Here is an 87,682-nt window from a genome sequence, read left to right as displayed (position 1 = left end):
GGCTTTATATTTCTGTTAGTTTCCTAACGTCAATCTTTCTGTTTTTCTAAGCTTCGAGCGTCGCGCTCGTTGCTGTTCCCCTCGGTTGGGACTGCAAAGGTAGAAGATTTTTTTGATTCTCCAAAATTTATTTTAAAATATTTTTTGAAGCCTTTTTTCGTTCGTTTTATTTAAGTGTAATAACACGGCTAAAACTCACTATCCTCTCCCATCTGTCATGCCCTTTCAGGCGTCCCTCCCTTGCGGAGTGGTGCAAAGATAGGAACTTACAACCCATACTTCCAAGACTTAGCCACAACATTTTTTATCCCTAAACCGCAACTGCCTGTGCCTTTGATGAATAAATTTTTTAAAATAACCCAAAAACACAGTTTAAAGCCCCATTTCAACGAATATTAGGGTATTCTTATAAAGCATGGTGAACTTCGAAAGTGAACTAATATATAGGCAAAATGAGAACAAACCTATTTTTTAACTAATCAGCACAAGAAGAACATTCCATATGAAAATTCAAAAAAATGATAATTAGACCAATCCGAAAAACTAGAATTCCATTTAAAAAGTATTTGAATCTACTCACTAAGAAACTTTCACTAGAGTTCGGACGGTTGATCCGCTCAATACAAATACGATCTACCTAACAGAGAATATAGGCTCTACTCCTAACCTCGCTTCAACAAATGCCTTTGGAGCAGGCCTACGAAAAAGGATCTTGAAGGATAACTAATACGTACAATGCTTCAAAATCATATGCGGCGATTTAGGTCAAATAAAGTTAGTCATGAAATTGAATCCACGAGTAAGCATATACTATATGCATAACTGCAGGAATTAATAAAGGAAAATACGGGATTGGTTTAGAAGAGTTCGTTGGAAAAAGGCACAGATGTATTAGACTAGGCTGACCTTGGAGTACTTGGCGGTAAACGATTGGACCAAATGGCCGAAAGCTAAGGTCGTCCAGCCATCTACCATAAATGATCATCCTAGGCTCAAGAACGATTTAATCGGTACAAGGAAGTTAGAGAGGAATTCAAAAAAGTAAAAGGAACAGATCGCTCAAGCGCATCATTTAAAAACCCAAAACTTTTGAAGTGTAAAATTAAAACCCAGTGATACGACAATTTCTACTATTAATTTACTCAGTAGGAAATGTAGCCCCCAAATATCAACACATAGATGTATCCCTAATGATTTCAGGGTAATACTGCCAATAACAACAATAATAAACTTCCATAGCTGGCTACCAATAGAAGCTGCTCGATTATTAAATGACCAGTATCGATTAATGGAAAAATTAACCAAAGCACCCAAGCTACCTGACACTACATTAGAAAAGGGTGCTGTAAAATGAAACACCGTAAAACAGAACGTATAAATACCCAAATCAAACAATCCGCCTAAAAAAGCGGATAGTTGAACCTTTAAGAACTGTGTTACTTTCGGAGACATAAGCCTACGGATTAATTTTGCACATCAATATCAGCTAATTTTTTAGCCTTTTCTTCCTTATCTTTCGCATCACCCAACTTCAACAACTTATTCGTGTCCCCTATATTAATAAAGAATAGGATTATACAAATCAAAAATACACTATAGTTAATAGATCCGGGAACAAAAACCTCCAATACAAGCACCAAACTAATAACCACCCGAATTTCAGTAGGACCAAGAAGTCCAGCATCAATAGTATAATGGTCTGTAATGCGGTATCGAAGCTGTGAAATGATCATAGCCCAACCATATAAAGAGACTAAGGCAAATCCCAGGTATTTGAAGTCGCCAGGTGCATAAAACACATAGCCCAAACCAATAAACACGGTACTTACCCAATCCATCACGATATCTAAAGCAAAACCATACCATTTCCTGGATTTATTTCGATAATAAGCAATTCTTCCATCCAATGAATCTCCAAACCACTGCACAAAAAAACCTAATACGGCTAATAACAAGAAAGATATGTGCACATATTCGCCCAGCAGAAAACTTGCCAATACCATTAAGGATCCAAAAAAACCAATCGCCGTTAATCCATCCGAAGATATCCAAGATGGTATCCTAGGAACCAAATAGGTTATAAATTGTTGCTCCGGATTACTTAAAATATTCGTGCGCTTTCTATCCTGAAAAAGCTTTTTATTTATCTTTTCTTGACTCATTATTAAACAATAATATTATAACCAATTATTTTGTTTGTACCACTGAAGACTTTCTTCCAATCCCTCTTTCAATCGGTACTGAGGATTATATCCAAGCACTTCCATTGCTCGATGAATATTTACACCCCAATTTTCTGCGGTTAATTCCGCTAAGCGCTCTGGATAAAGCACAGGGGTTTTTGTAGAATTTTTATACAGGAATTGCGAAACTTTAGCCGCTTGATGTACAATTTGATAGGGAATATGCAGGCGGAATGTTTTTTTAGCAAATACATCCTTAAATATATCAGCCATTGCGTATCGAGGATAAAGCTCCCCATCACTAATATTAAAAATATCCAAATCACCTTGAGGCACCAAACAACCTTGGATCAGGACATCCACTAAATCTTTTACATAAACAAAACTCAGCTTCTGAGGCTTTCGACCTATATAAGGATCTAGACCTCGATTTAACGTATCAAATAAGATAAATAAATCTTTCTCCCGAGGTCCATAAACCGCAGTAGGCCTAAATATCGTAATCGGTTTATCCGAAAACTTATCCAACAGCATTAATTCAGAGGCCTGTTTGCTCCTACCGTAACCAGTTACTGGTTGATAAGGGAAAGTTTCATCGATTAATGTAGAATTGTTGTAAGCTATAGGCCCAATAGCAGCCAAACTGCTGACATAAACTACCCGCTCGAGCGGCATATGCGCCTTAAAAGCTGCCTGCATGATTGCCTCGGTATAGCCCACATTCACTTGAAGCAAACTCTCTTCTGACTTTGCTTTTGTCAATGCTGCCGCATGAATAATGTAATGATATTGTTCCTGATTAAATAAACGGATAAGCTCGTCCGTATTTCCTAAATCAGGATAAATGAATTGATCAACATAGGGTACAATATCCTGAATATTGCTTGTTTTTCGAATGGCGGCATGAACCTCAAAGCCTAATAGATGGGCTTTTTCAACAAGGTGAGTGCCTACAAAGCCACTTGCCCCTGTGACAAAAATCTTTTTTTTCATAGTGCTTTTTCATAAAGCCTATAGCGCTTATATAAATCTGCATTAATCTGTTCAATAGCATGATTCATCATATAATTATGATCAAGCATCCAACTACACTCCGCTTCTACGATTCCAGAAGGCAATGCATTCTTTATTATAGTACCATACAAACAGGCTTCAATGCCTAGTTTACGATAATTCTCTAAAACACCGAGCATGAGTACTCTTAAAGATTTGATTTTTTTCTTACCGAATAAAATCTTAAATATACCAGTAGGTAGCAGTCTTCCTCTTTTGATGTTAATCAAAATTTCATTAATATTAGGAATCCCTAATCCAAATCCTACAATTTCATTGTCTTTTTCAGCAATGATGCAATATTTAGGATCAACCAACAGTTTTAGATCTTTAGCAACAAAATCAAACTCCTCATCGGTCATAGGAACAAAACCTAAATTCTTATCCCAAGCCTTATTATAAATTGATTTAATCTTAACAACTTCCGATTTAAAATCTTTTAAATTTAATTGTCTTAAGGTGATTCCAGACCGCTTAAGTCTAGCTTCTAATTTATCGAGGAGTAAAACCGTACGTTGACTTGCTTGACTTTTATTAACCAAGTATGCTCGTAAATCGACTTTTTTCTCAAAATTCGCATGGGTTATTAAATCAATATAATACTTTTTATTGTAAGGCATCATGGCCATACTTGGCCGATCAAAACCTTCAACTAATAAACCAACGGTATCATTAGTTGTTAAATTAATCGGTCCTACAATTAAATTACCGCCTTGATTCTTAACCCAATCTTCAGCAGTTTTCAATAATAAATCCGCAACCTCTTGGTCATTTATACAATCAAAGAAGCCAAATTGGCCTTCTTGAACCTTATTAAATGCATTGTGATTCACATTCCAGAAAGCCGCAATTCTTCCTACAATTTCTTGATCCTTGTAGGCTAAGAACAATTGTCCTTTTGAATGCTTATAAAATGGATGCTTTTCCGGATTTAATATTTCTTCCTGTCCCAAAAACAACTCAGGCACATAGTTTGGATCATCCGCATAAAGATCATGCGGGAAATCTATAAATTTAGCCCTTTGCTTTTTTGTTTCTATTGGAACAATCTGGATCACAAAAAATAGGTATTAACGTGATTAACTAATAAAACTTTCCACTTCTAGCGCCTTGAAAACTTTAGACATTTTTTCAACGGCTTCATCGATTTGGTCAAAGGTATGTGTTGCCATCAATGAAAAACGAATCAATGACTCTTCCGCTGGAACTGCTGGAGCGACAACCGGATTCACAAATACGCCATCATCTTGCAACATTTTGGTAACGATATAAGTTTTTTCGTTATTTCTAACAAAAACAGGAAGTATAGGACTTTCTGTCGCACCTAAATCAAAACCATTTTCTAAAAGTAATTTTTTAGCATAATTGGTGTTTGCCCAAAGTTTTTCAATATGTTCAGGTTCTGTCTGAATAATTTCTAATGCTTTTAAGGTAGAAGCTACTGATGCTGGGGTCATACTCGCACTAAACATCAATGAACGTGCACGGTGTTTTAAAAATTCTATCGTGTCTCGGTCTGCTGCTACAAATCCACCTAATGAAGCCAAAGACTTACTAAATGTACCCATAATTAAATCGACATCCTCCGTCAATCCAAAATGACTTGCTGTACCAGCACCTTTCTCCCCTATTACTCCCAAACTATGTGCATCATCGCATAATATAGCCGCATCAAATTCATTCGCTACGTTTACTAGATCTGGAAGATTCACGATATCCCCTTCCATGCTAAAAATACCATCGGTAGCAATTAATTTAAAACTCTCTTCCGGTAGTCTAGACATCTTATCACGAAGATCATCAATATTGTTATGCGCGTATTTAATAACTTTAGAAAAAGACAATCTACTTCCGTCTATGATAGAGGCATGATCACGCTCATCTAATAAGATGTAATCATGTCTTCCTGTCAAGCAAGATAATGGCCCTAAATTCGATTGGAATCCAGTACTAAATAAGATGGCTGATTCTTTACCCACATAATCCGCTAACTTTTCCTCTAACTCTACATGGATATCAAGCGTACCGTTTAAGAACCTTGATCCCGCACAGCCAGTTCCATATTTGGCCAATGCATCTTGAGCAGCTTGAATAATACGTACATCGGTAGTAAGACCTAAATAGGAATTGGATCCAAACATTAATACTCGACGACCATCAATTATTACTTCTGTATCTTGTTTAGATTGAATGGGTCTAAAATAAGCATATAAGTTTTTGGACTTAATTTCTCCTAGCTCGCCATTTAAAAACCGCGATGTTCTTTCGTTTAATTTTCCCTTGCTCATTCGTCAGGTATCTATTTTCTAAATGAAATTTACTTTTTGAACTTTTAACATAAATCGTCAAAAATCCTACAAAGGTACAAAACTCCCGTTAAACAAGAGTTGATATTAACTAATTATTACCTTTTTTTACAAAAAATCGACGCAAACATACAAAACTTAACCCTCAATATGCATTTTCATTTGACATATAAATATCATAAAATTAAATTAATATTAACAGAAAGTTTATTATAAATTATGAATCAGTTTTGCACGAAATCTTAAATCATTACATTTGTGCTTCAATTTATAAAATAATAATGGCAATATCTTCTTCAGTAAATATAAAAAATAAACGCGCATCATTCGAATATCAATTATTAGATAAATATGTGGCAGGATTAGCTTTACTAGGGACAGAGATCAAATCTATTCGGGAAGGTAAAGCAAATATTAACGACAGTTTCTGTTCCTTTTTTGAGGACGGCTTATATATTCGGAATATGCATATCGCCGAATACTCGTTCGGATCCTTCTATAACCACGAGTCAAAAAGAGATCGCAAACTACTTTTATCCAAAAAGGAGCTCAAAAAATTACGGGAAAAGGGAGAAGAAAAAGGCTTTACAATAGTACCATTACGCATTTTCATTAATGAACGAGGATTTGCCAAGGTCGAAATTGCATTAGCTCAAGGTAAAAAAGACTTCGACAAGCGTGAAACCATAAAAGAACGAGAAACGAAACGCGAAATGGATCGCGTTATGAAACGTTAACCTGTAGGTTTCGTTGGAATTGTCCCGGAGTTACCTGTTCCCTTTGTTTAAAAACACGTATGAAATAATTGACATCGCTAAAGCCGCTGGCGTAGCAAGCTTCCTTGACCGAAGACTTTTGCTTTAAAAATTCTTTAGCAAACTTTATTCGTTCTTGAATAACCAACTCCATCGGACTGATGTCAAACTCTTCCTTAAATAACCGAAATAAACTTGCTTTACTCATATTCACTTTACTACTCAAATCCTCAATAGTTAATTTATCGGTGATGTGATTCGCTATGTAGTTCTTTAAATAAGCCAAAGGTCCTTCTTCAGATGGTTTAGACCCTTGCAACCAAGTCAATTGTTGTTGTTGAATAATCCGAACCAATAATTCTTTGAAAATTAAATCAGCATACACATCCTTTAACGGATTTTGACTGGTGATGTTTGCAAACAATTTATCTGCCAGCTCACAAATTTCTGCAGTATTATCGATATGAAAATTTTCCCAGGAAAATCCCCACAATGTTTGATCCCTTCCCTTTGGATATTTATCATTTAAAAAAGCGATAGTTTCCGTAATTTTCTCTTTAGAAATAACCAATGCTGTACATTGAGTAGGATCTTGAAATCGAGCTTCAGGAAAATCTATCTGCATTCTTTTGGATGCAGGTAATATTAATGTTTCTCCAGGTAAGTATTCAAAGGCAGGAATTTCATCAATATGCATCACTTTTTTTCCTTTTAACATATTGATGATAACCAGATCATCGAACTGTAAAGGAACTTGATGACTAGCCTCATAAGTTTCAAACACATTAAACTCATAATTATCTAATGTGTACGCTTTCCGATGTTCTACCAATGTATTAAGCTCGCGTAATCCCGCATACGGAAGCTCATGTATTAATTTTTTACGCTTCATAGTATCTCTTTTTACAATTGGCTGTCTATCAAATTTATAAATCTATCTTGATTTTACAAAATATGCCACGCATTAAGAGGATTGTGCTACTCTCTGCGAGAATAATGCTATTCATTTCATGCGTTCTACATTACATTTGATTAAATAGTCTATTATAAATAAATATTGATATGAGTGAAATTTCAAAACCATCGTTCAAAGAGCGATACGACAATTACATCAATGCAGCATTCGTTGCACCGAGTCTAGGAAAATACATTGATAACATTTCACCCCTAGACGGTAAACCATTCACCCAAGTAGCCCACTCCAGCAAAGAAGATATAGATTTAGCAGTCAATGCCGCGGCTAAAGCTTTTGAATCATGGAGTAAAACGTCAGCAACAGAACGGAGCAACATTCTGAATAAAATTGCAGATCGTATAGAAGAAAATCTTCAATACTTAGCAGCAGTAGAAACCATAGACAATGGAAAAGCAGTGCGCGAAACCATCAATGCCGACATTCCTCTTGCTATTGATCATTTCCGGTATTTTGCAGGAGTTATCCGTGCAGAAGAAGGTTCTTTATCCGAATTGGATCAAAATACACTTTCCTTAATCGTTCATGAACCGATTGGAGTAGTCGCTCAAATTATTCCTTGGAATTTCCCAATTCTTATGGCCGTTTGGAAATTAGCCCCTGCACTAGCAGCAGGTTGTACGGTAGTCTTAAAACCAGCAGAAAGCACCCCTACCTCCATCTTAGTTTTAATGGAATTAATTGGTGATTTAATTCCTCCAGGTGTGATTAATGTGGTTAATGGATTTGGATCCGAATTAGGAAGGCACCTGGTTACTCATCCAAAAGTATCCAAAGCTGCATTTACTGGTTCTACCGCAACGGGTCGTTTGGTGATGCAATATGCCACGGAGAATATTATTCCTGTAACATTAGAGTTGGGTGGTAAATCGCCAAATATTTTCTTCAGTTCAGTGATGGACGAAGATGATGCCTTTTTAGATAAAGCCATTGAAGGCGCTGTTCTTTTCGCATTCAACCAAGGCGAAATTTGCACCTGCCCTTCCAGGTTATTAATTCAAGAAGACATTTACGATCGATTTATTGCGAGAGTCGTAGAGCGTGTAAACCAAATAAAAGTAGGAAATCCTTTAGACCCAACAGTTATGATGGGCGCACAAGCATCTAAGATTCAGCAAGATAAAATCATGTCCTATATTAAATTAGGAAAGGAAGAAGGTGCGGAAGTCTTAACAGGAGGCGACGCCAATCAAGTCGGTGCTGGTTTGGAAGAAGGGTATTACATTAAACCAACCCTTTTTAAAGGCCATAACAAAATGAGGATTTTCCAAGAGGAAATATTTGGCCCCGTATTAGCGGTAACTACTTTCAAAGATGAAGCAGAAGCGATAGAAATTGCAAATGACACTATTTACGGATTAGGTGCAGGCGTTTGGACTAGAGATGCACATCAATTGTATCAAGTACCTAGAGCTATCAAAGCGGGACGTGTATGGGTCAATCAATACCACAGTTATCCTGCAGGTGCTCCATTCGGCGGTTTTAAACAATCAGGTATAGGTCGTGAGAACCACAAAATGATGTTGGCACATTATAGACAATCTAAAAATATGCTGATTTCATATAATAAAGAAAAACTAGGATTTTTTTAAATCCTAAACATAAACTAACTATGGAGGAAATTTCTCCTCCATAGTTTAAATTTATAAATCATGACGACAAGAATAGCAGTTACGAAGGATGCATTAGAACTCATTCAGCAGTTGCAAGAAAAACATGGCGATCTGATGTTTTACCAAGCTGGAGGTTGTTGTGAAGGCACCCAACCGCAGTGCTTTGAAAAAGGTGGATTTTTTCCACGTATGAATGATGCCATGATTGGACTCGTAGCAGGATTTGAATTTTGGATTGACCGTGACCTGTTTGAATACTGGAAATATTCCCATTTCACCCTTGATGTATTGGAAGGATTTGGTCCTGGAGGCTTCTCGTTAGAAACCCCACTAGGAAAAACATTTAAAATCCATTACCGATTATTTACAGAAGACGAACTAAAAAACCTTACTCCCGTCATCAGAAATCAATAATTGAAAGCACTTGCTTTCATTATTTGAAAATTGACCTTATGCAGACTGATAAGCCGCATGAAGCTGCTTATATTTAAACGATCAAATCGATCAACTTAACTATAGCAGTATGTCAGATCCAAGTTTACTATTTTCCCCTATCCAATTCAAAAATATCCGCTTAGCCAATCGCATTGTAGTATCTCCAATGTGCCAATATACTGCGATAAATGGGTATGCGAATAATTGGCATCTCATTCATTTAGGTCAATTTGCCATTGCAAAGCCTGCTGCAATAATTCAAGAAGCTACTGCCGTGAGTCCAGAGGGTCGGATCTCCTATGGAGATTTAGGTCTGTGGGAAGATGAACAAATTGAAAAATATCAAGAAATCGTTTCCTTTATTAAATCGCAAGGTGTTGTTCCTGGAATCCAACTAGCTCATGCTGGTCGAAAAGCAAGTACCGAAAAACCTTGGCTAGGTAAAACACAATTTCCTCCCGAAGATACTAAAGGTTGGCAGACCATCTCTTCAACCGACAAGCCTTTTCGTGCAGGAGAATGTGCCCCACAACACATGAGTATCAAGGATATTAAAGAGCTCATCATCCAATTTAAAAATGCAACTATACGTGCACAAGCTGCAGGGTATCAAATAATTGAAATTCATGCCGCTCATGGCTACCTTATCCATCAGTTTTTATCGCCAGCGATCAACAATAGGACGGATCAATATGGGGGAACCTTTGAAAATAGAATTCGTATTCTTATCGAAATCATCGCAGAACTAAAAGACCTTTTTCAAGAAGATCATAGCCTTTGGGTAAGGATATCTGCAACAGATTGGATGGCGAATGGTTGGGATCTTCAACAATCTATTCAACTTGTCAAACAGCTCAAAGCATTAGGCGTAGACCTCATAGACGTATCTTCAGGAGGAGCTGCCCCGGAGCAAGTAATCCCTATAAAAGCCGGATATCAAGTTCCATTTTCTGCAGCAATTCGAAAAGAATGCAATGTCAAAACAGGAGCTGTAGGGCTAATCAATCAGGCCATTCAAGCTGAAGAAATTCTGCAAAATCAAGCGGCAGATTTGATTCTTATTGGCCGAGAATTTTTAAGAAATCCTCACCTTACTTTTGATTGGGCAAAAGAACTAGATCCAGATTTCTCATGGCCTAAACAATACAGCCGCGCAAAAAAATAGTTAAAATTAGCTGTTTAGCTTATCCTTCAAAAAAAGGATAAAGAACCACATTGGATTCCCTATCCTTTTTAAAATTTATTGAATATCCAAACCTGCCAAAACAGGGATAGTTTCTTTTTCCTCATTCAAGGCGACAAACGTAAATCGACCTTGTATGGCCATTTCTCTTCCATCTTTATACATACTCTCCAAAAATATTTCTACAAATATTTTCAAACTTGTCCTTCCTACACTTTCCACCCGTGCCACCGCTTCTACAATACTACCTGATGGTATTGCTTTATGGAAATCAATTTTATCTGTTGAAACAGTAACAAGTTGCTTTCTGCAAAAACGAGTTCCACACATAAAAGCAACTTCATCCATCATGGCCATCGCTTTTCCGCCAAATAAGGTATCGTGATGATTCGTTAAAAAGGGAAAAACTGTTACCGTTAATTTAGTTTCACTCTGATTGATTCTTTCTTGTAAAGTCATATTTGTATTTTCTGCCGCAAAGGTAAGGCTTGGAATACTTTTAAGCGATGAACCATCCTAAAATAAAACCTACTGTTTATTTATTAAAGTCATTCGCTTATTAGATTTATTAAGATCCATAGAAATGTGACAGTTTCATGCTATTTCAACGGATTAATAACTTACCTACTTATCAAAAAAAATCATCTATATCTTGCTGGTAACACGTGTAAATTTAATTCATTCAATTAAAAATTAGGCCTCCAATAGCAGGATGGACTAACTATTTACAGGCAAGAAATCCAAGCCAAAACATAACTTTAAAAAGATATGGAATAGGATCGTCCAGATCAATAATCGCTAGGAATTCCGCCTTAAAATCAAACCCTTATTTTTCAATTTCAACACCAATCCCTTTTAATAGCATGGAGGCATTAAAAATGGTACATGGACCTTCTTTCAATTTATAATCAAATAGCATATGCTCATCGATTACTTGAATATCAAAGTGGTAATTTTTAAGCATGCTCGGGTATTCCTGTGCCAATTCGGACAATTGTAAATCATGAGTCGCAAGAAGTCCTTTTCCGTTCATTCGAATCAGTTTTTTAATAATTGCTTTGGATCCTAAGTATTTATCTACCGAATTTGTTCCCCTTAACATCTCATCAATTAAGAAAAAACTAGATTTATTCGATGCAACATGATCCAGTATAAATTTCATGCGATCTAATTCTGCTTTAAAAGTAGAAGTACTCTCATTTAATGAATCTTTTATACGCATATAACTTATCAGGTCATAAATTGGTAGTTTAAAGGATTTTGCTGCAACGACTGCACCTGCATAAGCTAATACAGCATTTGCACCTAAACTCCTCAAAAACGTACTTTTCCCCGCCATATTGGAACCAGTAATTAAAGCGATTTGATGATCTTTAGCTTCATAGTCATTGGAAATGGAGCGATCTTTTTTAATTAATGGATGTGCAATATCCTCCGCATGGATTCGATCCTTTTCGACCTCATCAAATAGTTCAGGAGTACTCCATTCCGGATGATTGTAAGCTAAAATACTTAAGGAAACTAAACACTCATAATTTGACAAAGCGTCAAATCCACTTAGAATATTTTCCTCATATTGATTTTTCCAGGCACTGATTGCCATCACCTGCTTAAAATCCCACAAAAAAAGCATATTTAATATGGCTCCAACCAGCATATTATTACGCGCATCCAGTTTATCAATCAGTTTCCCTAAATCATGAATGATAGAAGATAACTTTTTTTCCGAACTCGAAACTTTCAATTGAGCTTGTAAATTTTGATTTAATTTACTCTGATATGATTTATCTTCTATTAATTGAATACCCTCTGCTAAACCAATCAAAGAAGCGCCAATCTTGTCGATTTTATTGGAAAATTGCCCCACCTTAGCTCCTTGAGATAGCGTCCACAGCAAATGAATGATGGCCAATCCTATTAAATAATTGGATAAATTATACGCAAAGATAGAAATCAGCATACCTATCAAAAATAGGTAAGGAACAATAGGAACATAAAATGCCATGAAAGCATTTTTAAATTGAAAGGTTTGATCGTGAAAGTAACTATGCAGATAGCTCCGTAAATTTATGATGCTATTCAAATTAAAAAGCATCTTTGACTGAAACGATTGTAAATGCTTTACATCTTCTTTTAATTCAGAAACCGCATCCTGCCGTTGCATAATATGCAGCTTTTCACTAGCTCCAGAAAACCAATTCGCCAAAAGCCTAATTGCATCTTTCGTTGCACAACGATTGATTAGGGCAAATAAAGAATTTTTTCCAAAGACATCCAAATCAGAACTGTAAGGGTGTTTAGCATCTTCAAACTCCGATCCATCTGGATACATATTATCCCCACCTTGGATTATGCTTAGTTCATTCTGATTTATCTGTAGAATTATTTTAGCTTCTTCCAATTTTCGTTCTACCCTACTTTGCCTAAATATAAGATACACAAAGCCTAGCATAATGATAATAATTGCTAGCAAGACGTATAATACGTTGTCTGTTTTAAACAGCTGATAAATAAATAGTCCTCCTCCAACAATAATCAATAACCTAAATATTGCATTTCTATTAATCAGTTTTTCTAAATTTTTTATCTCGGCCTCAGCAGATTTTATATTGTCTTGGTAAAGGATTATGCTCATGCTGTTAAATTAACAATTTGAATTTAGTTATTGATAGAGAATATTACTATTTGATAAAATTAAGTCGTCTTTAGGGTCTTAAACATTATTTTACTAGCTGCATGCTGCAGAAAAACCGTACAAGACCACAACGACCTATGCTGCTTAGCCTAATGATTAAAATCATTACTGAAGGGATTCAATCCCATGCCAAGCTAAACCAACTTAAATGGCTTAACGCTATGCGCAATAAGCTAGTAAGAAACTGCTAGTCCTATTCCCCAGCCCATATCGCTATCGTAATGTCCACGGATCCCGAAATTTTTAGTTACTATATATTTTAAATCCCCCATATATTCCCGATCCGTATTCCACATAAAACCTGCTCTCAATCTTCTTGATATAGGAATATCCTCGCGCATAATCGATAGTCTGAAGATCCCGTCATGGTACACTTCGGCTTGCAAACTAACTAACATCGGGAGCGTATACATCATTCCAAGACTTAAGGCAGAACGGCTATCTTTTCCATTTTTTTGACCAAAGATATTTTCTTCATGTTCATCCATGCCCATTTTTCGATAACGATAATCAAAACCGACAAAAGGCATTAACCATTGCATAGCTCCTATATAACGACCTACATGTGTTTCCACTTCATAACCATGCATTTTATTATAACCCAAACGCCATGCGGTACCTATAGACCAACGTGCATTTTGCAGCATGGTTTCACCATCATTTCCATTGCTTGCAAAATCATTTTGCACCATAAAATGAGGCATATTACTTTCCCGTTGAAGAGCTTTATAGGATTCCTTTTTATTTTTCAATTTTGGATTATTATAATCTCCCACCTCGAAAACACGATTCATTCCTGCCATCATATGATACAAGATATGACAATGAAAAAACCAATCGCCCTCTTCATTTGCCAAAAACTCAATTGTATTGGTTTCCATCGGCATGATATCCATAACATTTTTTAAAGGAGATCGTTCTCCAAAATCATTCAATAGCCTAAAATCAAAACCATGCAGGTGTATCGGGTGCCTCATCATGGAATTATTATATATCGTAATTCTAAGCACCTCTCCTTTATTCACTTTAATTTTATCAGATTCTGAAAGTACCCGGTTGTCCATACTCCAAACGTAGCGATTCATATTTCCAGTTAAGGTAAATTTCAATGCACGGACTGCTGCTTCTGTAGGTAAGCTGGTTCGCTTGGTTGCTGCTAACATCGCATAATTCAAGGTTACTATATCAGGTTTCTTTTGCACAGCCTTGGAATGATCTTCTACTCCCTGATTACCTCCTTCGGCATCTAATTCCGAGTACATGACTGCATTCATATCCATTTTATTCAGGCTCATTTTCATCCCCATATCATCCAAATCACCATTCATCTTCATCATATCATTCATCATCTTCATCCCTTCAAAATACTTCAATCTAGGTAAAGGTGTAATCAATTGCTTAATTCCATGTCCGATAAAGTAGCTTGCTGATTGCGTTCTATCTTCGGTAGTTGCCAAAAACTCATATGAAATTCCATCCGCTGGTATAGAAACAACAACATCATATGTTTCAGATACAGCGATAAGTAATCGATCTACTGCAACCGGCTCTACATCATTTCCATCACTTGCCACCACTTTCATCTTTCCACCAGCATAACGAAGCCAAAAATAAGATGATGCGCCACCATTGGATATCCTTAAACGAACCTGATCTCCAGCCTTCCAAATTTTACCATTCCGTTCGCTAAGCGAAAACTGATTCTTTCCATTAATAAGTACTTGGTCATAATATACATCACTTACATCCATCGCTAGCATCCTTTTCCATTCATTGGTTACTTTTGTTTTAAAGTGTCCAGCAGCTATCGCCTCTGCATAAGATTGGGTTGCTTTTTTCTTTATTGCAGGCCAATCATTCGCTTGATGTAACATGCTATGTAAGTAGGTAGGATTGGTATTCGTCCATTCACTTAATATTAAATCGAAAGTTGGGAGATCATCAATTCCTTTGCGAAAGGACGAATCATTGGTGCGCTTGTTCATAATGAAACTTCCGTACATCCCGATTTGTTCTTGCAGTCCCGAATGAGAATGATACCAATGTGTACCATGCTGAACTATTGGAAATTTATATTGGTAAGTCTCTCCGGCACCGATCGGCTCTTGAGTTAAATGAGGTACCCCATCTTCCTTATTTGGAAGAAATACGCCATGCCAGTGCATGGACGTATGTTCTTTCAATAGGTTGTGAACAATAATTTCAGCGGTATCGCCTTCCGTAAATACCAAAGTAGGCATCGGTATTTGACCGTTTACTGCAATCGCTCTTTTCTCTTTTCCAGCAAAATTAACAATGCTGTCTTTAACGGTCAATTCGTATCTAACCAATTGCTGTGAAAATGTATATGGCTTGCCAACGAACAAGGAAACGAATGCTAAACATGTTAATATGAAGATTTTCTTTTTCATGTTTATTTAAATGTTACGCTGCTTGGTAATAATTATTTCAATACCTCCACGACGGACCCACAATTTAACATCTTGCTCCCATAATAAGGATTCTTGATCTCTTGCTCCATACTTAACCAATTTGCTCCTTTAGCGTCTTGAAACATCGGGCAATTTTGGTAATAGATGGTATCATTTAATTCTTCCAACTTCAACAGTTCATATAGGCTGTTGGAAAGGTTTGAAAATCTTATGCGCTGTGCAGTTATATTTTTCCCATCGCGGATTGCGGCGGCCTCTTCTTGAATCTTTTTATATGTTTTCGACTTGAATTGCTGCTTGTCTTCTGATTTATCAGCAGTAGTTAGTTCTTTTGATTGCTCATACAAAACCTTTGCTTGTTTTCGTATAGCCTCTATATCACTTGCTACAAATGCATCTTTTAAAATAAGGTATTGGTTAAGCAAAGGTTGAAAACTTAAAGTTTCAGCGGCTTTCTCATCCGCACTTGAATGCTTTTTTTCGAATGAAGTTACAGGAGTATGATGGTGCGTTACAGGACTACCTTTTGGTTTCTGATCTCGATCGTATAAACAACATTCATGCAATTTTGAATAAGTATCATCTGGAGCTAAGAATTCCTCATTATCATATCCCTTTAAGGCAATTCGTTTTAAAACTTCAGCCTTGGATATTTTTGTCGTATCAAAGGAAATTTGAGCTAATTGGGTATTACTATCCCAAATCACTTGGGATACATTTTTGACAGTACCTGCTTGTTCAATTGTTTTCTTGCACATGGCACAGTTTCCAGAAATTTTCACTTCTTCACTTTTTGCATTTTTCACCTGTGCAAAGACATTCACAGTAAATGAGAACATGAAAAAAATAAATAAATAGGGTCTAATTATATTAATTGACATAATAGTTGAGTTTAGGATCGTGGTATGCATACGCACCATCCGTTAAGAATTTATTGTTAAAAAATACCAATGAAGCTTTTCAGCTAAATGAAATGGATAGTTTAACACTATCCAATATAATTATTAGGCAATTTTGGGAGGTTGCCAAATAGAGGTATATCCTTTTGAATAACCTGAATCATCTAAAGCTATGTTTTCATTTTTAAACTGAAATGAATGTAGCAAATTAAAATCCTGAATCCAGGTTTCTAAACTAAACATTGAAATTGACATACTGCAATGACATGCACAAGGTAATCGATGATTATTTTTCGAATCTGTGGAAGAGTTGGCATTATGACTTCCTTTTTCTTCGCAACAATCCGTATGCGCATGGTTTTCACCATGATCCATATCACAAAATTCCACCTGCGTATCCACTAGATTCATGGTACAAGCAATACTATTTTGCAGCGGGAAAATTGTTCCAAAACAAAATAATAAAAAATAGGCGATATATCTTCTTTTAAACTTCAACAAAACAAAGTTAACTAAAAGAATCGATATGATACACGGTTGATTTCAGTCTATAATTAAAAGGAATAAAATATCAACGCATGAAGTATGCACCGTACAAGCTACTAAGCAATCCTACTCGAGTTACCAAGCTTGATCACCGACAAGAGGTACAAAACGAAAAGTATCCAATTCAATGCGTTCAAAGTCATTTTCTCCTACCCTGAGGATCGTCACCATTTTTTGAAATTTTTCGTCTCCAACCGGAATAACCAACAAACCTCCAAGTTTCAACTGTTTTAACATTAATTCAGGAACAAAAGGCGCACCTGCAGTTACGATAATTTTATCATAAGGGGCTTGCTTAGGAATACCTTTAGAACCATCTCCTAAGAAGAAATTAGGTTTATATCCCATATATGGTAAAACCTGAACTGTCCTTTGGTAGAGATTCTCCTGTCTTTCTATGGTGTAGACTTCAGCACCTAGCTCCATCAAAATACAAGTTTGATACCCAGAACCAGTACCAATTTCCAAGACTTTATCCCCTTTATTAATATGCAATAGTTGACTTTGATAAGCAACGGTATAGGGTTGGGAAATAGTTTGACCATCGCCGATAGGGAATGCAATATCTCGATAAGCTTGATTCCAAAATGTTTCATCGAAAAAAAAGTGCCTTGGTACTTTAGCCATTGCAGCAAGCACACGCTTGTCCTCAATCCCTCTTTTTTCCAAATGCTTCACCAGCTGCTTTCTTGCCCCCTTCTCTCGATAATTATCAACAAACTTATACGCCATATCTTTCAAAAATAGCCTTATTTTACCACATTATTACGGCTAAAATGCAAATCATTCACGCTCAGAACCCTGAACTTTATGCCGCATAATATCCGCTTAAGTAATAAATTTTGTAATTTTAAACGGAAGAATTTTATGGAAGCTAGGTTGTTTCTTTATTATTAGCGTTTTAGTTCATCCATCGCACGAATTCTTCTGAAGAACACACCTATTTAATAGGTTTTAGATGATTTTTTACCTTATTCCAATAGATCATGAATAAATTGCACTTACTTCTACTCTTATTTCTATTATCCATTTCCCCTATTTTTGCGCAAGAGCAATCGGCAAAGGAGGATGATATTGTCAAAATATTAGCTATTGGAAATAGCTTTTCTGATGATGCTTTAGAAAATTATCTCCACGAACTAGCCACAACTGCTGGTAAAAAAATAGTGATTGGTAATTTATATATTGGAGGGGCTCCTATAGAGCTTCATTTAAAAAATGCACACAACAACCTCAAAGCCTATAGTTACCGGAAAATTGCACAGGACGGTCAAAAGAAAACTACGGAACAGGTAAGTATAGAAGAGGCTTTGGCCGATGACAATTGGGATTATATCAGTTTACAACAAGCAAGTCCTCTTTCTGGCAAGTACAATATCATTATGGAAGGATTGCCTGATTTATGGACCTATGTAACTGCTCATGCTCATGAAGACAGCAAAATTGTCTATCATCAAACTTGGGCTTATCAACAAGATTCAAAACACGATGGCTTTAAAAATTACAATAATGACCAGTTGACGATGTACGACAGCATCGTTAATGTTGCGAAAAAACTCGATAAATCAGGTGATTTTGAATTTATCGTTCCAGCAGGCACCGCCATTCAAAATGCGAGAACGAGTAGTATAGGTGATCATATGACCAGAGATGGGTACCATCTTAACCTGGATTATGGACGCTTTACCGCCGCCTGTACTTGGTATGCTAAACTATTTAAACTCGATCCTCGCAAAAACCAATACAAACCTGAAAAACTAACGGAGGAACAAGCAAAAATTGCAAAAGAATCAGCGTATAAAGCGGTTAAAAAGCCTTTTAAAATATCGAAAATAAAATAAATATACTTGGTTTCAAGAAGATTAGCATTTCTTAAAGCCGTAGGAAATACTAATCTTCTTCAAACTCTTGAATATGTTTAACCATATCTATTATTTTCCCCGATTTCGAAACTCCTTGGACTCGAATATTAAAGGAAGAGTTTCTTCCACTATTATAAAATGAAATAGTCATTGGTTCTCCACCTTTCATAGCCAAATCAGGATTCCAATACAAGGTTTGTCGATCATCATAATCTACGAGAACCTCTCCTTCGTATTTCGCTTGATGAAATTCTTCAAGCACATGATATCCAGGAACCAAAAGCTTTTTTATTTTGGATATTCCGATGTCTTTATTTCGATAATTTATCCCCGTAGTATATACCATAATTAAACCCAATCCTTTATTGTCAAACGGATAATTTTTATAATACCGGATGTAGGATACTTCTGTAATATCCGCAGGAATTTGCACATTTCCTCCTGCCATAGTTGCATTATTAAAGAGCATCATAGGTTGTAAGTTTGAAACCCCATCCGGACCTAATTCCGGATACTTCCTCCGCAAATGCCTCATCAGTTCCTTAAACTCAAAGACATAAGGTGGTAAGTCTTCTACTTCTAAATCAATATTTAAGTTTGCATCATTGAATAAAAACCAATCAAGGGAATTTTTCTCATTTAAATCCCGGTAGAAAGGATTATTTCTTTTTCGTTCTATTCCAACAGGTTTAATAAATGTTTTACCAAAATCATCACTATAAGTTAATGGATCAAATTCACCTTGATATTGCATAGAATAATCCAAATTTTTCACAAAAACAGGAATAGTTAAGTTTGGTATGCTTGGTAATGGAGAAAACTTCCATACTAAATCATAGTCAAATGTTTTTAACCGCTTATCTATCTGCACAAATCGGATTTGCGCAGTATCTTCAAACGTAATATTTGGCAAGATTATATGGCCTAAACTATCAAAATTTACTTCTCGATAAACGTAATTAAGATGAGCTAATTTCTTGATACCAAAAGAGGAGCCGCGAAATTTTTCTTGCTTTCTTTTCGCTCGTTTTTCGCGATCATTCCTCAATTCCATAAATTCTTGCCATTTCTCGTCTTTCATGATTATTTTGCCGCTTAAAAAAGCTATTGGATCGTCTATTTGCACGGCGTTTACAGACAAATTGCTTTTAGATGCATAATAAAAAATAAATTTTCTACCTTCAAATTGATAGTCTTCGGATTTATTTTCCAACTCGCTATTCGGAATTAATCCATCAACTACAGATACCGACAAATTCCATTCCTCCTCACCCGGAATTTCCAATTGAACTCGTTGAGGACCGTATGGCCTATAAATCATATACTCAGGCTCAATTTTGATGCTGTCAGCTAACTTCGCTTTGAAAATTATTTTGGAGTAGATCTGTTCCTTATCTTTAAGCAGGAATTTTCCGTTAAACCGCCCTGCCATCCAGTTTTCAATTGGTATCTTTAGCGCCTTACCTTTCTCTAAATTCAATAAGGTATCGAGGATGGTATAATCTCCTTGAATATATTGAAAGCTTATTGCAGGTAATTCCGACTGATTATCTATCCATATCCTGGTACTATCATTTTCTTCCGTTACTCGCATTCGAACTAGCGGTTCTATACTGGGCACTGTATCTACATAACTTTTATCCTTGTATTTCCAATGGACGTACAGCTTATTGGTAGGTGATTGTATTTCAGCCATGGCTAATGCCTTATTGTCTATTTTCAAGGTTTGAAGTTCTTTTCCTTGTTCATCAACAAGAAGAGCTTGTTCAATATTTTTGTTATTCCATTGAAAGCGTAATTTATTTACGGCATTAGGAATCCAGCCATTGCCTTCCACTTGGATGTATAAATTTGCCTCATTTACTGTCGGAACTGCCTTATTTTGTATTACAGCTAATTTAAATGCCGCTGGATCTAAAACTGCATCATCTTTAATATTTCTTTTAGAAAAAATATTCACAAATAAATCCGAATCCTCAAAATCTATAGGAAGAACATATTGACCGAACGAAATTCCCAAGGATGCTTTATTTAGCTGCTGTTGAAGGATCTCGCCAGTTCCTTTTCCAAAAGCTACTGCCAAATTATGGATAGCAGTATCTAAATTCCCATCCACATGGATATAAGATTTAAACCAGACAGTATCACCCGGAAAATAATAATCTCGGTCCGTATGAAAAGTAATTTTTGACTGTGCCTGTAACTGGACACTTGAAAAAATAAAACAGATCAGAAAATAAACATATTTTATAAAATCACTTTTAGGCATGACGTCAATATAAATAAATAAATAAGCTATCCATTATTTTATGCTGGTTGTTATTTGACCATCAATTTCATTAATATGCTTACTAAATTGAATTTTCTTACCGGATCTAGAAACACCCTTTATTGTTATATAAAAAGATTTACTGATACTGTTATTATAAAATTCAATTGGAGTTGATTCACCCGCCTGAACCGCTAGATCTGGATTCCAATACAAGGTTTGGCGATCATCATAATCTGCAGGAGTTGTTAAACTATAATTTGGCGCATGGTAATCGCTAAATGCACTATACCCAGGTGTTCTGCTACGTTGTATTTTTGAGACTCCCATATCTTTATTCCTTCCATATACTCCAGTAGTGTACACCATAATTGCCCCATTTTTAAATTTATCAAGTGGATAGTTCTTATAATAACGTATATAAGCCACCTCCGAAGCATGAATGTTTTTGTAATTGTAATTATTTACAAATTTCGCATTCTCATTAATCATAAAATTTGAAGCAGTATATTCATTATCTAATAAAATAATAGGATTAATTTCGTCTAAAGATGGAATTTGATTTTCATTAATCACCCCAAGTTGAGGATACTTGATTCGTAAAAAATTGATTAATTGGTTCAATGAATCCACCCGGATAGGAATATTTTCATATTCCAAATCTATATCTAAATCGGATTCATTTTCCGCAAACCAATCTCTCGAATATTTTTGATCCAACTTCGAATAAATCGGATCTTTACCTTTGGCTTTAACTTGCAAAGTCTTCAGGTATGATCTTCCAATTTTACCTTGGTAATAATAAGGATCATATATTCCTTGATAACTGATAGATTGATCTAATCCAGAAATGAAATCTGGCACTTTAAGATATTCCAAGGTAGGCAAAGGTGAAAATTCCCAATTGAGTTGATATTTAAAAGTTTTTAATCGATCATCTATCTGAACAAACCTTGTTTCTAGGGTATCGTAAAAAGTTAAATTTGGTAAAATAAGATTTCCTTTCTCATCAAATGCTACTTCATGGTATTGGTAGGCAGTATCTTTTAATAAACGGTAACCTAATGAACCATACCTTAAATCCTTGTTTTTCTTTGCTAGGATACTGGATCTTTTTTCTTTCAGCTTCAAAAATTTCTCCCAATCGTTTGGTTTCATTTGAATTTTACCTTTTAATACCGCAACCTGATCATATACTCTTGGATTTGCTTCAGTACTCAAGCCAATTTCCGGATAGGTATACACAAATTTGGAAGTTTGATTTTGATAAAATTCTTCTAAATCAACAATTTTATGATCTGGAAGCAAACCATCATGAATAGAGACGGAAAGATTCCATTCCTCATTACCAGGCAACATCACATTAAATTTTTGATGTGCATACGCTGATGAGTTAAATTCTTCAACATCTACAAATGGAGTGATATCTACTTTAGTAGCTAATCTTAAATTGGCCAATAATTCCAAATTATTTCGAATCAAAAAATTACCGTTAAATCTGCCGGTTAACCAATTTTCAACATTTATTTCTTGCATTGATTGACTTGAAAACTGGATGACAGTATCTTTCACTACAAAATCTCTATGCTGATATTGCAATCTTACCTGTTTTAAAAAAGACTGATTTACAATTTCCAATACAGACTTTCCTTCTTTTTCTTTTAATATCAGCCTAACTTTTTGCTGATTGATAGGCAAAGGTTTTACAAATTGTTGCCCATTCATCTCCCAATGCACAAACAGCTCTTGATCTTTGGCATTCATTTCAAATGAACAAAAACCCTCTTCATCGGTTTCAATAGTTTTTAATAATTCTCCGGCTTTATTTTTTAAGTCTGCCTTAATAACTTGCCATTTATTCCATTGCAACTTGATGCTATTATTGACCTCAGGAAGCCAACCATTTCCATCAACATACATTTCAACTGCAGGTATGAATGATGGGGAAACTCGCTTATTTTGAATTACCGCCAGTTTTACGGCTTTCGGCTGTTGAATCTGATCCTCAACAACCTGCCTTTTAGTAAATAAATTTAGTAGAATTTCATCCTCTTGATAATTTAGTGGAATAACGAAATGACCATAGGATAAACCTAGAGCTACTGGCCGAATTTGTTGTTCAAGTATAGTCCCATCCATCTTTCCAAATGCAATCCCTAAGTTTCGGATCGTGGAATCCAAGACACCTTGATGATTAATATATGACTTATACCATATCGTATCTCCAGGGAAATAATAATCGCGGTCACTGTGAAAACCTATTCGTTGTTGAGCAAATATGTGATGGCTGCTAAAAACGAGTCCTAAAAAAAGAATAAAAGCATTAATTATATATTGATTTTTCATCCCTCTTATCGTTTTATTCCTTAGCTATATTTGGTTTTTCCAAAGGATAAATAAAGATAAAATAATATTTAAGAATTCTTATACGCTTACCTTAAAAAGGTGCTGAAAATCAAATAATTAAACCAAATAAATGTAAATAATCTATACAAAACCAACATGCTTTTTATGGATTGAACGAGAATTTTTAGTCAAATAAATTACTGCGATCGATCTCCTTCGGATCTAATTCGGATATGATAAGGATCTACTATGCATATTCAACGCTTATTTTCGAGCGAGATACGCTCAAAATGCAATTCAAAACCAAAACAATTAAATATAACTTAAAAGAAACTTAATTTACTATAAAACAATTAAATCAATTCTAATACTATCTTCGTTGTATCAAATTAAAAGTCATGGCAGCAAATCTAAAAAATGGTCTTTACGGTCCAGTATCAGGTAAGATTGGACAATTGGTATTTTGTAAAAGAAATGGAAAAACCTATGTTCGCAGTGCGCCCAAAAAAAAGAAATTGAGAAAGGTTTCGAAAAAACAGCTATCGGTTCGATCACGTTTTAAAATGACCCAACAGCTCGTGTCTTATCTACTTCCCTATATTCGAATTGGTTTTAAATACACACAACCTGATAAAACAGCTACCAATGCCGCTATGTCCTACAACTTGCGCGAAGCATTTAAATTTGATGATGAATTACAAAACTATCGTTTACAGTGGAACAACATTTCCTTCAGTCGTGGAATTCCTAATGTGGCCGAGGCTATTAAATTCGAATTAGTAACTAATGAATTGAAGATAACTTGGCAAATTAATAGCTCCAAACGGAAACAACTGGACTTATATACCTTCAAATGCTGCGTGCTGATTCTTCCTGAAAACTATGATATGGAACGATTGCAAGGCTGTATCAATGAAAATAGCATCACTTCAGGAATACAATGTCTTCAAGTGGACATCATACCGGAAAGCAGGTATCATGTGTATATCGCTTTCTTTAGTAATGATGGCAGAGGTAGAGTGATGGATAGTGAATGGATTGGGCTGATCAACGCGTAAGGAACTATATTTGAAAAACTTAGCAAACTATTTTCAATGTAAAACAATGAAAATCAAAGGTTTTTAAATATAAAATTTCACCATTTGAAAGATGAGTTGAAATCCCTAAAACATGAGGAAAATCTAGTATCAAATAGTAGGGCAAAGCTAGTATAGAAAGCAAAATCATTATAGCGCTAGCGCTCGTAAAATTTCTTAAGGAATTTCATTAAAGCTCAAATATTACAGTATATAAAGCTAAAAATTGATTGATTACTAAATTTTGGCATCCTATTTTTAGAAGTTGATAGGTGATTCATTAAGATCTTTGCCTCAGTGATTCTATCTAAAAGTTAATAAGGATCTACATCCTTCATGACCCGTACACCTTTATTTTTTGGATCTAAATCGAAGTGTAAGATAGATTGCAAAATCAACTCTTTCACTTTCATGATGGAAATATCTTTACGTTCAATTTTGATGGTAATGGTTTCTATGAAGTTATTGCGAACTCTAGATACTAAAGGGGGTTCAGGCCCTAAGACCCGGGAACCTAAGTTTTGTCTTAATAAGGCTGCTAATCGCTTGGCGGAATCATGCACTACATTTTGATCGGAATGTTTAATATCCAATCGGATGAGCCTATAAAATGGTGGATAGTGGTAATTTTTTCGCTCCGTTACTTCGGTCATAAACATCGCCTCGTAATCGTGATTCGTGACTTGCTCTAGAACACGATGTTTGGGGGTGTAGGTTTGAATGATTACTTTTCCTTCTTTTTGGCGGCGACCTGCACGACCTGCCACTTGAGAAAATAATGAAAATGCTCGTTCGTAGGCTCTGAAATCAGGAAAATTAATCATTCCATCTGCATTGATAATACCTATTAAACTGACATTTCCGAAATCAAGGCCTTTGGTTATCATTTGCGTACCGATTAAGACATCGTATTCTTGATTATCAAAGGCAGCAATGACTTTATCAAAACCATATTTACCTTTCGTAGAATCCAGATCCAATCGACCTATGCGCAACTCAGGCAACAAGATCTGTAATTCTTCTTCCACACGTTCCGTTCCAAAACCTTTACTTTGCATGTTAGGCATTCCACATGCAGGACAAGTATTGTGGGTGTCTTCAGAAAATCCGCAATAATGGCAATGCAATAGGTTACTGGATTTGTGATAGGTCAAGCTTACATCACAATTGATACATTTGGCAACAAAACCGCAGGTACCACATTGAAGAAAGGGTGTATGTCCTCGTCTATTTTGAAATAAAATAACCTGTTCTTTATTTTTCACGGTTTCTTCCAGCGCATCGAGTAATGTTTTGCTGAAATAAGAAAACATCTCTTCTTTACGGCCAGCCTCAGCGATATCCACCAGCGTTATTTCAGGCAATTTGGATTCGCCGAAACGCTCTTTCAATACCACTAAACCATATTTATTAGCCTTGGCATTATAATAACTTTCTACGGAGGGAGTAGCAGAGCCCAGTAAGACTTTCGCCTGATGTTGATGTGCTAAATAAATGGCTGTATCACGAGCATGATAACGCGGTGCTGGATCATATTGCTTATAGGAATTTTCATGTTCCTCATCGACTATAATGAGTCCCAATTCATGAAAAGGTAAAAATACCGATGATCGAGCCCCAACTATGACTTGATATTCACCTTTAATTACTTTCTGCCAAACTTCTGCCCGTTCATTATCATTAAATTTGGAATGATAAACCCCTAACCTATCGCCAAAATGTAATTTCAATCGCTCGGTAATTTGTGCAGTCAAAGCTATTTCAGGGAGTAAGTAAAGGGCTGACTTCCCCTTGTTCAACTGCTCTTCAATTAAACGTATATATAATTGAGTTTTGCCGGAGGCCGTAACTCCATGAAGTAAAACGACATCCTTGTTTACAAAATGTTCATGGATTTGGTCAAAAGCGACTTGTTGCCCTGTGCTGAACGTAAAATCAGGAGATAACAACACATCTGTCCCTTCAAACCGACTTACAACTTTTTCTTGAACATCAAATACACCTTTATCTATAAGGGAGGTGATGGCACCAGCTCCACATCCAGATACTTCCATCAAATCCTGTCGACTGATATCTTGTTTGGTTTTTTGCATTTGTAAAAAGGCAATTACCGCATCTTGTTGTTTAGGAGCACGATTTAAGGAATCTAATAATTCGCGCTTACCATCGGCATCATTAAATGCGGCTGCTAGGCGCAGGAATACTTTGGTTTTAGCTTTATATTTTTGTTTTATTTCTTCAGAAATGAGTATATATCCCTGTTCAAAAAGATGACGCAATAATGGAAAGACTGTTTTTTGTCCAAGAATGCGAATGACATCATTTACACTCAATACCCCTGCAAGATCTAAGGCTTCTAATATTAAATAGCCCTTATCAGAGACTAAACTTCGATCTAATGTGGGATCATTGGAGGCCATAATTTTTGTTTCAGAGGCCATTTTTAGTGCTGCAGGTAATGCTGCTTGCATGACATCTCCAATATAGCACATGTAATAATCGGATATCCACTGCCACAATTCAAACTGTTTTGAACGAACAATAGGATGTTCATCTACCACGTCTAATATGTATTTTGCTTCGTAATGAGCAGGAGCTTCTTCAGAAATACGGTTGATAAGTGCCGAATAAATTTTGTTTTTGCCGAATTGAACAATTACCCGAATTCCGATAGCAATTTTATCATTCAGTTCTAATGGAACTCGATACGTATATTGCTTAGCGATAGCTAATGGTAAAATAACCTCTACAAAGTAGGTATTACGATTGTTTGGCAATAAATCAACTTGTGACATAGAAACAAAAATAACATTTCAAGATGATATTCCTTGTGGAATAATCTTAGGGAGCAAAAGCAAAAAGGTGTCTTGTCAGACACCTTTCGTAAAACTTCATCCGTATGTACAATTAAGCCCTATGCTTGATCGCTGCTATGAATAAGGCTACCCATCCGATAATAAAACAGACGCCTCCAAGCGGAGTAATAGGGCCAATCATCGCTATATTTTCGATTCCCAACAAATTTCTCACACTTAATAAGTATAAAGATCCTGAAAAGAGGACAATTCCAATACTAAAGAAAATGAAAGAGACCTTAATAGACTGACTTTTAGCTCGAGAAAAAGTAGATAAAAATAGTAAAGCTAAGGTGTGGTAAAAATGATATTGGTTGGCGGTCTCCCAAGTTTCTAATTGTTTATCAGAAATTTTACCTTCAAGACCATGAGCTCCAAAAGCTCCTAAAATAACTGCTAACAGTCCAAAAAATGAAGCCATTAGTATAATTTGTTTGTTCATAAACTAAGTAAAAATAGTTTCTTGATTTATTTAGTTTATAAATGTATAAAATAACTTCTTAAAAAGCACGCCTATTTTTGCAATTTTGTATATATTGAAGAATTAATAAAATCGCTGCAAAGCGCTTTCGAATATGAGAAATACGATCATCGTCTCCATTATCTTATTTATTGCCGTGATATTAGCATCCGTGTATTATTTTGGAGATCTAAATAAGGAAAAACAAGAATCTGTTAAGCCAATTACCTACTTACCAGCCGACACTTATTTCATTGCCTCATTCATTAATGATGCTGCTACAGACAATATTTTTAAAGATTTTGAAATATTTGAAGCTATCCTTGGCAAGAGCAAGCAACAGGAATTGAATCATTTAAAACAACAACTATTACGTAATAAAGAATTATCCAATTACCTAGCAGATGTGGATATTTTTGTATCAGTACATCCTGCGAAAGAAGAAAAAAGTTTGCTATTTAGTTTCCCTAGCAAAGAAGAGTTGAGTAAGGAACAATTGGATCCATTGATGAATAACCTAAGTAAACAATTCCAAATGAAAGGATTGGATACATTGGGACATCATTTTTACGGCTTTACCGCTATTCAACCAGATAGCTTAAGTCAGACCCTCCAGAAGACGCCTATTTATGTGGCGTATGATGCTAATATCTTTTTCGCCAGTTTTGATAAAGAATTATTGATTAAGGTATTGGATAAAAAGGTAGCTAAATTGGATAAAGACCAAATCGCCTATTTTAATGAAAACAACAATCATAAAGCCCCATTTACAATATATCTTCCTCAACAAAATTTAGAATCGTTAGTTGGATCGATTAAGCAAAATAAAGCCGGAGACTTTCTTAAGCAGTTTATCCATTTGAAAGGACAATCGGTTTGGAATATAAATTATAAGCAAGATGCTTTAATGCTATCAGGCGAAACGGAATTAGAAGATCAAGAAAAGGAATATATTGCACTGTTTGCAAATCAGCAAAAAACTAAGCAAGACTTGTATCAATTATTCCCTTCTAATACCGCGATATTCATTGAATATTCCTTTAGTAATGCAGAAAAATGGTTTTCGGACCTTAAAAGTTGGCAACAAAAAACCGCAACCTCTACGCAATTTGCGGATCAAGAAAATCAAATAAATAAAGATAAGCCAAATCTATTACAGGATTTTCAATCGGTTATTTCAGGGAATTTCGCCATAATTGAACAGAATAATGGTGATTATTTAGGCTTTATACGCATTTCGGATAGCAGTAAATTTGACCGGATAGTCAATGCTCTAGCAGAATCTGTAAGTGATGATTTGTATAGATTTCGCTATGCGAATATTCCTTATCGCTTTTTCGGCGATGGATTGCAACCATTTTCAAGACCATACTTCTTCCTTCTCAATAATACCTTAGTTTTAGCGAATCAACAATCGACTCTTCAAGAATATATTCAGAAATGGGAAAGAAAAGATCTATTGATCGGCAACATCAGTTTTAAAAATTACGAACAGCTACAAGGGAATGATGCGAATGTTACTTTCTATTTGAATAATAAAAATGCGAGCAATCGAATAGAAAATGCATTGAATGGAGATTATGGCCGAAAGTATAGGGATAAAGAAGAATATGGTTTTCAAGATTTCCATTCTTGGTCCTTGCAATTGACAGGGAATTCGGGGAATTTTTTAAGTCGATTTTATGCCCTATATAAGAGTAAAAATAGATTGGGTGTGCAACCTGATTGGACCTATGCTATGCGTAGTAGACTCATAAATGGCCCTTACGTATTTGAACAATCGGATACTTCCCAATTCATTTTGGCACAAGAACAAGATCATACCGTGCATGCCCTACTTCCCAATGGCAAGAAACTATGGTCTTCTGTATTCTCAGGAAGAATTGTTGGAAAAGTTCAGCAATTGCCAGATAAATCCCTCTTGGCTGTGACAGATCGTAGAAGACTTTATCGATTTGACGCTGCTGGAAATAATTTAAAAGGTTTTTCGACCAGTGTTTCTGCAGAACCTATCGCTCAACCCCTATATGTAAATCATGAAGGCCAGGAATTGATATTGATACCGACTAAGCATAGCATTTTAGCCTATGACATGGAGGGTGGGCCTGTATCCGGTTGGGATAAAATTGAAGTAGAGGGGGAAATCCTAGGTTCATTACAGCGCATTGATCAAGAAATTATTGCCGCGACTAGCTATGGTAGAATCTATTTTTACAACCTATCTGGAGAAAAAACAACAGAAATAGATGTTGCAGGTGACCTTACTTTTGTCAGTAATTTAGGCATCATACAAAAGGAACAAAGCATCCATTTTTATGCCACAGATAAGGAAGGAAAGCTACATGAGATCCATAAAGATGGAAGCTCGAAAGTCATCTATGAAGGAAAATGGTCCAATAAATACAGTGCAGAATTTGAACAAATCTATGGCACATCCAATCCTGAATTAATTGTAATGGATGGCCCATATCTTCAAGTATTTGAAATAGGCAATACCGTCCAAGAAGTATTTGACTATACTTTTACCAAGGATGTAAGCAATAAACCTTATTACTTCCAAGCGGATGGAGGATTGCAGAAAATGGGTATTGCTACACAAGGAACAAATTTAATCTATCTTTTCTCAGAAAATGGAACTGTAGCAGCTGGTTTTCCAGTAGAGGCTCAACCCCTTTTCTATTATGGAAAAATTAACTACAATTCAGGAAATTATTTGATTTGTACTCGACGTGATCATAAACTCTATGCTTTCAAGCATTAAAAAGTTAGTTTTCAGCGGATTGATAAAAGTTAAAAAGAATTAAATCAAGCTTTCCTAATTTAAAAAAGTTTTCTTTGCAAACTTTTTTTCCTTAGGTTTGCATTCACAAAATACGTATGTTAGTAGGAGAAGAATATTTAGTAGAATTAACCAGACCTAAAAAGATAATCATTACCACCCATCATAAGCCAGACGGTGATGCCTTAGGCTCATCCTTGGGTTTATATTATTGGTTAAAGAAAAAAGGTCATGAAGTTCACGTCGTATTATCTTCTGATTTTCCTGACTTCTTAGATTGGATCCCCGGACGGGAAGAGCTAGTCTTCTTTTCAAAGAATCCGACCTATGGTCAACAATTATTTGATGAGGCAGATCTTATTTTTTGTTTAGATTACAGTGCGCTATCAAGAACTAATCTATTGGAACCCATAATTCGCGAAGCTAAGGCACCAAAATGGATGATCGATCATCATTTAGAGCCTGAAGATTTTGCTGTGGTTAAATATTGGGATTCGAATGCCGCAGCGACGGCTCAATTGATTTATACCTTTATTACTGAAGTGTGTAAGGATGTAGATGCTGTAGACGCCAATATGGCTACTTGTTTATATACAGGTATCATGACGGATACTGGTTCTTTTCGATTTAGGAATACAACCTCCGCAGTACACCATATTATCGCTAAATTGTTAGATGCGGGTGCTCGGAACTGGGAAATTCATGAACATATTTACAATAGTTCTACCGAGAATCGATTGAAATTCTTAGGCTATTGTTTATTAAACTGCTTAGAAGTTATACCAGAATACCATACGGCTATGTTTACTTTAACCAAAGAAGACCTAGCTAAATTTAATGTAACGACAGGCGATACCGAAGGATTAGTGAATTATGCACTATCCATTAAAGGCATTCGACTAGCGGGTTTATTTGTAGATAGAACTGAAATAATTAAATTATCTTTGCGTTCTACTGGCGATATTCCTTGCAATGAGATTTGTAGAACGTATTTTAATGGTGGTGGTCATTTAAATGCCGCAGGAGGCAATTCGAATGATGAAATTGGCGAGGTGGTAAATCGCTTTAAATCAATTTTACCAGCATATAAAGAATTTTTAACTTAAGCATATTTTAAGCGTTATAAATAGAAAAATGAAAAAATCGATTTTAGTATTAACGGCAGCTGCAGGCTTATTATTCGCCTCTTGCCAAAATTTTAAAAAAGCTGAGGGTGGCCTTGAATACAAATTTTTGAAGGACAACGGTGGTGAAAAAGCAGTGGGTGGCGATATCCTTGCAATGGATTTAATTGTTGCAACAGACCGTGACTCCGTGTTAGCAAACACTTATGATTTAGGAATGTCTCAAATAGCTCCAGTAATTCCAGATTCATTGATGCAAGGTGGATACCCTGGAGATAACAATACCATGCTAAAAATGTTGGGTGAAGGCGATAGCGCTATATTCCGTCTTAACTTAGATACTATGGCAGCTAAAACTGGTCAACCAAAGCCAGAATTCGCTGATAAATACATCCAATTTACAATTAAAGTGAAAAAAGTGTTCAAAAAAGGTAATCTAACTGATTCTGCTTTATTTGACCAAGTAAATAAATACTATTTAGCAGAAATTGAATCTTTGAAAAAATCTGAAGAAGGTAAAATCAGCAGCTACGTAGAAAAAAACAAATTATCTCCTAAGAAAACAGCTTCTGGATTACAATACGTAATTAAAGAAGAAGGTACTGGTGCAAACCCGGTAGTAGGTGATACCGTAGTTATTAACTACACTGGTGGATTAACCAACGGTAAAATATTTGACACTAGCGATCCAGAAGTAGCTAAGAAAAACAGCATTTTCCATCCAATGAAGCCATATGAAGCATTGCGCGTTCGTGTAGGTCATACTCCAGTTATTGCTGGTTGGACGGAAGGTCTTCAATTGTTGAAAAAAGGTGGTAAAGCAACGTTAATTATTCCTTCAGCATTAGGATATGGTGAGCGTCAACAACAAAACTCTATCCCTGCATATGCACCATTAATTTTTGATGTAGAAGTAGTAGACATCATTGCTGGTCCTAAAGAAGAGCCTAATCCATTAGCTCCTCCAGTAGGTCAAGGTGCTCCAGTTATTGAAGGTGCTCCAACGGTAAAATAAGGAAATCTTTATAAGAATAATAATGAATCGCAGTTTTTATTGAAAAACTGCGATTTTTTTATTTGCAATAAATAGTTTAGATAACAATATCTTAACTTTGGGGCCATGGACATAAAGCAAGCAGCTGAAAACCTGGTTTTAACCGACACGCATACGCATATTTATTACCAAGCAGGAACTTCTGAATTGAACGATCAAATGGAACGTTGCTTTGCGAATGGTATTCAAAGACTGTTCCTTCCAAATGTAGATTTGGACTCCATTTCTTTAGTGAACCAAACCGTCGAGGCTTTTCCTGAACATTGTTTTCCTATGTTAGGTTTGCATCCTTGCAGCGTCAAGGAGGATTACCAAACTGTGTTAAATGATATCGCTTCGAAAATTAAAAACACTCAGATTTATGCTATCGGCGAAATCGGAATTGATTTATATTGGGATAAGTCTACCTTAGCTATCCAACAAGACGCATTCAATCGTCAAATAGAATGGGCTAAAGATTTAAACCTGCCGATTAGTATTCATTGTAGGGAGGCTTTTGATGAAGTTTTTGAAATTCTAACTCAGCAACAAGACGGCAGGTTGTTTGGAATTTTCCATTGCTTTACGGGCACATTAGCGCAAGCGCATCGTGCTATACAATTGGGATTTAAATTAGGAATCGGTGGAGTGGTAACTTTTAAAAAAGCAGGCCTTGATTTAGTTATCAAAGAAATCGATGTGGAACACCTGGTCTTGGAAACTGATGCACCTTATTTGGCACCAATGCCATTCCGAGGAAAAGAAAACGAAAGCAGCTATTTAATTCATATTGCTCAGAAAGTAGCTGACTTGAAAGAAATGTCTTTAGAACAGCTTGCTGCTATTACGACAAGTAACTCAAAACAAATATTTAACATCTAATTCATGTATAATATATTTATCATCTATACAGGTGGAACAATTGGAATGGTTAAGGATCCTGAATCTGGCACCTTCATTCCTTTTGATTTTGAATTAATACAAAAAAATCTACCTGACTTAAGTAGATTAAATTATAAATTAACGATCCATTCTTTTGTGCCCATCATTGATTCCTCGAATATGAAGCCTCATATCTGGGTGCAAATGGCGGAGCTCATTCGTGATAATTATGAGCGATACGATGGATTTGTCATCTTGCATGGATCGGATACCATGGCTTTTTCTGCTTCTATGTTGAGTTTCTTACTTGAAGGCTTACAGAAACCGGTTATTCTTTCTGGGTCTCAACTACCCATTGGAGAGATTCGAACGGATGCTAGAGAAAACTTGATGACGGCTTTAGAAATTGCATCGGCAAAGAAAAATGGAAAGTCCATCATTCAAGAGGTATGTATACTTTTTGATAATAAATTATTTAGAGGAAATCGTTCTTTCAAATACAATTCGGATAAATTTGAAGCTTTCCGCTCCCCCAATTACCCTGTTCTGGCTGAAGCGGGTATTCATATCCGATACAACGAAGAAATGCTATTGGACAACACCGATAATGAGTTTATTTGCCATAATCAAATAGACAATCGCGTGGCTGTGTTGAAGCTATTTCCTGGAATCCGCAAGGAAACTATTGAGTCGGTTCTGAATTCAGATGTTCGAAGTATTGTGATGGAAACTTTTGGAACCGGAAATACCATGACTGATCAGTGGTTCTTGGATTCGCTGTCTGCTTGTATTCAAAGTGGGAAAAACATCTTAGACATATCTCAATGTAAAGTGGGTTCTGTTGAACTGGGCCGTTACGAGACCTCTCAAGGCCTTAAAGCTATTGGGATTCTCAATGGCTATGATATGACCTTTGAGTCCGCTATAACGAAGCTAATGTATCTTCAGGGGGAATTAAGTAGTCAAGCGGATGTGGCACATTATATTCAACAAAATATTCGTGGGGAATTGACTAAAAATGATTAGTTAATATTTCTGCAACCACAAAGGTACTGCCCCCTATAAATATTAAATCTCCTGGTCGATACTGATGTTTTGCGGCATCGAATGCTTGCCCTATAGATGGATATGCATTTCCTTTTAAGTGATAGTCCAAAGCTATTGCTTGCAGATCTTCGGCAGGCATCGCTCTCGGCATTTCTGGTGCTGCAAAGTAATATTGTGCGGATGCCGGTAAGATTGGTAAGATATGCGACAAATCTTTATCACGCATGGCCCCAAATACGATGTGCAATTGCTTATAATCTATTTTTGCTAAATTCTTCAACACCTCCTGTATGCCATCTTCATTATGACCGGTGTCGGCTATGATATATGGTTCTTTACTCAGTGTTTGCCACCTTCCTTGAAGTCCTGTACGTTTTTGAACGTTTTTTAATCCTGCTAATTTCTGTTCTTCGGTAATAGAATATCCTAAGGAATTTAATTTATCTATAATTGTTAATACGCCAATTATATTTTTCAATTGATATGATCCTGTTAAATCTAGTTTTACCTCAATAAGCTGGTTTGTTTGCTTGTTCTTTAGTTGAACGTTAAGATAGTCATCGAGTAATTGATGATTAAGCACTTCAAAACAATCATTGCCATAGGTAATGGGACTTTCTTCTACTTTTGCTTTTTGGTCAAATACGAAAGAAATTTCCGCTTGTTTTTGCGATATCACCACAGGGATATTCTTTTTAATAATTCCCGCCTTCTCCCCTGCGATTTCTACTAAGGTATTGCCTAAAATATTCATATGATCCATACCGATGTTAGTAATCAACGATATTTCAGGTCTTATGATATTCGTGCTATCTAATCGACCACCTAATCCGACCTCTATAACCGCGATATCTACTTGCTGTATAGCGAAGTAATGAAAGGCCATGGCAACTGTAACTTCGAAAAAGGATGGTTGTAGCGTCTCTATTAAAGACAAATGCTGATTGACAAAATCAACAACAAATTGTTGAGGAATCATTTCACCATCTAATCGTATTCGTTCGCGAAAATCGACCAAGTGTGGGGAAGTATATAAGCCAGTTTTATAGCCCGCTGTTTGTAATACAGCAGCTAACATGTGCGATGAGGAGCCTTTTCCATTGGTTCCTGCGATATGTATAGATTTAAACTGATGATGAGGATTTCCTAAAGCTTCACAAAATAACAAGGTTTTATCCACATCGGGATTGATCGCTGAAGCCCCATCACGGGTAAACATAGGTAACCGAGCATATAAATACTCGATTACCTCTGCAAATGTTTTCATATCTAAAAGATTATCTTACTTTAAATCGGAAGGTGATTAGTCCAGTTTGAGAATCTGGAGCATTTTCTAAGGCATTCAAACGCGAGTTTTGAACAGCTTGAATACACTTGTTCACCAATTTATAGTCGGCAATCGTAGTACCCCTAGCTTGTCTCGCTCGGATAATATTGCCTCGGCTATCTACTGTAAATTCTATTTTTACTATACCCGTTTGTTGTCCATTGTCTTCCACATTAGGACGAACCACAAACTTTCTATTTTCTAAAGACAACATGGTATTTCCAAATCCAGATCCCCCCTCACCATAATTAGATGCTAAAGGGTCTCCTTGAGCGGAACCTTGGTTTCCTGGTACTGAACCAGTACCATCACCTGAACCTTGTGCATTGTTCTTTTTACCTTTGTATAAAGCATTTGGATTTACTGCCGGTGTGGCATTCTTTTTCTCTACAGTCGATTGATCAGCATTGGCCTTGACAGGTTTTTCTGATTTAGGCACCACAGGCGCATCCTCAACATCTTGTGTTACGACCGATTTATCAGCTATTTGTTGGGATGGTGTTGGTATTGGCGTAGTAACAGGATCTATTTTATCTGGTTTTACATTATTGGCATTTTCATCCATCGATGGTTCATCCACACTCATATAGTCCTCACCCATTCCCTCGGGAGCTGTACCGTAATTTACGATTAAACCTCCCATACCAAAATCAGGTGTATTTTGACTGAACACAATAAAGAAACCAATAGCAGCCAATGCCGCCATAACCAATGTCGAAATACCTAATGCTTTAGGTAAATTGTTTTCCTCTTGATATTGATTATAATACATATTTTCTAACCTATACGATTTGACTTACGTTGATTAAAATAGTTTAGCAAACTATTTTATTCTTTTATCTTTTCCGTAGCTAAAACAACTTTGATTTTCAATTTATTAGCCACATCCATCACCGATAATACGTTCTGAATAGGAACTGTATTGTCCACATATAACATAATCGTCAATTCTTCACCAGTAACTACTTTAGATTGAATTAAAGCTTCTAATGATTCGTATGGAACTGTTTGTTTGTCCACATGATATTGAAGATCACTTGTTATAGAAATGGTCATCGTTTTCTTTGCAACAGACTGTTCTCCTGCACTAGATTTAGGAAGTAATAGTTTTACTACCTGTGGATTTGATACTGCAGAAGCCAACAAGAAAAACAACATTAAAAAGAACATAATGTCATTTAATGCAGCAGTATGAACTTCTGCAGATGGTCTGTTTCTTCTATTTCTTAAATTCATCTTTCTGTTTTATTTAATTATGAGAAAGCGATTAATGACTTGGCTCATCTAATAAATCAATAAACTCAATGGCATCAGTTTCTATGCGTAAGATTAAACGCTCCACCATCATATTTAGAATATGATAGCCAATATATGCTAGGATACCAATAGTTAATCCTGAAGCAGAGGCAATCATTTTTACATATAAACCTCCAGATACTGAACCAATATCAATACCACCTGCAATCTCAACTTCGCGGAAGATTTGAATTACCCCGAATATAGTTCCTACGAATCCAAGCATTGGAGCAATACCTGCTATGATCCCTAAGATGTTAATATTCTTTTCTAAACGAGATACTTCCAATTTACCTTGGTTTTCAATAGCTCCCTCGATATCTTTAATTGGACGACCTACACGAGTCAATCCCTTTTGCAACATGCGAGATAAAGCCGAATTACTAGAACGACATACTGCAATTGCAGCATCCAACTTACCTGACATCACATTACTTTTTACTTGTGCGAGTAGACCACCTTCCGTTTTACCAGCTTTACTGATGGTGATATACCGCTCAAAGAATATGATTAAGCCTAAAAAGAATAACAATAGGATTGGAATCATAATCCATCCACCCTTCATCAGAAGTTGAATTAGATTTAAATCATCTTGAATAGCTACTGCTATAGCTTGTGGTTGCCCTTGATTTAATGAATCAAGTAACGTAGGTGTTTGAATTAATGACATAATTAAATAACTATTTATGCTGTTTTGATTGATTTACTTATTTTAATGGTTGTTTCCAAGCATCTGAGACATAGCGTTTCTGAACATATCTTAAGGCAGAATCTGCTTGAGTATTGGTTTCATAAGAATCCCAAATGACTTTCTTTTTATTGTGTGCCAAGTTGCTAGGAATGACACGTACTGATTTTATACCAGCTTTATTAAAAGATTCCGCTTGTTCATAAGCTTGAGCTAAAGTAGCATGTGTACCAATAACAATGAGGTATTTATGATTGGCAGGAATCAATGGTTTCTTCTCTACTTTAGCAACGCTATCCTGTTTTACTAAGGAGTCTACTTTAACAGTTAAAGTAGTATCCACAGGTAGTATATTAGTGCTATCAACTTTTGTATCCTGAATCGAGTCCAAAGGTAAGTTTTCTACCTCTTCAATCTTTTTATCTTTCAGCGAATTATAGTAAAACAAACTCCCAATAACAGCCAAAGCGATCAAAGTTACCCAAATATATACTGCCAAACTTTTCTTTGGTTGATCGTATTCCACCAATTCAGGCTCCACAGCAAGTACAGGTTCATCAGCATTAGGTTTTGGATCTTCTGCTAACTCTACTTCTTCCTTAACTTCTTGCTTTACCAAAGGCTCTTCAATTGGCGCAGACACAGGTTCAGGAATTGTTGTTTCTTGTTTCGCACTTCCTACTATAGGTTGATAATTAAATGAACTTAAATCTTCCGGCTTAAAAACAATAGAACTTCCATGTTTTATAAACTGCCCTAGGTGATTCAATTGAACCGAACCAGCGTCCTTTATAGTTTCAAAGAGTTGTAATACCTCTGCAGCAACCTGTTCTTCCGCATCTGCCCTAGTGGATTGATTCGTTTGTTGAACATATTCCACTAAATCTACCCCTTGAACAGACTGACTATCAAATTCTAGATAACTAACAGGTGGCAAATACACTTCTTTTTGCTCATCAAACACAGAAGAAGTATGAATCCGTCTGAACACACCCAAGCCCTTCACATACACTTCGTTTCTATGCTTTAACAGCTGCCAAATATATTTACCTAATTCCATTTTCTATTAAGATCGTGCAAAGTTATAATTTGTCTTACTAAAATGAAAAATTAATACCACCTAAAATATTGAAACCTAATTTAGGATAATATAAATATCTAGAATACTCTGTATTTAATATATTATTTGCTTTGACAAAAATACCCAATTGTTTAGTTGCTTTATACTCAGCGCCAGCACTTAAATCCAAAAAGGAGTCTACATTGCTTCTATTAAAATCAGGAGCAGGAGTCGTTGCATCCAAATAAGTCAACTCTTTCGCATAGGTTAAGCCATGGAATAAAGCTTCCGCATCAATATACAATTTCTGAGAGATATTAAATCTTGCATTCGCTGCTAATCTCATCTTTGGTAAATGCCATGCCGCATCTTGATTTGCCATGGTATAATTATCAATATTTAAACGACCACCTAGATTAACTAAAGCTGAAAGTCTTACATTGATTTCCCCTTCAATACCCACATGTTTTACCGCTTTATCAGCATCTCCATCATAGATTAAATCGAAATTAAAAGGGGTTTGCTTGTTATTTACAAATAGAGGAAGACCTTCTAATTTTCTATAAAACGCTTTCACTTTATAACCGAATGTAGCGCCTGCATTCCCTTTAATACCACCATAAATATTCATACGTTCCGTCGTATTCTGAATATTAAATTTTGGTCCCAAATAAGGATTTACTCTACTAAAGTCACGATAAGAACCTTTTTCTACCCCACCTTTAACACCTCCAAAGATGTAGAAATACTCAGGTACTAATGAGAAATCTATTTCTGCCTCAGGAAAGATATTAAATTTAGAGCTATCTCCAAATTCAGACACAATATTTGCACCCAAGGTGATATTGTAATTAGCTCCTTTAAAACGAATATAAGGATTAATTGCAGCGATCGAATTATTCAATTTTCCAGTTGTTGTATTGGTACCATTAATCGTATTGTAATCCAATTCTACATTGGCACCAACATTAAATGCACGAACACGTTTATTCAAATAACCCGATAAGGCAATGGAACTTTCCTTAGCATCATATTTATCGCTGTAGGTATAAGCATCCGCTTTAGCCGAATAACTTACAGCATCCTCATTCTTAGGGTCAAAATTACTAGTTAATTCTCCAGAAAAGAAGATATCGTTAAAACGTTGCGCTTCTCTACTAGGATTTAAGCTTGTGCCATCCACGGCAAAAGGTACCCCATAAAAGCGAGTTCCAAATCCATTATAGCCAACCAATCCATTCAACGTAAACATAGGTAATATCCTACGTCCAAAAATACCGATCTCTTGTCTAGAAGACTTTTGATCTTCCAAGGTTCCTTTTTGGCCCAAATGTTTTACAAATCCACCGAAACGCATATCTTCATATTCTTCTACGGCAAAATAACCTTCCGCTAAGATGGTATTAAAATTACCAATACCAACTTTTGCATAGTTACTTTTTAAATCAAAGATTTGGGAAAACGGGGTTTCCATGATCTTCAAATCTTGAAGACCCGTGTTAATATCTAATTTTTTATCAGGAACATGCCCATAATTTAATTTAGGCATATATTCCCTTTTATTCGACATATCAGGACTTCGACGTATCTTAACAGCATCCGCAAGAATAGGACGGTAATCACGAACGATATCAAAAGAATCTAGCGTTACTGGACGATCAGGATCTTGCTGTGCATATCCTGATAACCCCATCCCCATAAAAAAGGTTAATATAGCAGATTGTTTTATAATAGTATTCAACTTCATCTTTTCCTATTCTTATTTAATTTGTTCCAATAGTTTATTAGCAGTTTCCAAAATTCCATCCTCCTGATTTTCGTAATTTTCAATTACACTTTGCAGGGTAGATTTAGCTTGAAACTTATCATTCTTCGCCAAATAAGCTTCCGCCATTAAAATAAATCCTTTCGCTACCCAAAAGTCATACGAGGAGAACGAATCTGAAATATCTAATGCAGATTTAATAGCACCATCATAGTTTTTATTTTTCACTTGTTGCTCTGCAACTAAGTATCTTGCTTCGGCACCTGTTTCTGTTTTAGATTTTAAAGCCGCTAAGTTCAACTCTTTCATGCCATCAGCACCTTTGCTGGTTGCTAAATAGGCTTTGGCAGCATATAAATGCGCTTTAGCGATATCTTCTTCCGATGATTTGCCATTTTCTTTAACAATTTTTGCATAAGTTAAGGTTTCCGCATAATCACCTATATTGTAATAACTTACAAGTAAATTATTCACTGCCCAGCCGTAATTCTCTTTATATTCCGAAGTCAATTCTAACTTTTTCAACACCTGAACAGCCTCATTATAAGCCTTATTACGAAGGTGTAATTTAGAAACAGAAACTAAGGTACGCTCTGTATACGCTGAAGTCCAATCATTCATGATGATATTGAAATCATGTAAAGCTTCTTGATCCTTACCCAGGTTGGCGTAACTTTCTGCACGTAAGAACCGAGCATGTTTCTCTTGAATAGGCTTAGGGAACTTATCGAAATAAGCATGGATAGCTTCCACTGTACCCTGCCAATTTCCACGATCAAACAACGTACGAGCCAAGGAGAACGTATGAGCATCTTGCTCAGCCGTGCTTAAATCCCCGATATTAGTACCTGTAGCATATCGGATATATCCCGAAGCATCCCCTTTATCTAAGTAAATATTTTCAATAGAACCCAGCGCTTGTTTCGCTTCATCTGTTGTCGGATATTGATTTACAACACGTTGAAAGGTAGCCAAAGCCCCCTCATTATCATCTTTATTGTATTGAACCAAACCGATAGTCACCAATGCACGAGGCACATAAGAACTTCTCGGATATTGATCCACCATTTGTTGCAAACCCACAATAGCCTCTTCATGGTTTCCCATTAAAAAGTAAGTATATGGAATTTCAAAAGCAACATCATCTGCATAATTTGATTTAGGGTATTTGGACATTACAGCATTTAATGTTCCTATTTTCCCCAAATTATCCCCTTGTAAGCCTAATAAGATTCCTTTTTGGAATAAGGCATAGTCTTGGCTTTGCGCACCAGAAGCAATTAAACGATCGTAATAATTAGATGCTTTGCTGTAGTTTTTAATAGCCAAGTAAGAATCTGCAGCCCTTGCAATAGCATCATTACGCGTATTTAAGTCGATACCATCTTTTCCACCACCCGACAAGAAACGCTCAAAATAATTTGCCGAAGTGCTGTAATTATCATTTCTAAAAGCAGCATAGGCTAATGCATAATTGGCATAATTATAAACGTCCGTTTTTCTTGCCGCAGGAAGTTGTAAGAATTTATTAAAATTCGCTACTGATTCTTTATACTTTCTCACTTCAAACATAGCCTCCGCTTTCCAATAAACGGATAAAGCATATATTTCTTCATCATAGCGGTTTGCTTCCGAACGCATGAACATGGAAATTCCATTTTCAAAAGCACGTTCATTATAATATTCTAAACCACGGTAATACGTAACCTTTTGATAGGCTGCATTGGCTTCTTTGCCTCTGTTTTTCAAATTCTCCAACACATCAACAGCTGCACGATAGTTTTTCGTACTTAACAATACTTCAGCAAGTAAGGTATTTGCTTCCTCAACTCTTTTATTGTTAGGGTAAGTTTTGATGTATTCTTGAACCGCATCCAAGGCAACCTGGTGAAACTCTAAATCATAAGAAAGTTTCGCGTAGTTAAATAAACCTTCTTCCTTCAATTGTGGATCAAAATCCAATTTTGAAGCTCTAAAAAAGGCATTACGTGCACCTTGCTTGTTTCCTGTTTTCAAGTATGAGTCACCTAATGTGATCATCGCACTTTGGTAATAAGCATCAGGTTCCTCAAGTTTACTTAATTCAGCAATGGCTTTCTCATAGTGGCCAAGCTTATAGTTGATATAACCTATTTGGTAATTATCTTGATTATTTTGGGTCTTCCCTTGATCCTGAGCTTGGAACTTATCGTAATATTCTTTTGATTTTGTTAAATCACCTTTGATGAAATAAGTCGCTGCTACAATACGAAACATTTCTGCTTCACTCTCTTGCTTCGTCGTTTGCAATTTCGGCAATGCGTAATTTAACACATCGTCATAACGTTTATCCAAAAAGTATAAGGCAGTGATGTAGTACGGATAGCTATTTTCGTAAGCTTTCGATCCTTCCAAACGTTCAAATTCATTCAAGGCCGTTTTATACTCCTGATCTAAATAACTTAAATAAGCATAATAATAGATAGAAGCCTCTTGATACGGACTATTCTGATCTTTTAGTTGGGTAAATACAGGCTTAGCAGCTTCATAATCCGCCAACATAAACTTAGAATACGCCAATTTAAAACGGTATTCTACATTCTCTGCACCTGCTAAATTCTTACTGTCAATTTTCTCAAACCATTCTATTGCTTTGGCATAATCTTTTTTCGTATAATAAGATTTACCGATTTGAAAATAAGCCGCCTTCGAATTTGCACTTGCGGGGTAATCCCTTATATACTTTAAGAATTGATGCTCTGCATCAGATTCTCCCAATTCCAAGGCACACACAGACTGATAAAAGCGTACATTCTCTTTCAATAGACTCAACTCTTCCGTTTCATCCAATTGCAAGGAGGATTTAGTACGAAGTTGTTCAACTAAGTCAAACTGTTTAGAGGCAGAACTGAATTTTCCTCTTTCAAATAATTCCAAGCCTTCTTTATAAGCCTTATTTACCTCTTGCCAAGCTGAATGTTGAGCCAATGCTGGCATACTCAATAAGCTCAAGGCCACACCTATCTGGTAAACTTTTTTATACATACTACTGAATAATCCTTTAAGTGAATGCGTCTCAAAAATCAAATTTTTACTAAAATCCTATGCATCATGATAGAACTCTTTCAACTTACGAAAATAATGGATAAACTTAATGTTTTCCTCAAAAGTTGTTAACACCTGTTAATAACTACCTGTATTTAACGATATTTAACAAAATCCAAAAAATCCTAAAATATTTTCATGAAAAATCAAAGGGATTTCCATTTTTCAAAAGCATCAGCGTAACCTATAGAAAAATAAAAAAACACCTTTAATTATATACTGATACAAAAAATCGGATCTGGTCAATACCAGATCCGATTTTCAAATATGTTCCTTAAAACGGCTATCCCCGTTGTCCTGCCAATAAGTATAATACGGCCATTCGAACAGCTACACCATTCTCTACCTGATCCAAAATAATGGAATGAGCACTATCCGCTACATCAGAAGTAATCTCCACCCCTCTATTGATTGGTCCGGGGTGCATAATTACAATTTCCTTATCCAAAGAATCTAAGATTTGTTTATTCAATCCATATAGCATAGAATACTCCCTCAAGGTCGGAAAATAGGCGATATCTTGGCGTTCTAATTGGATTCGCAACATGTTGGCCACATCACACCAATTAAGCGCCTTCATTAAATCATGTTCTATTTTAACCCCTAAAGAGCCTATATATTTTGGAATTAAAGTCGTTGGTCCACACACCATGACCTCTGCACCTTGTTTTTGTAAGCAAAGAATATTGGACAAAGCCACGCGCGAATGCAGAATATCACCGATAATAGCAATTTTCTTTCCTGCCACATCGCCCAAGCGTTCCCGAATAGAGAAAGAATCCAATAAAGCTTGCGTTGGGTGTTCATGAGCTCCGTCGCCAGCATTTACAATTTGAGCGTTCACATGTTTACTCAAAAAAACTCCTGCCCCTGCGTATGGATGCCTCATAACAATCATATCCACTTTCATGGCAAGGATATTATTTACGGTGTCGATCAAGGTCTCTCCTTTACTCACGGAGGAAGATGATGCTGCAAAATTCACGATATCTGCAGACAATCGTTTTTCTGCTAACTCAAAAGACAATCGAGTCCGTGTAGAATTTTCAAAAAAAACGTTCGCTATGGTAATATCCCTTAGTGAGGGAACTTTTTTAATCGGTCTATTTAGTACTTCTTTAAAATTAGAGGCGGTATCCAAAATTAACTGGATATCATGACTATTTAAATCTTTAATCCCTAATAAATGACGAGTACTAAGTTGTTCAGATGTTGACATGGGTCAATAAAATATGAGTTCACTATTTTTTTTCTGTAATCAAAACGATGCTATCCTGTTCATCGACTTCCTTCCAGCTTACAATCACTTTTTGAGAATCAATTGAATCCACTTGAATACCAATATAATCGGGTTGAATGGGGATTTGTCGGCTAAAACGACGATCTACCAACACCATTAATTCGATACGTGCAGCACGTCCAAAAGCTTGAATCGCATCCATGGCTGACCGTATGGTACGACCAGTCCACAGCACATCATCCAGCAAAATGACATCCTTACCATCAATAATAAAATCTATTTGAGTACTATTGGCAAGTAATGGGCTCGCTCCTTTCATGCGAAAATCATCCCGGTAGAACGTGATATCCAACACTCCTGCTGGAACTTCGACGTTCGTCATTTCCTTTATTTCTTGAACTAATCTTTTGGCTAAATAGGTTCCGCGAGGTTGAATTCCGATAATGACGGATTGGCTAAAGTCTCCATGATTTTCAATTAATTGCTGAGCCAATCGCTTGAGCATAATCTGAAACTTTGGTCCATCTAATAATTTCGATTGTTTCATCTATGGATTTATTTAGGCAAACTTAAGGCATTTTTTTTAAAATTCGTAATGCTTTTCGTGGGGGCATTCGTATAAAAAAAAGCAGCTTTGGAATTAAGCTGCTTTTTTTCAATTAATTACTTGTCTCGAAGAGACTTCGATAAGTTTCAAATATTTTATCTACTTCAGCTAACTGGGCAGTTTGTTTAGCGTCTGTTAAAATTCGCTGATAGTTTTGGATCGATGCTAAGCCGAAACGCATATTACGATATTCCAAATTAGGTTTCGTTTTCGCAATAGCCATATAGTATGCCATATGTTCTCGCACATAATCCATGTTCCTTTTCACAATTTCATTTGCCTTCTCCGTTTCGCCTACCTTATACATGGCATCCAATAATGTAGAATACCCGTACACATCAGACATGCCGTAACATTTTTTCGGCAGGTTCTCATAAGCATTTAGCACAAGCTTTTTAGCCTCTGCCGTTTTACCTATCGATAGTAAACCTTGAGCAGTTTCTCCAAATATAGAACCTGAATACATACTGATGTACCGATAAGTATCTGGATCTAGGTATTTCGAATTAGCAATATTACCCCACTTAAATTTGTTAATCACATTGTTGTAAGTTCCTTCCACATCTGCGATCGGTTGAGTAGCATCTCCTTCTTCTGCAATAGCGATTGGCATTAAGCGCGAAGCAAACCCTTCAGTCACCAAATATTTACCCAATCCTATAAAATTCTCTTCAGGAGTTGTGGTAGTAAAATACACAGGACGCTTCCAATTATTATTAGCTAAAATAGCCATAATCGACAGGTCTGCACGGCTAACATAACTATTGCTAAACGTCCATCTCATGGTATCTACAATAGCATCTTCCCATTCCTTAGGAACAACCTTATTGGCAATCACTGCAGCCTTATCTACGGCATATTGCATGTTTTTTGTAGGCAGTATATTTCCCCATTCTCCACTTTGCAGTTGAACTTTATTCTGAGGATTGTCGGACAACATAACTTCCAATAAAGCTTGTATATCTACGTGACCAGGAATTTTATAATCGTTGTAATAGATTACATCCCTAACCCCATCTTTAATTTTCTCTGGATCAATATTGATAGGCAATGCATCTGCATTATTAACCTTCAACATCATCTGTTTCATATACCAATCCGCACCTAATAAACTTAAATTCACTACTCGCACATCGGTACGGAAACCTTCCACTTCTTGAACATACCAAAGCGGATAGGTATCATTATCACCATAACTGAACAAAATAGCATTTGGAGCACAAGATTCTAAATAATTTTTAGCCATATCCCGTGCTAAAAATTTCTCTGAACGATCATGGTCATCCCAGTTTTGGCTGGCTAATAATACGGGTCCACAAACTACTGATAGTGCTGTAGCGCCTATTGCCGCATTTTTAACATTTATTTTCTTTGTCAATAATTCACTAATCCAGAGTACACCCAAACCTATCCAAATACAAAACGCATAAAATGATCCCGCGTATGCGTAATCTCGTTCTCTAGGTTGAAGTGGTGTTTGATTCAAATACAATACGATGGCCAAACCGGTAAAGAAAAATAACAAGGCTACTACAGTAGCATCGCGATTCTGTTTCTTAAATTGCCATACTGCACCTAATATTCCCAAAATTAAGGGCAAAAAGAAATATGTATTTCTTGAAGGATTATTTTTTTCTGAAGTCGGTAGGTCATACTGTCCACCCCATAACAAATTATCGATCGGGGTAATTCCAGAAATCCAATTTCCTTCAGTAAAAGAGCCATGACCTTGTTGATCATTTTGTCTTCCGACAAAATTCCACATCAAGTAGCGGCTATACATATGTCCTATCTGATAACCGAAAAAGAATTTTAAATTATCAGCCATCGTTGGCGATTGTCCCGCAGGCAATTTCAAGTAATCACGATAGAAAGATTCATGTTTTTCAGAATATATCCTAGGAAATAAGGTTACTTTATCAAAGGTATAATCGTATTTCTTTTTAGCTACAACATAGCGGTTACCATCCTTACGATAGACATTTCCAGTTTCAAAAATATCTGTAGCCTTTGCGTCAAAATACCTCCCTTTAAATAATGGTTCATCCCCATATTGCTCTCTATTCAAGTAACTCAAAAAGGAAAACACATTATCAGGATCACTATTATTTAATGTTGGATTCGCTTTAGCACGTATGGAAATCATCGTAAAAGAGCTATAGCCAAAAATGATGAATGCTAAACTAATCAAAGATATATGAAGAATTCGTTTTGCATATTTTCTACTAAACCACAGTCCGAAAACCAAACCTGAGGTAAGTAAAATGGCGAAGAACGTCACTCCAGAACCAAAACCCATCCCCAATGTATTCACAAAAAACAAATCGGTAAATGCTGCAAATTTTATGAAATACTGTATTACACCCCACAGTACAATCGCTAAAACAATAACACCAATCAATAATGCTTTGAAAACGCCAGCACTCGTAACTTTGCTTGTTTTACGGAAATATATTACCAATGCTATAGCTGGAATCACCAATAAGTTCAGCAAGTGAACTCCAATGGACAAGCCCATAACATAGGCTATAAATATTAACCAGCGATCTGCATCAGGCTCATCGGCACGAACCTCCCATTTTAAGATGGCCCAAAAAACAACAGCCGTACACAGTGAGGACATTGCGTACACCTCCGATTCAACCGCTGAAAACCAAAAAGTATCAGAAAAAGTATATGCTAAAGCTCCTACCACACCTGCTCCCAAAATATTTATCAAGGCCGATTTGCTCAATTCTGCGGTACGAGAAAAGCTTACATATGATTTTTTTGCCAGTGCAGTAATCGTCCAAAATAAAAACGTAATTGTCAATCCACTACACACTGCTGAACCCACATTCATCCAATAAGCAATCCGAGAAGTATCTCCCATGGCTAAATTGGAAAATAAATTTTGAATCATTAAAAATAATGGTGCACCAGGCTGATGAACAATTTGCATTTTATATGCAGAGGCAATAAATTCACCAGTATCCCACCAACTCGTGGTTTTTTCTAAGGTCAAAACATAAACCAGGGTGGCAATAATTCCACACAACCATCCTAAAAGGTTGTTAATCTTACTATAATTCATACGATAAAAGAAGGTTTCTTTTTACTATTTATGCTTCGAAAATAAGGATTACAATTTATAATCAGACAAATTGTTTCCATTTATTCAGAAATAGGCCTCCAAAATACATTGAATGCCATTATCTAGAAATAATTGAAAAAAATATTCAGCTGAAAATCAGTATATTTAATAATATTCCTATTTTTTTATTTGCAGAAAAGAAAACTCGGCGTATATTTGCATCGTCAAAAGGGAACAAAACCTGACGACAACTTGAAAGATTGCCCAATAGTATAAAGGTAGTACGACAGTTTTTGGTGCTGTTTGTCTTGGTTCGAATCCAGGTTGGGCAACTTTAATTTTAAAAGGACTGAAGAAATTCAGTCCTTTTTTATTGAATTTTTTATAAGCAAATTTTGTCTATACCCCACAGCTCTCAAGATCTTATCCCATAGTACAACTAAAAGAAACATAAAAACTGGAAAAATAAATATAGACCAGTAGATCATATAGCAATTAATCTATCCCTTCAACTATCTTGCATATATTAGTCTCCCAGGACAATAATCAGCTCCCTTTACGCCATATTTAAAAAGAAAATAAAGCATTAACACTAGATATAAAACATTGGATATCCATCCATTACAGCGGATAATTTAGGACTAATTAATGCGAATATTTAGCCCATCCAATCCAATTTATTATCAAATTACCTAGCTAAAAAAAAACACTAGGTTGCTGTTTCCCTACTCCAAGCCGGCCAATTCCTTAACCTGATCTTGCCAAGTTTCCTGTTCGGTATTTAACATTTTTCCTTCCGGCGTTATAATAAACTTACTAGGAAAAGCCCTCACTTCAAATTGTCTTTCCACCTGATTATCCGACATCAATACAGGGATGCTGTATTTATTTTGAGCCAAATATTCTTTTACTGCGTTTTCACTATCCTTACATGCTATGGTAAATTCAATTTTACTGCTTTCTTGTTTTTGCAATTCTAGATAGTAAGCATTTAATTTAGGCATTTCTTGAACACAAGGACCACACCAAGTTCCCCAAAAATCAACTACAGTCCATTTTCCAGCAAAATCCGCTTTGGAAACTGATTTACCTTCCAGATTGGTAAGTAGAAAAGCTGGAGCATCCGTCAAATGCGGAATAACTTGGGATTTATAAAAATCAGCGAATGTATTTTTAGCATAGTGTTCATCATAATATTCCCGAAGTTTTTTAAAATTAGCTCCAGGATTAGACGCGTAGTCTTTGACAAATTCTGTTAAGGCCTCATCAATTTTACCTAGATTAGCTAAGTGCTTATAAAAATAATCCGCATAGCTTTTTTTAGACTTCAAGAATACTTCATCATAAAAACTATGTAGAGCATAATCTCCAGCTTTTAATACGGAATGATTCTTAGCTTCTTTCAAATATTTTAAGGACAGATCTGAATTTGTTTTCCCTACCTGTTCGTATGCTAAAAAGTTTGCATATGCCAAATGCGCTTTTTGGATCTTTCCAAATTCTGAATCTTTAACAGCTATTAAATGCGTTAATTTTGAAATGATTTGATCTAAGTATATTAAGTCCTTGGAACCTTTACTAAATAGATTTTTCTGAATCAATAAAGCATAACGCCCTGCATTACCCATTATCCAATAATCTTCATCTAATTTCAATAATTGATCTAATGCATTAGTAAGGCTCGCCAAATCATCCTTTTCTTTGGTTTCAATCCAAAATAACATGGGTAAACTTGCTTGCTTTTCTCTCCTGGTACTTTCATGTGCTAATACCATTAAATTTTGAATATAATTCGCACTGTTGGAAGCAATTTTTTGACTAAAATCATTTTGGATAAAATCATACAAAAACTCCTTGTCCATCAATAAAGCGATCTCCTTAAATTCTTCTATACTTAAATCTGAATTCCTAATTTTATTAATTAAATGGTATGTACCTTTCAATATGCTATTTGATGTTTGATTTAATTCCTTTTCATAAACACTGTATGAATCTAAACCTTGTAAAGCAGACAATTTATTAAGGATGTATATAGGAAAATTAGAAAAATTCAATTCATAATCTTTAATAAAAGCTAACACAGAAAGGCTATCAGTTTTGGCACCCTTTTTCAGATAGCTGCTCCAATAAGATGATTTGATAAGCATACTTGCTAAACCTTTCCTATATTTATCCAAAGGTATATCCTTTACTTTCTTTAGATTTATTTTATAGTTCATTTGATACAATCGATTACCCTCCGCAATTTCAAAATTTTCCAAGCTATTTAATTCTTCCGTAGACATATCCCTACTATTGATTTTAACTAGGACATTAGTTTGAGATGTAGGATCTTCAACATTTACATAACTTAATGTTACCAATCCTTTATCTCTTTTCATTATTTGGTAGGTTTTATTATTTCGATTTATATTTTCCACCTTTAAATCCTTAGCAGCTAAACCAGAAAAATCAGACAAATAGATAAGGGAAGAAATTATTTTCAAAATTTCATAGGTTTCATCTAACACTTCAGGTGAATAATCATCATCAATTTTCCACTGCTGCAATTGTTGAGTTAGCTGCTCATTTAATTTTAAGGTATCTGTACGAACAACCCCATCTTGAAATTTTAATACAACTGGATGTTCAAGTAAATAACCTATAGGTATAAATCGTAATCTATTCAACACATTTTTCCCTACGATAGATCCATCTGAAGAAAAAGATCTCGTAGAATCAGAGAAGTTTATAACCTTATAATTGTGCAACCTAACCTCCATCAAGCCTGTATTTTTCCCAAATTCTTTACGTTTTGTTAAGGAAAATTGATAAGACTCATTAAAAGATTCCAACCCTGTACTCGACCTATCGCGGGTAAATTCAAAATAAACAGGCTTATCTTTTTGACTGAACCCTAACTGAACAATAAATAAAAAGAAGATTAATACGAGGTATTTCATTGGTTAAATTTTAGATATTACTAATATAAAAACTAAGTATCAATAAAACTGAAATATTTTGTTGATTACAATAAATTAATTTCAAAAAAGGAAAAAATAATCTAAATAAAATCACAAAAAATTAATAATTAGCAACCCAATATTACATAAAACGACATTTTCCCTATAGCTATCCATCGATATAACAGAAGCTAGTTAGTTCCATTACTAGGGGTAGAATGAACATGAAAACAACCTAGCCATAGCATGTCAAGAAAGGTCTAGGAATAGCAAAGTGAATTCCAGCGATCGATTAGGTTTTGGCTGTGTGCCAAAGCATCTAGCAAAATACCACCTTAATGGAAAGAAAGAACAATTGATTCCTATTGGCACTTTCTAAGAGTAACTTGCCCCTTCGCGACTTGAAATGGACAAAGAATAGACTAGCGAGTACAGAACAACAAAAACTTGGTTTTAGGACACTGCAATAAATGCGAAAATTACTCACAAAGTTCTCATCACATTATGGAGCGTATTAATTTTATGTAATCATCTCAATGATCCATCCAATCGGCTAAAATTCTGAATTTATTTTTCTTCTATCCAGTTATTATCTTTTAAAATATGGCTCTCTAAAGAACTTTTTATTTGATTTCGACTATCTCCATGGTTAGCACCATTGGTTTCGTTTATTTCAATTATATTTTTTTGAAACTTTCGTCTATCCTGAAACAACTTTTCTTTTTTAATTTTAGAAAAAGTTAAACCTTCTTTAAAATTAATAGCTATACTCGTATCTTTTTTAGACAATGATTTCAACTCAAAATCCCATGATTTTTCTTCATCATATACTTTAAATATTAACCCCGGAAGACCATTGAATTTATAAGGACCATCAGATTTCAATGGAGCTTCCGAAGAAAACCAAGCGGTCCATTTCCTACCCGCGAATTCAATATCTGCCCGCTGACATACATAGCCATGAATGCGCATTGTATCGTTTTTAAGCACCCAATTTGACATCCCATCAGATGCTTCTTCATAAAAAGAAATAGCATTAATTTGATTCAGTGAACCTCCTGAATACTCATCATATACTTTTACCATACCTGAAGAATAATCTTTTATAATCTGATAATTAAATGAATTAATTTCACCAATTGGTTTGACAGAAGGCGCGCTCATATTAATTACCTTATTCTTTACATAGGCCATATAAGCGGAATCACTTTGGGCTTTTTTCATTGAACGAAAAAGCGATTTTTCTTCCCCCAATAATAATTCAGCCCATTGTTGCTTCATCGAAGTTGGATCAGATTTATCTGATAAATAATTTATTTCATACAAAGCTTAATGCGAAAAATCAAATTCTTCTTTTTGAGCAAAAGTTAGACCGAGTAGAAACAAACTCGAAGACATTAAAATTAACACGGTTAGTTTCATAGCATTTAGATTTAGAAAGCAGATGGATAAATCATCCGATGTGATTATCGCTACTTACTTCTAAATGGAATCATAAAAGAATTAATAATCAAGCAATTAAACTAGGAAATAAAAAACCGATTGCTTTTTTAATGCATCATCGCCAAATTGGATAATCTGGTAACTAAAGCCTAGGAAACACACAGCGAATGTGCAGTATAAAATGTTCCATTCGATTCTTCATTTTTATATAATCCTCAGTCCTACTGGAGTCTTTGTATACAAGCAGCAATAACTGATATATTTCATGAATTTTATCATTATCAGGAAAACTTTTTAATATGCCTAAAAGATATGCTTCCGCTTCTGGATAAGCTTCCACTTGTCTAGATTGAATTATCAAGCTGGCTTTTTCCAACTTACTTTTCCAAGCCAATGCCGATTTATCCATCCTAGCAGCCTCCTGATTCACAGCAATTTGCAATACATCGTCAATATCTTTTTCCAGAATGCTATGTTTCTTCTTAAAAAATTCTTGAATAGCTTTTAAATAGGCCAAAGCTTCCTGCTTATTATAGGTTACAGACTTCAATCGTTGTTCCTCAGCTGGATTAGAAAAGAAAGAAGCTTCAGCAATGACTGCAGGAATACCATAAGTTTGTCTTAAAACAGCGGCTCCACCTTTCGGAAAAATCACTTGATCTGAAACGATGGAATAATTCTTCATCCGTTTAGGGTACATCTGTTTCCAAAACTCTTTAACTAATAATTTTGAAAAATTGACACTTGCTGTATTTTGTTTTGCACTTCCATGAAAATAAATAATCGGAAAATTAGCCGACGTATCTGCTGTTGCATTATGGTGGATGGAAATAAATAAGTCCGAATTAAACTCCTTAGCCATGCGAGCACGAGTAGCCAGCCCTACTTCTACATCCAAATCTCGGGTCATTAACACTTCTGCTCCTGCTTGTACCAATAACTCTTTCAACAGCAAACCAACCCTCAAGTTTATCCATTCTTCTCGTTCACCCGTCATTCCTACACGATATGCATCTGTTGTAGCTGTGCCACCATGGCCAGGATCAATACAGATACGTTTTCCAAATAAGGATTGCGCAAAAGAGATGGAAATTGTTAAAGCAAACACTGCCAGAAGGGTGATACTGTTTTTCATAAAAAAATTTAGGGCCATATTTCTATCGCCCTAAATTAATTATTTTTATACTCGTCGAAGGCTATTGTTTCAACTTTAATTGGAGCTGATGTTTACCAGCAGTCAATTGAACTGGCTTCGTCTCTACCACATTAGATGCTGGGTAAAATGTCGCCGTACTATTTGCTGGAATTTGTACTTCCAATAATACCTGACCATTAGATTTCTTCCATTTAGACACTATTTCTCCATACATCGATTCATGTTTAACTTCCGAATGATCGAGTCCATCCGGGAAAATTGGCTTTAATAAAATATGTTTAAATCCGGGTTGATTTTCATCAGGTAATATTCCGCCAATAGATTTAAAAAACCAACCACCAATTTCACCAAACATCATGTGGTTATCCGAAATATCTCGTTTCGCTTGCAAATCCCAATTTTCCAATAAGGTAGTCGCTCCATTTGCTGCCCACCAACCCCATGATGGATAGGTGTCCTGAACAGCCACTTGGTATGCAGATTGAGTATATCCATTATTATTCAAGGCATTCAACAAAGCTTTAGCTCCTAATACACCCACATCAAGATGGAAATTTGTTTCTTCCACTTTTTTATTCAAGTTGGCTGCCACTTTAGCAATCATATCTGTAGGACAAACTCCCCAATGCAATGGTACACTTAACTCAGTTTGCGATCCATTTGCATAAATTCCTGTTTCTCGATTCAGAAATTTGGCATTAATAGCATCCTTGATCTTCTTACTGAGCTGATCATATTTCACAAAATCCGCTTGCTTTCCAAATAATTTTGCTGCAGATGCTAATATTTTCGCATCCACGTAGAAATATACAGAAGAAGTCAATTCGAGGTTGGAACCTGTCTTTACAGGAACCCAATCTCCACGTCCAAAACTCGTTAACCCATCTTTACTTATTCGTTCAACATAATTGACATAACGTTTAATATTTTCGTAGTTGTCCCTCAATGCGCGACTATCTCCATAGTAACGGTATAAGTCCCATGGAATAATAGCAATGGTACTCGTCCAGTCTAATCCGTTGGCAGTACCATAACCCCAACCACCAGTGGGAATAATATCTGGAAGAACTCCATTGGGTTGTTGTTCATCCCGATGATCTCCCAACCATTTCTCATACACCGTAATGCCATCATAATTATAAAGCGCCGTTTCAATAGCCAAATGCCCATCTCCTGTCCAGCCGTTCTTTTCTCGCTGCGGACAATCTGTAGGATAACCCATTAAATTAGAAACATAGGCATTATTAGTAATTTCCCAAAGTTTGTTTACGATGTTTGATGAAGTAGCTACATGGCCTACTGGCTTCACATCGCTATGCATAAAATAAGCAATAAGGTTATTTTCATGAAATTCCATAGGCTCAGAACTGCTCACTTCGACATACCTAAATCCTTTATAATTGAATTTGGACATAAACTCATCTTCCTTTTTGCCACTAAGAATTAAGATATCCGTTTGAAAAGGATCTTTTTCTTTGTCTCCACGATAATAAACATCAATATTGGCCATATCCAACTGACCATTTGCGGCCAAGCGTTCGCCATGCTTTATTTTGATGATGGTCCCTTCTTTTCCTTTGACTTTAATTTTAGTAATTCCTGCCATGTTTTGCCCCATGTCGTATACATAGGTCTTATCGTTGATTTTCTGGATTTTTTGAGCTTGGTATTTTTTTATTAAACGGATAGGAACAGTTTGTTGTGCCAGCACCAAATTTGAAGGTACTGCTCGATACCGAATACCGTTCCACTTGCTATCGTCAAATCCTGGCTTATCCCAACCATCCATTTCCAAACGCGCATCATAATGCTCACCAGTATATATATTATTCGCATAAAGCGGACCCGAGGAAGTTTTCCAATCACGTTCAGACACTATCGTTTCTTCAGTACCATCCTCGTAGGTTATTTTCAAATCCATACAAAATGCGGGTCTGTTTCGCCAAGGCGCCTTATCAAAATCCCAAACTGCAATGGCTTGATGGTTGTACCAACCATTGCCTAAAAGCATACCAATAGCATTTCCTCCAGCTTGCAAATGGGAAGTTACATCATGAACGACATAGAGATTTCTTCGATCATAACGCGTATACATCGGGTCCAAACGATGATCCCCAACTCGTTGCCCATTAATCGATAACTCAAACAATCCTGCCGCCGCAACATAGGCACGAGCAGATCGAATTGCTTTATTTAATTTAAATTCCTTTCGAAAATATGGGGCATGACGCTGATGAATATCTTGATGGTCTGAAATCCAGGTTCCTTGCCAATTTTCCATACCTAACATCCCAGTTTCGAAACTGCTAATTTCCGAGGAATTAGGCTTGCCATCTTTATCCCAAACCTGAACCCGCCAAAAATATTTGGTCTGCGGAGTTAACGTTTTTCCTGCATAAATTACCAGCTGCTCTCCATTCATTTTCTTACCGCTGTCCCAACTAGAACCTTTTAGTTGAACAAGCGAGGAAGAATCTGTATCAACAAGGATACGATAAGCTGATTGCTTTGCGCCTTGCCTATCATCTTGCAACATCCACATCAGCCGTGGATCAGTTTGATCGATTCCTAATGGTTTGATTAAATGTTCTACTCGAAGATTGACTGGTTTGGCTAATCTTGACTGGGCTAAACTAGGCATGGTGAAACTAAGTCCACAAAATACGGTTAAAGCTACAAATGTTCTTTTCATTGAATTGGTATAGTTTATCCTTACCCCTACATTGCTACGGTCTAAACATAGCGATGTTATGAAATAAGCGGTTGGTTTTTTAGTGTCGCTAATTTAATTAGAAAATTATTTAAAAAAGGAAAGTTAGCTAATGATTTATCAACATACGCGCATATTCTTTTAACAATTTTATTGCTTTTTTTAACCTATAGATTAAGTAAAAAACTTCTATGACTATTTCAAGGATTTGAATCCACAGAAAAGAGGTAATCCGTTCATAACTAATTTTAAAATCTAAAACATTTACATAACTTTGCCGCTACAAAAAGTTTAAATGCCTCTAAGGAAGAGATGTACTTATGTCAATCATATCGAAATTTCATATCAATAAACCCCAATAAATCATTTCACCATGCCTTTGCAATTTAATACCGTAAAATTATTTGCTGGTTCCGGAACCGAAGAATTAGCAGAAAATATTTCAAAATCATACGGAAAACCACTAGGAGACAAAACATTATCAAAATTCTCGGATGGAGAAATCCAACCTTTTTATAATGAATCTGTACGTGGTAGTGATGTATTTTTGATTCAATCGACCAACCAACCTTCTGACAATTTGTTGGAATTGTTACTGATGATTGATGCTGCAAAACGGGCATCTGCTCATTACATCACCGCTGTAGTTCCATATTTTGGTTACGCTCGTCAAGATCGTAAAGACAAACCTCGTGTAGCTATTGGCGCCAAAATGATTGCCAATCTAATTACCGCAGCTGGTGCACACCGCATTATGACCATGGACTTACATGCGGCTCAGATTCAAGGATTTTTTGATATCCCAATGGATCACTTAGATGGGGCTATCATTTTTGTGCCTTATATCAAATCCTTAAACCTTGAAAATTTAATGATTGCTTCTCCAGATATGGGCGGTTCTTATCGTGCCCGTACTTTTGCGAAATTTTTCAATGCCGAAGTAGTAATCTGTGATAAACGTAGAAAACGTGCGAACGAAATTGAATCGATGTCTATCATTGGGGATGTTACTGGCCAAGATGTAGTCTTGATTGATGACATTTGTGATACTGCAGGCACTTTATCAAAAGCTGCTGCATTAATTATGGAAAATGGCGCAAAATCTGTTCGTGCAGTTTGTACACATGCTGTATTATCTGGTAATGCATATGAAACCATTGAAAACTCGGTATTATCTGAAATGATCGTAACTGACACCATTCAATTAAATCCTGAAAAAGCCAGCAAAGCTAGCAAAATCAGAGTGCTTTCTACCGCTAGTCTTTTTGCAAGCGCTATTAAGAATGTAAATGAGCATGGATCTATTTCTGACTTATTTGACGTGAAATAGATGAATTCTCGATTTGAGACATGAAGGTTGAACCAATAAATCATAGCTAGGAGATCTCCGTATTTTTCAGAAATACGTCTATTAGTATAGATCTTAGGCTCTATAATTCATGTCTCATATCTCCAATTTAAGGTCTCAAATGAAATACTTTCATAATTAATTAATATTAATTATCTTTGCACCTCAAATTTTAATTAAATTATAACAATGAAATCAATTGCTATTAGCGGTTCTGCAAGACAGAACGTAGGGAAAAGAGATGCAAAGGAATTGCGTTACGAGGGTAATATCCCAGCAGTTCTTTACGGTGGTAAAGAACAAACACATTTCTCTGTATCCGCATCTGATTTGAAACCAGTTCTTTACACTCCAGAAGTGATCTTCGTAGAATTGGATATCAACGGAAAAAAATCAAGAGCTATCGTTCAAGAGGCTCAATTTCATCCATTAACTGACCAAGTTACTCACGTAGATTTCTTGGAATTATTTGATGATAAAGAAGTTTCTGTAAACATCCCTATCACATTAACTGGAACTTCTCCAGGTGTTAAAATGGGTGGTAAATTAGTTCAAAAATTACGTAGCCTTCGTGTGAAAGCATTACCTAACAGCTTACCTCAAGAAATTGAAGTTCCTATGGAAAGCCTTGAAGTAGGTAAATCATTCCGCGTAAGACAAGTAGCTTTAAAAGACGCTAAAATATTAAATAACTCTGACGATACTATCGTTTCTGTTATTATGTCACGTGCTCTACGTCAAGCTGAGCAAGAAGCTGCTAAAGCTGCTAAAGGTGGTAAAAAATAAGACTTACTACGGCATATCGTAGCAAGAAGTATTTAGTAGGTAAACCCTACAACAATAAAAAAAGGCATCGAACATCGATGCCTTTTTTTATTGTTCCATTTAGACTTAAGCAAAAGATAAAGCGGCCAATCGCCCAGGTAATTAATAGATCCAGCCGATGGTGAAATAGGCAGGCTACAATCATGTTATCAACGGATCTTGTCCGGATATTAGTCGGACATCATTTGGATATACCTTGAAGAAATGCAAAGGATGTCCGAACGAAATCCAAAAGAAATCCATAAAAAAACAGAAGCTGCTGGCTTCCGTTTTATATAGTTTTCAAGAATTGATTTAAGAAATATTACTGTTGAACAAATCTCAAATTATTATCCAATATAAATATCTTCTTATCCACTGTAGGTTTCTCGAAAAAATAGTTCCAATGTTCACTGCTGATTTTATTTTTATCTAAAACACTGATTAATTTAAAAGCGGATTCAATAACTTCATCATAAGCAATCTCAATAACATCCAATCGTTGATTATTTTCATCTAATGTGAGCAAGACTGTTTTCAAATCAGATTCACTATTTGGAAATGTCAACACCAAACCGGTTAAACCTTGATCAAACTTTACCTGATAACGAAACCTGATCTGCTCTGGATTGGGATACTCCGGTTTAAATTTTAATAGTTTTAAGACTTCTAAATTCACATGACCTTCATTTTTATTAAAGTTTTCAAAATTGGTAGAATCGGTGAATGGAAGTGCTATTTCTGGTAAAGTCGTCAAAAAAGCGGTTAGCTCTTCATTAGCGACAGACTTCAATTCAGATTTTTCAGTTAATTGAATGGTTGTACTGTCTGCACTATCATTTGGTTTATTTGCCGACTGGCATGCACTTAACAAAAGGAACGGAATGATAATGGAAGCTAATTGTTTCATTATTGAAATTTATTTAATTTTTTAAAAGTCGCAAATTAAAGGAATTTTATTGTTCAAACAAAGAAGTCCATTAACAAAAGGATAACATTAAATATTTTTGTAGAAAAAAATTTAAACGCAAGGTATAAATCGGCTTTTTTGACCCCTTCTGCCTTGGTATGAAGTAAAGTAATGTTAACCTTTAAGAATACGATGCAGAATAATAAAGAATGTTTATTTTTGCCACATGAATTACTTAATTGTTGGTTTAGGGAATATTGGCAGAGAATATGCCGACACCAGGCATAACATCGGTTTTATGGTTGCAGATGAATTGGCAAATCAAGCTGGCTCAACTTGGAATACTTTAAAGCATGCTTTTTACACCGAGTATAAATTAAAAGGAAGACAAGTCTTTGTCATCAAACCAACCACTTACATGAACCTGAGCGGTAAAGCGCTAAATTATTGGATGCAAGAATTAAAAGTTCCAATTCAAAATGTTTTAGTGATTGTAGATGATTTAGCCATCCCCTTTGGTTCATTACGAATCAAACCTAAAGGTTCAGCAGCTGGGCATAATGGATTGAAATCTATTGAAGCAAGTTTAGGTGGACAGCATTATGCACGTTTACGTTTTGGTATTGGCGACAATTATCCCAAAGGTAGACAGGTAGATTATGTATTAGGCCCCTTTGATAAGGATGAGGAAAAAGATTTACCCGCTCATATTGAACACGCGGTAAAAATGGTTCATAGTTTTGTAACCATTGGAATCGAATTAACGATGACTAATTTGAACACGAAATAATTCAAGCTGTGTTTAAATTTTTTAATTTACAATTTATTTCCTTATATTAATAATCTTACATAGTTAGTTATATGGATAAATTCAAACCCTTTATTATCATTCCAATGACCTTACTATTTTTAATATGGGGCTCTAGCCAGGCTTTCGAATTAATCAGCGCACCTTCAGATTTATCGGTGATTTTAGGGGTTTTCTTTATTTGCATACTTGCATTTGTGCTTTATCGATTTGTGTTATATATTATTCAAAAAACCAATTAATTAAATGAAAAAAAATCTAATCGCCTTATTAGCCACAGTACTAGTCGGTTTCATTGTATGGATAGTCTGTACAGAGCGAATTGACGCAGGCTATGAAGGTATCAAAGTTAAATTGTATGGATCGGAAAAAGGTGTTCAAGATGTGAGTTTGGTTACCGGACGAGTTTGGTATAATCCGATCACGGAATCTATCTATGAATTTCCCACCTATGTGCAAACCGTGAATTATGAAAATTTTACGGTCAATGCGAAGGATGGATCAGTCTTTTCGGTAGACCCTACTATTTCTCTTCGGGTGCTTGCAGGAAGCTCTCCAAAAATATTTATTAAATACCGCAAACCGGTAAACGATATCTTAAATTTTACCCTAGTTAATCACATCAAAGATGTTTATCGAATAGAATTCAATAAATATACTACCGATTCACTCATTAGCAATCGCGAAAAATTTGAAGCTGGAGTACAGGAAAAAATGATTACCTTTTTACAGGCCGAAGGATTCGGCTTAGAGCAATTGACCAGTGGTATTCAATATCCTGAAACCATCACTCAAGCGATTAATGCTAAAAATGCCGCTATACAAAAAGCACAACAAGCAGAAAATGAATTAAAAGTAGTGGAAGCTGATGCACGAAAAATGATCGTTCAGGCTGAAGCAGAATCTAAAGCCAATGATCTTCGTCAGAGAACCCTATCTCCTTTAATTATTCAACAACAATTTATAGAAAAATGGGATGGCAAAACTCCTCTATATGGAAATTCTCCTGTTATTTTCAAAGAATTAAAGTAAAAAAATAAGGGCACCTGAACAAGATGCCCTTATTTTTTATTACTTATTTCTTGCTCTCCGTTCCGCGAACAGTAATTCTTGTGGCAGACACTTCTTTTGCAGGAGTACCTCGAACAGTAATTCTTGCTGCTGGTTTTTCTTGAGCCTGTACGTCAACTTGGTCTTCCTTTTTCATTCCTGCACCGACCACTTCATTCGTAGTATTTTTACGACCATAACCAATGACAACGACCTCATCTAATCTCTTGACATTCGTTAAGTCAGCACTATCTTTTCTCGTAGAAGTTCTATTATTGCCTTTTGTCTCTATGAACATGACACCGTGCTTAGCTTTATCCCCAAAAACAGCAGTTACGGAATCCCCTTTTAAGATAGATATGGATTCTATTAAATCAGGTGACAGTGCTTTTAAATCAGCAACATCCTTTTTTACACCATCAACTAAAATCAACGGATTTTCCCCAGATGATTTTACACTAACCTGCATTTCGCCAGCACTAACCTTTTCTGATTTAATCCCTACAACCTTACCTTTTAACTTTTTTGTCGTATCAGCATCCGATGCCTCCACTCTAACAGGAATTCCTTCAAAAGATTTGGTATAAACCTTTATCGTTCCTTTATCAGAAGCATCGTTGGAAGATTTAAATACATTGACACTTTCAATGGTCTTTGCATCCAATTTATCAAGCTCAAATTCTTCGGGCATTTCTTTATCATCTACAAAGATTTTTTCACCTAAGGGAATAGCCTCAAGCTTGTTTTTAGCATCCTCTTTAACTGTAATCTTCACTTTTTTAGTCGTGTCTTGTATAACGACCTTTTTAATTTCCTGGAAATCGGTATGAACAGCCTTCACTGCTACAGATTCGATTTTCGCTTCGGCTTGGTTTACTGTAAACGTAATCCCAGCCATGATCATGATGGGTAGTAAAAATGCATACTTACCCAACTCCATTTTGGATGATCTTTTTTTGTTCATCATCATAATGCGCTTTTTTAAAATGTTAAAATTAAAATGGTTACTCAAGCCTACTCGAACACCTTGTTTGCTCACTTGAAGTAAGGAATATTGATAAGTTTGCCGATCTACACCTTTATCTAGCACCTGTTGATCAGTCAGGAATTCAAGATTTTGACGTACAGCTTTGCGCATGAACCATACGAAGGGATTATACCAACAAACTATCAATACCAACTCAAACCACAATACATCTAAACTGTGATGTCCTTTCACATGAATGTATTCGTGTTTGAATATATCGTTAAGCTCAGGTTCTTCATGTTGATCCTGATGCAGATAAATCTTATTGAAAAATGAAAAAGGAGTGATTGGAAATATCACATTTCTAAAATAATACGCCTGCCATTGGGCTGGTTTAGAATAATGATATATTCTATAAAGACTAATCAATTGAAAAATCAATTTGATTAAAAATAAGATCGCAATAAAACTAAATAAACCCAACAGCCCATCACCAATACTAAAGGTCTTTCCTTCCTCCTCTACGATTATTGGTAAGAAATTAATTAGTTCTCCTTGAATTTGTGGCAGAATTTGCTGGTTAAATAAATGCTGAAACGCTATAAACGGATATAAAAAAGCATAAATGCTCCCCAGTATAAAGTAATATCTATTTAACGTATAAAAAGTCAAATTCTTTAAGAGGAAATTATACCCCAAATACAATAGGCCAAGTAATAAATTGACTTGAAGGATATAGGTGATGATGGATTCCATAAGGCTTACGATTTTTGTTTTTTGATCATTTCAATAATTTCTTCTAATTCTCGCTCACTTAATTTTTCTTCTTTCACAAAAAAAGAAACCATTTCTTTATACGAGTTTTTAAAGTAGTCACCTACAAAAGAATTCATAAATCGCTCTTTGTATTCTTCCAGACTGATGAGAGGTTCATAGCGTTTAGCATTGGCATATTTTACAGCATGTACATACGATTTCTTTTCCAAGTTACGTATAGTGGATGCAAGGGTCGTATAGGGCATTGCTGAACCCTTCAGATTATCTAATATCTCGCGTACAAAACCACCCTTAAGTTGCCAGATGGATAACATGGCTTCTTCTTCTTGTGCTGTTAACTTTTCCATAGGTCTACGTATTTTTCACTAAAATACGAATTTTTCGTAGATGTCAAAATATTTTAACATTTTTTTAGGGTAACAGGACGATCCAGACTAGGCCAAATGAGTCAAAGATTAGGAACTTAAAGGTATAGGCTGGAAAAAGGTATAAACTTTTATTAGCAATAAAAAGAGATAAAAAGATTTAAGTTTGTCTTAAAATGACGTTTTAATGGCATTTTTATTCAAATTTTAAGGCTAAAAATATAAATCAATTTTATACATTTGTAAGTGTACAAGTTATGTTATAACTCAAATAAAACAAGAATATTAATATGTCTGAAACTGCATCTATTAACTTAAACGGGTCTACGTATGAGATACCTGTGATTACAGGAACAGAAAATGAAAAGGCCCTAGATATTTCAAAACTAAGAGACCAATCTGGATACATCACCTTGGATCCTGGATTTAAAAATACGGGATCTACAAAAAGCGCCATCACCTATTTAGATGGTGAGGAAGGTATCTTAAGTTATAGAGGCTATGCTATTGAAGAGTTGGCAGAGAAATCTACCTTTTTAGAAGTTGCGTATTTATTGATTTATGGAGATTTACCTAGCAAAGATGTTTTGGAGAAATTCAGAGCAGATATCAGAGCACAGATGATGATTCATGAAGATATGAAAAACTTTTTTACAGGATTTCCTTCAAAATCACATCCGATGGGACAGTTATCCTGTTTAGTTGGTGTATTATCTGCATTTTACCCAGAATCATTAAATCCAAATCAATCGGAAGAGGAAGAAAATAAAACCATCATCAATTTGTTAGCTAAAATGCCAACGATTGTGTCATGGATTCAAAAGAAATCATTAGGTCATCCTGTAGTATATCCTAAAAACAATTTTGGATATATTGAGAATTTCTTAAATATGATTTTTGGAGAAGTAAATAATGATAAGACATTTGATCCGATCATTATTGATGCGATGCATAAATTATTAATCTTACATGCCGACCATGAGCAAAACTGCTCGACATCGACTGTACGTATGGTTGGTTCTTCTAATGCCAATCTATATGCTTCAATTTCAGCAGGAATTAATGCCTTGTGGGGACCATTACATGGTGGAGCAAACCAGGCAGTAATTGAAATGCTGGAAGCGATTAAAGAAGATGGTGGTGATGCTGATAAGTATTTAGCAAAAGCTAAAGATAAAAACGATCCATTTCGTTTAATGGGATTCGGTCATCGGGTTTACAAAAACTTTGACCCTCGTGCAAAAATCATCAAAAAAGCATGTGATGATGTGCTAGAGAAGTTAGGCGTTAATGATCCTGTATTGGAAATTGCTAAGAAACTAGAAGAAGCGGCTTTAAACGATCAATATTTCATTGACCGTAAACTTTATCCGAATGTAGATTTTTATTCAGGTATCATCTACCGCGCCTTAGGATTTAAGTCGGATATGTTTACCGTATTATTTGCACTAGGCCGTCTACCAGGTTGGATTGCACAATGGAAAGAAATGCGTGATAATAAAGAACCTATCGGAAGACCAAGACAAGTGTATATTGGTGCTACATCTCGTCCATATGTGGATATCAATCAAAGATAAATAGGAATATTTTTCCTAAAAAGGGAGTTATCATACCGATAACTCCCTTTTTATATTTTATACAGTTGGGTTAAGGAAATGCAACAGTTCCCTACAAAAAAAAGATCAAAAAAAAATCACTTTGATTCAAGTGATGCGCGTAGAAAATAATCGAAATGTTTTGTTAACGAACAGATATTCGTTTGACCACTGTTTCTGAACCACTAGTGACACGAACAAAGTAAAAGCCTTCGGCTAATTTCTGATTGGTAGGAAAACTTAAATTTTGCATACCTGCATCTAAGTTTGCATTGTGTAAATTCATAACTTCATTACCTAATGCATCCATAACCTTAATGATGACCGCATTGGCTTTTGCTAATTTAAAGCCTACAGAAATCTCTGATGAAATCGGATTATAAATAACTTTTACATTCGTAATTAATTTATCTCCTTCCTCAGCCAATAATTGCATTTTTGTAGCGTTCTTAGTTTTAGCTGAAGCAATTATTAATTTGTCGTTGGGATTTTTGGTCGTATCGCTGAAATGGATGATGTTTGAGGCTTGAACATAGCCAACCGTTGCTATAAAAAACAAGCAGGATAAGATGGTATGGTGTATGTTTAGTTTCAATGCTAATTTTAGTTTGTTATCATGCCTTTCGGCAACAGGTTATGGTATAATCAAATTTAATAATAATATCCATAATACCTAATACAAAGGTAGAATTTATTTATTCGTATATGGAAAAAATATACTATGCTTAACAATTTTTAACAAGAAATATCGTTGTCGCATAAATTTATGTAATTTCGCTCCGTTTAAAAAACAAATTAAATCTCTTATTATGTCAACAGAACATAAACATAACCTGCAAAAATTAAGTTTATCAGGGTTACTCATTAGTTTAGGGATAATTTTTGGCGATATAGGGACTTCCCCGCTTTACGTTTTCAAGGCAATTTTTAATAAAGGTATCATTGAAGAAGCGGTAATCTATGGGGGATTATCGTGTATTTTCTGGACCTTAACTCTTCAAACAACCATTAAATACGTATTAGTAACATTAAATGCAGACAACAAAGGCGAAGGAGGAATATTATCCTTATATTCTTTGGTGCGTAAAAAAGCCAAATGGCTTATCATTCCAGCCATTATTGGTGCGAGTACCTTATTAGCAGACGGAATGATTACTCCAGCCATTACCATTTCATCAGCAGTAGAGGGAATCGCAATAAAGTCGCCTAATTTTCCGACTATTCCAGTGGTGGTCATCATAATCAGTTTATTATTTATTATTCAGCGATTTGGAACAAATATCGTAGGACGAGTGTTTGGACCACTGATGTTGATATGGTTCACGACGATTGGGGTTTTAGGAATTTCCTATTTAGGTCATTCCCCCGAAATCTGGAAATCGTTAAATCCATATTATGCCATTCAGTTATTAGCTACTTATCCCAATGCCTGGTTTATTATAGGTGCTATCTTTTTATGTACTACAGGAGCTGAGGCTTTATATTCCGATATGGGGCATTGTGGCAAATCAAATATTCGTATATCATGGATATTTGTGAAGGGGATGCTGGTATTAAATTATTTTGGCCAAGGAGCTTGGTTATTAGAGCATCAAGGAACCGTATTAGGAGATATTAATCCATTTTATGCCATTATGCCAAATTGGTTTGTGATATGGGGGGTTACTATTGCAACTATTGCAGCCGTGATAGCAAGTCAAGCCATGATTTCTGGTTCCTTTACTTTAATTGCTGAGGCCGTTCGATTGAATATTTGGCCAAAAGTGGCTATTCGTTATCCGAGCGATCATAAAGGGCAAATTTATGTTCCATCCGTAAACCTTATCCTTTATTTAGGGTGTATGTTAATCATTCTGATTTTTAGAGAGTCGAGCAACATGGAAGCAGCCTATGGTCTGGCGATCAATCTGACCTTCATCATTACCACCATTCTAATGACCATATTTATGCTACGTAAACGAATTAACCCAATTTTAGTAGGGCTATTCGCTTTAGTATACAGCGTCATTGAAATCACCTTCTTGATTGGAAATGTCAGCAAATTGGCTCACGGAGGATGGTTAACGTTATTGTTAGCGATGAGTTTATTTTTCGTTATGTTTTGCTGGTATGGGGCGCGCAAAATTAAAAATAGATTTGTTCGATTTGTGGATATTCGGGAGTTTTACCCTATTTTATCTGAATTAAGTGAAGATGAATCGGTTCCATACTTTTCATCCCACCTGGTTTATTTAACGAGTGCAAATAACATTCATGAAGTAGAATCTAAAATTACGTATTCTATTATAAACAAAAAACCCAAAAGAGCAGATGTGTATTGGTTAGCGCATGTTGATGTCATGGATAATCCGCATACTAGGGAATATAAAGTTACCCAGTTAGTTCCTGGTAAGTTAATAAGAATTGATTTTCATTTGGGATTTAGGGAGGAACAAAAAATCAGTCTCCTATTTCGCAAAGTCGTTGAAGATATGGTAAAAAATGGAGAAATAGATATTACAAGCAATTACAACACCTTGAAAAAACACGGTATACCAGGTGATTTCAATTTCGTAGTATTGGAGAAAGTAATTTCTAAAACCCATTTCTTAAAATGGAATGAGAAAATCATTTTAGAAGTTTATAAAATTTTAAAACGTTTGAGTTTATCGGAAGAAAAGGGATTTGGATTGGATAGTAGTTTTGTAACCTTAGAACGAGTGCCATTGACGATTCCGAATACTGAAGAGGTCAAATTGACCCGATTATAAAAACAATAATGTGGGGGATATCTCTATTTTAGTAGAAATATCCCTCTTAATGTTATTGGATTCTCCACAATTTAGTTTCTCCAGGCTTCAAATAACTTTTAAATTCCTTGGAATGCTGAACAACAGTTGTTCCTGAAATAGCATCCTTGATGGTAGCTTTAAAAGGTAAATGAATGGTCTTCTCCCCTCCTGCGGTGGCATGTAAACAAAGCCAACCATTTCCGGCATAAAAAACATCACCCGCTTGTATATATTGATGCAGTCCCAACGATTGACGCAAAGCCGCTAATTCCGTTGCATTCCAAAGTCTTTTATCCTGAAAAACTTCATTTTTTGAGTCTTTATGGTACTTAACCGTTTCTTGATGATCGGTATGAAGCACCGTTCCGCCAGCTTGTACAAATTGCTTAATCCAATCCTGTTCAGATGGAGTCAAATCCAATATTCCTAATAACCAAACAATTTGATATTTCTTTGGCTTTTTCTGTTCTAAATCTTCCCGTAAATATAAGTCATAGGGAGCTCCTAATTTCCCTAATTCATAGCGATTACTGAGTAATTGACCGCTTAAGCCGCCGAATGATGCATCCCGAAAAGCAAGCTTCTCATCAACAAAAACAGCGAAATCAGCATCCATATTTGAAAAGTCATCCCTCTTATTTTCCTGATGAAATTGTTGGCCCGACTGTATTACATGTAATAAGCGTGGATCACTAAACCATCCACCCCACATATCAAACCACCAACCGCCATAGCCATAAGCAAGCATCCTGCCGAGGTTTTTCCACAAGAAAGATTCAGAAATTTCCATAGATTCAGGACCTAACCATACGCCATCGACATAAAATCCTTCGCCCGGACTTATGTGAGGAGCCCTATCTTTCAACAAGGTAGTTATTGAAGTTCTTGTGTCATTTTCCGTCATCCACAATTTACCATGTAAATGAACCGAATGAACAGCGGCCATCGGTAACCAATCTACACCTGTTTGACGATTATAATCATTTGGACTTGATAAATAGTCTAAATCTTTACATTGTAATAATTGATACAGTGCACCATGCCCACGTCGAGGATCTTGCACAAAATTATGATACCCATAGAAAGCTCCAGTTAACAAATGCCGATGACTTTCTTTTTTAACTAGTTTACAGAAATGAATGATATGGTCGACCATATTTTCTGCTTGAAAACGAAATGTATCGTAATAGTTCATCTCCTTCGCTAAATCCCTCCAGCGATTTTCTATCCATTCTCCACTGATGTTTGCCAATTCCGCATTTTGAAAAGTAACCTGATCATTATTCCAAGACTCTTGCAAAGCTTTATTTGTTTTATACAAACTTTTTAACCAATGTCTAAAATGTTGGGTACGGATTGGATTTAAATCGTGAAACTTATCCTTATAATGATAAAACCATTCTTCCGTAAATCCTGCTGCAACATGAATTCCAATCAAATGATTAGCATATTTGGAATCATTTAACCAATGTATACATTGTTTTAAAACCTCACTAGCATCTTTGCGCCAATTTTCTGAGAATAAGCTAAACCGATAAGTACTCCCGTCGGGTTGCATAGCGGAATTCCCTGGGTTTTGTTCCTCCCACCATGTTGGGGGATCCAGATGAAGTCTTAAAATCACCTTTGCATTTGGATCTACGCTTAAAATAGCTTCAAAATCAGTGGTAATACTGGAAAAATCATGTGGCCCCTTCTTTTGCCAAATAGCAGCGCGAAAAGGCTTAATTCCAGAAGTAGAATTGATTCCTCGATCGCCCAAGTATGCTGGGATATTATAAATATGTAACCCTTGCTGGGCTATTTCTTGATAAAATTTTGGCTCACCCAAATAGGACATATATGCATAAGGCGGATAATCTTTTCCATCAATAGAAAATGATGTAATGCCTTCCTTTTGTACCACTTTGCTGCTAGGAAAATGAATGGTTTGCGCAGTTAATAGCGCAATATGAAGAACAGCACATAAGGCAAAGACAAATAGGTATTTACTTGTAATAACTTTAAATAATCGCATGAACATAGGGAAAGCTTAAGGTTCTATAGGTTTAAATGTCAGAATTACAAGATATAAAAAAAGCTTGAAACTCTTTCGAGAATCAAGCTTTTCTTCTTATCATATTTTACTTTAGGAAATAGAACGCAATTTGGAGTTTCTATACCCATAAGCAAAGTAAATTACTAAACCTACTAATAGCCACAACACAAATATAATCCAATTACTAGCTCCAAGTTCGGTCATTAAATATAGATTTATCAAAATTCCAGTGACTGGCAATAAAGAAAAATTATATTTAAAACTTAATACACTAACAATTAACCAAACGATCCAAAAAATAATCAATAAGGACTTATGTAATAAAATGGCCGAAGAACCCATTGTTAACCAATCGGCTAGGTTCTCCTCCCCATAGGTTAATGCGATGTAAACTCCGATAATAAAACTGATTCCAACGATATACTTACCATTGATGTATGGCACTTTAAATTTGGACTTTTTAGATATCCCTGAGTAATCCATATATAAAACACCACAACAAACCAAAATAAAGGCGAAGAACGTTCCTACAGAAGTTAAATCGACAAAGAAATCCATTTTGAAAAACAAGGCAGGAATAGCCACTACAAAACCTGTAACAATGGTTGCAAAGGAAGGTGTCTTATATTTTGGATGGATGGTAGCAAATTTTTTCCATAATAAACCATCTCGACTCATAGTCATCCATATCCTTGGTTGAGCTAATTGAAAAACAAGTAAAGCGGATGTAATCGCAATGACGGATGTAACAGAAATAATGCCCGCCATATGGTCGAAACCTACGTATTCAAATACATAAGCTAAAGGATCTTTCACATTTAATTCTTTATAATTTACCATACCCGTAAGGACTAAGGTAATCGCTACGTACAATACAGCACAAATCAACAAACAATAAATCATCGCTTTAGGAAGATCCCTTTGTGGATTTTTGCATTCTTCTGCCGTTGTAGAGATGGAGTCAAAACCGATAAAGGCAAAAAATACCGCAGCTACCCCACTCATCACCCCCGACATACCATTAGGCGCAAATGGAGTCCAGTTTTCAGGTTTAACAAAAAATATCCCTCCTAAAATAACGGCTAGAATAATACCGATTTTTATGATCACCATGATATTACTCGCCTTCCTAGATTCTTTAATACCAATGTATACTAGCCAGGTAACGAGTACAGTAATTAATCCTGCAGGTGCATCGAAGAGAATGGGAACATCAGCAATGCGGGGTGCTGTTTGATAAGCTTGCAAGGCAATCCTGTCAATGTTTTCCATCTTATCGAGACCGACTTCCAGAAATTTCTGCTGTGCATCTAATGCATAACCGGGAGCCATAGTCATCCATTTGGGTAAATGAATGCCAAAGCCCTCTAACATGGATACAAAATATTGAGACCAGGATATGGCAACAACCATATTGGACACGGCATATTCTAACACGAGTGCCCAGCCAATAATCCATGCAAAGAGTTCTCCAAAAGCAACATACGCATAGGTATAGGCACTTCCGGACACGGGAACTGTACTTGCAAATTGCGCATAAGATAATGCCGTGAAAACACAAGCAAACGCGACAAAAACAAATAATAAGGATACCGCAGGACCGCCATTGTAACTGGCTAAACCAATTGTACTAAATATCCCTGCTCCTACAATCGCTGCAATTCCTAAGGATACTAAATCCCGAACGCCTAATATTTTTGCCAATCCAGATCCACCATGTTCAGCATCTGCAAGGATTTGATCAACACTCTTCTTACGGAAAAGTCTATTCGCCATTTTGAGTCAATTTTATTGGATGATGGTACAAATGTGAAAAAAATTACGACAAATATGTCATGTTATCCTGAATATATGCGTAGATAACTTTAAAATTCTGCAATTCTTTGGCTTTATAGTCTATTAAAACTTGAGTGAGTTCCATGCGCTGGTCAGCATTGGTTTCAAATTGCCATATGCGCTTAGCTATATTAAACAAGGGTTTTGAAATGGCATTGATATCCTTGTATTCAAAGATGTATTTCCAGGAAATAAAATCTTCATAAAACTTCATAAATGCCTCTATATCGGGTACAGCAATTGTTTTTAGGTAACTTCTAATACTATTTCTATCGGCATGTTCTAAATGTTCATACAATCGAGAGACATTGACCAATTCTTGTTCAATAAGTAAGTGATCTAATAGCAGTTCTATAGCAATGTGTGCCATAAAGGATGGTCGAATAGGTAAACCTGCTAATGGCTTTTGTAACTGCAATCGCAATTGATGGCAGTGTTCTAAGAAAAATTCGCTTCCATGAAATAGTTTATCTACTTCTACATGCCTATACCATCCCTCACTTATCTGCCTAGTTTTGGGGTTTGCAAAAAGTATTTCTTCTGATTTCTGTGGATGAAAAGTATAGGATTTATCGACGTTTTTGAGTAAATCTGGCAACAATGCCCCGACTAACCGTTGAGAATGAATGGCAAACCGTTCAAAATAAAAATGCGAAAGAAAATTCATATATCACCCAATATCCCAAGAAATTATCTGTAAGATACACTATAAACTATTATCTTTGCAATCTTAAATAAAAAACTTAAGGGTATATTATGAACTTTGTAGAAGAACTGCGCTGGAGAGGCATGCTTCAAGATATCATGCCAGGGACAGAAGATTTGTTGAATAAAGAGCAGGTAGCAGGCTATATTGGCTTTGATCCGACAGGCGATTCCCTACATGTTGGTCATTTAACTCAAATCATGACCTTAATCCATTTTCAACAAGCAGGTCACAAACCTGTAGCATTAGTGGGTGGTGCAACGGGCATGATCGGAGACCCTTCCTTCAAATCGGCCGAACGCAATCTATTGGATGAAGCCACACTACAATTCAATGTTGAAGCTTTAAAAAATCAGTTAGCAAAATTTTTAACATTTGGAGAAGGTGCTACAGATGCTAAAATGGTAAATAATTACGATTGGTTTAAAGATTTCAGATTCTTAGACTTCATTCGTGACATTGGCAAATTGATTACAGTAAACTATATGATGTCCAAAGATTCTGTAAAGAAACGCTTGGAAGGAGAAAATGGTTTATCGTTCACCGAATTTACTTACCAATTGATTCAAGGTTATGATTTTTATTATTTGTGGAAACACCACAATTGTAAAGTTCAAATGGGTGGATCGGATCAATGGGGGAATATTGTAACCGGAAGTGAACTCATCAGAAGACAGGATCAAGGTACGGCATACGCGATTACCACTCAATTGATTAAAAAATCTGATGGTCAAAAGTTTGGAAAAACGGAATCTGGAGCTGTTTGGTTAGATCGTAAAAAAACATCGCCCTATAAGTTTTACCAATTTTGGTTAAATGCCTCCGATGAGGATAGTAAAAACTGGATCCGAATATTTACGTTAAAACCGAAAGAAGAAATTGAAGCTATAATTGCAGAACATGATACTGCCCCGCATTTACGTTTAGTACAAAAAGCGTTAGCCAAAGATATCACTATTCGAACGCATTCAGAACAGGATTACGAAACTGCCGTGAAGACCTCTGAATTTTTATTCGGCAATGGCGACTTATCCTTTTTAGCGAACTTGAATCACGAGGAAGTCTTGGAAGTTTTTGATGGCGTTCCTCAGTTTGAACTTGCCAAAGAGAAATTAAATGCTGGAATTCATATTCTAGATCTATTAGCTGTAGATACGCAAGTGTTTGCCTCTAAAGGTGAAGCTAGAAAAATGTTGCAAGGGGGTGGCGTTTCTTTAAACAGAGAAAAATTGACAGATATTGAGGCTAGCATTAATGCGCATTCTTTAATTAATGATCGTTATTTGATTGCTCAGCGAGGAAAGAAAAACTATTACCTCATCACTGTATCTTAGTATTTAAATATATATAAAAAGCCTCCATAACGTACGTTATGGAGGCTTTTTATATGGATAATAACTTATTCTTTTAGTATTTAATTACCTCATATTTATATGTTTTTTGCTGATTTATAGGATTGGTTTGTACATATAAGCAAATGGTGTAAATACCTTTATTTAGCGGTGATAGGGTAAAATTTAATTCTGGCAATTCCTCATTGATCAGGCTCGTAGAAAAAGTAAGTGTGCCTAACGCTTCGGTTTTGAAATCAGTAACTTCCACGTTCAAGCTTTGGCTCTCAGTCTTCACAGCATTACTAATCGATAATTTTAAGCCCTTCTCTTCAATTAAATTTACAATTCGAATTTTACATTCATTTTCCTTCGGAAAGGATAAGTCGTCCTGCGACAACAAATATTTAGCTTGATTAGCTCCATAAAAAAATATGGAATACAATTTATTGGCTTCAAAACTCATAGGCCCCTTAAATAGGAAGGAGTTCGCATATTTCGCCTGTAAACTAATCGTTCGAACACCTGGGAAAATGGTGCGATACGGAATATAAGAACCCGCAGGAAAATCATCTATTTCAGAGCTATAAAACTTTTCATCGATTTTCATATTTAACGAATTGCTCATCGACAGCCCGTTAAAACAAGCTAATCCTGCATAATTACCTCGATCTGTATTTTGAAACTCATCCATATCTTTTTGACAACTTCCCATAAACCATAGACCAATAACCAGGATATAGCTGAATAGACTTTTCTTCGTTGATTTCATACCTCTATTAAATTCCAAAATAAATCACTTGCTATAACGAGTTTGGAGAACTTATTGCTACAAATAGAAAAAATCAAATCAATAGTTTGGCTATGAAGGATACATTTATAGGAAGTTATGAACATGATGTCTACTGGAGTGCTTCATTGTGCCTAGGAGGTTAATAGGAATCATGAAAGTTTTTTTTAAGTTTGTACTAAGAAAAATAGCCTCATTTGCATGGCAAAATTAAACACATTTAAGAATAGTAGCGGATCTGTAGGGAGTAAAAAGACGAAAAACACGACTTTATCCTATCAAAAAAGAATTAAATCAAAGTCCATTGATCAAATCAACTTTTCGGAGGGCCAACGCAAGGCACTCAAGATCGTTGGATTGTTTTTGCTTTTATTAGCAGGGTTATTTGCTGTGGCATTTGTTTCCTACCTTTTTACCTGGAAAGCAGATCAAAGTTACATCGCTCAAAGTAATGGAAGTTGGAGCAACTTGTTAAAAACAACGGATGAGCTTCAGGATGATACCCTGGATATACCCATGGTTGAAAATAAATTGGGAAAATTCGGTGCACTATTAGCGAATCAATTTATTTACGAATGGTTTGGGGTGGCCTCCTTCCTTTTTATCATTGTACTGTTTGTATTGGGATATAAACTGCTGTATAAACGATCCATACTTCCTGTTTGGAATACCGTTTTATATGCATTTATATCCATTATATTACTATCTGTAACCTTTGGTTTTATTCAGGATTTTATCGCGGACACTCCACATATTTTAGAAGGGAAATTCGGTTTTTGGACTAATCAAATATTAAAATCTCAAATTGGTACGATTGGAACGGCAGGACTATTAATTTTCATCGTGCTTACGGCTTTGGTATTGATTTATAATTTTGATTTGAAGTTATCAATCATGTCTAAAAAGAATCAACTGGATGAGGATACTGAGGATGAGGAAGAAGATGAAGACCTGACGAATATGAGTGCAGTAAATAAAATAAATAGTGTAAAAACAGCTATTGCTACCCATACTTACTCGCATCGTGAGGAACCTGAAAACCTTGTTGAAGAAGAAGACGAACAGTTAACAGAGGAAGAGGAAAATTTGCTGAATATCCCGCTACAAGTAAATCAAATAAGAAATCCTGAACCCAAAAGTTCTCATGTTTCTGAACAAGAAATTGCTTTTAGTATTGAAGAGACCATTCCTCCGGTAGCGATAGTTCAAGAAAAGGTAGAACCTGATTTTGTGGTTCAGAAACCTATCGAGGAAAAACCTATTTCGGCTAATGATTTGGTTGAAAAGTTTGGTTTATATGATCCTAAATTAGATCTATCGGGTTACCAATATCCTAGTCTTGATTTACTGAAAGATTATGGCACAGGAAAAATCACCATTAATCAGCAAGAATTAGAGGCTAATAAAAATAGGATTGTTGAGACCCTAAGAAATTATAGCATTGAGATTGAACACATCAAAGCGACAATTGGTCCTACTGTTACTTTGTATGAAATTATCCCTAAACCGGGGGTACGTATTTCTAAAATCAAAAACTTAGAGGATGATATCGCACTAAGCTTAGCCGCATTAGGGATTCGAATTATCGCTCCTATGCCAGGAAAAGGTACAATTGGTATTGAGGTACCAAGTAGTACTCCAGAAATGGTTTCTATGCGCTCTATATTAGCCACAGAGAAATATCAGAAGACTGATATGGACCTGCCTATTGCATTGGGTAAAACCATATCGAATGAGGTTTATATAGCTGACTTAGCAAAAATGCCACACTTACTGGTCGCTGGTGCGACAGGTCAAGGTAAATCTGTAGGTATCAACGCCATTTTAACATCCCTCTTATTCAAAAAACATCCTGCCGAACTAAAATTTGTGTTGGTTGACCCTAAAAAAGTGGAGCTTTCATTATTCAAAAAAATAGAAAGACACTTTTTAGCAAAATTGCCGAATGAGGATGAAGCCATTATCACGGATACTAAAAAAGTAATTAACACCTTAAATTCGCTGTGTATTGAAATGGATCAACGTTATGATCTGTTAAAAAATGCTCAGGTAAGGAATTTAAAGGAATATAATGTAAAATTTATCAATCGCAGATTAAACCCTGAGGAGGGTCATCGATTCTTACCGTTTATAGTTCTTATTATTGATGAATTTGCCGATTTGATGATGACTGCTGGAAAGGAAGTGGAAACTCCCATTGCACGTTTGGCACAATTAGCCCGTGCAGTAGGTATACACTTGGTAATTGCTACACAACGTCCTTCTGTCAATATCATTACAGGTACTATTAAAGCAAACTTCCCGGCGCGTTTAGCATTTAGGGTATTGTCTAAAGTAGATTCAAGAACCATCTTAGATAGTGGTGGTGCAGATCAACTGATTGGACGTGGGGATATGCTTTTATCTACTGGTAGTGATTTGATACGGATTCAATGTGCTTTTGTGGATACTCCAGAGGTCGATCAGATATCAGATTACATTGGCTCTCAACGTGGATATCCTTCTGCTCATTACTTACCAGAATATATCGATCCGAATGGCGAAGGCGGTGAAATTGCCGATTTTGATATGGATAGCCGAGATCAATTGTTTGAGGAAGCTGCTCGATTAATAGTCATGCATCAACAAGGTTCAACATCATTAATACAGCGTAAATTAAAATTAGGTTATAACCGCGCTGGAAGAATCATAGATCAATTGGAAGCTGCAGGTATTGTAGGTCCTTTTGAAGGAAGTAAAGCCCGTGAGGTGCTCTACCCCGATGAATATTCTTTAGAACAGTTTTTAGAAACGTTAAGAAAAAATCATTAATGATGAAAAAATTAATTTATGTATGGGTTGCCTTATTTTCAATAAGTTCCCTATATGCTCAGGATAACTTTGCTAAAAATCTATTGGATGAGGTTTCCAAGAAATACGATAGTTATAAAACTATTCAATCTGATTTTACCTTTAAAGCGACCAATGCACAAGGAGAATCCTATTCGGATAAGGGACAATTATTTCTAAACAAAGCCAAGCAAAATTACCATATCGTGTTGCCTGCTCAGGAATTAATATCTGATGGAAAATCTGTATGGTCTGTTTTGAAGGAAGATAAGGAAATTCAAGTTACTGATGCGGAAAACAATGATCAAAGTATCGGTCCTAATAATATTTTCACATTCTATCGTAAAGGGTATAAATACATCAGCATGGATGATGAGACTGTAGATAAGGCTGGGAAAATGAATGTGGTGGAATTATCTCCAATTGATTCTAAGAGTAATTATTTTAAAATTAAAGTCCGAATCAATAAAAATAAACATATTCATGATGTTGCCATCTTTGATAAGTCTGGAGCAAAATATACTTATACCATCCAAACACTGTATGTAAATCATCAAATTGCTGATAGTCATTTTGTGTACGAAAAGAATAAATTCCCAGGTATGGAACTAGTAGATCTTCGGTAAGATCAAAAAAATAAAATAGAAAAAGCAGACCAATTGGTCTGCTTTCTTTTTTTTACTTAACCTAATTTACTTAACAACCTTGACAGAAAGATTTAATCTTGCCCCTGGTGCAGTATCTCCGTTGATGTACCAATCTAATGGGTCATCCTTCATCATATTATCCGACCATTTAAATTCAATGGTAAATACATCTGACGGCAATGCAATTAATTGGTAAGGTATTTTAACAACCAATTCATTGTTGTTGCTTTCAAATTTTATCTTCTGAATATCTTGCCAAGCTCCCTGAACATAGCGTTGTAAACGCTCGCCTTGCACTACACGATAGTCGTATCCATTCCATCCTGACTGATAGTTTTCATCGGTATTAATCCAAAGAGTCATCCAATTTTTTCCAGTACGTTCGGATAAGGTATTTGCCGTGTTCACATAGAACGCCAATTCATTTGCTGAGGAAGCTAGTTTTAGCTCGTGTAGATCATTTCTACCTGACTCATTGGTATAAATAACTTTTGGCTCTGATTGCGCACCTGGATTATTTCTCTTTTGAATATCTCCCACATAATCTTTATAAAGAGTTGGAATATTTGCCCATGCAGTAAGTGCTGGCAATGCGGTTCCTCTTTTTACTGATTGTATAGCATCCGTTCCTTTATATTTTCTTATGTTACCAATCATTTGCAGGTAGTAGCTATCTTTTAATCCATCAGTCCAAGATGGTTCAATATCTCTACTATATTCTGCATTTGCTTGATCGACAAAATGCGCTTCATTCTTATCTAAATTCTCCCTAGACCATTTTCCTGCAATCCATTCATTCCATCCTGTAATAAAAATAAAAGGTACATCCTGGCTTAATGCAAAATCCCATTGCTCCTGGATATTATAACCATATGCCACTTCCTTTGTTGGATTTCCAGGATTGTTATTACGGAAGCTTCTACCCCAGTTTCCTGCTTTACCATAGAATGCGGAGCCTCCCATAGATGCCGTTAAATTAGGGTGCTGTGATGCAGAAACATTCACAATTTCACGCTCACCTTTATGGTTTTTATAAACGTTTTGTGGTCTTTGAAATTCTATCCACGGCCAACCATCCACTTTTTCAGGTTCATTAGGCCATTGGGATTCGCGAATCGTAAAAAACTTTTCATAGTTTTTTCCTTTAGCTTCTTTAGATAAGCCGATAATCAAAGGCTTACCTTCTAAATAATACCAATTGTCAGGCATTTTATCTTTGGCTTCAGGAGCATAAAACGTATCGTATATATCCTGCATGGCTTCGCCAGATTGTGTATTGGTATAAAAGATCAATTTAGGGGCAGGCTTACCTTGTTTACGAAGCTCCATCATGGCATTCATCAAGACGCGAGTCTCTTTCGCATAGGTGAGCCTATTTGTTGCATCCAAGACTAAAAAGTCAACCTGAGCATCAGCTAATAATTGCATGTTTCGGTGGTGCACCCAAAAATCATCTCCGCGGTAGTATCCATAGATAGGTTCTCCCCAGAAATAGTACTTGCCTGCTCCTGCTGATCCTCCTCCCCAGTTGGGATGATGAAAATCAAGAAATACTTCCGGATGATATTGATATAATTTACTTAAATCCCAATTTCTCTCTGATGTAGGTGATCCTGCATGACCTTGCCATAAAAAGTAAAAAATACCTACTTGTTTACCTGTCTTTTTAGCTCCTACTTCATGATAAGCTGGCAATACTCGGCCTAAATCATCTATTGCAGTAATGCTTTGTGCATGAGTTTCTAAGCCTAAAGCTAAAGAACCTAAAAACAACAATGACTTCCAATCTTTTCTCATATCTATTTTTATTATATTGTTTTGGAATCAATAGATTCCCTCTTTCCGATTTTTACGGTTTTAAATAATTCTTAACCCAATTTACTGGATCACTATTAAACAGTGTAAGCATCTCTTTAGCTGTTTTTTCACCAGGTTCATTGGTCATATACCCTTTTTCTTGATTTTTGATATCTAACTCCATAATTTCCCGAAAACGCCTCAACAAATCCGTTGGAATATTTTCTTGTTTCTCTACATATTTCCGCATCAAAAAAACTAGATTCACCTCCCTACAATACACTTGTATGGCACGCATCACCTGTTCAAAAGTAGCTACATCCTGAATCGATTTTTTTACATATTCACTTTTCGCAGGATCATTCTTCAGTTGACTTAATGCTTTTTCCAGATTTGATTTTGCTAATACAAATTGATCTGCGGCCTCTTTAGCGCGCAATTCAATATCTTCATAAAACCACGGGTCTAAGACTTCTTCTTCAGTGATCATGAATAAGCTTCTTCTGGTAGATTTCCAACTAGGGGAAGGAGCAACAGCTCCTGATATCCAAGCCTTATCCCATTTGTGAAATACATGGACACCAGCAACCGCTTTTGGAAGATAGCGAAACCGCCAAGTGGCATCCCACGGGAAAAGCTGCAATCCTTGCGAAATATTTTCCCAGGCGGTCAACATATCATTTTTAGCAGTTCCATAAGGTGTAGCCAGTTGATTTAATCCATCCTTTAACGTTAGGTTAGGATTCTTCAACTTCATACCGGCCATCAATAAACTCGGATCATAACTATCCGGTAATAATCCGAAATATTCCTTTACTCCAACTAAGTCTTTTAAAGAGTACATGGCCTCCAATTGTTCAAATACCAATCGGGGAGCTGGAATATGTTGCATTGGCTCTACCTCTTCGTTTGCACTCGCTAAGAATAATTCTCCAACAACTGGAATTTGTTCCTTTTTTAAAATATTGACCATATTTCTAAACCATACGTCTACAGGTCTAGACAATTGTACTTCAGCAATATTCGAGTGTAAAAAGAAACCAAAGTTTTTACGGGGTAGATTAGGAATACAAGCATAAATTTGACCTGCAGACATTTCCCAAGGCTCCCACCATAACATTCCTTTGGGTTGTAGTTTCCCCCAAGTTTCAGTCATTGTCTTTACGAATGGTGTCACTCGTTCATGCAGCGGTACATCTTTATCGAATTTACTGTTCCCAAACTCACTCCCTATCCAAGCCTCTTGATCAAAAGTATACAATTGAATATCATCTAGGTCTGGTACTTCCTGATGCAAGCGCTTTAAAAGTGCGACATAATGATCGACTATCTTCGGATTTGAAATACTATTCAATTCGGTTACTTTATCAATCAATTCAGGCATCAAAACCCGGTACAGGGAATCCACATTGGGAGCTCCAAAATGAAAAACGGTCCGCATACCCCATTTTTTTGCAATCTTTACCCTAGACTTCAGCTCCGCTAATCGTTCTGCAATACGCTCTTTAGATCCTCTACCTTTACCTTCAACATACAAGACATCTTCTAAATTGAGAGGCTCATCAGCAGGTCTAGCACCCCAGGCAATATTTATTTGTAACATATTAAATCCCAAATCTTTCAATGCCTTCATTTGACTATCGTCATATCGAATATCTGGATTAGCTGGATTTCCAATGATGGCAATTTTATAAGGGAATGGTTTAAATGCTTCTTGACCAAATACCTGAAAAGAATAAGAACAGAAAGCGATAATTATTAAAATATATTTTTTAATATTCAATGGACCAAGGTGTTGGAGCTTAAATAAATTCATAACTTAATTCTGTTTCAATGCTAATTAGTTTTGTATACAAAATTAAATCTTCCTCCAGGTGCAACATCACCATTGACATAGAAGTCCATTATGTTTCCATTCTCCTGCATATTATCACTCCACTTAAACTCAATATCTAAATGTTCGCCAGTTAGATTGAAAATTTGTTTTGCAATAGCCAATTCTAATTTATTATTCGTTAAGCTCATTGTTCCTAAACCGGCCTTAGTCCATTCCCAACGGTTACCCACATTCTTTTCTACGATTACTTTGTTACTTTGAGGACTTTGACGATTAATAATAAAATCATATCCATTCCAACCGGTTTTTTTATTTCTATCTATATCAATAAAAAGCATCATCCAGTTGCGGTCCGTTGAAGAACTTAACTTATTGGCTGTTTCTACATAAAAATAAACTTGTTTTTGATCCCTAGCGACTTTAGCGCCAATAATATCATTTCTACCGGTTTTATTGGTGTAGTATTCGCTATAACGTCCTCGATGATCCCGATGCATTGTATTACCTTTATAATGTTGGTAATAAGGTTGTACAGCATTCCAATCCGTTATTTTACCGAGAGTAATAGTCTTAGGACCAGACACAGCATCCATAGGATCCATGCCTTTGAATTTTCTTACATTATCGATTAACTGTTGATAATACACATCACCCTTATCTCCCCAACCTTTATTCGGTTCGATATCTCGACTATGATCCCAATCGTATTGATCCACAAAAGAGAATGGATCTCCCGTCCAATTATGCTCAGGTAACCATTGTCCAGCAATATATTCGTTCCAACCCGTAACAAACACCAATTCCGGATCTAATTCATATGCACGATTCCATTGTTCTTGAAAATTCCAACCGTATAAATAACCATCTACACGAGGATCGAAACCATTAACCATACTGAAGCTTCTTCCATAGGTACCAGGTAAGTTAAATGCTGAACAGTGTCCATTTGTTGAGGGTCCTGCATTTTGCGCTACCCCTACGGATACTTGTTCAAATTTTCCATTTCCATCATCTACATAACCGTGTTGAGGATAATTTTCCAACCATGCCCAATGATCCTTGCGCTTAGGTCCATCCACATAATCCGGTTGCCCAGGTCTAAACGTAAAGAAATTAGCTATTTCTTGATCCACACCTGATTTCTCTAAATTATCTGGATAAGCCATAATACATGGTTTACCTTTCCAATTAAACCACAGGTTTTTATAACGACCTGGCTGATAAAGATCTTTATACAATTGTCTTAATGAAACTGCGGAATGAGGTACAGGTCCAAAAGGTAACATAAAAGCAATTTTAGGGACTTTTACTCCATCTTTCTGTGCTTGATCCCATGTTTTCAATAAGGCTTCATAAGACTCTTGCCAAGTTAAACTTCCATTCGTACAATCAAAGAATACCACATCTACACCTGCATCTGCCAACATTTCTGCATGCTTACGCAATACCCAGGTATCTGTTGTTTTATAGTAACCAAATAACGGTTCTTCCCAAAAGAAAAAACCAGGTTTCTTAGTTCCCCATCCTGGGTGGTTATAATCCTTCATTGCCTCCGGAAACTCGCGGACAATATTGGTCACATTTTTAACTTGATAGGTGGTATCATCATTTCCTTGATGCCATGTCCAATAAAACATAGCTACTACTTTATCTCCTTTTTTCTTACCTGCTTTTGAATGTTCCACCGCTTTTCTACCCAATGCATCTGTAAATGACCATTGGTCTGAATTCACTTGATAGGAATTTTGAGCTTGGGTATCAGTTGAAAGTAATCCCGCTAATAATATTGAGGATAAAATCGATTTTCTAATCATAAGTTTATAAATAGGTTTGCTACTTATTTAATTTTTCAGAATCAAAGCTGATTGGGTGCCATTTGGTTTTCCAATTTCCCCAATCTTTGCCATAGCCATAAGCCAGAAACTGTTGTTTATTTGGGTCTATGTGTCCCATCTCATCTGCGCTCCATCCACAATTATGTAAATACTGCTCAGCCAATTCGGAAATCTTACTAACTTGTTTAAAATGATATCCATCGTTAGATTCCCAAAGCAATAAATGGCTCTCAGGCGATAATCTAGATGCCGTATGCAGCATGTAAAATTTATTTAAATCAGGTCGATATTTAACATCTGCATGATCTCCTTTATCGATATTGTTTTGATCAAGTGCAATTCCTTTTTGTTGAAGATTTCGAGGCCAATTTTCATCTTTTGCATCAGCTACTGCAACACGGACTTCATGTTTTGATTTATCCCGCCATGTATAATAAAAATACAAACTGTCATTTTTTATAACCATGGATGGTTCTCCGGCTCCCCATGCATCTTTATTTCCATCAAATGTAACTACTGGTTGTGGAGCATTGCCCCAGCCCTTTCCATCCCATTTTTCCCAAGGACCTTCTGGACTTAGCGATCTTGCCACGTAGACGTGATTAAAAATCATTCGAATATCTTCGGTCGATGTGTAACCTAAATAGTAATATTTCCCATACTTTACTACTCCTGGATCACAGATAGAAAATTCATCTCGAGTACCCTCCGTTGGTTTCAAAACCATTTTTTCATCAGACCAAGTCTTCCCTTGATCTGTACTTTTCTTATAGGCTACTTGATCCCAATAAACCGCAGCATTACTTACATCATTCATGACAAATGATTTATAATTATGTGTTTGGATTTTTCCATCTAGATAGGAAGATACCTGATTCGTTTCACCAGCTAATGCCCACACACCTGCCGAACCAACACCTTCATGAATCACCCATAAATAGGTTCCAGCTTTAAATTTTTGTTCATTAGTTAATTTTAAAATGGAATTATCAGCATAATTTTCAAACCGTTGACTACTAATCACAGGCCCCTGAATTGTTTTTTCGTAATCGGTATTCCATTGGTATAACGAAAGTGTTAAACTGCTATTCTTGCTATTCCAATTAGGACAAATAGCTGCAATAGCATAAAAATCACTTTCATTAGTAAACTTCTGAGCAACTCTTGTTTGATCCCTAACGGGTATTGGAGATTCTTTAACAAATTCCTGATATTGCAAATGGTCCACGCCGTGAATCCCTCCTGGAGAAGCAAACCAAGCGTGTATAGTGCCATCCTTATCAATTATTATGGAAGGTCCATATCGATATCCACCACCATCGTAAATATCCCATCCAGGCTCTAATTTAAATGTAGCTTCCTTACCATTTACTTCTTGTTCACGAGCTGGAATAGATTGGCAGGAATAGGTTCCCAAAGCAAGTAAAAATAGCCCGAAATTAAAACGAATAATATTCAACATAGTTGGTTATTTGGTTTTTTTATTCATATGAACAAAAAATGAGAAGACATCAGAATATGCCATATAGATCTATTCTGATGTAATCACAACTTTAATCAAATAGATTAAAGCTTACTATTTAATAAGTTTTATATTTTTAATAATTGCTGTTCCTTGATCCTGCAATGCAATTTTTAATCCCTTCATTGGTCCCGAATATCCTGGAATATCTTTAAGTGGAACACGATATTTCTGTGAAGATCCATCGGAATTAATTTTTTGAGTTAAGGAAATACTAGCTGTTTTTGGAAAATTCACTTCTTTAGCTTTCTTTTCAGCTTCTACAGAACTATTTCCTTCAGACCAATTTAACCAATCTGTAAAATCAGATTTTCCAACCGGCTGAACCTCTACTACAATATTCATTTCCGGTGCTTGACCTGTAATATTGGCTTCAAATTCTAAATAAGAATTATCTTCCGCTTTCCAATACGTTATTGGACTTACGATTTTTGCGCCTTTTTTAAAGGTAATATCTAGTCCTTCCGAAATTGGGAAACCTTTATCTTGACATTCACCTTCATAATACCACATATGTCTAGAATCTTCAAAACTCCAAGAAGGATTGGTTTTAACGATTCTATTCTCTTTGGCATAATTTCTTATTTGTTCTTCATTACCTAATATAAAAGTGGTCTTATAAGTCCATTTAATATTATGATCCAATATTTGCGTACCTATAGGTGCTATATGGCCCGTTTGACCATCTTTTTCACCTCCAAAACCTTTTGTCGCATCATTAGGATGAAAACCAGCATTAAATCTCATTACTTCAGGTTGAAAAACTCCGATACCCATTCCTTTACTATCTAATAAAGCAACCCAGTTTTCTGGCGTATAGAAATTGACCCATGGCCAACCTTTTCCATCATTTTTATCAACAACAATCGTGGTAGCTTCTCCTTGAAATGGTTTATCACCTAAATATGATACCACTTGATACCAAACACCATTTGTGTATATTGCTGGCATTTCTTGTGTACAAGCCCTATATTGAGTAGTATCACTTCTATTATTTACGATGGTTGCTTCCATCGTAATGATGTTATCCTTTAACGTATATAAGGTTTGAAACTCACATTCACATGCTACTCCGGATTTATGAGGCCATTGCATAGGTATGCTTCTCACAAACAAGGAATTTTCACCTCTTCTTTCAAAAGATATAAGTTTTGATCGATGATTTCCTGCATCACCAGACTGAATAGGATTCCATCCTAAACCTTGCCATTCTGGAGTTGGGGTTTCACCTTTTGGACCAATATATGGCCATGGACCGCTATAATAAGACATTTGTATTTGTCTTCCCCAGTCATAACTATTGATCATATTCAATCCACCATTTTCTTTATCAGAAAGAAATGTTACTGCCCCTCCCAAATTCAAATCAATTCCTAATTTGATACGATCATTTTGTAAGAATTGCATAGAATCCTTGATTACATCCTTTCCAGCTACCACTACATTTTCATTTTTAAAAGTGCTATTAGCGCAAGAACTAAAAGCAATAATGGATGCTACTGCTAATAAAGATGTTTTGAAATTCAATGTTTTCATATAAGTAAGTTAAAAAAAATGGGCTTCGTCAGATTTTAGAATTTCTACTCCTCCGAAGCCCATATTTATTATTATTTATTTTTTACCAGCCTGGATTTTGCCAGTTTGTACCTGTAACAGATTCCATTTTTGTCGCTTCCGATAAACTTAATGGTTGCCATAAGTATTTATCAGCGTTTGTACCACGGTCTTGCAATTTAAAACGAGTATAATTGTAATTGTTACCGTTTTTAACAATGCGCATCCCAGTAACAAATTTGTCCGTATCATTCAATATTTTCCAACGTCTAACATCAAAGAAACGATGTTCTTCAAATGCTAATTCTACTTGGCGTTCATTGCGATAACGTTTTTCAAAGTCAGCTTTAGAAAGTCCCGTAGGTAAT

The 87,682-nt window shown here is 35.9% G+C and carries 64 protein-coding genes and 1 tRNA gene (1 of these 65 only partly in view); 21 read left to right on the top strand and 44 right to left on the bottom strand.

Features of this window, described 5'->3' with window-relative positions:
• Positions 1-1,068: 1,068 nt before the first annotated feature.
• The 5 genes from ACFRAE_RS03835 to spt are packed head-to-tail and all read right to left on the bottom strand — an operon-like array spanning position 1,069 to position 5,524.
• The gene (locus ACFRAE_RS03835; RefSeq protein WP_422795793.1) at positions 1,069-1,452 is read right to left on the bottom strand and encodes a GtrA family protein; all 384 of its coding nucleotides are present in this window, start codon (positions 1,450-1,452) and stop codon (positions 1,069-1,071) included.
• 11 nt (positions 1,453-1,463) lie between these two features.
• Positions 1,464-2,162 (bottom strand): CDP-alcohol phosphatidyltransferase family protein, encoded by a 699-nt coding sequence (locus ACFRAE_RS03830; RefSeq protein WP_422795792.1) that lies wholly within the window; start codon positions 2,160-2,162, stop codon positions 1,464-1,466.
• 15 nt (positions 2,163-2,177) lie between these two features.
• Positions 2,178-3,176 (bottom strand): NAD-dependent epimerase/dehydratase family protein, encoded by a 999-nt coding sequence (locus ACFRAE_RS03825; RefSeq protein ID WP_422795791.1) that lies wholly within the window; start codon positions 3,174-3,176, stop codon positions 2,178-2,180.
• Complete coding sequence (locus tag ACFRAE_RS03820) at positions 3,173-4,294, bottom strand: hypothetical protein (RefSeq protein ID WP_422795790.1); 1,122 nt, start codon at positions 4,292-4,294, stop codon at positions 3,173-3,175. Before ACFRAE_RS03820 ends, ACFRAE_RS03825 begins: the two co-directional genes overlap by 4 nt.
• A gap of 21 nt (positions 4,295-4,315) precedes the next feature.
• On the bottom strand, positions 4,316-5,524 hold the full coding sequence (gene spt, locus ACFRAE_RS03815) for a serine palmitoyltransferase (protein ID WP_422795789.1): 1,209 nt from the start codon (positions 5,522-5,524) through the stop codon (positions 4,316-4,318).
• A gap of 299 nt (positions 5,525-5,823) precedes the next feature.
• Between spt and smpB the strand changes: the two genes are divergently transcribed.
• Positions 5,824-6,279, top strand: coding sequence for an SsrA-binding protein SmpB (gene smpB / locus ACFRAE_RS03810; protein ID WP_422795788.1), 456 nt, complete (start codon positions 5,824-5,826; stop codon positions 6,277-6,279).
• On the opposite strand, the gene ACFRAE_RS03805 is transcribed toward smpB, so the two are convergent.
• On the bottom strand, positions 6,266-7,189 hold the full coding sequence (locus ACFRAE_RS03805; RefSeq protein WP_422795787.1) for a helix-turn-helix domain-containing protein: 924 nt from the start codon (positions 7,187-7,189) through the stop codon (positions 6,266-6,268). The genes smpB and ACFRAE_RS03805 overlap by 14 nt on opposite strands.
• Before the next feature lie 170 nt (positions 7,190-7,359).
• Here ACFRAE_RS03805 and ACFRAE_RS03800 point away from each other — a divergent pair, with 170 nt between their 5' ends.
• From ACFRAE_RS03800 to ACFRAE_RS03790, 3 genes are all read left to right on the top strand, one after another.
• Entirely contained in the window at positions 7,360-8,862 is a 1,503-nt protein-coding gene (locus tag ACFRAE_RS03800; RefSeq protein ID WP_422795786.1) for an aldehyde dehydrogenase family protein, read from the top strand.
• A 60-nt stretch (positions 8,863-8,922) separates the two neighbouring features.
• Positions 8,923-9,297 (top strand): DUF779 domain-containing protein, encoded by a 375-nt coding sequence (locus ACFRAE_RS03795; RefSeq protein WP_422795785.1) that lies wholly within the window; start codon positions 8,923-8,925, stop codon positions 9,295-9,297.
• Between the two features lie 109 nt (positions 9,298-9,406).
• Positions 9,407-10,483 (top strand): NADH:flavin oxidoreductase/NADH oxidase, encoded by a 1,077-nt coding sequence (locus tag ACFRAE_RS03790; RefSeq protein ID WP_422795784.1) that lies wholly within the window; start codon positions 9,407-9,409, stop codon positions 10,481-10,483.
• A gap of 75 nt (positions 10,484-10,558) precedes the next feature.
• Here the strand turns inward: ACFRAE_RS03790 and ACFRAE_RS03785 are convergent, their stop codons facing one another.
• The 6 genes from ACFRAE_RS03785 to ACFRAE_RS03760 all read right to left on the bottom strand — a co-directional run bounded on the left by ACFRAE_RS03785 (position 10,559) and on the right by ACFRAE_RS03760 (position 17,805).
• Positions 10,559-10,960, bottom strand: a complete 402-nt coding sequence (locus ACFRAE_RS03785; RefSeq protein ID WP_422795783.1) for an acyl-CoA thioesterase — start codon at positions 10,958-10,960, stop codon at positions 10,559-10,561.
• A 367-nt stretch (positions 10,961-11,327) separates the two neighbouring features.
• Positions 11,328-13,136 carry a MutS-related protein gene (locus ACFRAE_RS03780; RefSeq protein ID WP_422795782.1) on the bottom strand — a complete coding sequence of 603 codons (1,809 nt, stop codon included), beginning with the start codon at positions 13,134-13,136 and terminating at the stop codon, positions 11,328-11,330.
• A gap of 233 nt (positions 13,137-13,369) precedes the next feature.
• Positions 13,370-15,607: a multicopper oxidase family protein gene (locus ACFRAE_RS03775; RefSeq protein WP_422795781.1), complete on the bottom strand. Its 2,238-nt coding sequence runs from the start codon at positions 15,605-15,607 to the stop codon at positions 13,370-13,372.
• Between the two features lie 32 nt (positions 15,608-15,639).
• Positions 15,640-16,509, bottom strand: coding sequence for a DUF3347 domain-containing protein (locus tag ACFRAE_RS03770; protein WP_422795780.1), 870 nt, complete (start codon positions 16,507-16,509; stop codon positions 15,640-15,642).
• Positions 16,510-16,632: 123 nt separating this feature from the next.
• Entirely contained in the window at positions 16,633-17,025 is a 393-nt protein-coding gene (locus ACFRAE_RS03765; protein WP_422795779.1) for a hypothetical protein, read from the bottom strand.
• 123 nt (positions 17,026-17,148) lie between these two features.
• Positions 17,149-17,805, bottom strand: coding sequence for a protein-L-isoaspartate(D-aspartate) O-methyltransferase (locus tag ACFRAE_RS03760; protein WP_422795778.1), 657 nt, complete (start codon positions 17,803-17,805; stop codon positions 17,149-17,151).
• A 254-nt stretch (positions 17,806-18,059) separates the two neighbouring features.
• Here ACFRAE_RS03760 and ACFRAE_RS03755 point away from each other — a divergent pair, with 254 nt between their 5' ends.
• Entirely contained in the window at positions 18,060-18,914 is an 855-nt protein-coding gene (locus ACFRAE_RS03755; protein ID WP_422795777.1) for a DUF4886 domain-containing protein, read from the top strand.
• A 49-nt stretch (positions 18,915-18,963) separates the two neighbouring features.
• Here ACFRAE_RS03755 and ACFRAE_RS03750 read toward each other — a convergent pair whose 3' ends face one another.
• On the bottom strand, positions 18,964-21,204 hold the full coding sequence (locus ACFRAE_RS03750) for a hypothetical protein (RefSeq protein WP_422795776.1): 2,241 nt from the start codon (positions 21,202-21,204) through the stop codon (positions 18,964-18,966).
• A 33-nt stretch (positions 21,205-21,237) separates the two neighbouring features.
• Positions 21,238-23,550 (bottom strand): hypothetical protein, encoded by a 2,313-nt coding sequence (locus tag ACFRAE_RS03745; RefSeq protein WP_422795775.1) that lies wholly within the window; start codon positions 23,548-23,550, stop codon positions 21,238-21,240.
• A 398-nt stretch (positions 23,551-23,948) separates the two neighbouring features.
• Here ACFRAE_RS03745 and ACFRAE_RS03740 point away from each other — a divergent pair, with 398 nt between their 5' ends.
• Entirely contained in the window at positions 23,949-24,608 is a 660-nt protein-coding gene (locus ACFRAE_RS03740; RefSeq protein ID WP_422795774.1) for a DUF6266 family protein, read from the top strand.
• A 332-nt stretch (positions 24,609-24,940) separates the two neighbouring features.
• Here the strand turns inward: ACFRAE_RS03740 and priA are convergent, their stop codons facing one another.
• On the bottom strand, positions 24,941-27,421 hold the full coding sequence (gene priA, locus ACFRAE_RS03735) for a replication restart helicase PriA (protein ID WP_422795773.1): 2,481 nt from the start codon (positions 27,419-27,421) through the stop codon (positions 24,941-24,943).
• A 112-nt stretch (positions 27,422-27,533) separates the two neighbouring features.
• Positions 27,534-27,923: a DUF423 domain-containing protein gene (locus ACFRAE_RS03730; protein ID WP_422795772.1), complete on the bottom strand. Its 390-nt coding sequence runs from the start codon at positions 27,921-27,923 to the stop codon at positions 27,534-27,536.
• 133 nt (positions 27,924-28,056) lie between these two features.
• On the opposite strand from ACFRAE_RS03730, the gene ACFRAE_RS03725 reads away from it, so the two are divergent.
• From ACFRAE_RS03725 to ACFRAE_RS03705, 5 genes are all read left to right on the top strand, one after another.
• Positions 28,057-30,702, top strand: a complete 2,646-nt coding sequence (locus ACFRAE_RS03725) for a hypothetical protein (protein ID WP_422795771.1) — start codon at positions 28,057-28,059, stop codon at positions 30,700-30,702.
• Positions 30,703-30,818: 116 nt separating this feature from the next.
• On the top strand, positions 30,819-31,826 hold the full coding sequence (locus ACFRAE_RS03720; RefSeq protein ID WP_422795770.1) for a DHH family phosphoesterase: 1,008 nt from the start codon (positions 30,819-30,821) through the stop codon (positions 31,824-31,826).
• A 28-nt stretch (positions 31,827-31,854) separates the two neighbouring features.
• A complete protein-coding gene (locus ACFRAE_RS03715; RefSeq protein ID WP_422795769.1) occupies positions 31,855-32,859 on the top strand; it encodes an FKBP-type peptidyl-prolyl cis-trans isomerase in 1,005 nt (334 codons plus the stop codon).
• Positions 32,860-32,964: 105 nt separating this feature from the next.
• Positions 32,965-33,759 carry a TatD family hydrolase gene (locus tag ACFRAE_RS03710; RefSeq protein WP_422795768.1) on the top strand — a complete coding sequence of 265 codons (795 nt, stop codon included), beginning with the start codon at positions 32,965-32,967 and terminating at the stop codon, positions 33,757-33,759.
• Positions 33,760-33,762: 3 nt separating this feature from the next.
• Positions 33,763-34,785 carry a type I asparaginase gene (locus tag ACFRAE_RS03705; RefSeq protein WP_422795767.1) on the top strand — a complete coding sequence of 341 codons (1,023 nt, stop codon included), beginning with the start codon at positions 33,763-33,765 and terminating at the stop codon, positions 34,783-34,785.
• Here the strand turns inward: ACFRAE_RS03705 and ACFRAE_RS03700 are convergent.
• The 10 genes from ACFRAE_RS03700 to ACFRAE_RS03655 all read right to left on the bottom strand — a co-directional run bounded on the left by ACFRAE_RS03700 (position 34,772) and on the right by ACFRAE_RS03655 (position 48,946).
• Entirely contained in the window at positions 34,772-36,073 is a 1,302-nt protein-coding gene (locus ACFRAE_RS03700; protein ID WP_422795766.1) for a bifunctional folylpolyglutamate synthase/dihydrofolate synthase, read from the bottom strand. The genes ACFRAE_RS03705 and ACFRAE_RS03700 overlap by 14 nt on opposite strands.
• A 10-nt stretch (positions 36,074-36,083) precedes the next feature.
• The gene (locus ACFRAE_RS03695; RefSeq protein ID WP_422795765.1) at positions 36,084-36,905 is read right to left on the bottom strand and encodes an energy transducer TonB; all 822 of its coding nucleotides are present in this window, start codon (positions 36,903-36,905) and stop codon (positions 36,084-36,086) included.
• 56 nt (positions 36,906-36,961) lie between these two features.
• Complete coding sequence (locus ACFRAE_RS03690; protein ID WP_422795764.1) at positions 36,962-37,369, bottom strand: ExbD/TolR family protein; 408 nt, start codon at positions 37,367-37,369, stop codon at positions 36,962-36,964.
• Positions 37,370-37,400: 31 nt separating this feature from the next.
• Entirely contained in the window at positions 37,401-38,099 is a 699-nt protein-coding gene (locus ACFRAE_RS03685; RefSeq protein ID WP_422795763.1) for a MotA/TolQ/ExbB proton channel family protein, read from the bottom strand.
• 37 nt (positions 38,100-38,136) lie between these two features.
• Positions 38,137-39,177 carry a hypothetical protein gene (locus ACFRAE_RS03680; protein WP_422795762.1) on the bottom strand — a complete coding sequence of 347 codons (1,041 nt, stop codon included), beginning with the start codon at positions 39,175-39,177 and terminating at the stop codon, positions 38,137-38,139.
• Between the two features lie 37 nt (positions 39,178-39,214).
• A complete protein-coding gene (locus ACFRAE_RS03675) occupies positions 39,215-40,924 on the bottom strand; it encodes a hypothetical protein (protein WP_422795761.1) in 1,710 nt (569 codons plus the stop codon).
• Positions 40,925-40,936: 12 nt separating this feature from the next.
• Positions 40,937-43,966 (bottom strand): tetratricopeptide repeat protein, encoded by a 3,030-nt coding sequence (locus ACFRAE_RS03670; protein WP_422795760.1) that lies wholly within the window; start codon positions 43,964-43,966, stop codon positions 40,937-40,939.
• Between the two features lie 343 nt (positions 43,967-44,309).
• Positions 44,310-45,245 (bottom strand): aspartate carbamoyltransferase catalytic subunit, encoded by a 936-nt coding sequence (locus ACFRAE_RS03665; protein WP_422795759.1) that lies wholly within the window; start codon positions 45,243-45,245, stop codon positions 44,310-44,312.
• Between the two features lie 22 nt (positions 45,246-45,267).
• Positions 45,268-45,813 carry a bifunctional pyr operon transcriptional regulator/uracil phosphoribosyltransferase PyrR gene (gene pyrR, locus ACFRAE_RS03660; protein WP_422795758.1) on the bottom strand — a complete coding sequence of 182 codons (546 nt, stop codon included), beginning with the start codon at positions 45,811-45,813 and terminating at the stop codon, positions 45,268-45,270.
• 112 nt (positions 45,814-45,925) lie between these two features.
• Entirely contained in the window at positions 45,926-48,946 is a 3,021-nt protein-coding gene (locus ACFRAE_RS03655; RefSeq protein WP_422795757.1) for a DUF2723 domain-containing protein, read from the bottom strand.
• Between the two features lie 261 nt (positions 48,947-49,207).
• On the opposite strand from ACFRAE_RS03655, the gene ACFRAE_RS03650 reads away from it, so the two are divergent.
• A tRNA-Gln gene (locus ACFRAE_RS03650) sits at positions 49,208-49,278 on the top strand.
• Between the two features lie 393 nt (positions 49,279-49,671).
• On the opposite strand, the gene ACFRAE_RS03645 is transcribed toward ACFRAE_RS03650, so the two are convergent.
• The 4 genes from ACFRAE_RS03645 to ACFRAE_RS03630 all read right to left on the bottom strand — a co-directional run bounded on the left by ACFRAE_RS03645 (position 49,672) and on the right by ACFRAE_RS03630 (position 57,179).
• Positions 49,672-51,888: a TlpA family protein disulfide reductase gene (locus tag ACFRAE_RS03645; protein ID WP_422795756.1), complete on the bottom strand. Its 2,217-nt coding sequence runs from the start codon at positions 51,886-51,888 to the stop codon at positions 49,672-49,674.
• 567 nt (positions 51,889-52,455) lie between these two features.
• Positions 52,456-53,214, bottom strand: coding sequence for a GLPGLI family protein (locus ACFRAE_RS03640; protein WP_422795755.1), 759 nt, complete (start codon positions 53,212-53,214; stop codon positions 52,456-52,458).
• 259 nt (positions 53,215-53,473) lie between these two features.
• Positions 53,474-54,466, bottom strand: coding sequence for an N-acetylmuramoyl-L-alanine amidase family protein (locus ACFRAE_RS03635; RefSeq protein WP_422795754.1), 993 nt, complete (start codon positions 54,464-54,466; stop codon positions 53,474-53,476).
• A 61-nt stretch (positions 54,467-54,527) separates the two neighbouring features.
• On the bottom strand, positions 54,528-57,179 hold the full coding sequence (locus ACFRAE_RS03630; RefSeq protein WP_422795753.1) for a family 78 glycoside hydrolase catalytic domain: 2,652 nt from the start codon (positions 57,177-57,179) through the stop codon (positions 54,528-54,530).
• Between the two features lie 391 nt (positions 57,180-57,570).
• Here ACFRAE_RS03630 and ACFRAE_RS03625 point away from each other — a divergent pair, with 391 nt between their 5' ends.
• Both ACFRAE_RS03625 and ACFRAE_RS03620 read left to right on the top strand, forming a co-directional pair.
• Entirely contained in the window at positions 57,571-58,527 is a 957-nt protein-coding gene (locus ACFRAE_RS03625) for a ribose-phosphate pyrophosphokinase (protein WP_422795752.1), read from the top strand.
• Positions 58,528-58,734: 207 nt separating this feature from the next.
• The gene (locus ACFRAE_RS03620; protein ID WP_422795751.1) at positions 58,735-59,331 is read left to right on the top strand and encodes a 50S ribosomal protein L25/general stress protein Ctc; all 597 of its coding nucleotides are present in this window, start codon (positions 58,735-58,737) and stop codon (positions 59,329-59,331) included.
• A 343-nt stretch (positions 59,332-59,674) separates the two neighbouring features.
• On the opposite strand, the gene ACFRAE_RS03615 is transcribed toward ACFRAE_RS03620, so the two are convergent.
• Complete coding sequence (locus ACFRAE_RS03615; RefSeq protein WP_422795750.1) at positions 59,675-60,259, bottom strand: hypothetical protein; 585 nt, start codon at positions 60,257-60,259, stop codon at positions 59,675-59,677.
• Positions 60,260-60,485: 226 nt separating this feature from the next.
• Between ACFRAE_RS03615 and pth the strand changes: the two genes are divergently transcribed.
• Both pth and ACFRAE_RS03605 read left to right on the top strand, forming a co-directional pair.
• Positions 60,486-61,049 carry an aminoacyl-tRNA hydrolase gene (pth, locus tag ACFRAE_RS03610; protein ID WP_422795749.1) on the top strand — a complete coding sequence of 188 codons (564 nt, stop codon included), beginning with the start codon at positions 60,486-60,488 and terminating at the stop codon, positions 61,047-61,049.
• A gap of 264 nt (positions 61,050-61,313) precedes the next feature.
• Positions 61,314-62,099: an SPFH domain-containing protein gene (locus tag ACFRAE_RS03605; protein ID WP_422795748.1), complete on the top strand. Its 786-nt coding sequence runs from the start codon at positions 61,314-61,316 to the stop codon at positions 62,097-62,099.
• A 43-nt stretch (positions 62,100-62,142) separates the two neighbouring features.
• On the opposite strand, the gene ACFRAE_RS03600 is transcribed toward ACFRAE_RS03605, so the two are convergent.
• Together ACFRAE_RS03600 and ACFRAE_RS03595 are read right to left on the bottom strand one after the other, a co-directional pair.
• Positions 62,143-63,840: a M56 family metallopeptidase gene (locus tag ACFRAE_RS03600; protein ID WP_422795747.1), complete on the bottom strand. Its 1,698-nt coding sequence runs from the start codon at positions 63,838-63,840 to the stop codon at positions 62,143-62,145.
• A 5-nt stretch (positions 63,841-63,845) separates the two neighbouring features.
• Positions 63,846-64,208, bottom strand: a complete 363-nt coding sequence (locus ACFRAE_RS03595; RefSeq protein WP_422795746.1) for a BlaI/MecI/CopY family transcriptional regulator — start codon at positions 64,206-64,208, stop codon at positions 63,846-63,848.
• A gap of 308 nt (positions 64,209-64,516) precedes the next feature.
• Between ACFRAE_RS03595 and ACFRAE_RS03590 the strand changes: the two genes are divergently transcribed.
• Positions 64,517-65,803, top strand: coding sequence for a citrate synthase (locus tag ACFRAE_RS03590; RefSeq protein ID WP_422795745.1), 1,287 nt, complete (start codon positions 64,517-64,519; stop codon positions 65,801-65,803).
• Positions 65,804-65,966: 163 nt separating this feature from the next.
• Here the strand turns inward: ACFRAE_RS03590 and ACFRAE_RS03585 are convergent, their stop codons facing one another.
• Positions 65,967-66,416 carry a T9SS type A sorting domain-containing protein gene (locus ACFRAE_RS03585; RefSeq protein WP_422795744.1) on the bottom strand — a complete coding sequence of 150 codons (450 nt, stop codon included), beginning with the start codon at positions 66,414-66,416 and terminating at the stop codon, positions 65,967-65,969.
• Between the two features lie 214 nt (positions 66,417-66,630).
• Between ACFRAE_RS03585 and ACFRAE_RS03580 the strand changes: the two genes are divergently transcribed.
• Positions 66,631-68,571 carry a KUP/HAK/KT family potassium transporter gene (locus ACFRAE_RS03580; RefSeq protein WP_422795743.1) on the top strand — a complete coding sequence of 647 codons (1,941 nt, stop codon included), beginning with the start codon at positions 66,631-66,633 and terminating at the stop codon, positions 68,569-68,571.
• Positions 68,572-68,623: 52 nt separating this feature from the next.
• Here the strand turns inward: ACFRAE_RS03580 and ACFRAE_RS03575 are convergent, their stop codons facing one another.
• From ACFRAE_RS03575 to ACFRAE_RS03565, 3 genes are all read right to left on the bottom strand, one after another.
• On the bottom strand, positions 68,624-70,609 hold the full coding sequence (locus ACFRAE_RS03575; protein WP_422795742.1) for a hypothetical protein: 1,986 nt from the start codon (positions 70,607-70,609) through the stop codon (positions 68,624-68,626).
• Positions 70,610-70,720: 111 nt separating this feature from the next.
• A complete protein-coding gene (locus tag ACFRAE_RS03570; RefSeq protein WP_422795741.1) occupies positions 70,721-72,406 on the bottom strand; it encodes an amino acid permease in 1,686 nt (561 codons plus the stop codon).
• A 43-nt stretch (positions 72,407-72,449) separates the two neighbouring features.
• Positions 72,450-73,133 (bottom strand): hypothetical protein, encoded by a 684-nt coding sequence (locus ACFRAE_RS03565; RefSeq protein WP_422795740.1) that lies wholly within the window; start codon positions 73,131-73,133, stop codon positions 72,450-72,452.
• Between the two features lie 89 nt (positions 73,134-73,222).
• On the opposite strand from ACFRAE_RS03565, the gene tyrS reads away from it, so the two are divergent.
• Entirely contained in the window at positions 73,223-74,506 is a 1,284-nt protein-coding gene (gene tyrS / locus ACFRAE_RS03560) for a tyrosine--tRNA ligase (RefSeq protein WP_422795739.1), read from the top strand.
• A 73-nt stretch (positions 74,507-74,579) separates the two neighbouring features.
• On the opposite strand, the gene ACFRAE_RS03555 is transcribed toward tyrS, so the two are convergent.
• A complete protein-coding gene (locus tag ACFRAE_RS03555) occupies positions 74,580-75,275 on the bottom strand; it encodes a hypothetical protein (protein ID WP_422795738.1) in 696 nt (231 codons plus the stop codon).
• Between the two features lie 219 nt (positions 75,276-75,494).
• On the opposite strand from ACFRAE_RS03555, the gene ACFRAE_RS03550 reads away from it, so the two are divergent.
• The gene (locus tag ACFRAE_RS03550; RefSeq protein WP_422795737.1) at positions 75,495-78,104 is read left to right on the top strand and encodes a DNA translocase FtsK 4TM domain-containing protein; all 2,610 of its coding nucleotides are present in this window, start codon (positions 75,495-75,497) and stop codon (positions 78,102-78,104) included.
• The gene (locus ACFRAE_RS03545; RefSeq protein ID WP_422795736.1) at positions 78,104-78,748 is read left to right on the top strand and encodes a LolA family protein; all 645 of its coding nucleotides are present in this window, start codon (positions 78,104-78,106) and stop codon (positions 78,746-78,748) included. Before ACFRAE_RS03550 ends, ACFRAE_RS03545 begins: the two co-directional genes overlap by 1 nt.
• A 66-nt stretch (positions 78,749-78,814) precedes the next feature.
• Here ACFRAE_RS03545 and ACFRAE_RS03540 read toward each other — a convergent pair whose 3' ends face one another.
• The 6 genes from ACFRAE_RS03540 to ACFRAE_RS03515 form a co-directional block, all read right to left on the bottom strand.
• Complete coding sequence (locus ACFRAE_RS03540; RefSeq protein WP_422795735.1) at positions 78,815-80,566, bottom strand: hypothetical protein; 1,752 nt, start codon at positions 80,564-80,566, stop codon at positions 78,815-78,817.
• Positions 80,567-80,618: 52 nt separating this feature from the next.
• Positions 80,619-82,382, bottom strand: coding sequence for a hypothetical protein (locus ACFRAE_RS03535; RefSeq protein WP_422795734.1), 1,764 nt, complete (start codon positions 82,380-82,382; stop codon positions 80,619-80,621).
• A 20-nt stretch (positions 82,383-82,402) separates the two neighbouring features.
• Entirely contained in the window at positions 82,403-84,217 is a 1,815-nt protein-coding gene (locus ACFRAE_RS03530; RefSeq protein ID WP_422795733.1) for a hypothetical protein, read from the bottom strand.
• A gap of 19 nt (positions 84,218-84,236) precedes the next feature.
• The gene (locus tag ACFRAE_RS03525; protein ID WP_422795732.1) at positions 84,237-85,700 is read right to left on the bottom strand and encodes a hypothetical protein; all 1,464 of its coding nucleotides are present in this window, start codon (positions 85,698-85,700) and stop codon (positions 84,237-84,239) included.
• 114 nt (positions 85,701-85,814) lie between these two features.
• Positions 85,815-87,296 carry a hypothetical protein gene (locus ACFRAE_RS03520; RefSeq protein WP_422795731.1) on the bottom strand — a complete coding sequence of 494 codons (1,482 nt, stop codon included), beginning with the start codon at positions 87,294-87,296 and terminating at the stop codon, positions 85,815-85,817.
• Between the two features lie 82 nt (positions 87,297-87,378).
• Positions 87,379-87,682: the final stretch of a RagB/SusD family nutrient uptake outer membrane protein gene (locus ACFRAE_RS03515; RefSeq protein WP_422795730.1), read on the bottom strand. The gene runs 1,976 nt beyond the window's last position; 304 of the gene's 2,280 nt are visible here — the last part of the coding sequence; its start codon lies beyond the right edge, outside the window; it ends in the stop codon at positions 87,379-87,381.

Origin of the sequence: Sphingobacterium sp. HJSM2_6, from assembly GCF_049316305.1 — a bacterium.
Taxonomy (GTDB): domain Bacteria; phylum Bacteroidota; class Bacteroidia; order Sphingobacteriales; family Sphingobacteriaceae; genus Sphingobacterium.
The sequence above is the reverse complement of the archived record's forward strand: the minus strand, read 5'-3'. Positions and strand labels throughout refer to the sequence as shown.

What these genes read in the sequence shown, in the direction of transcription:
- ACFRAE_RS03835 (WP_422795793.1), bottom strand. Translation starts at nt 1,452, where the DNA reads ATGTCTCCGAAAGTAACACAGTTCTTAAAGGTTCAACTATCCGCTTTT.
- ACFRAE_RS03830 (WP_422795792.1), bottom strand. Translation starts at nt 2,162, where the DNA reads ATGAGTCAAGAAAAGATAAATAAAAAGCTTTTTCAGGATAGAAAGCGC.
- ACFRAE_RS03825 (WP_422795791.1), bottom strand. Translation starts at nt 3,176, where the DNA reads ATGAAAAAAAAGATTTTTGTCACAGGGGCAAGTGGCTTTGTAGGCACT.
- spt (WP_422795789.1), bottom strand. Translation starts at nt 5,524, where the DNA reads ATGAGCAAGGGAAAATTAAACGAAAGAACATCGCGGTTTTTAAATGGC.
- smpB (WP_422795788.1), top strand. Translation starts at nt 5,824, where the DNA reads ATGGCAATATCTTCTTCAGTAAATATAAAAAATAAACGCGCATCATTC.
- ACFRAE_RS03805 (WP_422795787.1), bottom strand. Translation starts at nt 7,189, where the DNA reads ATGAAGCGTAAAAAATTAATACATGAGCTTCCGTATGCGGGATTACGC.
- ACFRAE_RS03800 (WP_422795786.1), top strand. Translation starts at nt 7,360, where the DNA reads ATGAGTGAAATTTCAAAACCATCGTTCAAAGAGCGATACGACAATTAC.
- ACFRAE_RS03795 (WP_422795785.1), top strand. Translation starts at nt 8,923, where the DNA reads ATGACGACAAGAATAGCAGTTACGAAGGATGCATTAGAACTCATTCAG.
- ACFRAE_RS03790 (WP_422795784.1), top strand. Translation starts at nt 9,407, where the DNA reads ATGTCAGATCCAAGTTTACTATTTTCCCCTATCCAATTCAAAAATATC.
- ACFRAE_RS03785 (WP_422795783.1), bottom strand. Translation starts at nt 10,960, where the DNA reads ATGACTTTACAAGAAAGAATCAATCAGAGTGAAACTAAATTAACGGTA.
- ACFRAE_RS03780 (WP_422795782.1), bottom strand. Translation starts at nt 13,136, where the DNA reads ATGAGCATAATCCTTTACCAAGACAATATAAAATCTGCTGAGGCCGAG.
- ACFRAE_RS03775 (WP_422795781.1), bottom strand. Translation starts at nt 15,607, where the DNA reads ATGAAAAAGAAAATCTTCATATTAACATGTTTAGCATTCGTTTCCTTG.
- ACFRAE_RS03770 (WP_422795780.1), bottom strand. Translation starts at nt 16,509, where the DNA reads ATGTCAATTAATATAATTAGACCCTATTTATTTATTTTTTTCATGTTC.
- ACFRAE_RS03760 (WP_422795778.1), bottom strand. Translation starts at nt 17,805, where the DNA reads ATGGCGTATAAGTTTGTTGATAATTATCGAGAGAAGGGGGCAAGAAAG.
- ACFRAE_RS03755 (WP_422795777.1), top strand. Translation starts at nt 18,060, where the DNA reads ATGAATAAATTGCACTTACTTCTACTCTTATTTCTATTATCCATTTCC.
- ACFRAE_RS03750 (WP_422795776.1), bottom strand. Translation starts at nt 21,204, where the DNA reads ATGCCTAAAAGTGATTTTATAAAATATGTTTATTTTCTGATCTGTTTT.
- ACFRAE_RS03745 (WP_422795775.1), bottom strand. Translation starts at nt 23,550, where the DNA reads ATGAAAAATCAATATATAATTAATGCTTTTATTCTTTTTTTAGGACTC.
- ACFRAE_RS03740 (WP_422795774.1), top strand. Translation starts at nt 23,949, where the DNA reads ATGGCAGCAAATCTAAAAAATGGTCTTTACGGTCCAGTATCAGGTAAG.
- priA (WP_422795773.1), bottom strand. Translation starts at nt 27,421, where the DNA reads ATGTCACAAGTTGATTTATTGCCAAACAATCGTAATACCTACTTTGTA.
- ACFRAE_RS03730 (WP_422795772.1), bottom strand. Translation starts at nt 27,923, where the DNA reads ATGAACAAACAAATTATACTAATGGCTTCATTTTTTGGACTGTTAGCA.
- ACFRAE_RS03725 (WP_422795771.1), top strand. Translation starts at nt 28,057, where the DNA reads ATGAGAAATACGATCATCGTCTCCATTATCTTATTTATTGCCGTGATA.
- ACFRAE_RS03720 (WP_422795770.1), top strand. Translation starts at nt 30,819, where the DNA reads ATGTTAGTAGGAGAAGAATATTTAGTAGAATTAACCAGACCTAAAAAG.
- ACFRAE_RS03715 (WP_422795769.1), top strand. Translation starts at nt 31,855, where the DNA reads ATGAAAAAATCGATTTTAGTATTAACGGCAGCTGCAGGCTTATTATTC.
- ACFRAE_RS03710 (WP_422795768.1), top strand. Translation starts at nt 32,965, where the DNA reads ATGGACATAAAGCAAGCAGCTGAAAACCTGGTTTTAACCGACACGCAT.
- ACFRAE_RS03705 (WP_422795767.1), top strand. Translation starts at nt 33,763, where the DNA reads ATGTATAATATATTTATCATCTATACAGGTGGAACAATTGGAATGGTT.
- ACFRAE_RS03700 (WP_422795766.1), bottom strand. Translation starts at nt 36,073, where the DNA reads ATGAAAACATTTGCAGAGGTAATCGAGTATTTATATGCTCGGTTACCT.
- ACFRAE_RS03695 (WP_422795765.1), bottom strand. Translation starts at nt 36,905, where the DNA reads ATGTATTATAATCAATATCAAGAGGAAAACAATTTACCTAAAGCATTA.
- ACFRAE_RS03690 (WP_422795764.1), bottom strand. Translation starts at nt 37,369, where the DNA reads ATGAATTTAAGAAATAGAAGAAACAGACCATCTGCAGAAGTTCATACT.
- ACFRAE_RS03685 (WP_422795763.1), bottom strand. Translation starts at nt 38,099, where the DNA reads ATGTCATTAATTCAAACACCTACGTTACTTGATTCATTAAATCAAGGG.
- ACFRAE_RS03680 (WP_422795762.1), bottom strand. Translation starts at nt 39,177, where the DNA reads ATGGAATTAGGTAAATATATTTGGCAGCTGTTAAAGCATAGAAACGAA.
- ACFRAE_RS03675 (WP_422795761.1), bottom strand. Translation starts at nt 40,924, where the DNA reads ATGAAGTTGAATACTATTATAAAACAATCTGCTATATTAACCTTTTTT.
- ACFRAE_RS03670 (WP_422795760.1), bottom strand. Translation starts at nt 43,966, where the DNA reads ATGTATAAAAAAGTTTACCAGATAGGTGTGGCCTTGAGCTTATTGAGT.
- ACFRAE_RS03665 (WP_422795759.1), bottom strand. Translation starts at nt 45,245, where the DNA reads ATGTCAACATCTGAACAACTTAGTACTCGTCATTTATTAGGGATTAAA.
- pyrR (WP_422795758.1), bottom strand. Translation starts at nt 45,813, where the DNA reads ATGAAACAATCGAAATTATTAGATGGACCAAAGTTTCAGATTATGCTC.
- ACFRAE_RS03655 (WP_422795757.1), bottom strand. Translation starts at nt 48,946, where the DNA reads ATGAATTATAGTAAGATTAACAACCTTTTAGGATGGTTGTGTGGAATT.
- ACFRAE_RS03645 (WP_422795756.1), bottom strand. Translation starts at nt 51,888, where the DNA reads ATGAAATACCTCGTATTAATCTTCTTTTTATTTATTGTTCAGTTAGGG.
- ACFRAE_RS03635 (WP_422795754.1), bottom strand. Translation starts at nt 54,466, where the DNA reads ATGAAAAACAGTATCACCCTTCTGGCAGTGTTTGCTTTAACAATTTCC.
- ACFRAE_RS03630 (WP_422795753.1), bottom strand. Translation starts at nt 57,179, where the DNA reads ATGAAAAGAACATTTGTAGCTTTAACCGTATTTTGTGGACTTAGTTTC.
- ACFRAE_RS03625 (WP_422795752.1), top strand. Translation starts at nt 57,571, where the DNA reads ATGCCTTTGCAATTTAATACCGTAAAATTATTTGCTGGTTCCGGAACC.
- ACFRAE_RS03620 (WP_422795751.1), top strand. Translation starts at nt 58,735, where the DNA reads ATGAAATCAATTGCTATTAGCGGTTCTGCAAGACAGAACGTAGGGAAA.
- ACFRAE_RS03615 (WP_422795750.1), bottom strand. Translation starts at nt 60,259, where the DNA reads ATGAAACAATTAGCTTCCATTATCATTCCGTTCCTTTTGTTAAGTGCA.
- pth (WP_422795749.1), top strand. Translation starts at nt 60,486, where the DNA reads ATGAATTACTTAATTGTTGGTTTAGGGAATATTGGCAGAGAATATGCC.
- ACFRAE_RS03605 (WP_422795748.1), top strand. Translation starts at nt 61,314, where the DNA reads ATGAAAAAAAATCTAATCGCCTTATTAGCCACAGTACTAGTCGGTTTC.
- ACFRAE_RS03600 (WP_422795747.1), bottom strand. Translation starts at nt 63,840, where the DNA reads ATGGAATCCATCATCACCTATATCCTTCAAGTCAATTTATTACTTGGC.
- ACFRAE_RS03595 (WP_422795746.1), bottom strand. Translation starts at nt 64,208, where the DNA reads ATGGAAAAGTTAACAGCACAAGAAGAAGAAGCCATGTTATCCATCTGG.
- ACFRAE_RS03590 (WP_422795745.1), top strand. Translation starts at nt 64,517, where the DNA reads ATGTCTGAAACTGCATCTATTAACTTAAACGGGTCTACGTATGAGATA.
- ACFRAE_RS03580 (WP_422795743.1), top strand. Translation starts at nt 66,631, where the DNA reads ATGTCAACAGAACATAAACATAACCTGCAAAAATTAAGTTTATCAGGG.
- ACFRAE_RS03575 (WP_422795742.1), bottom strand. Translation starts at nt 70,609, where the DNA reads ATGCGATTATTTAAAGTTATTACAAGTAAATACCTATTTGTCTTTGCC.
- ACFRAE_RS03570 (WP_422795741.1), bottom strand. Translation starts at nt 72,406, where the DNA reads ATGGCGAATAGACTTTTCCGTAAGAAGAGTGTTGATCAAATCCTTGCA.
- ACFRAE_RS03565 (WP_422795740.1), bottom strand. Translation starts at nt 73,133, where the DNA reads ATGAATTTTCTTTCGCATTTTTATTTTGAACGGTTTGCCATTCATTCT.
- tyrS (WP_422795739.1), top strand. Translation starts at nt 73,223, where the DNA reads ATGAACTTTGTAGAAGAACTGCGCTGGAGAGGCATGCTTCAAGATATC.
- ACFRAE_RS03555 (WP_422795738.1), bottom strand. Translation starts at nt 75,275, where the DNA reads ATGAAATCAACGAAGAAAAGTCTATTCAGCTATATCCTGGTTATTGGT.
- ACFRAE_RS03550 (WP_422795737.1), top strand. Translation starts at nt 75,495, where the DNA reads ATGGCAAAATTAAACACATTTAAGAATAGTAGCGGATCTGTAGGGAGT.
- ACFRAE_RS03545 (WP_422795736.1), top strand. Translation starts at nt 78,104, where the DNA reads ATGATGAAAAAATTAATTTATGTATGGGTTGCCTTATTTTCAATAAGT.
- ACFRAE_RS03540 (WP_422795735.1), bottom strand. Translation starts at nt 80,566, where the DNA reads ATGAGAAAAGATTGGAAGTCATTGTTGTTTTTAGGTTCTTTAGCTTTA.
- ACFRAE_RS03535 (WP_422795734.1), bottom strand. Translation starts at nt 82,382, where the DNA reads ATGAATTTATTTAAGCTCCAACACCTTGGTCCATTGAATATTAAAAAA.
- ACFRAE_RS03530 (WP_422795733.1), bottom strand. Translation starts at nt 84,217, where the DNA reads ATGATTAGAAAATCGATTTTATCCTCAATATTATTAGCGGGATTACTT.
- ACFRAE_RS03525 (WP_422795732.1), bottom strand. Translation starts at nt 85,700, where the DNA reads ATGTTGAATATTATTCGTTTTAATTTCGGGCTATTTTTACTTGCTTTG.
- ACFRAE_RS03520 (WP_422795731.1), bottom strand. Translation starts at nt 87,296, where the DNA reads ATGAAAACATTGAATTTCAAAACATCTTTATTAGCAGTAGCATCCATT.